The 115,343-nt window shown below is 47.6% G+C and carries 101 protein-coding genes, 2 pseudogenes and 2 riboswitches (1 of these 105 running past the window's edge); of the genes and pseudogenes, 37 read left to right on the top strand and 66 right to left on the bottom strand.

Annotation, left to right across the window (positions count from 1 at the left end; all coding sequences use genetic code 11):
- Positions 1-407, bottom strand: the start of a protein-coding gene (fabF, locus tag T360_RS0100575; protein WP_028911055.1) for a beta-ketoacyl-ACP synthase II. 856 nt of this gene lie to the left of the window's left edge; 407 of the gene's 1,263 nt are visible here — the first part of the coding sequence; the start codon lies at positions 405-407; its stop codon lies off the left edge, out of view.
- A gap of 104 nt (positions 408-511) precedes the next feature.
- Positions 512-748 carry an acyl carrier protein gene (locus tag T360_RS0100570; protein WP_013065488.1) on the bottom strand — a complete coding sequence of 79 codons (237 nt, stop codon included), beginning with the start codon at positions 746-748 and terminating at the stop codon, positions 512-514.
- Positions 749-1,029: 281 nt separating this feature from the next.
- Here T360_RS0100570 and T360_RS0100565 point away from each other — a divergent pair, with 281 nt between their 5' ends.
- The 9 genes from T360_RS0100565 to T360_RS0100525 all read left to right on the top strand — a co-directional run bounded on the left by T360_RS0100565 (position 1,030) and on the right by T360_RS0100525 (position 11,053).
- Complete coding sequence (locus tag T360_RS0100565; RefSeq protein ID WP_028911054.1) at positions 1,030-1,635, top strand: DUF4254 domain-containing protein; 606 nt, start codon at positions 1,030-1,032, stop codon at positions 1,633-1,635.
- 10 nt (positions 1,636-1,645) lie between these two features.
- Positions 1,646-2,698 carry a glycosyltransferase family 9 protein gene (locus T360_RS0100560; RefSeq protein ID WP_028911053.1) on the top strand — a complete coding sequence of 351 codons (1,053 nt, stop codon included), beginning with the start codon at positions 1,646-1,648 and terminating at the stop codon, positions 2,696-2,698.
- Positions 2,699-2,712: 14 nt separating this feature from the next.
- Entirely contained in the window at positions 2,713-2,868 is a 156-nt protein-coding gene (gene rd, locus T360_RS0100555; protein ID WP_028911052.1) for a rubredoxin, read from the top strand.
- 15 nt (positions 2,869-2,883) lie between these two features.
- Entirely contained in the window at positions 2,884-4,335 is a 1,452-nt protein-coding gene (locus T360_RS15575) for a PD-(D/E)XK nuclease family protein (RefSeq protein ID WP_155949335.1), read from the top strand.
- A 189-nt stretch (positions 4,336-4,524) separates the two neighbouring features.
- Positions 4,525-4,741, top strand: a riboswitch (cobalamin riboswitch).
- Between the two features lie 42 nt (positions 4,742-4,783).
- A complete protein-coding gene (locus T360_RS0100545) occupies positions 4,784-6,799 on the top strand; it encodes a TonB-dependent receptor (protein ID WP_051523244.1) in 2,016 nt (671 codons plus the stop codon).
- Positions 6,800-6,895: 96 nt separating this feature from the next.
- Entirely contained in the window at positions 6,896-7,990 is a 1,095-nt protein-coding gene (locus tag T360_RS0100540) for a YncE family protein (protein WP_369793471.1), read from the top strand.
- 11 nt (positions 7,991-8,001) lie between these two features.
- On the top strand, positions 8,002-9,153 hold the full coding sequence (locus T360_RS0100535) for a hypothetical protein (protein ID WP_028911049.1): 1,152 nt from the start codon (positions 8,002-8,004) through the stop codon (positions 9,151-9,153).
- 29 nt (positions 9,154-9,182) lie between these two features.
- Positions 9,183-9,926 carry a DUF4465 domain-containing protein gene (locus tag T360_RS0100530; protein WP_081772636.1) on the top strand — a complete coding sequence of 248 codons (744 nt, stop codon included), beginning with the start codon at positions 9,183-9,185 and terminating at the stop codon, positions 9,924-9,926.
- Positions 9,926-11,053 (top strand): ABC transporter substrate-binding protein, encoded by a 1,128-nt coding sequence (locus tag T360_RS0100525; RefSeq protein WP_028911047.1) that lies wholly within the window; start codon positions 9,926-9,928, stop codon positions 11,051-11,053. The genes T360_RS0100530 and T360_RS0100525 overlap by 1 nt, the downstream gene beginning before the upstream one ends.
- Here the strand turns inward: T360_RS0100525 and T360_RS0100520 are convergent.
- From T360_RS0100520 to T360_RS0100510, 3 genes and pseudogenes are all read right to left on the bottom strand, one after another.
- The gene (locus tag T360_RS0100520) at positions 11,043-12,077 is read right to left on the bottom strand and encodes a histidinol-phosphate transaminase (protein WP_028911046.1); all 1,035 of its coding nucleotides are present in this window, start codon (positions 12,075-12,077) and stop codon (positions 11,043-11,045) included. The two genes, T360_RS0100525 and T360_RS0100520, sit on opposite strands and share 11 nt — an antisense overlap.
- A gap of 13 nt (positions 12,078-12,090) precedes the next feature.
- Positions 12,091-12,876 (bottom strand): annotated as a pseudogene (locus T360_RS14245) (ABC transporter ATP-binding protein); the annotation flags it as partial.
- Positions 12,877-12,954: 78 nt separating this feature from the next.
- The gene (locus T360_RS0100510; protein WP_028911045.1) at positions 12,955-13,533 is read right to left on the bottom strand and encodes a manganese efflux pump MntP family protein; all 579 of its coding nucleotides are present in this window, start codon (positions 13,531-13,533) and stop codon (positions 12,955-12,957) included.
- A 124-nt stretch (positions 13,534-13,657) separates the two neighbouring features.
- Between T360_RS0100510 and T360_RS0100505 the strand changes: the two genes are divergently transcribed.
- Positions 13,658-15,841 carry an alpha-galactosidase gene (locus tag T360_RS0100505; RefSeq protein ID WP_028911044.1) on the top strand — a complete coding sequence of 728 codons (2,184 nt, stop codon included), beginning with the start codon at positions 13,658-13,660 and terminating at the stop codon, positions 15,839-15,841.
- A gap of 180 nt (positions 15,842-16,021) precedes the next feature.
- Here T360_RS0100505 and dinB read toward each other — a convergent pair whose 3' ends face one another.
- Positions 16,022-17,134: a DNA polymerase IV gene (gene dinB / locus T360_RS14240; protein WP_051523242.1), complete on the bottom strand. Its 1,113-nt coding sequence runs from the start codon at positions 17,132-17,134 to the stop codon at positions 16,022-16,024.
- A 128-nt stretch (positions 17,135-17,262) separates the two neighbouring features.
- Here dinB and T360_RS0100495 point away from each other — a divergent pair, with 128 nt between their 5' ends.
- From T360_RS0100495 to T360_RS0100450, 10 genes are all read left to right on the top strand, one after another.
- A complete protein-coding gene (locus T360_RS0100495; RefSeq protein WP_028911043.1) occupies positions 17,263-18,288 on the top strand; it encodes a HAMP domain-containing protein in 1,026 nt (341 codons plus the stop codon).
- The gene (locus T360_RS0100490; protein ID WP_028911042.1) at positions 18,285-19,772 is read left to right on the top strand and encodes a cache domain-containing protein; all 1,488 of its coding nucleotides are present in this window, start codon (positions 18,285-18,287) and stop codon (positions 19,770-19,772) included. The genes T360_RS0100495 and T360_RS0100490 overlap by 4 nt, the downstream gene beginning before the upstream one ends.
- Before the next feature lie 85 nt (positions 19,773-19,857).
- The gene (locus T360_RS0100485; protein WP_028911041.1) at positions 19,858-20,733 is read left to right on the top strand and encodes a YicC/YloC family endoribonuclease; all 876 of its coding nucleotides are present in this window, start codon (positions 19,858-19,860) and stop codon (positions 20,731-20,733) included.
- A gap of 4 nt (positions 20,734-20,737) precedes the next feature.
- On the top strand, positions 20,738-21,316 hold the full coding sequence (gene gmk / locus T360_RS0100480; RefSeq protein ID WP_051523300.1) for a guanylate kinase: 579 nt from the start codon (positions 20,738-20,740) through the stop codon (positions 21,314-21,316).
- The gene (nadD, locus tag T360_RS0100475; RefSeq protein WP_028911039.1) at positions 21,313-21,861 is read left to right on the top strand and encodes a nicotinate (nicotinamide) nucleotide adenylyltransferase; all 549 of its coding nucleotides are present in this window, start codon (positions 21,313-21,315) and stop codon (positions 21,859-21,861) included. Before gmk ends, nadD begins: the two co-directional genes overlap by 4 nt.
- Entirely contained in the window at positions 21,854-23,689 is a 1,836-nt protein-coding gene (locus T360_RS0100470; protein WP_028911038.1) for a phosphoethanolamine transferase, read from the top strand. The genes nadD and T360_RS0100470 overlap by 8 nt, the downstream gene beginning before the upstream one ends.
- Positions 23,686-24,762 (top strand): acyltransferase family protein, encoded by a 1,077-nt coding sequence (locus tag T360_RS0100465; protein ID WP_028911037.1) that lies wholly within the window; start codon positions 23,686-23,688, stop codon positions 24,760-24,762. Before T360_RS0100470 ends, T360_RS0100465 begins: the two co-directional genes overlap by 4 nt.
- Positions 24,759-25,742 carry an acyltransferase gene (locus T360_RS0100460; RefSeq protein ID WP_028911036.1) on the top strand — a complete coding sequence of 328 codons (984 nt, stop codon included), beginning with the start codon at positions 24,759-24,761 and terminating at the stop codon, positions 25,740-25,742. Before T360_RS0100465 ends, T360_RS0100460 begins: the two co-directional genes overlap by 4 nt.
- Entirely contained in the window at positions 25,739-26,320 is a 582-nt protein-coding gene (locus tag T360_RS0100455) for an HAD-IB family phosphatase (RefSeq protein ID WP_028911035.1), read from the top strand. Before T360_RS0100460 ends, T360_RS0100455 begins: the two co-directional genes overlap by 4 nt.
- Positions 26,320-27,723, top strand: coding sequence for a DUF6080 domain-containing protein (locus T360_RS0100450; protein WP_028911034.1), 1,404 nt, complete (start codon positions 26,320-26,322; stop codon positions 27,721-27,723). Before T360_RS0100455 ends, T360_RS0100450 begins: the two co-directional genes overlap by 1 nt.
- Before the next feature lie 2 nt (positions 27,724-27,725).
- On the opposite strand, the gene T360_RS0100445 is transcribed toward T360_RS0100450, so the two are convergent.
- The 12 genes from T360_RS0100445 to T360_RS0100390 all read right to left on the bottom strand — a co-directional run bounded on the left by T360_RS0100445 (position 27,726) and on the right by T360_RS0100390 (position 38,609).
- The gene (locus T360_RS0100445; RefSeq protein ID WP_028911033.1) at positions 27,726-28,751 is read right to left on the bottom strand and encodes a hypothetical protein; all 1,026 of its coding nucleotides are present in this window, start codon (positions 28,749-28,751) and stop codon (positions 27,726-27,728) included.
- Entirely contained in the window at positions 28,748-29,554 is an 807-nt protein-coding gene (locus T360_RS0100440; protein WP_028911032.1) for a phosphorylcholine transferase LicD, read from the bottom strand. The genes T360_RS0100445 and T360_RS0100440 overlap by 4 nt, the downstream gene beginning before the upstream one ends.
- On the bottom strand, positions 29,547-30,602 hold the full coding sequence (locus T360_RS0100435; RefSeq protein WP_028911031.1) for an NAD(P)-dependent oxidoreductase: 1,056 nt from the start codon (positions 30,600-30,602) through the stop codon (positions 29,547-29,549). Before T360_RS0100435 ends, T360_RS0100440 begins: the two co-directional genes overlap by 8 nt.
- Positions 30,590-31,312 (bottom strand): 2-C-methyl-D-erythritol 4-phosphate cytidylyltransferase, encoded by a 723-nt coding sequence (locus tag T360_RS0100430; RefSeq protein WP_028911030.1) that lies wholly within the window; start codon positions 31,310-31,312, stop codon positions 30,590-30,592. The genes T360_RS0100435 and T360_RS0100430 overlap by 13 nt, the downstream gene beginning before the upstream one ends.
- A 3-nt stretch (positions 31,313-31,315) precedes the next feature.
- Positions 31,316-32,758, bottom strand: a complete 1,443-nt coding sequence (locus T360_RS0100425; protein WP_028911029.1) for a lipopolysaccharide biosynthesis protein — start codon at positions 32,756-32,758, stop codon at positions 31,316-31,318.
- Between the two features lie 14 nt (positions 32,759-32,772).
- Positions 32,773-34,839, bottom strand: coding sequence for a methionine--tRNA ligase (gene metG, locus T360_RS0100420; protein ID WP_028911028.1), 2,067 nt, complete (start codon positions 34,837-34,839; stop codon positions 32,773-32,775).
- A gap of 87 nt (positions 34,840-34,926) precedes the next feature.
- Positions 34,927-35,454: a hypothetical protein gene (locus T360_RS0100415; RefSeq protein WP_028911027.1), complete on the bottom strand. Its 528-nt coding sequence runs from the start codon at positions 35,452-35,454 to the stop codon at positions 34,927-34,929.
- Positions 35,455-35,517: 63 nt separating this feature from the next.
- Entirely contained in the window at positions 35,518-35,832 is a 315-nt protein-coding gene (locus T360_RS0100410; protein ID WP_028911026.1) for a hypothetical protein, read from the bottom strand.
- A gap of 146 nt (positions 35,833-35,978) precedes the next feature.
- A complete protein-coding gene (locus T360_RS15570; RefSeq protein ID WP_155949334.1) occupies positions 35,979-36,863 on the bottom strand; it encodes a hypothetical protein in 885 nt (294 codons plus the stop codon).
- A 12-nt stretch (positions 36,864-36,875) separates the two neighbouring features.
- A complete protein-coding gene (locus T360_RS14230; protein WP_155949333.1) occupies positions 36,876-37,322 on the bottom strand; it encodes a DUF6108 family protein in 447 nt (148 codons plus the stop codon).
- Positions 37,323-37,327: 5 nt separating this feature from the next.
- The gene (locus T360_RS14225; protein ID WP_051523239.1) at positions 37,328-38,005 is read right to left on the bottom strand and encodes an RNA polymerase sigma factor; all 678 of its coding nucleotides are present in this window, start codon (positions 38,003-38,005) and stop codon (positions 37,328-37,330) included.
- A 73-nt stretch (positions 38,006-38,078) separates the two neighbouring features.
- The gene (locus tag T360_RS0100390; RefSeq protein WP_028911025.1) at positions 38,079-38,609 is read right to left on the bottom strand and encodes an RNA methyltransferase; all 531 of its coding nucleotides are present in this window, start codon (positions 38,607-38,609) and stop codon (positions 38,079-38,081) included.
- 411 nt (positions 38,610-39,020) lie between these two features.
- Here T360_RS0100390 and nadA point away from each other — a divergent pair, with 411 nt between their 5' ends.
- Positions 39,021-39,968: a quinolinate synthase NadA gene (nadA, locus tag T360_RS0100385; RefSeq protein WP_051523238.1), complete on the top strand. Its 948-nt coding sequence runs from the start codon at positions 39,021-39,023 to the stop codon at positions 39,966-39,968.
- A 10-nt stretch (positions 39,969-39,978) separates the two neighbouring features.
- On the opposite strand, the gene T360_RS0100380 is transcribed toward nadA, so the two are convergent.
- From T360_RS0100380 to T360_RS0100365, 5 genes and pseudogenes are all read right to left on the bottom strand, one after another.
- Entirely contained in the window at positions 39,979-41,883 is a 1,905-nt protein-coding gene (locus T360_RS0100380; protein ID WP_028911023.1) for a hypothetical protein, read from the bottom strand.
- Between the two features lies 1 nt (position 41,884).
- Positions 41,885-42,496: a non-canonical purine NTP diphosphatase gene (locus T360_RS16675; RefSeq protein ID WP_231488042.1), complete on the bottom strand. Its 612-nt coding sequence runs from the start codon at positions 42,494-42,496 to the stop codon at positions 41,885-41,887.
- Positions 42,473-43,396, bottom strand: a pseudogene (locus T360_RS16670) (YitT family protein); the annotation flags it as partial. The gene T360_RS16675 and the pseudogene T360_RS16670, both read right to left, overlap by 24 nt.
- On the bottom strand, positions 43,396-46,215 hold the full coding sequence (gene leuS / locus T360_RS0100370) for a leucine--tRNA ligase (RefSeq protein WP_028911022.1): 2,820 nt from the start codon (positions 46,213-46,215) through the stop codon (positions 43,396-43,398). The pseudogene T360_RS16670 and the gene leuS, both read right to left, overlap by 1 nt.
- A 98-nt stretch (positions 46,216-46,313) precedes the next feature.
- Positions 46,314-47,306, bottom strand: a complete 993-nt coding sequence (locus T360_RS0100365; RefSeq protein WP_028911021.1) for a DUF3667 domain-containing protein — start codon at positions 47,304-47,306, stop codon at positions 46,314-46,316.
- Between the two features lie 151 nt (positions 47,307-47,457).
- On the opposite strand from T360_RS0100365, the gene T360_RS0100360 reads away from it, so the two are divergent.
- Positions 47,458-48,954, top strand: coding sequence for an L-fucose/L-arabinose isomerase family protein (locus T360_RS0100360; protein ID WP_028911020.1), 1,497 nt, complete (start codon positions 47,458-47,460; stop codon positions 48,952-48,954).
- Positions 48,955-49,105: 151 nt separating this feature from the next.
- A complete protein-coding gene (locus T360_RS14215; RefSeq protein WP_051523237.1) occupies positions 49,106-50,815 on the top strand; it encodes a Na/Pi cotransporter family protein in 1,710 nt (569 codons plus the stop codon).
- On the opposite strand, the gene T360_RS0100350 is transcribed toward T360_RS14215, so the two are convergent.
- Both T360_RS0100350 and T360_RS0100345 read right to left on the bottom strand, forming a co-directional pair.
- Entirely contained in the window at positions 50,812-52,269 is a 1,458-nt protein-coding gene (locus T360_RS0100350) for a cell wall metabolism sensor histidine kinase WalK (protein WP_036928385.1), read from the bottom strand. The two genes, T360_RS14215 and T360_RS0100350, sit on opposite strands and share 4 nt — an antisense overlap.
- Positions 52,247-52,933, bottom strand: a complete 687-nt coding sequence (locus tag T360_RS0100345; protein WP_036928381.1) for a response regulator transcription factor — start codon at positions 52,931-52,933, stop codon at positions 52,247-52,249. The genes T360_RS0100350 and T360_RS0100345 overlap by 23 nt, the downstream gene beginning before the upstream one ends.
- A gap of 154 nt (positions 52,934-53,087) precedes the next feature.
- Here T360_RS0100345 and T360_RS0100340 point away from each other — a divergent pair, with 154 nt between their 5' ends.
- The 3 genes from T360_RS0100340 (at position 53,088) to T360_RS0100330 (ending at position 55,674) form a co-directional block, all read left to right on the top strand.
- A complete protein-coding gene (locus tag T360_RS0100340) occupies positions 53,088-54,605 on the top strand; it encodes a helix-turn-helix domain-containing protein (protein ID WP_028911017.1) in 1,518 nt (505 codons plus the stop codon).
- Between the two features lie 101 nt (positions 54,606-54,706).
- Positions 54,707-54,859 (top strand): hypothetical protein, encoded by a 153-nt coding sequence (locus T360_RS16100; protein ID WP_155949332.1) that lies wholly within the window; start codon positions 54,707-54,709, stop codon positions 54,857-54,859.
- Positions 54,860-54,894: 35 nt separating this feature from the next.
- Positions 54,895-55,674 (top strand): hypothetical protein, encoded by a 780-nt coding sequence (locus T360_RS0100330; RefSeq protein ID WP_155949331.1) that lies wholly within the window; start codon positions 54,895-54,897, stop codon positions 55,672-55,674.
- A gap of 464 nt (positions 55,675-56,138) precedes the next feature.
- Here the strand turns inward: T360_RS0100330 and T360_RS0100325 are convergent, their stop codons facing one another.
- Positions 56,139-57,020, bottom strand: a complete 882-nt coding sequence (locus tag T360_RS0100325; protein WP_028911015.1) for a DNA-binding protein — start codon at positions 57,018-57,020, stop codon at positions 56,139-56,141.
- 357 nt (positions 57,021-57,377) lie between these two features.
- Here T360_RS0100325 and T360_RS0100320 point away from each other — a divergent pair, with 357 nt between their 5' ends.
- Complete coding sequence (locus tag T360_RS0100320) at positions 57,378-58,379, top strand: MAC/perforin domain-containing protein (RefSeq protein WP_028911014.1); 1,002 nt, start codon at positions 57,378-57,380, stop codon at positions 58,377-58,379.
- Positions 58,380-58,453: 74 nt separating this feature from the next.
- Here T360_RS0100320 and T360_RS0100315 read toward each other — a convergent pair whose 3' ends face one another.
- Positions 58,454-58,849: a hypothetical protein gene (locus T360_RS0100315; RefSeq protein WP_155949329.1), complete on the bottom strand. Its 396-nt coding sequence runs from the start codon at positions 58,847-58,849 to the stop codon at positions 58,454-58,456.
- A 615-nt stretch (positions 58,850-59,464) separates the two neighbouring features.
- On the opposite strand from T360_RS0100315, the gene mutS reads away from it, so the two are divergent.
- Positions 59,465-62,086, top strand: a complete 2,622-nt coding sequence (mutS, locus tag T360_RS0100310; RefSeq protein WP_028911012.1) for a DNA mismatch repair protein MutS — start codon at positions 59,465-59,467, stop codon at positions 62,084-62,086.
- Positions 62,087-62,162: 76 nt separating this feature from the next.
- On the opposite strand, the gene lgt is transcribed toward mutS, so the two are convergent.
- The 9 genes from lgt to T360_RS0100265 all read right to left on the bottom strand — a co-directional run bounded on the left by lgt (position 62,163) and on the right by T360_RS0100265 (position 71,771).
- Positions 62,163-63,038, bottom strand: coding sequence for a prolipoprotein diacylglyceryl transferase (lgt, locus tag T360_RS0100305; RefSeq protein WP_028911011.1), 876 nt, complete (start codon positions 63,036-63,038; stop codon positions 62,163-62,165).
- Positions 63,035-64,135: a redox-regulated ATPase YchF gene (gene ychF / locus T360_RS0100300; protein ID WP_028911010.1), complete on the bottom strand. Its 1,101-nt coding sequence runs from the start codon at positions 64,133-64,135 to the stop codon at positions 63,035-63,037. Before ychF ends, lgt begins: the two co-directional genes overlap by 4 nt.
- Positions 64,136-64,208: 73 nt before the next feature.
- Positions 64,209-65,615, bottom strand: a complete 1,407-nt coding sequence (locus T360_RS0100295; protein ID WP_028911009.1) for an aldo/keto reductase — start codon at positions 65,613-65,615, stop codon at positions 64,209-64,211.
- Positions 65,616-65,630: 15 nt separating this feature from the next.
- Entirely contained in the window at positions 65,631-67,124 is a 1,494-nt protein-coding gene (locus tag T360_RS0100290; protein ID WP_028911008.1) for a 4Fe-4S binding protein, read from the bottom strand.
- A gap of 23 nt (positions 67,125-67,147) precedes the next feature.
- Positions 67,148-67,894, bottom strand: coding sequence for a twin-arginine translocase subunit TatC (tatC, locus tag T360_RS0100285; protein WP_028911007.1), 747 nt, complete (start codon positions 67,892-67,894; stop codon positions 67,148-67,150).
- Complete coding sequence (locus T360_RS0100280) at positions 67,887-68,072, bottom strand: twin-arginine translocase TatA/TatE family subunit (protein ID WP_028911006.1); 186 nt, start codon at positions 68,070-68,072, stop codon at positions 67,887-67,889. The genes tatC and T360_RS0100280 overlap by 8 nt, the downstream gene beginning before the upstream one ends.
- A gap of 83 nt (positions 68,073-68,155) precedes the next feature.
- Positions 68,156-69,055 carry a helix-hairpin-helix domain-containing protein gene (locus tag T360_RS0100275; protein WP_028911005.1) on the bottom strand — a complete coding sequence of 300 codons (900 nt, stop codon included), beginning with the start codon at positions 69,053-69,055 and terminating at the stop codon, positions 68,156-68,158.
- A complete protein-coding gene (locus T360_RS0100270; protein WP_028911004.1) occupies positions 69,052-70,404 on the bottom strand; it encodes a sodium-dependent transporter in 1,353 nt (450 codons plus the stop codon). The genes T360_RS0100275 and T360_RS0100270 overlap by 4 nt, the downstream gene beginning before the upstream one ends.
- A gap of 2 nt (positions 70,405-70,406) precedes the next feature.
- Positions 70,407-71,771, bottom strand: coding sequence for a sodium-dependent transporter (locus T360_RS0100265; protein WP_028911003.1), 1,365 nt, complete (start codon positions 71,769-71,771; stop codon positions 70,407-70,409).
- A gap of 114 nt (positions 71,772-71,885) precedes the next feature.
- Between T360_RS0100265 and T360_RS15905 the strand changes: the two genes are divergently transcribed.
- Complete coding sequence (locus tag T360_RS15905; RefSeq protein ID WP_231488007.1) at positions 71,886-72,239, top strand: VanZ family protein; 354 nt, start codon at positions 71,886-71,888, stop codon at positions 72,237-72,239.
- Here the strand turns inward: T360_RS15905 and T360_RS0100260 are convergent.
- The 7 genes from T360_RS0100260 to T360_RS0100230 form a co-directional block, all read right to left on the bottom strand.
- Entirely contained in the window at positions 72,184-72,699 is a 516-nt protein-coding gene (locus tag T360_RS0100260; protein WP_028911002.1) for a CYTH domain-containing protein, read from the bottom strand. The genes T360_RS15905 and T360_RS0100260 overlap by 56 nt on opposite strands.
- The gene (locus tag T360_RS16320; protein ID WP_028911001.1) at positions 72,700-72,858 is read right to left on the bottom strand and encodes a hypothetical protein; all 159 of its coding nucleotides are present in this window, start codon (positions 72,856-72,858) and stop codon (positions 72,700-72,702) included. It lies immediately after the preceding gene.
- Positions 72,859-72,885: 27 nt separating this feature from the next.
- Positions 72,886-74,010 (bottom strand): peptide chain release factor 2, encoded by a 1,125-nt coding sequence (gene prfB / locus T360_RS0100250; protein WP_028911000.1) that lies wholly within the window; start codon positions 74,008-74,010, stop codon positions 72,886-72,888.
- Between the two features lie 5 nt (positions 74,011-74,015).
- On the bottom strand, positions 74,016-75,824 hold the full coding sequence (locus T360_RS0100245; protein ID WP_028910999.1) for a long-chain fatty acid--CoA ligase: 1,809 nt from the start codon (positions 75,822-75,824) through the stop codon (positions 74,016-74,018).
- Between the two features lie 77 nt (positions 75,825-75,901).
- Positions 75,902-76,486 carry a nicotinamide riboside transporter PnuC gene (gene pnuC, locus T360_RS0100240; protein ID WP_028910998.1) on the bottom strand — a complete coding sequence of 195 codons (585 nt, stop codon included), beginning with the start codon at positions 76,484-76,486 and terminating at the stop codon, positions 75,902-75,904.
- Positions 76,486-78,837, bottom strand: coding sequence for a TonB-dependent receptor (locus tag T360_RS0100235; protein WP_028910997.1), 2,352 nt, complete (start codon positions 78,835-78,837; stop codon positions 76,486-76,488). The genes pnuC and T360_RS0100235 overlap by 1 nt, the downstream gene beginning before the upstream one ends.
- A 7-nt stretch (positions 78,838-78,844) precedes the next feature.
- Positions 78,845-78,939, bottom strand: a riboswitch (TPP riboswitch).
- Positions 78,940-79,101: 162 nt separating this feature from the next.
- Entirely contained in the window at positions 79,102-80,838 is a 1,737-nt protein-coding gene (locus T360_RS0100230; RefSeq protein WP_028910996.1) for a Na/Pi cotransporter family protein, read from the bottom strand.
- Between the two features lie 125 nt (positions 80,839-80,963).
- On the opposite strand from T360_RS0100230, the gene T360_RS0100225 reads away from it, so the two are divergent.
- Positions 80,964-82,625, top strand: coding sequence for a nucleoside kinase (locus T360_RS0100225; protein ID WP_028910995.1), 1,662 nt, complete (start codon positions 80,964-80,966; stop codon positions 82,623-82,625).
- Here T360_RS0100225 and polA read toward each other — a convergent pair.
- The gene (gene polA / locus T360_RS0100220; protein ID WP_028910994.1) at positions 82,622-85,387 is read right to left on the bottom strand and encodes a DNA polymerase I; all 2,766 of its coding nucleotides are present in this window, start codon (positions 85,385-85,387) and stop codon (positions 82,622-82,624) included. The two genes, T360_RS0100225 and polA, sit on opposite strands and share 4 nt — an antisense overlap.
- An 87-nt stretch (positions 85,388-85,474) precedes the next feature.
- Here polA and T360_RS0100215 point away from each other — a divergent pair, with 87 nt between their 5' ends.
- Entirely contained in the window at positions 85,475-86,449 is a 975-nt protein-coding gene (locus tag T360_RS0100215; protein WP_028910993.1) for a polyprenyl synthetase family protein, read from the top strand.
- A 43-nt stretch (positions 86,450-86,492) separates the two neighbouring features.
- On the opposite strand, the gene deoC is transcribed toward T360_RS0100215, so the two are convergent.
- The 17 genes from deoC to T360_RS14200 form a co-directional block, all read right to left on the bottom strand.
- A complete protein-coding gene (gene deoC, locus T360_RS0100210; protein WP_028910992.1) occupies positions 86,493-87,434 on the bottom strand; it encodes a deoxyribose-phosphate aldolase in 942 nt (313 codons plus the stop codon).
- Between the two features lie 28 nt (positions 87,435-87,462).
- Positions 87,463-87,789, bottom strand: coding sequence for a nucleotide pyrophosphohydrolase (locus T360_RS0100205; RefSeq protein WP_028910991.1), 327 nt, complete (start codon positions 87,787-87,789; stop codon positions 87,463-87,465).
- Positions 87,786-88,034, bottom strand: coding sequence for a DUF4181 domain-containing protein (locus T360_RS14205; protein WP_028910990.1), 249 nt, complete (start codon positions 88,032-88,034; stop codon positions 87,786-87,788). The genes T360_RS0100205 and T360_RS14205 overlap by 4 nt, the downstream gene beginning before the upstream one ends.
- Positions 88,035-88,037: 3 nt before the next feature.
- Complete coding sequence (gene dtd / locus T360_RS0100195) at positions 88,038-88,490, bottom strand: D-aminoacyl-tRNA deacylase (protein WP_028910989.1); 453 nt, start codon at positions 88,488-88,490, stop codon at positions 88,038-88,040.
- A gap of 61 nt (positions 88,491-88,551) precedes the next feature.
- Positions 88,552-90,396 (bottom strand): excinuclease ABC subunit UvrC, encoded by a 1,845-nt coding sequence (gene uvrC, locus T360_RS0100190; protein WP_028910988.1) that lies wholly within the window; start codon positions 90,394-90,396, stop codon positions 88,552-88,554.
- Positions 90,397-90,498: 102 nt separating this feature from the next.
- On the bottom strand, positions 90,499-91,026 hold the full coding sequence (locus T360_RS0100185) for an adenine phosphoribosyltransferase (protein WP_028910987.1): 528 nt from the start codon (positions 91,024-91,026) through the stop codon (positions 90,499-90,501).
- A 50-nt stretch (positions 91,027-91,076) separates the two neighbouring features.
- Positions 91,077-92,972: a tRNA uridine-5-carboxymethylaminomethyl(34) synthesis enzyme MnmG gene (gene mnmG / locus T360_RS0100180; protein ID WP_028910986.1), complete on the bottom strand. Its 1,896-nt coding sequence runs from the start codon at positions 92,970-92,972 to the stop codon at positions 91,077-91,079.
- Between the two features lie 4 nt (positions 92,973-92,976).
- Positions 92,977-93,378 (bottom strand): rhodanese-like domain-containing protein, encoded by a 402-nt coding sequence (locus tag T360_RS0100175; protein WP_028910985.1) that lies wholly within the window; start codon positions 93,376-93,378, stop codon positions 92,977-92,979.
- Between the two features lie 18 nt (positions 93,379-93,396).
- Positions 93,397-94,977: a S41 family peptidase gene (locus tag T360_RS0100170; RefSeq protein ID WP_028910984.1), complete on the bottom strand. Its 1,581-nt coding sequence runs from the start codon at positions 94,975-94,977 to the stop codon at positions 93,397-93,399.
- A complete protein-coding gene (locus T360_RS0100165; RefSeq protein ID WP_036928370.1) occupies positions 94,970-96,919 on the bottom strand; it encodes a DNA topoisomerase IV subunit B in 1,950 nt (649 codons plus the stop codon). The genes T360_RS0100170 and T360_RS0100165 overlap by 8 nt, the downstream gene beginning before the upstream one ends.
- A complete protein-coding gene (locus tag T360_RS0100160; RefSeq protein WP_028910982.1) occupies positions 96,916-98,073 on the bottom strand; it encodes a hypothetical protein in 1,158 nt (385 codons plus the stop codon). The genes T360_RS0100165 and T360_RS0100160 overlap by 4 nt, the downstream gene beginning before the upstream one ends.
- A 73-nt stretch (positions 98,074-98,146) precedes the next feature.
- Entirely contained in the window at positions 98,147-99,307 is a 1,161-nt protein-coding gene (locus tag T360_RS0100155; protein WP_028910981.1) for a class I SAM-dependent methyltransferase, read from the bottom strand.
- Between the two features lie 26 nt (positions 99,308-99,333).
- Complete coding sequence (locus T360_RS0100150) at positions 99,334-99,735, bottom strand: FMN-binding protein (RefSeq protein ID WP_028910980.1); 402 nt, start codon at positions 99,733-99,735, stop codon at positions 99,334-99,336.
- Positions 99,736-99,762: 27 nt separating this feature from the next.
- Positions 99,763-100,179 carry an rRNA maturation RNase YbeY gene (gene ybeY, locus T360_RS0100145; protein WP_028910979.1) on the bottom strand — a complete coding sequence of 139 codons (417 nt, stop codon included), beginning with the start codon at positions 100,177-100,179 and terminating at the stop codon, positions 99,763-99,765.
- A 2-nt stretch (positions 100,180-100,181) separates the two neighbouring features.
- On the bottom strand, positions 100,182-100,631 hold the full coding sequence (coaD, locus tag T360_RS0100140; RefSeq protein WP_028910978.1) for a pantetheine-phosphate adenylyltransferase: 450 nt from the start codon (positions 100,629-100,631) through the stop codon (positions 100,182-100,184).
- A 1-nt stretch (position 100,632) separates the two neighbouring features.
- Positions 100,633-101,667, bottom strand: coding sequence for a Holliday junction branch migration DNA helicase RuvB (gene ruvB, locus T360_RS0100135; protein ID WP_028910977.1), 1,035 nt, complete (start codon positions 101,665-101,667; stop codon positions 100,633-100,635).
- 84 nt (positions 101,668-101,751) lie between these two features.
- The gene (locus tag T360_RS14200; protein WP_036928368.1) at positions 101,752-102,318 is read right to left on the bottom strand and encodes a LemA family protein; all 567 of its coding nucleotides are present in this window, start codon (positions 102,316-102,318) and stop codon (positions 101,752-101,754) included.
- A gap of 79 nt (positions 102,319-102,397) precedes the next feature.
- Here T360_RS14200 and T360_RS0100125 point away from each other — a divergent pair, with 79 nt between their 5' ends.
- On the top strand, positions 102,398-103,528 hold the full coding sequence (locus T360_RS0100125) for an SGNH/GDSL hydrolase family protein (protein ID WP_028910976.1): 1,131 nt from the start codon (positions 102,398-102,400) through the stop codon (positions 103,526-103,528).
- Between the two features lie 12 nt (positions 103,529-103,540).
- Here T360_RS0100125 and dusB read toward each other — a convergent pair whose 3' ends face one another.
- Positions 103,541-104,488, bottom strand: coding sequence for a tRNA dihydrouridine synthase DusB (dusB, locus tag T360_RS0100120; protein ID WP_028910975.1), 948 nt, complete (start codon positions 104,486-104,488; stop codon positions 103,541-103,543).
- A gap of 133 nt (positions 104,489-104,621) precedes the next feature.
- Between dusB and T360_RS0100115 the strand changes: the two genes are divergently transcribed.
- Together T360_RS0100115 and dprA are read left to right on the top strand one after the other, a co-directional pair.
- Positions 104,622-105,917, top strand: a complete 1,296-nt coding sequence (locus T360_RS0100115) for a DUF2851 family protein (RefSeq protein WP_028910974.1) — start codon at positions 104,622-104,624, stop codon at positions 105,915-105,917.
- Positions 105,918-105,923: 6 nt separating this feature from the next.
- Entirely contained in the window at positions 105,924-107,048 is a 1,125-nt protein-coding gene (gene dprA, locus T360_RS0100110) for a DNA-processing protein DprA (RefSeq protein WP_028910973.1), read from the top strand.
- On the opposite strand, the gene T360_RS0100105 is transcribed toward dprA, so the two are convergent.
- The 3 genes from T360_RS0100105 to bamE form a co-directional block, all read right to left on the bottom strand.
- Positions 107,008-107,808 carry a Rossmann-like and DUF2520 domain-containing protein gene (locus T360_RS0100105; protein ID WP_028910972.1) on the bottom strand — a complete coding sequence of 267 codons (801 nt, stop codon included), beginning with the start codon at positions 107,806-107,808 and terminating at the stop codon, positions 107,008-107,010. The two genes, dprA and T360_RS0100105, sit on opposite strands and share 41 nt — an antisense overlap.
- 16 nt (positions 107,809-107,824) lie before the next feature.
- Complete coding sequence (locus tag T360_RS0100100) at positions 107,825-108,109, bottom strand: helix-turn-helix domain-containing protein (protein WP_036928511.1); 285 nt, start codon at positions 108,107-108,109, stop codon at positions 107,825-107,827.
- Positions 108,110-108,347: 238 nt separating this feature from the next.
- The gene (bamE, locus tag T360_RS14195; RefSeq protein WP_051523235.1) at positions 108,348-108,668 is read right to left on the bottom strand and encodes an outer membrane protein assembly factor BamE; all 321 of its coding nucleotides are present in this window, start codon (positions 108,666-108,668) and stop codon (positions 108,348-108,350) included.
- A gap of 559 nt (positions 108,669-109,227) precedes the next feature.
- On the opposite strand from bamE, the gene T360_RS0100085 reads away from it, so the two are divergent.
- From T360_RS0100085 to T360_RS15565, 3 genes are all read left to right on the top strand, one after another.
- Positions 109,228-110,568, top strand: coding sequence for a hypothetical protein (locus T360_RS0100085; RefSeq protein WP_028910970.1), 1,341 nt, complete (start codon positions 109,228-109,230; stop codon positions 110,566-110,568).
- A 179-nt stretch (positions 110,569-110,747) separates the two neighbouring features.
- On the top strand, positions 110,748-113,030 hold the full coding sequence (locus tag T360_RS14190; protein WP_197019243.1) for a DUF3987 domain-containing protein: 2,283 nt from the start codon (positions 110,748-110,750) through the stop codon (positions 113,028-113,030).
- 242 nt (positions 113,031-113,272) lie between these two features.
- On the top strand, positions 113,273-114,931 hold the full coding sequence (locus tag T360_RS15565; protein WP_051523233.1) for an Ig-like domain-containing protein: 1,659 nt from the start codon (positions 113,273-113,275) through the stop codon (positions 114,929-114,931).
- Positions 114,932-115,041: 110 nt separating this feature from the next.
- On the opposite strand, the gene T360_RS0100070 is transcribed toward T360_RS15565, so the two are convergent.
- The coding region (locus T360_RS0100070; protein ID WP_028910969.1) for an IS3 family transposase at positions 115,042-115,343 on the bottom strand (302 nt) is incomplete at its 5' end.

The following is a 115,343-nucleotide window of genomic DNA, read 5'->3' as shown; positions in this document are numbered from 1 at the left end:
AAGAAGGGGTTGAACTTAGGACCATCGGCCTCGTGAACACCATAGTATTTCACCTCGTCCTCGAAGGTCTTAATTCCACCGATACCTACGCCGTAAACCACGCCGATACGGTTCTTGTCTTCTGTCTCCAGATCCATGCCGCTGTCTTCAACAGCCTGCTTAGCAGCAATCAGGGCCAGCTGTGTGTAGCGGTCCATCTTACGTGCCTCTTTGCGATCCAGGAAATCGTTCACATTCAGGTTTTTAACCTCGCATGCAAACTTTGTTTTGAAATTTGTTGTATCGAAACTTGTAATAGGTGCTGCGCCGCTTACTCCGTTGAGCAGGTTATTCCACATCTCATCAGGAGTGTTGCCCACTGGCGTTACTGCGCCAAGACCTGTTACAACTACTCTTTTTAATTCCATAAGCTTAAAATTGAAAAACAAAAAATTGAAAAATTGAAGAACGAATCCAGGATGAAGCCTGAACTTCAATTCTTCAATTCTTCAATCCTTCAATTCTGAAAAATTTATTTTGCGTTCTCCTCGATGTAAGCGATGGCGTCACCAACGGTACCGATCTTCTCAGCCTTATCATCGGGAATTGAGATACCAAACTCCTTCTCGAACTCCATGATCAGCTCAACGGTATCCAGTGAGTCTGCACCCAGGTCGTTTGTGAAGCTAGCCTCTGCCTTTACTTCAGCCTCATCCACACCGAGTTTGTCTACGATAATTGCCTTTACTTTGCTTTCAATTTCTGACATAATTGTAATAATTTAATTTGTTAATAATGATGTTGCTATCTTGAAATTTTTCCGGCTTATAGCCGAAATCGGGTGCAAAGTAACACATTTTCTTTCACTTATGCAAATATTTTTAAGAAAAACTTACTTCTAGTTGCACAAACCATGGGCATTTGTGCAAAAAAATGACGTTTTTGGGTGTCCCTAATACTATAAAAATACAAAATATGGCGAATTTATTCATTTTTAGTTGGATATTTGAAAAAGTTTCTGTAGTTTTGCAAAATAAAACAAATACAAATATGACATTTACAACAGAAGCCAATCAGATTTTCAATCGCGCGATAACCGATTATCACATTTTCGACAATGTTGACACGCCTTTAAAGAATCCGTATCAGAAAGATAGCATCCAATATAGCCTGTATAAGAAATGCTGGATTGATACTGTTCAGTGGCATTATGAGGATATCATCCGCGACCCGCATATTGATCCTATTGAAGCACTTGCACTGAAGCGCCGCATCGACCGCAGCAACCAGGACCGTACCGACCTTGTTGAGGAGATCGACTCATGGTTCCGCCAGTATTACAGCGAGGTGGTGCCACAGGAGGATGCACGCCTGAACACAGAAAGCCCTGCCTGGGCTGTGGACCGTTTGAGCATCTTAGCGCTGAAGATCTACCACATGCAGGAGCAGGTGGAGCGTACCGATGCCGAACTAGAGCATATCGAGAGATGCAAGGCTAAGCTGGCTGTGCTGCTTGAACAGCAGAAAGACCTTTCGCTGGCTATCGACCAACTGCTGGAGGATATCGCAGCAGGACGTAAGTACATGAAGGTTTATCGCCAGATGAAAATGTATAACGACCCAGCAACCAACCCTATTTTATATAACCAGAAGTAAAACTAAGCTGATGAGAAAAGAGCATATACTGGTCATCAGATTCTCAGCTCTTGGCGACGTGGCAATGATGGTGCCCGTGGTATGGTCGCTGGCACGTCAGTATCCTGATATCCGTATCACGGTACTGAGCCGTAAGTTTGCCCGTCCGCTATTCGACGATCTGGCTCCCAACGTGAATTTCATGGAGGCCGATTTGAACAAGGAGTATCACGGCGTGAGAGGACTGAACGCCCTTTATCGCCGCCTGGTAGCTAAGCAGTTCACCAAGGTGGCCGACTTGCATAATGTGCTCCGATCAGAATATCTCAGACTGAGATTTAACCTGGGCAGATATCGCGTAGAGCATATCAACAAGCACCGCAATCAGCGCCGTAAGCTGGTTTCTGGCAATCCCAACAAGCAGGCACAACTTCCCTCTTCGTTCGAGAATTATGCTGCTGTGTTTGAGCGCCTGGGTTATCCTGTTGACATCAAGAATTTCAAATCTATATTCCCAGCAGAAGGTGGCAACCTGAATTTGCTGCCAGCTGTGTTTGGGCCTAAGAAGAATTTCGAGCAGTGGATTGGTATAGCCCCGTTTGCTGCCCACGATGGTAAGGTTTATCCACCACGACTGATGGAGCAGGTGATCTATCGCCTCATCCAGCAGTATCCTCAAGGACGCATCTTCCTGTTTGGCCGTGGCGAAGAAGAAGAGAAGTACTTCCAGCTGTGGTGCGCTCAGTATCGCCAGTGTACTTCGGTTGCCAAGCATTGCGAAGGTATGTATCAGGAACTGATTCTGATGAGCCACCTCAACGTGATGCTCTCGATGGACTCTGCCAATATGCACCTAGCATCGCTCACAGGTATTCCTGTGGTTAGCGTATGGGGGGCCACACACCCGAAGGCTGGATTCTTTGGCTACAACCAGGATCCGGAGAACGCCATCCAGATTGACTTAGAATGCCGACCATGCAGCATCTATGGAAACAAGCCTTGTCAGCGTGGCGATTATGCTTGTCTGCAGAACATTCCGCCCGAGCGGATTGTTGACAGAATAAATACCCTTATTAATAACTAAACACTAGAACGCTTATGAAGTACATTTGTGAAGTATGCGGTTACGTTTACGACCCCGCAGAAGGCGATCCCGATGGTGGCATCGCTCCAGGAACAGCTTTTGAGGATATCCCCGATGACTGGGTATGCCCCGTGTGTGGCGTTGGCAAAGACAGCTTCCGCCCAGAGTAACAACAACATGAATTTATGAATCAAGTTTATCCACTATTAAGGTTCCCTGAAAGGGGAACCATTTTGTATCCCTTTCGTCGTCACCCACTCATCAAGCCAGGCGCACTCGAACAGACGTTTGCACGAGAGCTTATCAGCCGGCTGCCAGCAGGCGTTGAGTGCCTGCTCAACGTATGTATCATCACTACCGACAAGCAGCCAGCCTATTATCCCGATTTGGTGCTGGTGGTGGCTGGCCGACCTGAGATACGTATTGATGTGGAGATTGACGAACCCTATAAGAAAACAACACGAGAACCTATCCATTATGTGTCGTGTGGCGATGTGTTTCGCGACCATCTGCTCAACCGGCATGGTTGGACGGTGGTGCGACTGGCTGTTCAGCAGGTGACGCAGGAACCAAGCATCTGTGCCAACTATCTGGTAGAACTACTGTCGGCCATGATGGCTGATAGCGCTACCGCCCCGCAGCACCAGTTCATCGCTGTACCCTTCCCCGTAGAGCCTTGGACCCGCAACGAAGCCCTGAAGATGGCCTATTGGCAGAAGGTTGCTGGCGAAGAAAGACAGATAGACGAGCGGCGCTATGCCCTCGACGAGCAGGAGCAGAAATGCCTGCCACTCATCAAACCTTTCGAGAAAACGGCCGACATGCTCGAAAAGATGACCAACTTTCGCGACGCAGATCATTATGAGCAGGATGCCGACATCGATTTTGAACCATCAGAACATATCTATATATATAAAGGTATAAAGCGCATGCTACCCGTTAGCTCGCTTATCGCCTATTTCTTCGAGGAGTTTCAGGCGCTGCCTCAGGCCGAAAACCAGTTCAGGTATAAAGGCATACCCGTTGAGGAGAGTCTCGACAAATGGGAGCGCGCAGGTCGCACCGCCAGCGAGGTGGGCACCTTTGTGCATCTGCAGACGGAGAACTACTTCCAGCGTGGCTTCTTCGAGACCGAATGCCAGTTGCAGTTTGGTTCAGAGGTTGAGACCATCAGCGTGGAACAAGAGAAATTGCATTTCCTGCATTTCATCCGCGACTACCAGATAGAGCCCTATCGCCAGGAATGGCCCGTTTACGATAAGGACCTGAACATCGCAGGCACCATCGACCTGATTTGTAAGGACGACGATGGCGAGTTCACCATCTACGACTGGAAACGCTCGTCGAAGGTGGTCAACGCCCAAGGCCAACCCTTCGTTGAGGGCTTCCGCGGCAAGATGAGCTACAACGGCATCAGTCTGCCCGATACTTCGTTCTACCATTATTGCATCCAGCAGAACCTCTATCGCTACATGCTCGAAAAGCATTACGGCATCAAGGTGAAAGCCATGAATCTGGTAGTGCTCTGCCCCGACTTCCCCACCTACTACGTAGCCCAAGTGCCCAAGATGGACCAGCTCATCCAACAAATCGTCGCCATCTGCCAGCAAAGGGACTTGGGGCATCTGTTGCTGTAAGAATTCCTTATACGTTCGTTCGTTGTTGGCTGTCTCAAAATCTATTGCAGCAAAATCTCGCATATTAATCGTCTCTATATTTACATGATCAGATTTGATGCTGCAAATATAATAAAAAGGTGTGAATAATTGAGGCAGAGGTTGAGAAAACTTTTTTCATAATAGTTTGCCGTTTCGAATATTTTGCTTAAATTTGCAGCCGTAATCGGTTCTCCTTGGGGAGATGAAAAGGGAATCAGGTGAGAGACCTGAACAGAATCCCACCGGAAGGTGCCTACACTTGGCCTTTCCCGCTGCTGTAAGTCGTCCTTTATGAGGCGCAAACACCAATGTCACTGAGATTTTCGGGAAGACGTTTGCTGCCAGACGATAAGTCAGAAGACCTGCCGATGAAACAGCCGTTGCCTACCGCTCTCTGGGGTTAGACGGTGGCGACATACAGATAGCGATGAGGAAGCGAAAGCTCACATTGACATTGGCTTGTCTGACGGCCTTGACAGCGATGGCGCAAAGCAAGCTTGATTCCGTACAGCATGTGCGGGAGATTGTTGTTGTGTCGAAACCTGCCATGCGTGAGGTGGTGCCTAGTCAGAAGTTGAAGGGTGAACTGCTGGAGCAGCTGAACACCCACTCTGTGGCAGACGCTTTGCGCTATTTCTCTGGTATCCAACTGAAGGACTATGGTGGTGTGGGAGGCATCAAGACGGTGAATATCCGTTCGATGGGTACGCATCATCTGGGCATCAGCTACGATGGCGTGCAGTTAGGCAATGCGCAGAACGGACAGATAGACCTGGGGCAGTTCTCGCTGGATAATGTCGAGGATATCACGCTGTATAACGGACAGAAGAGTGCCATCTTCCAACCTGCCAGCGACTTTGGGAATGCGGGGGCTATCTATATCCGTACCAAGGCGCCAGTATTCGACAAAGATGGGAAGACCCACCTGCGATTCAAAACCCAGTATGGCTCGAGTGATATGTTCCGCTTCTCCACGCTTTGGGAGCAGAAATTGTCTGAGACCGTCAGCTCGAGTGTAAGTGCGGGTTTCCTGACTGCCAGCGGCAAGTATAAGTTCCACTACGAGCGCAAATATCCTAACGGACAGACGGCTTGGGACACCACAGCTGTACGACAGAATGGCGATATCCATGCAGAGCGCATTGAGGCTAACCTCTTTGGCAGATTGGATCAAGGCGGATGGCAGCTGAAAGCTTATCTCTACAACTCGGCTCGCGGCATTCCTGGGGCCATCGTGAATAACGTGTGGCGACGTGGCGAGCGACAGCAAGACTTGAATACCTTTGTACAAGCCGATTATAATAAGAATATAGGTGATGGCTTCAGCACCCGTTGGCTGGCCAAATATGCCTATTACAATACCCACTATGTGAATAAGGACAGCACCCAACTGCCTGTGGATAACCGCTACAGGCAGCAGGAACTGTATCTCTCAACAGCCAATGTCCTGGAGCTGCTGCCCAACTGGAGTGCTTCGCTGGCCTACGATTTCAAGTGGAACAAGTTGAATGCGGATATCTACAATTTTGCTTACCCCACCAGAATATCGAATCTGGTGAGTTTGGCTACAGCTATCGACTACAAACACCTGAAGGCCCAAGGCTCTATCCTAGCCACCTTTATTAATGATAAGACGCACCGCACGGGAGCGTTTGCAAACTTAAATACCAGTCGTTCACTCTCGAAGCTGACGCCTGCGCTATTCGTCAACCTCTATCCTTTCAATGGTACCTTCTTCTCGATGCGGACCTATGTCAAGAAGAGTTTCCGCATGCCTACCTTCAACGACTTGTATTATACCGATATGGGCAATGCCAACTTGGTGCCTGAGAGTGCGCTGCAGTACGATGCCGGCTTTGCGCTGAACAAGCACTTTGAACATGGTATCGTGCGCCACGCCGAGATGCATTTTGATGCCTATTATAATACGGTACACGATAAGATTGTGGCTTACCCCAAAGGACAACAGTTCCGTTGGACGATGCTGAATCTGGGAAAGGTGCACATCAAAGGTATCGATGTGGAGGCTGAGGCCGACTTCAAGATTGGCAAGGACTTGGTGGCTACCACCCGTGCCCAGTACACCTATCAGGATGCACGCGATGTAACTGACCCAGAAACGTCGTATTATAAGCATCAGATACCCTATATCCCCTGGCATTCCGGCTCGGCCATTCTGGGTCTTACCTATAAGCATTGGAACCTGAACTACTCGTTTATCTATGCGGGCGAACGCTACGACGAGCAGGAGAATATTCTCTATAACCACATGGAACCCTGGTACACCAGCGACTTGAGCATGACCTACTGGTTTATAGTTCAGAGTGCAAAGTTCAGAGTTCAGTTGGATGTTAACAACCTGTTGGGACAGGACTATGAGGTGATTGTGAATTACCCCATGCCTGGCCGCAACTATACATTAACACTAGGTGTGGAAATTTAGGAAGAGTTGAAGAATTGAAGAATAATGAGACAGATAGTTTACCTTTTTGCAATTTTGCTTTTATGCGCTTGTCGGCATGATGTAATGATCGTGCCGATGGAGAATATCGATACTGGCGGTAAGGCACAGAAGGGTGAGATTATCGGCATGTATCTGCTGAACGAGGGTAACATGGGCTCGAACAAATCGTCACTCGACTATCTCGACCTTTCTGGCGACGATGAGACCACACATTACTATCGTAACATCTATCAGGAGCGCAACCCCAACACGGTGATGGCTCTAGGCGATGTGGGCAACGACTGTCAGATTTATGGCTCACGCCTCTGGCTGGTCATCAACTGCTCTAACAAGGTAGAAGTGGCGCGTGCTGCTGATGCTGTGAGGATAGGCAAAGTGGATATTCCAAATTGTCGCTATGTGACGTTTAAGGATCAGTATGCCTATGTGTCGTCGTATGTAGGTACGGTTTATGGTGGCAGCAACAGTCCGTTGGGTAGTGTATATAAGGTAGATACCCTCACCTTGCAAAAGGTTGACTCTTGCAGTGTGGGCTACCAGCCCGAAGAGATGGCTATCATTGGCAATCATCTTTACGTGGCCAATAGCGGAGGCTATCAGGGCATGACAGGACAGGGCTATGAGAGTACGGTGAGTGTGATCGACCTGGCGACAATGCACGAGGTGGATAAGATTGAGGTGGCACCCAACCTGCACCATCTGAAACTCGACAACCACAACCAACTATGGGTAACGGCTCGTGGCAACTATATGGATGAGAAATCGAGTATCTATTGGTTGGAACCTGATGCCAACGGTAAGATGAAGTTAGGTGGGCACATCAATCAGTCGGTGAGCGACCTGTGCATCGTGGGCGATTCGCTCTATTTCTATGGTGCCCAGTGGAGCGAGGTGGAGATGACCAATACCGTTACCTATGGTATCATCAACGTGAAGACGCATCAGGTGGTGAGCACGAGTCTATCGGATGCCCCTGAAATCAGTAAGATACGCATGCCTTATGGCATCATCGTCAATCCCATCCATCGCGATTTCTATCTGATGGATGCCAAGAACTATGTATCGAGTGGCGAACTGCTGCATTTCCTGCCCGATGGCACTTTCGACTGGAAGGTGAAGACTGGCGACATTCCTGCCCATGCAGCGTTCTTGGTAAAATGTAAGAATTGAAGAGTTGAAATATGAGATATATGATTAAAAGTGGCACAGGAAGAAAGTGGTTGAAGGTTTTACCCTTCTACCTTCTTATCTTATTACCCTTACATGCCCAGCGCATGGATGATGTGGCAGTGCACTCGAAGTATATCCAGGCTGTGGATGAGTATCGACCTGCCCCAGGCCAGCATGTAAACGATGTGCCTACATACGAGGATGGCGACACAGAGGCCGACATGATTCGCAAGTGCAACGAGAATCTAGCTGGTCTTGGTCCCATCGATTCTCATCTCGTGGCGCTTGGCGGATGGGGCGGATATATCACGTTCCACTTCGACCATTCTATTGCCAACGTGCCTGGCAAGCGCGACTTTGCCGTGTGGGGCAATGCCTATCAGGAAATGCGCAACCTGGTGTTTGGTGGCATGAACGAAGCTGGTGTGGTGATGGTATCGAAAGATGTGAATGGCAACGGTAAGCCCGACGACCCTTGGTATGAGATCAGCGGCAGCTGCGATGTGGATAGCGTGGGTAAGGTGGTATATGGCTACGAGGTGACCTACCGTCAGAATCCCATGGGTGATATCCCCTGGACGGATAACCAAGGCCATAGCGGCACCATCGATCGCAACCACTATCACACCCAGGAGTATTACCCCCAGTGGCTGCCAGACGGGCTCACCTTCAAGGGCACCCGATTGCCTGATAATATGCAGAATCTGTCGGATCAGGTCGAGCAGTCGTTCAGTCCATATTATTATGTGCTGGTTGGTTTCCGCTATGGTTATGCCGACAACCTGCCCAACTTTACGGATAATGCCGATGCCGACTCATGGAACTACGATGGCTGTGGTATCGACATCTCGTGGGCTGTGGATGAAAATCGCCAACCAGTAAATCTGGATTTTGTGGATTTCGTGCGCATTTATACCGGCTTGAACCAGAAGTGCCCTCAGCCCGAGTGGTGGGGCGAGACATCTACAGAGTTTGCTGGGGCCGAGGATATACACCTCGACGCTTCTATCGAAGCCATCAGGAATGCCCAGACAGGCATCCGCACCATCCAGCAGGAGGCTGCTAAGACGGCGCCCTTCTATGACCTACAAGGCCGACAAGTGGTGACTCCCACCCAAAAAGGCCTTTATATTCAGAACAGAAAGAAGATTTTTATCAAATAACTTTTATTATTCACTTAAAAAAAACAGTTATGAAGACAAACAAATTATTCGGACTTGCAGTCCTCGTATGCGGTTTCGCATTGTCATTCACATCATGTACTAATGACGACAATCCTGTAGGTGGTAAGAGACATGTTACAGTATCTTTCGAGAAGAAAACGCTTGGCGCTGAAGGTTATTGGTGCGGCGATGAATCTGGAGAGAAATTTAGCAACTGGGGGAGTGACGCTTTCGCTTGTCTGTTTAAAGAAAAGGGTGTAACCTTCCCTGTTAACTACACACCTTCATGGGCCAGCTGGTCTGGTTTCTCTATCTCTAACCGTACTGCTACTACATACAAGGATCCGATAGCCGATCAGTTCAACAACATTACTGGTACTGCCAAGAGCGGCAAAAACTTCTGTGTAGTTTATACCTTTGGTGAGGCTATCGACTTTGGTCGCACTGTAACCCTGAAGGGTTTCTGGTTTACCAATGATGCTTGGGCTGTAGATGCTATCCTGAATGGCGATGGTATGACTCCTGGTAAGTTTGAGAAGGATGACTGGTTCAAGTGCACTGTTACTGCAACATTGGCTGATGGTACCACAAAGGATGTTGAACTCTATCTGGCTAAGGACGGCGAGTATGTCAAGGATTGGCAGTTCTGTGATTTCCAGTCGCTAGAGGGTGTTAAGAGCCTGAGCTTTGCATTCGATAGCACCAAGAAGAACGAGTACGGTACAACCACACCTTCTTATATCTGTATTGACGACCTCGAGTTTGAGTATTAATGAAAACCATTTTCAAACTATTCATACTGACAGTATTGCTGTCGGCCTGCGGAGGCGCTAAGAAAAGTGCGCCTTCGCAAGCTGATGGCGATGCTGTCGCTTTTAAGTATGCCACGCAGATTAGCATCGAGAAGTTTGATGGCTACACGGTGGCAACCATTAAGAATCCCTGGAAGGAGGGTATGACCCTGCATCGCTACGTGCTGGTGCCTGCCGATCAGGAGATTCCCAACCATATACCCACAGGCACTATTGTTCGCACACCATTAAAGCGCGCCGTGATGTTCACCACCGTTCATTGCGCCATGGTGATGGAGTTTGGCCGACAGGACTGCATAGCAGGTGTGGCCGATCTGAAGTATATCAAGATACCCTGGATTCAGGAGCAGGTGGCCAAAGGTCGTATCACCGATGTGGGCGATGGTATGAGTCCTGTAATCGAAAAAATTATCGACGAGCATCCTGATGCCCTCTTCCTGTCGCCATTCGAGAATAGTGGCGGATATGGCAAGCTTGAAGAGATCAACATCCCTATCATAGAGTGTGCCGACTATATGGAAGCATCGCCTCTGGCGCGTGCCGAGTGGCTACGCTTCTATGGTATGTTGTTTGGTTGCGAAGAGCGTGCCACAGCCTTGTTTGAGTCGGTTGATAACAGTTACCAGCAACTCAAGGCATTGGCTGCCAAAGCCAAGACCAGACCTACTGTATTGATGGATAAGGTGACGGGCAGCGTGTGGTACGTGCCAGGCGGCAAGAGCACCATCGGACAGATGATAAAGGATGCCAACGGAAAATATGCCTGGGCCGACGACGAGCACAGCGGTTCTATCTCGCTGCCTTTTGAGACGGTTTTGGAACGTTCTGGCGACGCTGATGTATGGCTTTTCAGATATAGTGGCAATCACGATATCACCTACGATGAACTGCTGAGCGAGCATCATGGCTACAATCAGTTCAAGGCCTTCAAGAATCATACTGCTTATGGATGCGATGTAGAGCGCTCACCATTCTATGAAGAGTCGCCTTTCCACCCGGAAAGACTTCTGGCCGACTTTATCCTCATACTGCATCCTGAAGTAAACACGCTAACCAGTCTGCGCTATTTCAAGCCAGTCAGCCAGTAACCTCATTCTGCTGGTCTACATAGGCCTGGATGGCCTCTACCAGCAGATCGTTTTCTTCGGCTCGCTGGGCAGTAACGCGGAAGTAGTTATTATCCAGGCCGCTGATGTTTGACGCATCGCGAATCAGTATGCCGTAGTTGTCCAGCAACCAGCGTTTCAAATCGCTTGCAGTACTGTTTTCGATAGATACCAGCATAAAGTTGGTATCGCTTTTCATCACCTTCAGTCCAGCTATGGTAGAAAGGTTCTGATGTAGTCTTGCTGCTTCAACCAGATAAGCTTTCAGGTCTGGAATCATCTGCACATCATGCTTCAGCATATATTTGCCAGCCTCTATAGCCAAGGCGTTCACCGTCCAGGGCTGACGTATCTGTTTCAGGCGACCGATAATAATTGGTGAGGCCACGATATAACCCAGTCGCAAGCCCGGAATACAGAACTTCTTAGATAGTGAGTGCACCAGCATCACGTTGAACACATCTGTCATCTCCTTTGGGTCGAGCATAGGTGCCAGCGTATAATCGGCATACGACTGGTCGATCACATACAGATAGCGTGGATGCTGCCTGACGATATGATTCAGCATACCCTTCACAAGCACATTGCCTGTAGGGTTATTGGGGTTACAAATCCAGTAGATACGGTCTTTGGGCATCACGTCGAATTCATCCTTCACATCGTAGGAAATCACGTGATTGAACATGCGGCAGGCATCTTCATACTCGCTGAATGTGGGCTGAGGGATGATAGAGGCCCATCCTTTGTAGAGTTGTGCTATCAGATAGATGGCTTCGTTGGCGCCACTTGTCACCATGACGGTGTTCTCCTTTACACCTAACTTCTCGGCCAGCATGCACTCCAGCGTGTGGGCATCAGGCTCTGGATAGTGGGCCACCACATCAAAATGCTGCATCAAGTGTTCTTTCAGTGCTGTATAGTCGGCCTGACTATATACATTCGAGCTGAAATTTATCTTTACCTTGTCGCCATAGCGAAACACGTCGTCACCATGTCCATTTATCATAGGCCTAATAGTTTTTCTTTGTTACTTTAATTGTCATCGTTTTGGAATCGAAAGCGATACCATCACGCTCTATAAACCTGCCCAATGCGCCTTGTTGGGCCAGCGCTTCGGGAGTGCCTATGGCCATCGGCTCACCTTTGGTCATCAACCAGATGGTATCAGCCAGTTGCAGGGCCAGTTCCACATCATGCGTAGATAGGAAAACCACTTTGCCAGCCTCGCGACTGATACGGCAAAGCAGTTGCAGCACCTCTACCTTACTGGGGTAGTCGAGAAAAGCCGTTGGCTCGTCCAGATAGATGACGGGTGTTTGCTGTGCCAGTGCCTTGGCTATCATCACCTTCTGTCGCTCTCCATCGCTCAGCGTGTGCACCATCCGTTTTGACAGCGATTCTATGCCCACCATGCTGATGGCCTCATCCACCACCTGCAAGTCGTCTTTCGAATAGGTGCCCCAGAATCCTGTGTATGGCGACCGTCCTAACGACACCAATTCGCGCACAGTCATATTTCTCACATCTGGTTTCTCTGTCAGCACCACGCCTATCAGGCGGCTCAGCTGCTTGTCGGTATAATCAGAGATTTCGCGCCCTTCAAGCCATATCTCACCTCCTGTTTTGGGTTGGAAGGATGCAAGCGTTCTCAACAGAGTAGATTTGCCCACGCCATTAGCTCCCAACAAGCAGGTGAGTTCGCCGCTTGCGATGGTGCCACTAATGCCGGTAGCCACAGTTTTTATGCCGTGTTTCGTCTGGTAGCCGATGCTTAGGTTTTGCAGTTCTATTGTCTCGCTTGTCATCTTCATGGTGCAAAGTTAATAAAAAGTTTGAAACCAAAACAACAAAATGCAAACTTTTTTGTTCTTGGCAGATCTATGTCAAACCATCAGGTGGGTCAACAGTATTTTCACACCTATCGTCAACAGGATGATACCTCCCAGCAGTTCTGGTTTCAGTCGGCGTGCTATCGCCCTTCCAAATCTTACGCCAAGTTGATAGCCAAAGAGACTGAACAAGAATGAAACAAACCCTATCACCACCAGTGGTTGGGCTATCTGCATCACGTCTCTGTAGCCCATACAGGCAAACGATATACCAATGGCAAGGGCATCGATGCTGGTAGCCACTGCCAACAGCAGTTGGGTTTGCAGGTTCTTGGGGTCGAACTGCTTCTCTTCTTCCTCTGGGGCAAACGACTCGCGAATCATCTTACCACCAATAAAAGCCAGCAGTCCGAATGCTATCCAATGGTCGATAAACTCCAATTGCTCGCTAAAATGGTTGGTAGCCAGCCATCCCGCCAGCGGCATCAGGGCTTGAAACAGTCCAAACAGGAAGGCCAAACGCAGTATCAATGCCCATAACCAACGGCGCACAATGACACCACTCACGATTGATACCGTGAAGCAATCCATAGCCAGCGCTACTGCCAGCATCCATATATCCAGTGTGTTCATGATGTACTATTTTGCTCTTTATTACACTTTGGTATGCAAAGTAACCATTTTTTTTTGAGATAAACAAATTTTTTATTACCTTTGCGCTCAGATTATTGACTAACAACCAAATTTGAACTAAAAAATGAAAAAGTTTTTATTCTTTGCTTTCCTCATGGTCTCGGCCTCAACGGTTTGGGCCAAGCAGGTGGTCATCCAAACCAGAAACACCACGATGGTGCTTGATGTAGAGACTGGCCGACAGCCACAGTACGTGTATTACGGTGCCAAACTGACCGACTACGACTTGCAGCATCTGCAGGGTGTTCGCGGCGGCCGTATGGATGCCTATCCAGCCTATGGTATGAACTGTCCTGCCGAGGCAGCTGTGGCCATGACGCATGCTGATGGCAACCTGTCAACCGAACTCTACGCTACCGATGTAACTACTCAGGGCCAGCTCAAGCAGATCACACTTAGCGACCCCAAATACCCTGTATCGGTAGTGCTCTGCTACAAAGCCTATTTCGATGAGGATATGATTGAAACCTGGACTGAGATCAAGCATGGCGAGGCCAAGCCCGTCACGCTTACCCAGTTTGCCTCCATCTCGCTGCCCATCCGCAGGGGCAATGTGTGGCTGTCGCACCTACATGGCTCATGGGGCAACGAAGCTCAGCTTGTAGAGGAGCCTATACTGTCAGGACAGAAGGTGATCAAGAATAAGGATGGCGTACGCAACGCGCACACCGACCATGCCGAGGTGATGTTCTCGCTCAACGGCAAGGGCCAGGAGAACTGCGGCGACGTGATTGGCGCTGCCCTCTGCTACTCAGGCAACTATCAGCTCAAGATAGAGACCGATGATACTGAATATCATTACTTTTTTGCAGGCATCAACCCCGACAATTCTGCCTATCAACTGAAGAAGGGCGAGACGTTTATCACCCCCAAGGTGGCGCTCAGTTTCTCACAGCAGGGCCTCTCGGGCGTGTCGCGCAACTTCCATAAGTGGGGCCGCAACTACATGCTGGCTCATGGCAACAAGGAGCGTAAGATACTGCTCAACTCGTGGGAGGGTGTTTATTTCGACATCAACCAGCAGGGCATGGACCAGATGATGGGCGACATCGCTTCGATGGGTGGCGAGCTCTTCGTGATGGACGATGGCTGGTTTGGCGTGAAATACCCCCGCAAGACCGACAACTGCGCCCTGGGCGACTGGAAGGTGGATACCCACAAGCTGCCCGAAGGTATCGAGGGACTGCTGCGCGATGCCAAGAAACACGGCATCAAGTTCGGCATCTGGATTGAGCCCGAGATGACCAACTCGGTTTCAGAACTCTACGATGCCCACCCCGACTGGATTGTCAAGGCTCCCAAGCGCGATGCTGTGCAAGGTCGTGGCGGCACGCAGCTGGTGCTCGACATGAGCAATCCCAAGGTGCAGGATTTTGTGGTATCGATAGTAGACAACCTGATGAGCAAATATCCTGAGATCGACTATATCAAGTGGGATGCCAACATGGCCATCATGAACCATGGTTCGCAGTATCTCACCATGAACAATCAGAGCCATCTCTACATCGAGTATCATCGTGGTTTCGAGAAAGCCTGTCAGCGCATCCGCGCCAAGTATCCCGACCTCACCATCCAGGCTTGTGCCTCTGGTGGCGGACGTGCCAACTGGGGCGTGCTACCCTACTTCGATGAGTTCTGGACCTCCGACAATACCGATGCTCTGCAGCGTATCTACATGCAGTGGGGCACCAGCTATTTCTTCCCCGCCATCGCTATGGCCTGCCACATCTCGGCCACACCCAACCACACCGTATTCCGCACCACAGCCATGAAGTATCGCATCGATGTGGCCATGAGCGGACGCCTGGGTATGGAAATCCAGCCTAAGAATATGACTGCCGACGAAAAGGAACTCTGCCGCAAGGCCATTGCCGAATATAAGCAGATTCGCCCCATCGTGCAGTTTGGCGATCTCTACCGTCTGGTTTCGCCATACGACAAGCAGGGCCTGGCCTCGCTGATGTATGTCAACGAACAGAAGTCGAAGTCGGTGTTCTTCTGGTGGAAGACCGAGTCGTTCCAGAATGAGCATCTGCCCCGTGTAAAGATGGCTGGTCTTGATGCCAACAAGAACTATAAGGTGCACGAGCTAAACCGTATCGACCAGCGCCCGATGGACGTCGAGGGCCAGGTGTTCAGCGGAGCCTATCTGATGAACCACGGTCTTGAGATGCCTTATCGCAACGAACCTGAGTGGAGCAAGAAGACCGACTGGAGCAGTCGTGTTCTGCTGCTCGAAGCGCAATAAATTTCCTCATCCCTCCCTAATCTCTCCCTCATCTCTCAATCATCCCTCCCTAGAGGCAGGGGGATAAGAGGTAAACCCTGAGAGATAAGGGAGGGTTTTTCATGAGAAAATGTTTCCGAACAAGGGAATGTTTTGTTCCAAACAAGGGAACTATTTATTCCCAGCTTGGGAACAAAAAAACTATAACAAACTTTTATTCTGTGGGTTATTCACCGACCAGGGCTCGAAGTCGAGTTCTAACTGTATCCAGCGCTGGTGGTCTTGGGGGGTGTCTTTCTGATTGGAAACACCAAGACCGATAAGGCGGATGGGGTGCGAACTGAAATCCACCTGATGCATGAGTTGCTTGGCCAAAGGGAGGATGGCCTCTTTGGTGCGAAGCACATGATCGACGGTGATGCTGCGCGTGATTTGCTGAAAATCCTGAAACTTCACTTTCAGCGTGAGCGTGCGCCCCTCAAACTCACTCTTCTTTATACGCTGCACCAACTCCAGAACAGTATGATAAAGATGAATAGTGACGTCGGCTTGCTTACTGATGTCTTTCTCGAACGTGCGCTCACAGCTAACCGACTTGCGCTCCCACTCGGAGATAACAGGACGATTGTCGATACCAAGGGCAAAGTCGTGAAACACCTGTCCCATCTTACCAAACTCCTGTTGCAGTCGGCTCAGCGACATCTGTCGCAGGTCGGCTCCCGTAAAGATACCCATCATGTGCATCTTCTCGGCCGTCTTCTGCCCCACGCCCCAAATCTTCTCCACCCTGAGTTGGGCAATGAAGTCGAGCGCCTTGTCAGGATGCACTACGGTGAGCCCATCAGGCTTGCGCCAGTCGGAAGCTATCTTGGCCAGAAACTTGCAATAGCTCACACCTGCCGAGGCGGTGAGGCCGGTAGTGTCCTTGATGCGCTGCTTAATCTCGCGGGCGATGTCCACTCCCAATTCGATACCAGGCTTATTCTCAGTCACATCCAGAAAAGCCTCATCGAGCGAGATGGGTTCTATCAGGTCGGTATAATCGTGAAAGATGGCATGCAACTGTGCCGAGACTTCCTTATAACGCTGGAAATGGGGCTCTACGATGATGAGTTGCGGACACAGGCGCTTGGCCACCTGAATGGACTGAGCCGAATGGACACCAAAACGGCGCGCCTCATAGCTAGCCGTAGAGACCACACCACGCTCGGCATCGTGCCCCACAGCTATGGACTTGTCCTTCAGTTCAGGATGGTCCAGCTGCTCTACTGCTGCAAAAAACTGGTCCATATCCACATGAATAATCTTTCTCATCCATGCAAAATTACATTGTTTTTTTGAGATAAATGCCAATAAAACAGCATTTTGTACAAAAATTAATAGAAGAATAGTGCTTTTTTCAAAATAAATACCTATATTTGCCACAGAAACCCCTTTTGACTATGACGTTACTACAAAAAATAAGAACCTCTTTCTCTACCCAACTGTCTATTTGGGTATCAGGACTTGTGGTAGTAACAACCGTCATCGTCATAGCCCTTCTTGCCACTTATTCTGAAGAAGGAATCCGCAACGAAACCATCGATACAACGCTGCAAGGACTGGAGAATATAGCCCTACGAATAGACAACACACTGAAACAGGAAGAGATAACGGCGCGCTTGGAGAAAAAACGAGTCAGGGTGAGCCGCGAACGCGTGGAACGCCTACTGGAAGAGAGCGGTGAAGCAGAACTACCTAAGCAGTCGCTATCCAACGCACATATCTTTGTGACCCTACGCGACAGCAGTCAGCTTGCAGCCAACATTATTGGTACCGAAAGCGGTTACTGCCAACTAGTGTACGACAATAAAGAAATGTTCATTTTTACACAGCCTGTGGGTAACAGGCCATTCTGCCTGGCTGCCATGTGCCCTGCCAGCGACATCTACGACAGGTATGCCTTTATGTACCGCATACTGGCTTGCTGGAGCATCGGTGTAATCCTGGTGCTTATCTATATCCTCTACATCGTCATCGCTCGTCATCTGCGCTCGCTACACAGACTAGCCGACACAGCACAGCGCATAGCCGATGGCGACTTGGACACACAGATTCCAGAAGCACACACCAAACATGAGGCAGGCCGACTGCAATCCAGTCTGAAGAAGATGCAGCAGTCGTTGCGCACCTACATGGACGAGATGCAGCAAAAGCAGACAACGCTGAGTGCCCACAATGCCGAACTGCAGGCTGCCTATGAACAGGCGCAAGCTTATGAAAAGAAGAAAGCCAAATTCCTGCACGACATGACAGAACGCATGGCAGCACCAGTAGAGCTGGTGTGTCGCACCACCAACTCTATCTGCCAAACCCACACTATCATGTCGGATGAAGACTATGCCAAGCATGAGGCTAACATCACTAAGGGAACTGAAGAAATAACTGAATTGTTGGACCAACTGATAAAAGAAGCTGCTGACTCATGAAACAGATAATACGATACATACAACAGCATCTCTCTATCCAACTGGGTATTATCATCGTGGCCATCGTCACGGCTGCCTTCAGTTTGCTCTTTGGTTTACTCTTCAGTCGTGGTAAGGAATACATACAGCAAGCTGCCATCGATCGTGCCATGCATCTGTTGGACAACACCGCCGAGCGTATCAATGGTATCATGGACGAAACTGAGACCGTAACCAACTTCCTGGCACAAACCACCCCACGACATCTAGTGCCAGACTCATTGCTGAGTTTCTCAAGGCGGGCTGTAAAACAATACGACTTCCTGACAGGTATGGCCATCTCTATGGAACCCAACTTCTTCCCAGAGATGGGACGCTACTTCTCTGCTTATTCACTCAGACATTGGGAGACCTACGATGGCGACATCAACGATGTGCCCGACAGCATAACCACCGTGCGCGAAGGACCGTTTGAATATTTCGAGGCGCCTTGGTATAAGACGCCACGCAAGTTGGGTAAGGCCTGCTGGGTGGATGCCTACGACGACTATAACGAGGGTACACTCTCATCGCCCGACATCCTGACATCGTATTGCTGCCCTATGCGCGATGCCAATGGCCGATACCTAGGCTCTATCACAGCCAGTCTCACCCTAAAGTGGCTATCTAAGATGGTGACTTCGCTACCAGCCTACCCCAACTCATCGGCCATCATGATTGGGCGTAATGGCACCTATCTGGTGCACCCCGACACCACCAAACTATTCCGTAAAACCATCTTCAGCGATGCTGTCCCCGAATCCAAAGAACAGATACACGCCCTTGGCAAGAGCATGATAGCAGGCCACAGCGGTATGATCAAGACTACCGTTGACGATCACGATGCCTTTATCTTCTATCGCCCGCTGGAACGCACAGGCTGGAGCATTGCCATCGTCTGCCCCACAAGCGACGTCTTTGCCCGCTACAACCACCTGCTCAGCATCGTGTGGACCATCACCGTCATAGGTCTTGTCTTGATTATGCTGTTCTGCATCCAGACCATCAGGCGAGCCATGATGCCTATCAAGCTGCTTGACAAACAGGCACAACGCATAGCTGAGGGACAGTTTGACAAACCACTACCAAAGAGTAAGCGCCACGACAGCGTGGGCCGACTCACTAACAGTTTCATCAGCATGCAACAGTCGCTAGAACAGAGCGTTGACTCTATCCGCCAATATAATGACGAACTGCAACAGCAGAACGACAATCTGACACAGGCTTACGAGCTGAAAATGGAAACCAACCGACAGAAGGTGGCTTTCATCCAGGATATGTATCACAAAATACGTACACCTCTCAACGTTATCAGCGGCTTTTCGCAGCTCCTTACCGACGACCATGAGATACTGCCTGCCGAAGAAATAGAAGATATCACCAGCCGCATGAAAGAAGCTGCCGACGACCTATCACGCCTGGCACGCGAACTGGGCGAGACGGTGAAGAATCATCAAATACAATAAACATTTTCACACAATGGCAAAAAAATTTGGTTTTTCGGCTACTTATTAGTACCTTTGCAGCCAAATATTATTAAATAGGTATATCATGATACAATCGATGACAGGCTACGGCAAAGCTGTCGTAGCATTCAAGGAGAAAAAGATTCACGTAGAAATCAAGTCGCTGAACTCTAAACAGTTAGACTTGAACACACGTATTGCTCCACTCTATCGCGAGAAAGAGATGGAGATGCGCCAGATGGTGGCAGAGTCTCTGATACGCGGAAAGGTAGATATGAGCGTATGGGTAGAAAAGGATATCGCCGTTGATCCCACACCTATCAATGCACAGCTGGTAGAGAACTATTACCAGCAGATTAAGGCTATTTCTGATAAGACAGGTATCCCAGCCCCTGAGGACTGGTTCTACACCCTGCTCCGCATGCCCGATGTGATGACAAAGACCGAGGTAGAGGAGCTGAACGACGAGGAGTGGGCCGTAGTGAAAGGCGGTGTGGCTGAAGCGCTGAAAAACCTGGTTGACTTCCGCAGTCAGGAAGGTGCAGCCCTGCAGAAGAAGTTTACTGAGAAGATTGACAATATAGCCAAGCTGATGGGTGAGATTGAGCCATTCGAGAAGAGTCGCGTGGAGAAAATCAAAGCACGCATCATCGACGGTCTGCAGCAGATTCCTACAGCCGACTATGACAAGAACCGCCTGGAGCAGGAGCTGATCTACTATATCGAGAAGCTGGACATCAGCGAGGAGAAGCAGCGACTGGCTAACCACCTGAAATACTTCCGCGACACCATGAACGAGCCTGCCGGACAGGGTAAGAAGCTGGGCTTTATCGCTCAGGAGATGGGTCGCGAGATTAACACTACCGGTTCGAAGAGCAACCAAGCCGAGATGCAGAACATCGTGGTGAAGATGAAGGACGAACTGGAGCAGATTAAGGAACAGGTTCTTAATGCGCTGTAAAAAAATGGCAAAAGGAAGGTTAATCATTATATCAGCTCCAAGCGGAACTGGTAAGTCAACCATCATATCATGGTTGATGAGAGAACATAAGGAACTGAATCTGGCCTACTCTATCTCCTGCACCTCGCGCGCCCCTCGTGGTACTGAGCAGAATGGTGTGGACTACTTCTTCCTGACACCAGAAGAGTTTCGTCAGCGTATTGAGAATGATGAGTTCTTAGAGTACGAGGAAGTATATACCGACCGTTTCTACGGCACCCTGAAGTCGCAGGTGGAAAACCAGTTGGAAGCCGGACAGAATGTGGTGTTCGACGTTGACGTAAAAGGCGGTGTGAACATCAAGAAATTCTATGGCGACAAGGCACTGAGCCTGTTTATTCAGCCACCTTCTATCAACGAACTGCGCAAACGACTCGAAGGTCGCGCTACCGATGCCCCAGAGGTTATCGACCAGCGTATAGCACGTGCAGAGTTCGAACTCTCGTTTGCCGAGAAATTCGACAAGATTGTCATCAACGACAAACTGGAGTATGCCGAAGCCGACGCACTTGACATCATCAAGGAATTTTTGGATATCAAATGATAAGAACAGGGATTTTTGGCGGATCGTTTAATCCCATCCATAACGGTCACATTTCGTTAGCCCGACAACTGCGCGAAAAAGCAGGGCTCGACGAAGTGTGGCTGATGGTTTCGCCACAGAATCCACTGAAAGCTACAGCCGACTTGCTGGACGACCAGATACGCATGGAGATGGCCCGACTGGCCATTGAAGGTGAAACAGGCATCAAGGCCAGCGACTACGAGATGCATCTGCCCAAACCATCGTACACCTGGAACACGCTACAAGCCCTGAAGCAGGACTATCCTGACCGCGAGTTTGTGCTGATGATAGGTGGCGACAACTGGCAGTTATTCGACAAGTGGTATCATGCCGACGACATCCGTGAGAACTTTCAGATTGTGGTCTATCCGCGTCGGGGCGCCAAAGGCGGTGTCGAGGGATTGGATCTCATCGACATATCGAGCACGGAGATACGTCAGCTTGTAAAAGCAGGCAAGCCAATAGACCACCTGGTGCCAAAGGCTGTGGCAGAATATATAACAAGACACAAACTTTATGCTTAAAGGACTGAGAATAAAACCATTAGAATGGATTGGCCATCTGTTTACGCCAATCCAGAAAAACAGCGCTTTCTTTGTGTTTATGTTTGCGCTGGGGTGGATTTGTACCCAACTAGAACTGATGCCCGTCTATCTGGTGGGCAAAGGTGCTAAACCATACGAACTTACTGTGCCAGAACTGTTTTTGGATATCTACGTGATATGCGTTGTGCTCACGCTGATACCCAAAAAGATCCGCTTCTGGGTGAGAGGGCTGCTCTACGTGATACTCTATGCCACAGCCATTGTGGATATGTATTGCTACGTGCGCTTTGAATCGACGCTGACACCCACGATGCTGATGCTGGCCAATGAGACTACTGGTCAGGAGGCCAGCGAGTTCCTGCTAGGCTACCTGAGCCTGGATGTTATCACTTCGAAAGTGGGATGGGTGCTACTCTTAGCACTTATACATGTTGTTTGGAGCATTGTCAGGAAGCAGTTCTGCAAAGCGCGCAAGCGCATGATTCTGCCCATGATGAATCCCATCGTGATGGATGGTGCCAAGGCTTTGGTTGGTGTAGTGATTGGTTGGTGCCTCTATACCTCTATCGAGCAAACATGGCCCAACAAAGAGGCGATGCACCGCACGTTTACTTACAGTACCGTTGGTCAGGTGGAACACGAGCTGACACGTAAAGACAAGGCCGAACTTTATATCCCTATCTACCGACTGCTGTTCAGCATCTATGCCAATCAGTTGGCCGACAATCAACTGGTACAGCTCGAAGCTGCCAGTCAGGAAGTAAAGATCGACAGTTGTTCGTATCGTGTGCCTAATATTGTACTGATTATAGGCGAGAGCTACAACAAGCACCACTCGCAACTGTATGGCTACAACATGCCCACCACCCCACGTCAGGTAGCAATGGCTAAGGAGGGCAGTCTCGTTCCCTTTACAGATGTGGTGGCTCCCTGGAATCTTACAAGCTATGTGTTTAAGAACATCCTGTCGCTACAAGCTGTTGGCGAGCAGGAGGAATGGTGCGACAAACCGCTCTTCCCCGAGGTGTTCCGCAAGGCAGGCTATCACGTGACATTTATCACCAACCAATTCCAGTCGAAGGCTGGTGAGGCCGTATATGACTTCAGCGGTGGTTTCTTCCTGAACAATCCTGAACTGAGCAGCAAGCTCTTTGACACACGCAACACCCAGCTCTATCCTTATGACGAGGGTGTGCTGAAAGAGTACGACCGACTGAAGAAGGAGAACAAGGAACACAACTTGGTGATTCTGCACCTGATGGGCTCGCACCTGATGTATAAATCACGCTATCCACAGGGCACCCATAAGATTCTGAAACATGAGATGTACGAACGTCCGGAGCTGACCAAGAAACAGCGCATGATTCTGGCCGACTACGACAACTCGGTGCGCTATAACGACTCAATCGTATGGGCTGTCACCCAGCGTTTTGCCAATGAGGATGCTGTGGTGATCTACATGCCCGACCATGGTGAAGAGATGTTCGATGGTAAACCCTATGTTTACGGACGTATGCACGGCGCTAACATCGACTACCGACTGGCTTGCAACGAGATGGAGATTCCATTCTGGATATGGGGCTCACCCAAATATCGCGAGAGTCACCCATACGGCTGGGCTGCCATCCAGCAGGCCAAGAACCGTCCGATGATGACTGATGTGCTGCCTCATCTGCTGATGTACTTTGGTGGCATCGCCAGTCCGCTGTACCACGAGGAGTACAACATCGTGAGTCCTGCTTACAACACGAAACGCCCCCGCATCCTGAAGGGTGTGACCGATTATAACCAGTTGAAGAAGAAATGAAAGAACTGCTATCAAGAAAAGAATGCTCTGCCATGCGTGGTGTTGCCATCCTGGCCATCATGCTACACAATTACTGCCATTGGCTTAAAGGGATTGTGAGAGAGAACGAATACACCTGGCAAGCGTTTAAGTTCGACCAGTTGTGGCACTTCGTACTGAACCCCGACGAGCTGTTGCCCATGCACCTGGTGTCGTTCTTCGGCCATTATGGTGTGCCTGTGTTTCTTTTCTTGAGTGGCTACGGACTGGTAAAAAAGTACGAGCAAGGAAAACTGCCAGAGATAGGCTTATGGCGCTTTGTGCGCTATAACTACCTGAAGCTGTTCCGTATCTTTATCGTGGGCTTTGTGGCTTTCACCATGCTCGATGCCATCACCCCAGGTATGCACAGATATGAGTGGACCCATGTGGTGGCCATGCTGGGCATGTTTGCCAACCTGCTGGAAGACCCATCGCATGTGGTTTGGCCAGGTCCTTACTGGTACTTCAGCATCACGCTGCAGCTCTACATCCTCTATCATCTGCTGTTCTATCGCTGGCGCCACTGGGGTTTCGTTGTGGGTGCTATCGTGATATGCTGGCTTTTCCAACTGTCGTGCGAACATGATGCTATGTTGCTGGAGCGCTTACGCTATAACTTTGTGGGCGGCGTACTGCCATTCGGCATGGGACTGTTGTTGGCCCGATTCGAGCCACAACTGCTCAAGAACTGGCGCATCACCAATAGCTATCAGCTCACCTGTGCCTGGGCATTAAACCTGATCATAGCTATTGTCTTCTGCTTTATGTTCAGCTCCAGTTTCGATCGCTGGCTATGGGTGCCTGTCCTTATCGTTTGGGGCACTATCCCTCTGGTGAAGCTGATGCCAGAGCGTGTGCTCAACCTCTTTGTATGGCTGGGTGGCATCTCGGCTGTTATCTTTGTGATGCATCCGCTGGTAAGAAAGATATTTGTACGCCCTTATATCTATGACGATCTGTACGCAGGATTGCTGCTCTATGTGGTGGCCACTCTGTTCCTCTCATGGTTATTCAAGAAGATTATTGACCAACTGCCAAGTCCCAAACTGTGAAGATAAAAGACATCGAACTGGCCAACATCAGTCGTTATCGCGCAGAACTGATGGGAGCAGCTATGCTGTTCATCATCCTGTTTCACGTGCCATTGGCTCGTAGCAACGAGTTTTTTGGCCTGAGGCGATGTGGCAATGTAGGCGTAGATATGTTTCTGTTTCTGAGCGGTATCGGTCTGTGGTTCTCATGGATGAAAAACCCGCAGATATGGCAGTTCTATAAGCGCCGCCTGCTGCGCATCTACCCCACTTGGCTGGTGATGGCATCACTCTTCTACATGTCACGATTCGACTGGCTACATGGCAACTATATCGACCTGATAGGCGATATCACTATCAACTGGGACTTCTGGCTGCACGACGAGCTCACCTTCTGGTATATTCCTGCTATTATGATGCTCTATCTTTGGGCACCACCCTATATGCTCCTGATTCAGAAGCACCCTTTCTATCGCTGGACACCTGTGCTACTCATACTGTGGTGCATCTGGGTGCAATGGATAGCACCACTGCACCAGGCAGTAGGCCATATCGAGATTTTTTGGAGCCGTGTACCCATCTTCTTAATAGGTATTAACTTTGGCGAGATGGTGCGAAAGGGAACAAAGATTGAAGGTGCCGCCATCTGGATGATCTTGATCATTTTTCTGGCCACCTTCAGCTCGTGTGTCTATCTGGAACAACATAGTCATGGACGCTTCCCACTGTTTGTAGAGCGCATGATCTACATTCCATTCACCATCACGCTTATCCTGATGCTGAATCGTGTGTTCCGCCGCACGCCGCGATGGTTCAACCGCTTCTGTGCTTTCTTTGGCGCACTTAGTCTGGAGGCATATCTGGTTCACGACCACTTTGTGATGACTTATATCATCCCCTACCATCTGGGCTACTGGCTTACAGCATTACTCACTATCATCATCACCATTCCCTTTGCCTGGCTACTGCAAAGGGGCATCAAACTCATTATGAAGCAATGAAAAAGGTGTATGCATTTGATTTCGACGGCACGCTGACCACGCACGACACGCTGTTAGCATTTATCCGCTATGCCAAAGGCACCTGCGCCCTTGCAATGGGGTTTGCCAGATATGCGCATCTGCTGGTGATGATGAAGCTGGGCCTCTATCCTAACTGGAAAGTCAAACAAAAAGTGTTTGCTCACTTCTGCAAGGATATGAGCATCAGCGATTTTAACGCCCTCTGCCAAGCCTTTGCAGCCTCATCGCAACATCTGCTGCGCCCAGTAGGCATCAAGGCCATACAACAAGCAAAAAACGAGGGCGCGGAGGTGCTGATAGTAAGCGCATCTATCGATAACTGGGTACAACCCTTCTTTCCTGAAGTGAAAGTACTGGGCACACAGATAGAAGTGGTAAACGGCAAACTAACAGGCCGTTTCCTCACCAAGAACTGCTACGGACAGGAAAAAGTGAACCGTATCCTATTCCTCTACCCCAACCGCGCCGACTATCATCTCACAGCCTATGGCGACAGTCGTGGCGACAAAGAAATGCTGGCATTGGCCGACGAATCATATTATAAACCATTCAGATAATGAGAAATCCACTTAAGATATTCAAGATTAAACCAGAAGAGCGTACGCAGTCGATGATAGCCTTATTGGTTATCCTCACGCTCAATATGCTGTTTATCAGTCGTATGCACGAATTGTTCATGCAACCTGGCTTCGGCCCCTATTGGAAGGCTTTCGAGCACGAGTTGCATCTGTCGGGTTACGACCCACTAACCTATCTGGGTGTGACCAACTGGGATGTGGTATATCAAGTGTATCGCCATCCGCTGCTATCGTTTATGATATGGCCGCTATGGCTTATTAACGAAGGACTGACATGGCTGCTGGGTGTGAACTGTGTGCAGTATCTGGTGGCTGCGCTGCTCACATTCTGCTCATACTACTCATACATCTTCCTATATCGCATTCATCGCGAGGTGATAGATCTTACCCAATGGGATGCCACGCTGCTAACAGTATATTGCTTCTCGTTTGCCTATATCCTGATGTCGGTTATCGTGCCCGACCACTTTACGATATCCATGTTCCTCCTGCTCATCACGCTCTATATCTCAGGCATCTGTATCAAAAAGGGCAGAGAGTTCAAGTGGTGGCAATCGGCCATCATGTTCTACATCACAGCAGGTGTTACGCTGAGCAATGGTATCAAAGTATTCCTTTCAGGATTCTTTGTGAATCTGAAGGATTTCTTCCGTCCCAAATACCTATTGCTGGCTGTTATCCTGCCTGCAGGCTTGCTCTGGACTACAGCCACCTGGGAGTATCGCACTTATGTGCTGCCAAAGGAGAAGGCACGCGCTGAAAGAAAAGCCCACAGAGCCGAGCAACAAAAGGCCCGTGTAGCCCTAATGACACCCGAACAGAAAGAACAGTATGAAGCCAAACAAGCTCAACGCAAGATAGTATTACAACGCCAAGCTGCCAAGACCGGTAAGCCGATGGAGAACTATGGTTTCTTGAAGTGGACAGACATATCTACCTCGCGCTGGCAATCTACCTATGAGAATCTGTTTGGCGAATCACTACAGTTCCACCAGGACTATTTCCTGGAGGACGTGTTAGTGCACCGACCAGTATTCGTATCTTATAATTGGCTGACAAGCTATATCATCGAAGGTATTATTGTGCTTCTCTTCATAGCAGGAATCTGGTTAGGCAGAAAGAGGCGTTTCCTGTGGTTGTGCCTGTCGTGTGCCGCTTTTGATATGTTTATCCATCTCGTATTAGGCTTTGGCATCAACGAGATATTCATCATGGCACCCCACTTTATGTTTGTACTCCCCATCGCTACAGCCTTCATTTTCAAGAAATACCAAACCATGTGGCTCAGAATAGGTGTAGAGGTATTAACACTATACCTCTTAATATATAATGGCTATCTGCTGACGGATTTCCTGTTGTCGCCTATCAAAACAGTCTTATAAAGTCAGGCATGCTTTTCTATGCCCAGCCATTTTCTGATACGGCGAGTGAAAGCTTTTGAGATATTCGAAAAACGGCCATAACGCATGTTGAGCCAGAGTTCCTCGACAGAGTTCATCATTTTAATCCAAGGATGATTCCATGCATTGATGATATATAACCGCTTCAGATAATTGCGATTCTCAACAACCTCCTGGGGATGCACGATAGGGAATGACATCTCATGACGATGCATGGTGAACAGATGGCGTATGCGATGAGGTGTCGTCTTCTGGTCGGCAGAAAAATGGGTTGAGTCAGCCATCAGTCCGATATTGTTTATCTGATTCCTGGCAGGCATAATGGCCAGGCTGTCATGCAACAGCATGTCAGCCCAGTAAATGGTTTCAAAATATTCCTTGCCACTCTCACTATGGTCTTTGAACATCTGCAGCATGTCGCTGCGAAGATTTCGCTTTTTAGCTACTCTTTGCAGTTTTTGCAGCTTCTCTGGCTGGTGCATAAAGCTGTAGGAAGGGTCCCAGCGCTCAGCTACCCTACGCCACGATGCCCAGCCCCAGATGCTAAAAGCGGTGGTAAAGAAATAGCTGTCCATACAGTCGGGCGTTACCTCATCCACATTAAAGCCCGCTATCATCGAGATGCGTTCATCGTTTTCATATTTATCCAGCATCTCCTTACAGAAAGGAAAAAACGACTGGGTGGGCACCACATCATCTTCAAGCACTATCACCTTATCGGCCAACGAGAATGCCCATTGATGCGAACGAAAACCTGAGGGATCGCAGCCCTGATTATGCTCCAGATACTGGCGATGCACCTCGCACTCCCAATCGATATTCTCGTCGCTCACAATGGCTCTGCAGGCCTCTATGCCAGCCATATCCTTCTCGCCACGCGGACCGTCCTGATAAAGAAACAACTTAGAAGGACGAGCCTCTTTTACAGCCTCGAAAACCTGGCGGAATGTGTCGCTGCGCGTAAAAAACAACAGCAATACGGCTATATCGGTCTTGGCGGGATATTTCATATCAGTTCGGGCATGATGAATACAGAATGAATCTTCTGCTTCTCTTTAGGCGGAATCTCCATATAGTTACGATAGAGATCGCTCAGATAGGCATCAGGATTGCATGGGGCACTGAATGTTTTGCCCTCGAAGGTGATAGTACCTAATGGAAAAACAGCATCCTGACGATGCATGATACCATAACCATTATTAATAAGGATATTAGACAGATAGATATTCTTGGGACAAACGGCGCAAAGCACATTCCAAAGGCATTTATTGAAAACGTATTTCGCTCCAAACCAGAAGAACTCTGCAAACGATCTCAAAGAATAATAATGCGCTTTATGCAAGATGGAATAACTCTTGGAAATGCCCAGTGTGATGCGCTTCACCCATGCTTTGGGCAGCGTGGGATAGTCTATCATGGGGAATATATCCACATAAAGCCCTTTCTGATAGTCGGCAGCAAAATTATCTGCCCCCTCCACATAAAACGAATTCAAATCGCGCACCTTTACGATAGGCTCTTTAGATTGTGGTTCTATCTGTGGCGTCTGCAGGAATAAACCTTCGCGAAGTTCTGAGGGTGCCACACTCACAAAACGGTCGAGATCCTCCTGACGCATGGCTATATCGATATCATCATCCCAAGGAATAAAGCCTCCATGACGAACAGCCCCCAACAGCGTGCCGCCATCGAGCCAATAGCCAATCTGATGCTTCTGGCAGATACGGTCTATCTCTTCGAGAATCGACAACTGTTTGAGCTGGCAAGCACGTAGCTGCTGTTCCTTATACTTCTGCAGATAGGGATTATTCATGACTTAATATTGATAACGTACGACATACGGCATCCTTCATTGTATATTGGGGCTTCCAATCCAATCCCTTCAAACGGGTATTGTCGAGCACAGCTCGCATAGCAATCGAAAAGCCCTTCTGCTCTGTCTCTGAAGGCAATTCGAACACTACCTGCTTGTTGGCCCACTCGGCACATAGCTGCGCAAAATCCTTCAAACGCACATTACACAACTCATTAGAGATGTTATAGGCCACACCATTCTCACCATGCAACAGCACATGCAGCATAGCGCGTACGGCATCGGCCATATAGGTATAAGAGAAGATCTGTTCGCCCTTACTCTTCAGTACGATATCCTCGCCTGCCAGCGCTTTCTGGATGAACTGCGACGAGGCTTTACTGTCGCTCATCAGCATGGTTGGACCAAACACACGACTCAAGCGGGCTATCTTGACTTGTGCGCCACGTTCAGCGATATACGACTGGCACAAAGCCTCGCTCAGTCGCTTCGACTCTGTATAGCATGCTCGAGAAGTGGCTAAGTTCAGTTTGCCTGTATAATCCTCTGTAAAATCATCATCACCACGGGCATTGCCATAAACCTCGACTGTTGATGGATAAAGCACCTTTGCACCACAAGCCAGAGCTTTCTCAAGGGCCTGTTCGGCACCTTTCACATTGATATTGATGGTCTCAATCGGATATTTTGAATAGGCCAGAGGATGGGTGTTAGAAGCCAAAGGAATGATCACATCCACCTGAGGCAACTCCAGAAGCGATTCTGAGGCCTCGCGCTCTACAAAGTGGAAATGACTATCCTCGAAATACTCGCCAAGACGCTGAGCAGCCTTTTCGCGACTGCGCCCCAGCGCATAAATCTCAATGCCAGCGCCCTGCTTATTCAGATGCATCAAGGCATCTATCAAACAAACACCTATCAAGCCTGTAGCACCAGATATCAGGAATGATTTACCATACAACCCTTCTATGCCTGGCACCTGAGCAATATACGCCAAATCCTCCTGATAGAGAGGATGCTGCTTATTGAGTGATGTTACTTCAGCCATGTGTCCTTATCCATTTTCATATAACCTTTGAACATCTCCAGATCATCCTTCGTGGTCAGTTTGATGTTCTTGTCTGATCCTGCAGCAAAATGCAGTGTCTCGCCTAACTCTACCATCATCGTATTGGTATAAGAAGAACCATGAATGCCTATGCCCTTCTCGAATGCCTCGTGATAAGCCTCATCCAGTTTCTTAAACTGATAAGCCTGAGGTGTTGACACGCGGCGCAACGTTTCGCGAGGAATATACTGCTTGGTGGTTGTCTCATCATCAGGATTTACAATGAATATCTGCTCATTATAAGGTAATGATGTGACACCATTGCCATATTTCATGGCTTTCTGAATCACATCCGTCAGTACGGTATCATCTACCAAGGGGCGGATACCATCATGAATGATGATGATATCATCGGCCGAAGCCTTGCTCTCCAAGTCGTACACACCATTACGGATACTCTCCTGGGCACTGTTTCCACCAGCCACAACGGCCTGAAGCTTGGTGATATTAAACTGGCGGGCATAGGCCCAGAGCACCTCATGCCAGCCATCAAGACAAACTACCTCGATAGCATCTACCATCGGATGACGCTGAAAACTCTCCAGCGTATAGATAAGTACAGGCTTATCGTAAACGTTGATAAACTGCTTGGGAATATCCTGTCCCATTCTGTTTCCAGAGCCTCCGGCAATAATCAAAGCATAGTTCATATCTTATTGTTTTTTTATTTTGTTCATGATAAAATCGGTTGTCTCCTTCAGTATCTGCGCACCTGCCAGTCGCATCACGACATAATAGAGTACAGCTGCCAAGATACATCTGCTAACGAGCAGCAGCCAAAGATTTGCTATCGGCATGGTAAGATAACCCGTGGCCAGCATTACAAAGATAGCAGCTAAAGCAAAAGGCATGATATCCTTGAGCATGAGCAGCAAGGTATAGCTGGTATCCTTGCAAGCAAAGAAAAACCACACAAAGAGCCAAATCAGGTTAAGCACCACGTAAGTTTTTACCATCGTAGCAATACCATAAGGATAAAGCGTAAGCATGGCTATGATTTGGAGTACTCCTAACGAAAGCGTACACCCCATAAAAGTGCCCGACTTACCTTTGCTAATCAGATAGTCGGCCAGCAGCGTGCTGAGGGGTAGCACAGCACCACAAACACATATCCACTGCAGATATTGAGCCGAAACGAGCCACTTCTCACCAATGGTAAGTACGATAAACTCTTTTGCCACCAAACCGAAACCCAGCAAAAGCGGGAAAGAGATAAATGCTGCAAAACGCATCATCTTGCGCAATACGGCCAACTGGCGCTCGCTGTCGTCTCTGACGCTAACCAGCACAGTCTGATCTACCTGCTTTACCATACCTTGAATCAGCGATGTACACTTGTTGTTCCACTGGTATGCCTGATTGTAGTTACCCGTATCGTAAGCACTGAAATAGCGTCCTAACAGGATGTTCATCACATTATTATTCACATGTGTCAGCACATCACTAATCAGTATTTTAACGCTAAAGGGAAAAGCCTTACGCACAAAGGTGAAATCAAGTTTCAACGTTGGTCGCCAGTCACTATAATGCCAGCGCAACAGCGTAGAAATCAAGATAAAAAGGTTGGTCTGAGTAGCCAGGCTCCAATAAGAAAACCCTTGCCAAGCCATCACAGCAGCCACACTACTGGAAAGGATGGTGGCTGTAATACTGGCCTTAGCCAGCTGTTTGGCTCTGAGATTCTTATAGAGATAAGCTGCCTGCGCCACACCACTACAACTGAACAACAGACCAATAAAAGCATAACGGCAAAGTGCCACCAGTCGTGACTCATGATAATAGGCTGCTATCAAAGGAGCAGAGAAGAAGAGTACCAGATAAATGGCACCTCCCATAAAAATATTGAACCAAAAGACAGCATTATAGTCACTGTCTTTTGGTTCTTTCTCGTTGACCAGCGCTGTAGAGAAACCGCTATTCTGCAGAGCGGTTGCTATCAGCGAAAAGATGGTAATCATGGCTATGAGACCATAGTCGGAAGGATTAAGCAGACGCCCAAGAATGATACCAAAGACGAGTCCGAGCAATTGCTGAACGCCATTGTTCATTCCGCCCCAAAATAGGCCTTTGGCTGTCTTTTCCTTCAATGACTCCATCCAGCGAACAGATATTATCCTACCTGACTGCCTGGTTTTACATCCTTAGTGGTAGTAACCACACTCAGACTCTCGTCGGCATCCACAGCACTCAGAATCATACCCTGACTCTCGATACCCATCATGGTGCGAGGTGCAAAGTTGGCTACAAAGAGAATGCGCTTACCGATGAGCTCCTCTGGGTTCTCATAGAAGGCTGCGATACCCGAGCAGATGGTGCGATCGGTACCTGAACCATCATCGATGGTGAACTGCAGCAGCTTCTTGCTCTTCTTCACCTTCTGGCAGTCCTTCACCAGACCTACACGGATGTCGAGCTTCTCGAAATCCTCAAACGATACGGTATCCTTGATAGGAGCAGCCTTATAGGCAGCAGCCTCGTTGGCCTTCTTGGTAGCCTCGAGCTTGTCGAGCTGCTTCTGGATCACCTCGTCCTCAATCTTCTCAAACAGCAGCGCAGGCTCACCCAGCTGGTGTCCAGCCTCCAGGAGATCGGTGCTACCCAACTGCTCCCACTCGAAGTTGCTGATGTTCAGCATCTCGCGCAGCTTCTTGCTCGAGAATGGCAGGAATGGCTCGAAGGCGATAGCGAGGTTGGCTGTGAGCTGCAAGCAGATGTTCAGGATGGTCTCGCAGCGCTTAGGATCCTGCTTCCAAACCTTCCAAGGCTCGCACTCAGTGATATAGCGGTTGCCGATACGGGCCAGGTTCATAGCCTCGAACTGGGCATCGCGGAACTTGAACTGCTCCAGCAGCGCCTCAACCTTAGCCTTTACATCCTTAAACTCCTCGAGGGCCTGCTTATCCACATCCTGCAGTTCGCCACAGGCAGGCACGATGCCGTTCCAGTACTTCTTGGTGAGCTGGAGGGCACGGTTCACGAAGTTGCCATAAACGGCAACGAGTTCGTTGTTATTGCGATCCTGGAAATCCTTCCAAGTAAAGTTATTATCCTTGGTCTCAGGTGCATTGGCTGTCAGTACATAGCGCAATACATCCTGCTTGCCAGGCATATCAACCAGATACTCGTGGAGCCATACAGCCCAGTTACGAGAGGTAGAAATCTTGTCGTTCTCCAGGTTCAGGAACTCGTTGGCAGGCACGTTGTCAGGCATGATATACTTGCCGTGAGCCTTCATCATCACAGGGAAGATGATGCAGTGGAACACGATGTTATCCTTACCGATGAAGTGAACCAGACGCGTATCCTCGTCCTGCCACCACTTCTCCCAGTTGCCCCACTTCTCAGGCTCCTTCTCGCACAGCTCCTTGGTGTTTGATACATAGCCGATAGGTGCATCAAACCATACATAGAGTACTTTACCCTCAGCATCCTTCACAGGCACAGGGATACCCCAGTCCAAGTCGCGCGTCATCGCACGTGGCTGCAAGTCCATATCCAGCCAGCTCTTGCACTGTCCATATACGTTTGGACGCCACTCCTTGTGCTCCTCCAGAATCCACTGCTTCAGCCAGTCCTGATACTCGTTCAGGGGCAGATACCAGTTCTTGGTCTTCTTCAGTACGGGAGTAGAGCCAGAGATGGTGCTCTTTGGATTGATGAGCTCTGTGGGTGAGAGGTCGCGTCCGCACTTCTCACACTGGTCGCCATAGGCACCCTGAGCATGACAGTGAGGGCACTCACCAGTTACATAACGGTCGGCCAGGAACTGCTTAGCCTCCTCATCATAGAGCTGCTCTGTTGTCTCCTCAGTCAGCTTACCCTCATCATAGAGCTTCTTGAACCATTCGGCAGCAAACTTATGGTGAGTTTCTGAGGTGGTACGACTATAGATATCGAACGAGATGCCAAACTCCTCGAACGAGTCTTTAATCATCTTATGATAGCGATCTACTACATCCTGAGGAGTGATACCCTCTTTGCGGGCACGCACTGTGATGGGCACACCGTGCTCATCGCTACCTCCGATAAACAACACATCACGCTTCTTCAAGCGGAGATAGCGCACATAGATATCGGCAGGCACATACACACCAGCCAGGTGTCCGATATGCACGCCACCATTAGCATAAGGTAGCGCCGACGTCACCGTCGTACGCTTGTAAGTCTTGTTTTCCATTTCTTTAAATACGTATTTATTTCTTATCTGGCTGCAAAATTACAAAAAATCCCACAGATTGCAAAAATATCTGTGGGATTTCTTATACTAAAATACGTATCCAAAGCTAATGTACGGGAATACTGATTTTGAAACAGCATGTTTTCCACCCAGATTGAATGATGGACTGATACCCGCCCTGAACTGGAAACCATGCGATGGCTGATAACGATAACCAATATTACCAAAGCAATAATAGCCCCATAAACTACGACTGTCTTCGCCTGCATATACACCCTCGTAATATGTAAAACCATCTTCTTTTTTTACTTCTTTCAGATCCCATTTGTCATACTTCTCTTTGTAATAACCCAGGTTAACACCTAAGCCCAACTCAAGTTTGCTGCGCTTTTTGCCCAGCAGATAGTTGGCTTCAATAGGCACATCCACACCTCTAATTGAGTTTGAACCTGACAACAATCCATAGTTTTTAGAGTATGTATAACCCAGACCTACACGATATCCCCAAGGCGAATTTGGCTTTAAGCGTGAATCATAGTTCACACCAACTATGTTTGAAGCACCAAAAAGTTCAAGATACATACTCTTCTGAGTATTTTCACTCTGTTGCGCCATTGCCGTCTGAGTAGCAGCAAGGCACGAAATCAATAATGTTTTAAATAAATTCATTTTATTAGTTTATATAAATAATGATATCGAAAGAAATGCCCCATGAGTATCATGATGTTGAGGGTAGAAAGCAGAAAACTTCTGATTATCATACTTCAGTTTTCTGCGCATACCATACACATCAAGCGTCGAGTATGAATAGCCTGCAGCCAGAACGACATTGTTGAATCTGGCAGATACTCCAATCTTGCCATCAAAGAAACACCAGTCGCCCTTGTTATACTCGTTTAGTTGGTGCAAGCGTTTCTGCATCTCTGCATACTCACGTCCCCCACAGTTAATTAAAAAAATACCTATCAGTACAATATATATAATTTTCCTCATTAATTCTTTGATTCCTAAAAACGCCTGCAAAGGTAGAGATTATTTCCGATATAGCAATATATATATTCACTAAAAATACATTTTATTGATGAGTTCTAATATAAAAAATCCCACAGACTACAAAACATCTGTGGGATTTATTTGATTTAGAAGTACACGCCGAATGATACAGGCTGGAAATTGACATCCTTGGCATAGGTAGAGTTGAGGATAGTCATGGGTGAGAACTTGCCATAGATACTGAACCAGTTACGCATACTTATCTCCGCCATGATATCTACTGTGATGGGGCGCTGGTGTATCTTCTTAAAAATCTCCTTATGCTTCTGTCCGTCGGCATCCCAATAGCGGTTCTTGATGCTGGCATAGGTGTTGATGTTGATAACAGGACCCAGACCGAAAGAGAGCTGCTTGGTGCGATACTTCCACATCACAGGGATGATGAGACTGAACACTTTGATGCGCGAGAAATCAGAATTATAGCCGACAGGCAGATTTTCTTCGACAATAGTACCATCACCCTGCTTGACAAACTTGCTGCGACCATCCATACGGAAATTGCGCCAATCCACTCCAAAACCTATCGAGTAGCCATGATGCTGGCCATAGCCAAACTTCTCCACCTCAGAGATGGTCCACATAATCTCCCATGAGCTGCCTACAGACTGCGGACCTTTATAGTCGGCTCCAGCACCATAGCAGAGACCTAAAGCAAAACGAGAGGATACGTTGCGCGACTCCAATGGATAGCCTGTGCCACGAGTGCGCTTCTTGACAAAATAAAAGTTCCAGGTGTCCTTATTGATACTGGTTTCACTCACATAGTTTGAATCCACCAGCAGGATCTTGCTCTCGTAGGTGTACTTATCGTCGTTCTCACGTCCATACACCTTTACTTTCTGGATAGAGTCGCCAGTAATAATGCGCACCTTCTGAGGTTTCAGGATGGTCAGGGTGTCGTTGTCGGCAACTGTTGTTGCATTTACTGTGGCCGAAACAGCCATGAGTAATAATAAAAATAGCTTTTTCATATCGTTATACGTTTATTTTATGAGTTCTCGTAATGTATCAAGCGAGTTGAGCGTACCTTCCATATAGATAACGGTAATCTCATCGTTATCGCGCTTATAGCACAAAAAACGGTTATGACTATCTGCCTTGGAGAGTTGCAGCATCAGGGTTTCCTTAGAGCGACTCTTTTTACTGGAGTAGTTCTCAGAATATGGACGCCCTTGATTCTGTTTCTTATCCAGCTCTATCAGATCGTGAATATGGGCTATCTCCTGTTTGGTGTTGGCATTGAAGCGCACACTACGGAAGAGAGTGAGCTGATATTTGGAAAGCATCTTTCCTTTTACCCTCGTTTCTACCATTCGCTGCTGGGGGATGATTTTCCCCTCGAAGAGTGGTGCAATGTGCAGACCACTCTGCGCCCCGACGGTGATCAGCATCGAAAAACATGCTGTGATAATCATCAATACTCGTTTCATATCTCTTAATTGCTAAATAAATCGTCCAACTGTTGTTCTATCTCGCCCTGAGCATTATCCTCAGTCATTTCACCCATCGTTCGTTTCATTTCTGTCATCACCGTTTGCTGGTCGGTGTACTTCTTACCATACACATAAACCACATACTCGTCGCTGGTATCGAGTTTTGCGAAATGGACAGCCATCATCGACACACCTATCACGAGTGATGCGGCAGCAAAGATGGCCAATAATCTTTTACGAATTACACTCCTGGCCCGGCTCAGCGTTTTGCGAACAGACACCTCACTCGAACCCAGCACCAAGGCAATCTCGCGGGTTTTCATACCTTGCAGATGATGCATGCGGAGAATAGCTTGCTGGGCAGAGGGCAGCGTGTCGATCACCTGCAGCATCTTTTCTATCTGCTCACCCTCATCACTCCACTCCTCTATGTCAGGAAATTTTAAAATATCTACAGTAGGTTGCTTTTTACGTAAATAGTCGATACAGAGGTTACGAGTCACCATGCAAGCGAAACCTGATACGGGCACCATCAACTGGTGGCGCATCAGCCAGAGTTTGATCATCGCATCCTGTACGATGTCCTCAGCCTCATCAGTAGCACCCAGATATTTCTGAGCGATACCGATAAGTTGCAGCCTAAGTGATTCTGCCTGTTGTTGAAACTCCTCTGTTGTCATTCTTATCGTTTGTTGCTTTTATCCTTAATACGCAGAGAAAACATAAATGTGACACCCAAGCAACAACTTTTTTTCAAAGAATGATGTTTTTAGCAAAATGCCAGATGATGATACCACCTGTTACCGATACATTCATGGAGTGCTTGGTGCCAAACTGTGGAATCTCCAAACAACCATCCGACGCATCGATCACCTCCTGATGCACACCTTTCACCTCGTTGCCCAGCACCACAGCATACCTCTTATTATTAATAGGTGTGAACTGCTGAAGCATCGTTGATCCATGAGCCTGTTCAACGGAATAGACTTCATAGCCATCGGCCTTGAGTGATTCTACAGCTTCGAGAGCAGTATCGAAGTACTTCCAACTGACACTATCCTCAGCTCCAAGAGCCGTCTTATGAATCTCGGCCATCGGAGGTGTACTGGTGATACCACACAGATAAACTGCCTCGATGCGGAAAGCATCGCCAGTACGGAACACACTACCCACATTGTGCATCGAGCGCACATCATCCAGCACCACTACGAGTGGCATCTTCTGCGCCTCCTTGAACTCCTCAACCGAGAGACGCTCCATTTCTATCGTACGTAACTTCTTCATTCTGTCTGCAAAGGTAATATTTAGAAAACAAACCACCAAATAATTGTGGAAAAACCTGTTGATAACTATGTGGATAACCCTGTTAATAACTTGTGAATTATACACTCCACCCTCCGATTTGAGGATATCCACACGTTTATTAGCACTATTTTAGCAACTTTTCCACAGTTTTTTGCCGAAAAATAATATAAACTTATTAATTTTGCACCGAAATTGGAAATTGTGGATAAGTATGCTTAGTGGTTCATTATCAGAGAGAAACAATTAACACAGTATGTTTAAAAGTCGAAATAACAGTTGGATAAGTAATCTGGCAAGAAAATCATAAAAAAGTTATCAAGATATTCACGGCATATCATACTACTTATTATATTTTTTAAGAAATAAATAAAAAGAAAAAATAAATATTATATGATGTTGACAACAGAGGAACTAAAGAAAGAAATTCGTAGGATGTGTGATGAGAAGGATGCCATCATCCTGGCTCACTATTATACGATTGGTGATATTCAGGATATCGCCGATTTTGTAGGTGATTCGTTGGCTTTGGCGCGTAAGGCTGCTGAGACTGATGCGAAGGTGATGGTCATGTGTGGTGTGCATTTTATGGCCGAGACATGTAAACTGCTATCGCCTGATAAGATTGTGCTTTGTCCTGATCTGGCTGCTGGCTGTTCGTTGGCTGATAGTTGTAAGGCCGAGGACTTGAAGAAGTTTAAGGAAGAGCATCCTGGCTATCAGGTGATCAGTTATGTGAACACCACAGCAGCCGTGAAGGCGCTTACTGATGTGGTGGTGACCAGTGGTAACGCCAAGAAGGTGGTAGATCAGTTACCAAAGGATGCTAAACTGATATTTGGTCCTGATTATAACTTGGGCAACTATATCAATGAGGTGACAGGCAGAAAGATGCTGCTTTGGAATGGTGGTTGTCATGTACACGAGCGTTTCTCTGTATCAAAGATTCTGGAACTGAAGCAGCAGTATCCTGATGCTGTGGTGATGGCTCATTTGGAATGCAAGGCGCCTGTACTAGCTGCAGCCGAGGTGAAAGGTAGTACAGCCACCATGCTGAATTATGCCCAGCAGAGCGATAAAAAGCAGTTTATAGTGGCCACAGAGGCTGGTATCCTGCACGAGATGCAGCGTACTTGTCCTGATAAGGAGTTTATCCCCGTGCCACCAGAAATCAGCGAGAGCGGTCTGGAATGCAGTTGTAACGAGTGTAATTACATGAAGTTGAATACACTTGAGAAGGTTTATAACTGTTTGAAGACGATGAGTCCGCAGATTGAGGTTGATGCAGAAATAGCTGAGCAAGCTGTGAAGCCTATCAATAGAATGCTTGAGCTTAGTTAAGAGTTCATAGTTAGTTAATAACAGCTATCTTTCCAACGGTACCTTTGTTACCATCGGAGGTAGCTGTTATTATCATATAGACACCACTCGCCACACGCTTACCTTGCTGGTTGCGACAGTCCCAATTGAACATACCACCATTGCTACGTCCTTCGGCTACTACAGCACCTGATGCTGTCGTGATTTTTACATCAGCATCATAGCTTAATCCAGTGATGGTTACCATACCAGTAAAGTCGGGTGTAACGGGGTTAGGATATACGTTCACACTACCCTTTGTCATCTCTTCATTTGGAGCGACGGCATTACTCATATAAGAGCATAATCCCTTATCCGACAAAAAGAATACTTCGCCTGATTTCTGATTGATAGCTATCGATGAAATATTATTATACAGCAGATTGGAATTATCGGTGGTGAAATTTTCTTCTTGCTGCATGTTGTCAGCTGATATCAGAAATACGCCAGCACCATTGCTACCAAACCATTTTCGGTTGCCACCATCGATGGCTATGCTGCTGATATCTACACCACTGAGCAGGTAGTCGGCATAGTTGGTACCATCGTTGCGAGGCACCTTTATTTGGTAGAAAGTAACATTGGATTGACCTATCTCTGACTGCTGAATCATGAATGGTCCTACATCGGTAACAGCCCATATATTACCTTCTTTGTCTTCTGCTATATTATTAATATGGTATATATCGTATTTGGTACCATCCTGGTTTACTATCTTGTCGTACTTCAGGATAATATCTTGATTGGTGTCGTAACAGAATAGTGCTGGCGTGTTCCAGTAGTTGTTCACAAACCATAGTAGGCCACGACTGTCGAACATCATTTTTAATAAGCCATCTGCTGTGATGCCGTTTTCTTTTTCCAACTCTGTATGATGATGACTGATCCATTGGTGATCGCTAGTAAGCTCTAACAAGCTGACACCTTGCGCCAGACTATTGAGAACCCATAAACTACCTTTGGCATCAAACAGGATACCTAATACTATCACATAGTCGTTGCCCAATATCGTGCCTCTGTCGTTGGCGCTCATCAGCGGACTGTTATCCTTATTATAATAGGTAACGAGTTTGCCGTTCTTAAATTCATAAAGTCCGCAGCGTCCACCTGCAAATACGTGTTCCGGATCATGAGGATCTACATCCACACAGCAGATATCTACATAACGAAAGCCTGTAATCTTATCGATTTGCTCCTGATAGAGTTCCCACTCATTGCCATCAAACACCTGAATGGTGCCTGGCAGCGCATCGTCGGGCATGGCAGGCAGGAAATAACCACCTGTGGTATAGAGCTTGTCATTTATGAATTTCGACTCGTAGAAACGATTATAAGCCGGTCCTCCAGGATTCAGTTTTTCTACTGTCGAGATATATTGCTCATAATCGTCCTTATAGGGATGTAGGTCTGTGGGGTAATCAGGATTATTTTTAGTATAGGTCTCTGTTATCTCAGCCTTCAGCATATTCAGTTTGATGATAGCAAAACTGGTGGTGAGATAGGCATACACATCGTCTATACTGATGGCTGTGACAGTCTTGTCTTCTGTCATCGATTTCGTATAGAGTGATGAGATATTAATGATATCTCCATTGGTGCCTATTAAGTCGATATTTGAGTTTTTATAGACGGCAATCAGGCGTTTAGCTTTTTGGTTCCAGGCTATATGGGTGATATGGGTGTCGTTCAGTCCGTTCACCTTATCATAGGTGATAATACTCTGATCGTCCAGATTATACTGATACAGATCGTTTGAAGCCAGTACAAACAGTTGGTTATTGGCTTTGCATATTTGCTGTATGTCGTGATAGGCCAGAAAGTTCCGCCATGTACCCACTTGTGCTGTTGCTATGAGGCAATAGCACAGTGAGCATACAATGGCGAAAATCTTATTCATATCATTTCTTTAATAGATAATCAGCTAGTTTTGCAACTGCTTTGGCTCTGTGGCTGATGCTGTTTTTGATGTCAACACCCAGCTCGGCAAAAGTCTGATTATGTCCTTCTGGCATAAAGATTGGATCATAGCCAAATCCTTCGCCGCCTCGCTTTTCGTGGGTGATGGTGCCATTGATGATACCATCAAAGGTGGTTACCTTACCATCGATAATAAGCGCAATGACGGTGCGGAAACGGGCCTTGCGGTTGTCGATATTCTCGAGCTCAGAGAGCAGTTTATTCATGTTGGCCTGAGAGTCGTGACCCTCACCGCCTGCATATCTGGCGCTATACACGCCTGGGGCTCCACCAAGGGCATCCACCTCCAGACCTGTATCATCGGCAAAGCAGTTTACATGATACTTGTCGTAGATCCACTGTGCCTTGATCAGCGCATTGTCCTTCAGTGTTTGTCCCTTCTCTGGTATATCGTCTTGGCAACCTATCTCAGCCAGCGACATCACCTGAAATCTATTACCCAGAATCTTTCTTACCTCAGTAAGCTTATTCAGGTTGTTGGTAGCAAATACTATTTTCACTTTTTTCGTGTCTTGTTTGATTTTTACTTTCATTTCGTCGAATCCCTCGCCATATACACCGATAACGCTCGACTGTGATACGAAGGCGTTAGGGTCGATCATTTTTATCAGTCGGAACATGTTGACACTCTCGTTCTTCTTAGCCAGAATACAGAGCACCTTCATCTCCTTGCCAGTGTACCAGCCGTGTCCGTCCAGTATGGTCACACCATGATGCATCTGGGTGCCGATGGCATTGGCCATCTCCTGCCATTTGCGCGAAAAGATGAAGAACTGAACCGACTGTCGGCGGGCGTTCATCACATAGTCGAGCACATAGTTCTCCATTGCCATCACACAGAAGCCGAACATCACCTTATGAGCGCGCTCCAGATAGGTGCCAAACTGTGGGAAGAACATACATGAACCGATGATGCAGAAGTCGGCCGAAAGCAGCACCGTACCAAGCGAAACATTATGGTACTTGTTGACCGAAGCTGCGATGATATCTGTTCCACCAGTAGAACCATTGTGCAGGAATACGGTTGCCAAGGCAATACCCGTGATAACACAACCTATAATCATCGACATGAAGTCCTGCCCCTCACCCATCAGTTTGAAAGGTAGTCCGTTGTCCTGCTCAGGCAGGATATCTTGGGCAAACCTCAGCATAAAATAGAGCGTGAAGATGGCAAAGATGGTCTTCATCAGAAATTTGAATCCAAGAATCTTCAAGGCCATCAGCAGCAAGAGTCCGTTGATAATAATATAGGTGTTTTCCAGATGGAAGCCTGTGGCGTAGTAAATGATAGCTGATAAACCAGTGACGCCTCCAGCCACAATCTGATAGGGCATCAGAAAGACTGTGAAGGCGATGGTGTACAAGAAAAGGCCAAGGGTTATAAACATATAATCCTTGACCTCATTCCATATAATCTTGTGATCGATAGTCATTACTTCTTCAGTACAATGTTCACCATACGCTTAGGGACGATGATAACCTTTGCTACCTGGAATCCTTCGAGATACTTCTGTGCAGCGTCGCAGTTAAGTACAGCCTCTTCGATGGTCTTATTGTCGGCGTCGGCAGGGAACTCCATTTCCAAGCGTGTCTTACCATTGAAGGCGATACCCAACTTAACCTGGCTCTCTACCAGATACTCCTCGTTCCATGTTGGCCACTGAGAGTCGCAAACGCTACCCTGCTCGCCAAGGGCCTCCCAGAGTTCCTCAGCAATATGTGGTGCAAATGGGGCAATCAGTATCACGAGTGTCTTCAGCATTTCTTTGTTCTTGCACTTCTGCTGTCCCAGTTCGTTCACGCAGATCATGAAGGCTGAGATAGAGGTGTTGTAGCTGAAGTTCTCGATGTCGGCAGATACCTTCTTGATGAGTTTGTGTACGCTCTTCAGGTTCTCTGGTGTGGCAGCACCCTCATCGAAACCATTCTGGAAGAGGTTCCAGAACTTCTTCAGGAAGCGGTGGCAACCATCGATACCGTTGGTATCCCAGGGCTTCGACTGCTCAACAGGGCCCAGGAACATCTCGTAAAGGCGCAGGGTGTCGGCACCATACTTCTCTACAATCATATCAGGGTTAACCACGTTGAACATCGACTTCGACATCTTTTCGATAGCCCAGCCACACTTGTACTGGCCATTCTCGAGAATAAACTCTGCATCTTTATAGTCAGGGCGCCAAGCCTTGAAGGCCTCGATATCCAGAATATCGGCCGATACGATGTTTACATCTACGTGGATAGGTGTGGTGGTATAATTGCCCTTCAGACCAAAGCTTACGAACTTACCCTTATCGGCACCTTCGTCTTCGATACGGTAAACGAAGTTAGAGCGGCCTTGAATCATACCCTGGTTAACCAGTTTCTTGAATGGCTCGTCCTCGCAGCTATAGCCAGAGTCGAAGAGGAACTTGTTCCAGAAACGTGAGTAGATCAGGTGACCAGTAGCGTGCTCTGTACCTCCTACATAGAGATCTACATTGCGCCAGTATTCATCGGCCTCCTTGCTGACGAGAGCCTGCTCGTTCTTGGGGTCCATATAGCGCAGATAGTAAGCACTTGAACCAGCAAAGCCAGGCATGGTGTTCAACTCGAGTGGGAATACGGTCTTATTGTCGATTTCGTCCTTAGATACTACCTTATCAGTCTTGGTGTCCCAAGCCCACATCTTAGCGCGGCCCAATGGTGGCTCGCCAGTCTCGGTTGGCTTGTACTCATCAATCTCAGGCAGCTCCAGAGGCAGGCACTCCTTAGGAATCATATAAGGCATGTCGTCTTTGTAATATACAGGGAATGGCTCACCCCAGTAGCGCTGGCGAGAGAAGATAGCATCGCGCAAACGGTAGTTAACCTTTACGCGACCAAGACCCTGCTCGGTGACGTATTTCTTAGTAGCAGCAATGGCCTCCTTCACAGTCAAGCCATTCAGGCTGAACTTATCTGATGCTGAGTTACAAACGATACCCTCCTTGGCATCATAGCTCTCTTCTGATACATCAGCACCCTCAATCAGTGGGATGATGGGCAGGTTGAAGTGCTTAGCGAAGGCATAGTCACGACTGTCGTGAGCAGGTACAGCCATGATGGCACCTGTACCATAACCAGCCAATACATATTCTGCAATCCAGATGGGGATTTTTTCATCGGTAAATGGATTGATAGCATAGCTACCAGAGAAAACACCAGTAACCTTGTGATCCATCTGGCGATCGCGCTCTGTGCGCTTCTTCACGTAGTCGAGATATTTTTCTACCTCAGCCTTCTGCTCAGGTGTAGTGAGCTCGGCTACGAGGTCGCTCTCAGGAGCCAGCACCATGAAGGTGACACCAAACATGGTATCAGCACGCGTAGTAAAAATGGTGAAGTGCTTATCAGAATCAGCTACGTTGAACTCAACCTCAGTACCCTCTGAACGACCAATCCAGTTGCGCTGTGTCTCCTTCAGTGAGTCGGTCCAGTCGATAGTGTCCAGTCCGTCGAGCAGGCGCTGAGCATAGGCTGATACACGCAGGCACCACTGGCGCATCTTCTTCTGAACCACAGGATAGCCACCACGAACGCTCACGCCATCCACAACCTCATCGTTGGCCAGTACGGTACCCAGTTTTGGGCACCAGTTCACCATGGTGTCGGCCAGATAGGCTATACGGTAGTTCATCAGCACCTCCTGCTTCTTCTTCTCAGAGAAGGCGTTCCACTCGGCAGCTGTGAAGTGCAGTTCTTCTGTTCCCAGGGCATTGCAGTTCTCAGTACCCATCAGTTCGAAGTGCTCAATCAGCTTGATGGTGGGCTGAGCTTTCTGCGATGAAGTGCTGAAATAGCTCTTGAACATGCGCTGGAAAGCCCACTGGGTCCACTTATAGTAGATGGGATCACAAGTACGAACCTCGCGCTCCCAATCGAAACAGAATCCTATCTTATCCAACTGCGAACGGTAGCGGTTGATATTCTCGAACGTGGTTTTCTCAGGATGCTGTCCGGTCTGGATGGCGTACTGCTCGGCAGGCAGTCCGTAAGCATCGTAACCCATGGGGTTGAGCACGTTGTAGCCCTGCTGACGCTTGTAGCGGGCATAGATATCACTGGCGATATAGCCAAGTGGGTGACCTACGTGCAAACCTGCTCCTGATGGATAGGGGAACATGTTAAGTACATAGAATTTCTTCTTGTTCTTGTCTTCCACCACACGATAGGTTCCATTCTCCACCCATCGCTTTTGCCATTTCTGTTCGATGTCTCTGAAATTGTAATCCATTGTATCTTTTAATTTAATTGTTTCCGTACATATAAATACGGGTGCAAAGATACAAATTACTCAGCAGAACACCAAATTTAAAAGCTAAAAATTATATACTACAGTATATATCGGACGTATAGGTATGCTAAACCAGCAAATATAGCTGCCAATATAATTGCTAGAATAAACAGTATCATAAATGATAGTGCTACCTTAAAGAATGTCCTTTTATAGCTATAACCATATAGCTGTTTGAGTGGTACAATACTTGCGGCGCCACCTATGATATCTATCATGGCGTTTCCTGGAGAGAAAAACTCACCTATAATACTGATAATTGTCATTAAATTTGTAATGTAAACCATCGATACAAAGAACTCCGAGTAGTGTATGTCTGGAATCTTTTTATTGTGGCGGAAAAGGAAGTACATCGGGGCCGACAAAACGAGTAGCCAAAGGAACTGAGCAACTGTCTGGTTATCTACTATCCAACGGAAAAACTTCTGGAGAATCTCTGCGAATTTTAACCCATAATATTTCCCGTTCACTCTTATTTGGTCGCTTTTTTCGGTTTTCTCGATAGCTAATTTTTTACCGTTAATATTTATGGTGTCATTGATAGCGGCTTTGTCGAATGATTTCTTTTCTACCTTATCTATTTTATTAATATTGTCGGATGTTTCGTCAAGGCTTTGGGAAATCACTTCCTTGCTATTACTGATAACATTCTCCATCCTGATATTCAGGCCCGACTGTACAAATACTAATAAAGCTATGCCCAGGAAGAACATCTTGAACGGAGGGAAATACGCCATCTGCATGCCATTCAGATAGTCGCGAATCATGTAGCCAGGACGCAGCAGCAGGTCGCGAATGGAACGGAACATGCCACGATTGCCCAATCCCCAGACGTCTAAAAACAACAAAAATGCCGATTTGAACGAATATCTGCCGATGGTGGCGCGCTGTCCGCATCGCGGACAATAGTTGCCATGAAACTCTGTGCCGCAAGTGGCACACACATGCTTATCGGCAGATAGTGGCATCACCTGGTGAGGTTGCTCTTGCCAAGCCTTAAATCTTCTGTATTTGTCTCTTAGCTGCTCCATAACTTTTGCAAAGGTAACAAATAATTATGAAAATGTTTCATGCTTAGTTATTTTTTCTAAATTTCTTTGTGATTTCAAGATTATATTATAACTTTGTGGCTTGAATAACGAAATTCATTACTTTATATAAACAAATTCATAACAAACAAAAATGAACAACGTACCTAAAATTAAAGTAGGAATCGTCGCTGTATCTCGCGACTGTTTCCCAGAGTCATTGGCTGTTAATCGTCGTAAGGCTGTTATCGCTGCGTATGAAAAGAAGTTTGGTAAGGACGGCATCTACGAGTGTCCTATCTGCATCGTTGAGAGCGAAATCCACATGCAGCAGGCCCTTGAGGATATCAATAAGGCTGGATGTAACGCGCTCTGCGTATATCTGGGCAACTTCGGTCCTGAAATCTCTGAGACCATGCTGGCTAAATACTTCAATGGTCCCGCTATGTTCTGCGCTGCTGCCGAGGAGACTCAGAACGACCTGATTGATGGTCGTGGCGATGCTTACTGTGGTATGCTGAATGCCAGCCACGCTCTCTCTCTGCGTAAGACTCGTGCTTACATCCCAGAGGAGCCAGTTGGCGACGCTGACCACTGTGCTGAACTCATCCACGAGTTCCTGCCTATCGCTCGTGCTATCGTAGGTCTGCAGAACCTGAAGATCATCAGCTTCGGTCCTCGTCCAAATAACTTCCTGGCTTGTAACGCTCCTATCCGTGCCCTGTATGATCTCGATGTTGAAATCGAGGAGAACTCAGAGCTCGACCTGCTGGAGTCGTTCCAGAAGCACCAGGGCGATCCACGTATCGACGATGTAGTGAAGGATATGGCTAATGAGCTGGGTGCTGGCAACAAGATTCCTTCTGTTCTGCCTAAGCTCGCTCAGTATGAGCTCACTCTGACCGACTGGATCGAGGCTCACAAGGGCTGCCGCGAGTTCGTATCACTCACCACTAAGTGCTGGCCTGCTTTCCAGACCATGTTCGGTTTCGTTCCTTGCTATGTAAACAGCCGTCTCACCAGCCGCGGTATCCCCGTTAGCTGCGAGGTTGATATCTACGGAACACTGTCTGAGTTCATCGGTACTTGCATCACAGAGGATGCTGTTACACTGCTCGACATCAACAACACCGTTCCTAACGATATGTACGAGGAGAGCATCAAGGGCAAGAAGTTCCTGTGCGACGAGTACAACGATAAGGAGATCTTCATGGGCTTCCACTGTGGTAACACCGCTTCTTCTAAGGTTTGCAACTGCAGCATGTGCTTCCAGCGCATCATGGCACGTGCTCTGCCTGTAGAGGTTACAAACGGTACACTCGAGGGTGACATCAAGCCAGGTAAGGCTACTATCTATCGCCTGCAGAGCACAGCCGACACCAAGCTCCGCGCTTACATCGCTCAGGGCGAGGTTATCCCTGTAGCTACGCGCTCATTCGGTTCTATCGGTATCTTTGGTATCAAGAACATGAGTCGCTTCTATCGCCACGTGCTTATCGAGAAGCACTACCCACACCACTGCGCTGTGATGTTCGATCACGCTGGTAAGTACCTGTGGGAGGTTCTCAAGTACATGGGTATCCCCGTTGAGGAGATCGACTACAACTTCCCAAAGGGCGATTACTATCCAACAGAGAATCCTTTCGCATAAGCGATATATTCTGAATAATAAAGCCGCAACTATTTTACAGTTGCGGCTTTTTTTCTTTTTTCATATTTGTAACAGGATTGTAACATGGGTGTAACTTTGATGTAATAAGATTGTAATACTTTTGCAGCAAAAATACAGAAAAGCAATATTAATGGAATTGATTATTAACATTTTCTCGCTTGTAGGCTCGCTGGCGTTATTTCTCTTCGGAATGAAGACAATGTCAGAGGGTCTTGAAAAGTTTGCGGGCGACCGTTTGCGCAGTATTCTGGCTGCTATGACGAAGAATCGTGTGATGGGTGTGCTGACAGGTATCCTGATTACAGCTCTCATCCAGTCGTCGAGTGCTACCACCGTGATGGTGGTGAGCTTTGTGAATGCTGGCTTGATGACTTTGGTGCAGAGTATCGGTGTTATTATGGGTGCCAATATCGGTACCACAGTTACTGCTTGGATTATCTCGGCTGTGGGTTTCAAGGTAAACATTGCAGCCTTCGCCATCCCTCTGTTGGCTATCGGTATGCCATTGATATTCAGCGGTAAGGGTAATCGTAAGAGTATTGGTGAGTTCATCTTTGGTTTCTCGTTCCTCTTCATGGGACTCTCGTTCCTGCAGGAGGCTGCCACAGCGATGAATATTGGTGATATGGTGGCAGGCATGCTGGCCCACGTGCCGCAAGACTCGTTCTTCACCATCATCCTCTTTGTGATTGTTGGTGCGCTGGTGACGATGATTGTGCAGGCTTCGGCAGCTACAATGGCTATCACCTTGATGCTCTTTGGCATGCATATCCCCGGCTTCGGCTTCGAACAGGCAGCTGCGCTGGCTATGGGACAGAATATAGGTACCACCATCACGGCGTTTATGGCTTCGCTGACAGCCAACACACAAGCCCGCCGCGCCGCGCTGGCACATATGTTCTTCAACGTGTTTGGTGTGGTGGCGTTCCTCATCGTGTTCTATCCCGCCTGTGATGCCGTTAGTTGGGTAGTAGAAAACTTCCTGGGTGGTGGCAACGATCTCTTTAAGCTATCAGCCTTCCATACCGCCTTCAACATTATCAATACGCTGTTGCTCATTGGTTTTGTGAAGCAGATTGAGATGTTTGTGTGCCGCGTGCTGCCTATGAAGGCACAAGACGAAGACTATCGCCTGCGTTTTATCAGTGGTGGTCTGCTCTCTACAGCTGAGCTCAGCATCATGGAGGCTCAGAAGGAGATTCGTAGTTTCGCTGAGCGCTGCCAGCGTATGGCTGGTTTCGTACCAACATTGTTGCAGACACAGGATGAAGTTGAGTTTAATAAGCTCTTTGCCCGTATTGAGAAGTATGAGAATATCACCGACTCGATGGAAATGGAGATTGCCAGCTATCTGAACAAGGTGAGCGAAGGTCGCTTGTCGGATGCGTCGAAGGCTCAGATACAGAAAATGCTCCGCCAGATATCGGAGCTGGAATCTATCGGCGACTCGGTTTATAACCTCGGTCGTACGCTGAATCGCCATCGTATGCACTGTCAGGAGAACTTTACTGACGATCAGATGCAGCACATGATGACGATGCTGCAACTGGTAGATTCAGCTCTGACAGAGATGCTTAAACGTGTAGACCGTCCCACCACAAAGAATGGTGTAAAAGTATCGCTCAACATCGAGCACGAAATCAATAACTACCGTACACAGCTGAAGAACCAGAACCTGCACGATGTGAATGCCGGTCTTTACGACTATCAGCTGGGTGTGTTCTACGTCGATTTCATCTCAGAGTGCGAGAAGCTTGGCGACTATGTGATGAACGTTGTGCAGGCCGGTAAGGGGTTGAATAACGACTTTGGTGACGGTCCTATCAACGGACAAAACTAAAACCTGGCTAGGGTAAACCTGATGGTGAGTCCACCGCCGGGAGTAGAGAGTGCAGTTGCTTGTCCACCATGGGCTGCAACTGCATTTTTCACGATGGCAAGTCCCAGACCGGTGCCACCAAGTTTGCGCGAGCGCCCTTTATCTACACGGTAGAAACGCTCAAAGAGATGGTTGAGATGTTGCGCTTCTACGCCAGAACCGTTGTCGCTGACTAAGAACTCGTAGAAATGGAGACCTTCTTTTTCCACCTCAGTACAAGTAATCTTCAGAGACGATGCGCCTGTGGCATAGGCGATAGCATTGTCAATCAGGTTGCGGAAGATGCTGTATAACAGACTCTGATCACCCATCACTTCTATATGCTGAGGTAATTGGAGTGATGGCGTGATGCCCTTTTCCTGAAGTTGAAGTGCCGTATCATCCAGCACATTCTGTATGATTTGTATTACGTCAACGGGGCGATAATCCTTTCGTGCCTCAGAGCGGTTGTCGTCTATCTCATCGAGTTTGGTGAGTGCACTCATGTCGAGCAGTAGTTTGTTCATACGTTCGCTCTGAGTATAGCAGCGCTCCAGGAAGTGCTTCTTCTTGTCGTCAGGCATATCCGGATTATCCAAGATACTCTCCAAGTAGCCGTGTATGCTGGCAGCAGGCGTCTTCAGCTCGTGAGCCGCATTCTGCGTCAGCTGGCGCTTGATGCGCACCTTATCTTCCTCTGAGTGTCGCAGTTTCCAGTATAGCATAATGATGGTGTGGCTGATGTCTCCCAACTCGTCGTCGGGTAGGCGGCGCTCCAGTTCATGATCCAGTTCCTCACCTTCTTCGGCTTTGACGGCAAACTCACGTAGATAGCCTATATGCCTACTGATGCGGTGGGTGATGTGATAGAGAACGATGCCCAGCAGCAGGGTTAGTGCGGCAGCAAAATATATATAGGTATTATCTACCTGCAGCGAGCGGGTCAGCTCTAAAGAGTAAGGTACTGCCGCACGCACGATGACATCATCGAAACGGGTGGCCGAATAGAAGTAAGTCTCGTGGGTGGATTGCGACACACGTTTGATATCGTAGCCATTGCCTTCGAGCAGTGCCTGTTGTATCTCTGTGCGTTGCAGGTGGTTGTCTAATGAGTTGATATTGGTGTCATAACTATCCAGAATCACCTGCCCTTCCTTGTCAATCACCGACACGCGGAGACCCTCTATCTGATGACGTTCCACATAGTTGTGAAACAGTTTGCTGTTTGTCAAACTGTCCATGCCTAGCGTCTGCACCATCTCATAGTTATACATTTGCAGACGGGAGTGCAGGATATCAATCTTATAGTCTTTCTCGCGCTGATACTGGTAGATGCTGAAACATACGGCAAAGAGTAGGAACACGCCTCCCAGACTGAGCAGCAGGTCGCGCTGGAAGCTTTTGCTTCTCGACTTATTTTTCAAAACAGTATCCATAGCCCACGCGTGTTTTTATCTGTTTGCCATACCGACCTATTTTCTTTCTCAGACGGGTGATGTTTACATCCACTGTGCGGTCGAGCACCATCACATCCTGTGGCCAGCAGTGTTTCAGCAAATCCTCGCGGGCGAAAACCTTGTTAGGATGCTGGAGCAGAAACGACAGCAGTTCGAACTCCAGTTTGGTAAACACCAGTGCCTCTCCGTCCAGGGTTGCCGTCTTTGCGTTCAGATCGAGACTGATACCCTCATAGCTGAGCTCATGACTGGTAGTAGCCTGGTTTCTGGCGGGCAGAGAGGTGGAGCGCCTCAACACGGCACGCACTCTGGCCTTTACCTCCTTCATGCTCAGGGGCTTGGCTATATAGTCGTCGGCTCCGATGTTGAGACCTTTCACCAGATCATCTTCACCGTCCATGGCTGTAATGAAGATGATGGGGATATGTGCTGTGTCGTGATTGTTCTTCAGTTTGCGGGCCATCTGGAACCCCGACATCTCACCCATCATCACATCGAGCAGGATGAGACCAAACTCCTGCAGAGGCAGCTCCAACGCTTCCTCAGCCGAATTTGCTGTCGTCACCTCAAACCCTTCTGTCTCCAGATTATATTGCAGTATCTCACAGATATCCTGCTCATCGTCAACCACAAGTATTTTCATCGCTTCACATATTTTTACTGTGGCAAAGATACGGATTATTTCCGAAAATGAGTCATTATTTATATTACAATGTTATTAAAAGTCAATAATTGTTTGGTTGATTTGTAGGTTTTGCGTATTTTTGTAGGCAGAAATAGATGATTTGTCTGGATGTATGAAAATAATATTGATTCTGCCTTTGTTGATGTTGGCACTCGTAGCTCAGGCTGATGAGGCTAAAAGGTTGTACGATGCCAGCGAGCAGTATTATAATCGTCAGCAGTATGATAGTGCAGTAGTTGCTGGTGAGAAAGCATTGCCATTGCTCCGGCAGAAGGGCATGAAGAGCGAAGAGGCCGAAGAACTGAGTATTCTGTCGGTTTGCTACATGCGACAGTCGGAATACGAAAAGGCACTGCAATATGCCAAAGCCTGTAATCAGCTGGACCGTGAGAGTGGCAATGCTGAACGTATCAGCTCATCGCTGAATACGATTGGCAGCATCTATGTGGCAGCCAAGCAGCCAAACGAAGCGCTGAAGTATCTCAAACAGGCATTGGAATATGCTGAAAAGACAGGTTTAAAGCCGCGTATTGCGCTTACCTGCGGTTCGCTTTCTGAGGCTGAGTCGGCACTCATCCATTACAACGATGCTTTACATTATATTGATAGGGCTATCCAACTGGAACGTGAAGAAGGTCGCGAAGCCAAACTACGTATCCGTTTGTCGCAAAAGGCTACCATCCTGATGGGGATGGGGCAAAAGCAGGAGGCTGTAGTTATCTTTGATAGCATCATCCCCTATTTTCGTGCTACGGGCAATCGTCAGTCGCTGGCTATCACGCTGAATAAGGCTGGTCAGGCATTGCTGGATATGAGTAAGGATGCTGCTTCGGATGCTGCACAGCAACGAGCCGCCAGCTATTTCCGCGAATCGGCACGATTATGCCGTGAGATGGATAATCCCTACAACGAGATGCAAGCCCGTCGGGGACTTTATCAGGCCCTTTGGACGCTTAATCCCGATAGTGCACGTATAGAGCTTGAGGCATTTAACCTACTGAAGGATTCACTCTACAATCAAGCTTCGGCCGAGACATTGGCGCGTTATAATGCTGAGTTCGGTCTCGACGAACTGCAAGAGCAGAACTCATCGGTGCGCCGTTCGCGTATCTATATTATTATCATAGGTATCATTTTGCTATTGGTGGCAGCTATGATGGTGGTGCGCCAACGCAAACTCACAGCATTGCAGCGTCAGCGCCTGAGTGAGGTGACGATCTCGCTCGACGAACTGCGCCAGCGCTACGAGCATGCGATAGCTCATGGCGAGGGTGAACAGGAGAAAGACGAGTTGACAGAACAGGATAAGGACTTCCTGACAAAGACGATGAGTATCGTAACAGAACAGATGGAGGACAACCATGTGAATATAGATGAGTTGGCAGCGGCCCTGGCGATGAGTACGTCACAGTTCCGCAGGCGTCTTTCAGCTATCACAGGCGAAACACCACAGTGCTACATCACCAACATCCGTATGCAGAAAGCCCGTTATCTGCTCGACACACAGTCTGAACTGTCGATACTCGATGTGGCTTTGCGCTGTGCTTACGAGGATCAATCCAGCTTTACCAGAGCCTTTAAACGTTTCTTTGGTATCACACCAAGCGACTATTTAGCGAAAAAGCAGTAAAAACAGGAATTTTGGTAGATTCTGCACAAGTTTTGGCAGAATCTGCACAACACTGAAAGAGGTTTTTGCCGTAACTTTGCAACCGAAATCAAAGTGATGGCATGGAACCTCTTAACAACAAACTTACCAATAGGCAGCGCCAAGCTGAGAGCTATACGCAAGAGCAGATGCGTTTACTGCTCAGCATGCGCGAAATGGTGAAGAACGAAGTGAGGAAAGAGGTTGCACGACAATTGGAGGAGTACAACAAATAAAATCATTTATATTCACCATTTTAATTGTAAGTATTATGAAACAATCAATCAAAATTTCGGTAATGGCTATCGCTGCCATGTTTGTATTCACCACAGCTGCAAATGCTCAGTTTGGCGCCCTTAAGAAGATTGCCAAGAAAGCCGTTGAAAAGACTGTTGAGAAAACTGTTGAGAATACAGTGAATTCTCAAGATGGTACTAGCGAAGAGGCAGTAGTAAATCAGGGTAGAACAGGTGCCTCAGCCCCTGCCGTAATGACTGCTGGGAGTACTAGTGCTTCGGCTAAAAAGAAGACCGTGCAGGTAATAGCCTACGACGAAAACTACAACCTGGGTAAGAAAGAAACCATGCTCACCTTCACCCTGCCTGGTACCGACAAGAAGGTAATGGCCATCGTACCAGCCAGCTATACTGTAAAATCCTACGAGGCTTTCGAGGGACAGGCCTGGGAGGATAAGAAATTCATGGAGCGTGCCAAGGCTGCCATCGAGAAGAAATATCCCACACCCGATAACGCCAGAAAAGGCCAGTTGAAAGCCAAGCTGGCTGAGATTGGAACCAGAGACGATCATTGGCGCTACTCTCGCAACAGTTTGGGAGTGATCTTAGACCGCTATATTCACGTTTATGCCGTATATGAGTTTGAGGATGGCGAGGTATATCTTACCGAGTTTTATGCCGTACAGAACAATAACGGTGCTGGCTACGACGACAATATTGTTGTGAACTACTCGTCGCGCTATGGCGATGTGAAGTATTCTATCGAAAAATGGGAGGCCAAAACCGATATCTTCACTTCTAGGATAGGTAAATAATATAAGTACGCCTTATGGCGCACTCGAGTGCGCCAACTAACGTACTGGAGTGCGCCAGAAGGCGTACTCCAGTAAGGCTTAGACGTACTGCGATCAAAACTTTAGTTTGTGACAGTTACTGTTTGTGTCTATGTGGGTTGTGACACGGGAGGGTAAACGGGAGCCTAATCGGGAGGGTAAATTGTGATACCCTCCCGTATCAGAACCCGCATAAACACAGGGGTTCTGGATAAAGTACGGGAGAGTGTGTATATAGCTTGAATATCCCATAGTATTAATCTGTCTTTTGGGGCATGGAATACTCTTTTTATTCTGCATTAACTGTTGTATTGGCTGCGACTGTTGTTTGAACTTCATAACCTGCTGTCGAACTGCTGCGGACTTGCGTTTGCTCTGTAGGCGTAGTGATAGATACAGAGGAGGCGCCAGTATCAGCTGCATACAGTTTCTGAATATTGTGGTGATTACAATCTAAAGTATCTCAGCAATTCCTTATACATATCCTGAGCTGTCAGACAAGTATCTGTCAGATAGCCGTTAATGTGTCCCCACTCTTTTAGACCGCGATAATAAAACATCTTCAGTTCATCGGTGATGATAAAGGGAACTATATGATTAGCCAAGCACTCCTTGAACATGAGCAAGCGACCTACCCTGCCGTTTCCATCCTGAAATGGATGAATACGTTCAAAATTAACGTGGAAGCCCAGAATATCTTCTAACGACTTTTTGCCCTTACGATTATAGGTGCTCAATAGTGCTTTCAGCTGTCTGTGAACATCCTCTGGTGCACAAGTGTCTTGCCCGCCTACTTCGTTTGGTAGTCGTTTATAATCGCCAACGGCAAACCAATCTTTACGGCTGTCTGAAGTTCCTGTTTTCAGTAAAAGGTGCAGATGTTTAATCAAATTCTCAGTCAGCTTATCTTCTGTATGGTCGATGATATAGTCAATACAACGGAAGTGATTCACGGTTTCTACTACATCATCCACATTCACAGCAGTATCTGTTATGCCGATTGTGTTTGTTTCGAAGATATATCGCGTTTGGTCGTGAGTCAGCTTACTACCTTCAATATGATTAGAGTTATACGTCAGGTCGATCTGCGTGCGATGGTAAATGCCTCCCTTCAGCTTTGCGGCTTTCTGCTCTCTTAGTGCAGCAAGTAGTGGCGACACCTTTTTCTTTGTTTCGCCACGTTTAGGTACGACGGCATCTGCAGGAATATTCCAAGTCTTTCCTGTCAAGAAAGCCCCTTCAATCTTCCCCTGCGCGCAGTAATTTCGAGCTGTACGCTCTGAGATGCCATATTTTTCGGCAAATTTGCTAACTGATATATACTCCATAATCCAAGCTTATCGGCAAGTTTTAATGCCATATTTTGCCGCAAATATACAACTTTTTGCCGATACCGGCAAGTTTTTGAGTATTTTCTTTATACGAAAATTTTCGCAACGAAAATTTTCGCATAGAGGATTTGGGTTACTATTTGTGTCTATGTGGATTGTAATCACTTTCTCCGACCTCGTGATCTTCGACCCCATGATCCTTTAAATAGTCTTAAAAAGCAAGAATGATTGAGTAGCTTTCCAACTATTTGCGCTACTTTTGCTTTCGATTTAGTAATCATACGATTGGGTAAGAAAATGTCACTTAAAAGAAACAATATGAATGCAACTAACTTTAAAAGAACTATTATCGTAATGCTTTCCGTTTTTGCACTTGGCTCTTGTAGCAGCAATAACGAAGATAACTTAGAGAATAACCCCGCCGATGTACCCGAAGAGGAATCCGTCACCAATCTTTTTGCTGAGTTGCCTGTGGCTGATAAGGAATATCTGGGTTCTGGCTATGATGTAACTGGCACATACCTGGGCAATGATTGTTTGCGTGAAAGCGTGATTGATCTGCACAAATTGACCTCAGACGAGATTTTTTACAGTTCTTATCCAACAAGTGAAGGTGGTGTGGTGAGCGGCATCGGTAACTCATTGGAATGCTTGGATGGTCTGCGCAAGTCGCAGGAGTTTGATCAACAGGGAGAGTCTGGCGACGTGTATTTCGCAGGCACTTTCACCAATAATCCACTCTTCAAGGAGGCGAAGGAACGAGACAACGAATATGCATTTACGATGTATATGGACATGCAGACCCTGTACATTAAGAAGTTCAATTTTCCTTTGGAACTTGAGCGACATGTGGAAAGATTTCTTTCCGATGAGTTTAAGAAAGCCGTTGCCGAAGAGAGTGCTCAACGCATCGTAGAGCGATTTGGCACCCATGTGCTGAAAAATGCATTAATGGGTGTCAACATTCTGTCTATCTATCGCACAGGTTTGCAGGAGAACAAGGAAGATCATAAACGCTTTTTGGGGAGTATGTTCCGTCGTATGAACGAAGTATATCATCCTATCTTTAGTTTCATCAAAAGAGAGAATACCACAAAAGGTGGTGCCATATCCGTACAATGTCATGGAAATAATACGCAGGCACTGTCTGCTGAATTCTCAAATCAACCTCTCACTCGGGAGGAGTCATCGAAAGCCATCTCTGCTTGGTGGGATGCAACCAACGAGAGTAACCTCTCGCTCGCTTTATTGGATGGTGATGATCTGATTCCCATTTACAAGTTGATAAGTGACGAGCAGAAGAGTGCCGCCGTGCAGCGTGCCGTCAAAGCGTATATACATAGTCATCAGTTGTAATGAAAATCCTTCCTTAAGAGTACTCGAGTACTCATACGGAAGGACTCGAACTTTCTTGCCGGTATCGGTACTTACTATTTGATTTTCACAAAGTAGAAAAAGCCACCAGCATCTCTTTCAGCTCCAGGCTCGACTATTATCATTTTTAAACCCTCGAGTCTGAGACCGTATTTTATGCCATCGATAGTAAAATTATTACTCTCTTTATCGTAAGTATAGCTATAAGTGCCTATAGGAAGGAGTGGAGTATTGTCGCTCGTAGAGTTTACTATTACCTTATCAGGTGTGAAAATATATACGAATTGTCCATTCTCGTATTCCTTAGAACTCATAAAGTACTTTGCTTCCTTCAGAGCCCAAGTGCCTTGCAATCCTTCGCTTATTGGCAAGTTCATCTCGTCATCGTTACTGTTGCAAGCTGTCATCAAAATGGTGAAAAATAGTAGTGGTAAAAGTTTTAAATAATGCATAATCTTTTGTTTTTAATAAGTGAATAATGTTTATACATATAATATTAAAACTATCATAATCTTGTATGGCGAAACTATCATTTAATTTACTTTAACAATCACTGTCGTTACTTTCATCTGAACAGAGAAACATTGTGTAGCAGGGTAGACATTAAGCATAAAGCTCCAGCTCGATGCGGAAGAAACCATCTTCGAGTCTTGGAGGATAGATGACAAACTCTGTTGTGTAGTCATCGCCATCTCGACAGAACGGGGAGATATATTTCGCATAAAAAATATTTCCAAATACTTGCCGGTATCGGCGAAAAATGTATATTTGCGGTAAATTATGGCATTAAAACTTGCCGATACTGGCAAGTTTATCTTATTATAATTCTCTATTGGCATTAATGGTCTTAAATAAGGCCATCATCTTTTGGGCGGTACTTTGTCTACTTTCATAGGCATAACGATAGCTTTCTGTTAAGCATAAACTTGTTTGGGGTTTATTAAAATCGGGTACAAAAATACAGATTATTATCTGATATCAGCAAAAGTTTAGGGAAAATTTTGCCATTTGGGAAAAAAGGAGTAACTTTGCGGCTCAGTTGAATTAAAAAATAAGGAAGGCGAGATATGGCAAAAGAAGGCAAGGAATTAACTCCGATGATGAAACAATTCTTCGATTTGAAGGCGAAACATCCTGATGCGGTGATGCTGTTCAGGTGTGGCGACTTCTATGAGACTTATTGCGAAGATGCCATCACTGCCTCGAAAATCTTAGGTATCACGCTGACACATCGTAACAACGGTGCTGGCGCAAAAGGCGATGAAATGGCCGGTTTTCCGCATCATGCCCTGGATACATATCTGCCAAAACTGATTCGTGCCGGTAAGCGCGTGGCTATCTGCGACCAACTGGAAGACCCTAAGCTGACCAAGAAACTGGTGAAGCGTGGCATCACAGAACTGGTAACCCCTGGTGTGGCCATGAGCGACAATGTGCTGAATTACAAGGAGAACAACTTCCTGGCAGCCATTCACTTTGGTAAGTCGAGTATGGGTGTGGCCTTCCTGGATATCTCTACAGGTGAATTCCTCACTGGAGAGGGAACTGCCGATTACGTGGAGAAACTATTAGGCAACTTCTCGCCAAAGGAGGTGCTCTTCGATCGCAATAAGAAACAGGAGTTTGAGCGCAACTTTGGTACTAAATACTTCACCTTCCAGTTGGACGACTGGGTGTTTACCGACCAGACTGCCAAGCAGAAACTGTTGAACCACTTTAAGGTGAAGAACCTGAAGGGCTTTGGTGTGGATCATCTGCAGTCGGGTGTGATCGCTGCAGGTGCTATCCTACAATACCTGGAGCAGACCCAGCACACGCAGATAGGTCATATCACGTCGATTTCGCGTATCGAAGAAGATAAGTATGTGCGACTGGATAAATTCACCATCCGTAGCTTGGAGTTGGTAAACCCCATGCAGGAAGATGGAAAGTCGCTGCTCGATGTGATTGATAAGACCGTCAGTCCGATGGGTGGTCGCTTGCTGCGCCGCTGGCTGGTGTTCCCCTTGAAGGACGAAAAGCCCATCAACGACCGCTTGAATGTGGTGGAATACTACTATCGCGAACCTGAGTTCCGCGAGTGTATCGACGATCAGATACATCGTATCGGCGACCTGGAGCGTATCATCTCTAAAGCTGCCGTTGGTCGTGTCACACCTCGTGAGGTGGTGCAGCTCAAGACTGCCCTGCAGGCCATCCAGCCCATCAAAACGGCATGTCTCTATGCCAAAAACGAGACGTTGAACCGTATTGGCGAGCAACTGAACCTGTGCGAATCGCTGCGCGACCGCATTGAGAAGGAGATTCAGAATGATCCACCACAACTGGTGGCTAAGGGTGGCGTGATTCGCGACGGTGTGAATCCAGAGCTTGACGAACTGCGCCAGATAGCTTATTCTGGTAAGGACTATCTGCTGAAGATACAAGAGCGCGAAGCCCAAGAAACGGGCATTCAGAGTTTGAAGATAGGCTATAACAATGTGTTTGGCTACTATCTTGAGGTGCGAAACACCTATAAGGAACTGGTGCCCCCCGAGTGGGTGCGCAAGCAGACGCTGGCTCAGGCTGAGCGCTATATCACGCAGGAACTGAAAGAGTATGAAGAGAAGATCCTGGGTGCCGAGGATAAGATTCTGAGTCTGGAGGCAAAACTCTTCAACGACCTTATTCTCTCCATGCAGGAGTTTATCCCGCAGATACAGATCAATGCCAATATCATTGCCCATCTCGACTGCTTGCTGAGCTTTGCCAAAGCAGCTGAGGAAAATAAATACATACGTCCTGTTATCGACTCGTCAGAAGTTATCGATATCAAGCAGGGCCGCCACCCTGTTATCGAACAGGAGTTGCCGTTGGGTGAATATTATGTGCCCAATGATATCCTGCTCGACAACGAGCGCCAGCAGATTATCATCATCACAGGTCCTAATATGGCCGGTAAGTCGGCGCTGTTGCGCCAAACGGCGTTGATAGTGCTGTTGGCCCAGATAGGTTGCTTTGTGCCTGCAGAGGCCGCCAGAATTGGTCTGGTGGATAAAATCTTCACCCGCGTGGGTGCCTCAGATAATATTTCTCTCGGAGAATCTACCTTTATGGTAGAGATGACTGAGGCTTCGAACATCCTCAACAATGTGAGCAGTCGCTCGCTGGTGCTCTTCGATGAGTTGGGTCGTGGTACCTCTACCTACGATGGTATCTCGATAGCCTGGGCCATCGTAGAATATCTGCATGAGAATGCCAAAGGAAAGCCTCGTACGCTGTTCGCTACCCACTATCACGAGCTCAACGAGATGGAGAAGAACTTCAATCGTATTAAGAACTACAACGTGAGTGTGAAGGAGGTGGATGGTAAGGTGATTTTCCTGCGAAAACTGGAACGTGGTGGCTCAGAGCACTCGTTTGGTATCCATGTGGCTGAGATAGCAGGTATGCCTCGCAGTATCGTGAAGCGTGCCAACGTGATTCTGAAGCAGTTGGAGAGCGATAATGCCCAGGTGGGCACCGTTGGCAAGCCTACTAAGGAGATTGCTGGCTCACGTGAAGGTATGCAATTGAGTTTCTTCCAGCTCGATGATCCTGTGCTTTGTCAGGTGCGTGATGAAATCCTTGGGCTCGATGTGAACAACCTCACGCCTCTCGAAGCCCTCAACAAGCTTAATGATATCAAGCGCATCGTAGCTGGGAAATAACAAATTCACTGAATTTGGTCACCAATTTCAGTGAATTTACTGACCAATTTCAGTGAATTTGTATTGAAGTACTATATTATAATGTTTTCTTCTTTGCTTTAATCATGCAATAGGCTCCGAGAATGATGAATGGGATAGAGAGTATCTGTCCCATATCGATGGGGAGCGATGCTTCGAAGGCCTCCTGTACCTCCTTGGTGTATTCGATGAAGAATCGGAAGGTGAAGATGTATGCCAGGCAGAAGCCGAAGTACCAGCCGGTGCCAATCTTCTCTGGCATCTTCTTGTGGAGATACCACATGATGAAGAACAGGATAGCATAGGCGATAGCCTCATAGAGCTGTCCTGGATGGCGAGGCACAGCATCTACACGCTCGAAGATGAATGCCCAAGGCACATCGGTTATCTTACCAATAATCTCTGAGTTCATCAGGTTGCCCAATCGGATAAAGCAGGCTGTGGTACCTGTGGCGATGGCAATATTGTCGAGCACCGTCCAGATGCTCAGTTTCGTTTTGCGCACATACATCCACAGGGCTATCATCAAGCCAAGCGTACCTCCGTGGGATGCCAGGCCTGCATAGCCTATGACGTGGAAGCCAAAGGTCTGTCCCAGCCAGCTTCCATCTTCGCCAAAGCGGATAGGCAGCAGCATCTCAATCAGTCCCTTGCCTGAAGTCAGGAAGTAATCGGGCTCATAGAAGATGCAATGCCCCAGACGGGCACCAATCAGGATGCCGAAGAAGCAGTAGATGAAGAGAGGATCGAAGTATTCGTCCTTGATCTTCTGCTCCTTGTAGAGGTGCTTTACCACGAAATAAGCCAAGGCCAGACCGATGACCCACATCAGTCCGTACCAGCGAACAGCAATAGTGCCTAGAAGTGGAATAGGTCCCAACTTAAAAGCTATCAGGTCTGGATCCCAAAGGATATAGTTGAGTAGATTCATCATACGTTAAAGCGGAAATGCATAATGTCGCCGTCCTGAACCACGTACTCCTTACCCTCAACGGCCAGCTTACCTGCCTCGCGGACAGCAGCCTCTGAGCCATACTGGATATAGTCGTCGTACTTGATAACCTCAGCACGGATAAAGCCCTTTTCAAAGTCGGTATGGATGACACCAGCGCACTGTGGAGCCTTCCAACCCTTCTTGTAGGTCCAGGCCTTCACCTCCATCTCACCAGCGGTGATAAAGGTTTCGAGGTTCAGCAGCGCATAAGCCTTCTTGATCAGGCGGTTTACACCACTCTCTTCCAAGCCGAGCTCCTCCAAGAACATCTGCTTGTCCTCATAGCTCTCGAGCTCGGCGATATCCTCTTCGGTTTTGGCGGCAATTACCATGGTTTCTGCGCCTTCTTCTTTAGCCAGTTCCTCTACCTTCTTGGTGAAGTCGTTACCGCTCTTGGCATCAGTCTCGCCTACGTTACAAACGTAAAGCACAGGCTTTGAAGTAAGCAGGAACAGGTTGCGAGCGCAATCCTGCTCATCTTTGCTCTCGAACTCTACGATACGGGCATTCTTACCCTGCTCAAGCACCTCTTTATAAGCGTGCAGCACGGTAGCCTCTACCTTAGCGTCCTTATTACCTGCAGCTGCAGCCTTCTCGGTCTTGGCCAGACGGCTCTCGATGGTCTCGAGGTCCTTCAGCTGGAGCTCAGTATCGATAATCTCTTTGTCGCGGATGGGGTCGATGGTACCATCAACGTGAGTGATATTCTCATCCTCGAAACAGCGGAGCACATGGATAATCGCATCGGTCTCACGGATGTTTCCAAGGAATTTATTTCCCAGACCCTCGCCCTTTGAGGCACCTTTCACGAGTCCGGCGATATCTACAATCTCGCAGGTGGCAGGAACAATGCGTCCTGGGTGTACCAATTCAGCGAGTTTGGTCAGTCTTTCATCTGGTACGGTGATGACACCCACATTGGGTTCGATTGTACAAAAAGGGAAATTAGCTGCCTGAGCCTTTGCACTCGACAGACAATTAAACAAGGTAGACTTGCCGACATTAGGCAGTCCTACAATACCACATTTTAATGCCATTTTCTTCTATAAACGTTTATTTCGGGTGCAAAGTTACTGCAAATTAGGCAATTAACCAAATTTTCTACGTTTTTTATACTTCTGGCGCCTCTTCGTTACGTTTCAGACTCTCTATCATCTCATCAATCTTGCGCAGTTCGCGAGGAATGCGGATGCTCTGAGGGCAATGAGGCTCACATTGGCCGCACTGGATGCAGTGGTCGGGTTGGCGATCGCGAGGCACTACCCTATCAAGTGAGATAAGATACTGGCGACGATGTTTGCGATACTCAGCATCGCCCACACCCATTGGCAGCGAACCTTCGTTCTTACATTTGTTGTAGTGTACAAAGATGGCTGGGATATCCACACCATAAGGACAAGGCATGCAGTACTTGCAGTCGTTGCAAGGAATATTCTCGAGTCCCACAATCTTCTGGGCGATCTCCTTATCCAGGAAGCGCATCTCCTCTTCGGTAAGCGGTTTCAGCGGACAATAGCTCAAGAGATTATCTTTCAGGTGCTCCATATAGGTCATACCACTCAGAACAGTAAGTACACCCTCGTTGGTACCTGCATAGCGGAAAGCCCACGATGCAACTGAGCGCTCTGGGTCGCGACTCTTCAGTTCTGTGGCCAGATACTGTGGCAGGTTAGCTAATCGGCCGCCCAGCAGTGGCTCCATAATGACAGCAGGTATGCCTTTCTTTTGCAGTTCGGCATAGAGATAGCTGGCATCAACGTTGCTTTTGCTAATCTCGTTGGCATAATCCCAGTCCAGATAGTTGAGCTCTATCTGCACAAAGTCCCAATGGTATTTCTCGTGCGTGGCCAGCACCTCGTCGAATACCTCCTGTTTGCCATGGAACGAGAAGCCCAGGTTGCGGATGCGTCCTGCCTCGCGCTCTTTAAGTAGATAGTCCATGATGCCATTATCTACATAGCGGCCATTAAACTCCTCCATGCTGCCACCAACGGCGTGCAGCAGATAGTAGTCGATGTAATCCACCTGCAGTTCCTTCAGCGAGTTCTGATACATCTCTTTCGACTTCTCGAACGTCCAGTAGTCGTGGTTGAAGTTAGAGAGTTTGGTGGCCACAAAGTATTCGCTGCGCTTGTGACGGCTCAGGGCGATACCTGTGCAGTGCTCCGACTTTCCCTGGCAATATACAGGAGATGTATCGATATAGTTCAAACCATGCTCCAAGGCATAGTCTATCTGCTTGTTGATCATGTCCTGATCATACTCATCGCTGTTATCTACCTTTGATGGCAGGCGCATCATGCCATAACCCAGCACCGACACCTTCTCCTTTGTCTTGGGGTTAGTGCGATAGGTCATCTTGCCTACAGGTGGCTCCACCTGGTTTCTATATTCTTCTTTAGCCTGACTACCGGCCTTGTTGGCTTGTTTACAGCCAGCCAAGGTGGCTGCAGTAGCTACTGATCCTGCTCCGAAGAGTTTCAGGAACGAACGGCGTGATATATTCTTCTTTTCCATATAGCTTTCTCCTCCTTAAATCTTTTTGTGAACTTCGTGTCCCTCAACATAGATAGCTGAGAATGGACGTGATGGACAAACATACTCGCAGGCGCCGCAGCCTATGCAGGCAGCCTCGTTGATAGCAGGAACCATGGGTGACTCCTCGTCGTTCTCATCAAGTGGAACCATCTCGATAGCACCCGATGGACAGTGGCGGGCACAGTTGCCGCACTCTACGCCATCGGTGATGGGTACGCAGTTCTTCTTAATCCATACGGCATGACCAATCTGGATAGCTGTCTTCTCCTCCTTGTCAATAGCCTGAATGGCGCCTGCAGGGCATACCTCAGAGCAGCGTGTGCACTCTGGACGGCAGTAGCCATGTTCGTACGACATGGTGGGCTGCATCAGGTGCATCAAATCAGAAGAAGGGCGCAACACCTGGTTGGGGCACTCTGATACACAAAGCTGACAGCCTGTGCAGCGTGTGGCCAGATTCTGGAACGAGAGCGAACCTGGGGGTGTCAGAGGTGTCTGGCGCTCAGGAGCTACCTTATCCTCGATTTCGGCCAAGCCGCCGTCCATCAGTTTCTCCTTTTTCTGAGCCATAGCAGCTGTTGACACCAAGGCCGATGCCAGCAGGAAGCTGCGCTTAGAGGCATCGATAGGGCTGGTTGCATTGGTTTTTACAGACTTATTAGCCTTGCTCGTTATTCCAGATTTGATGGTATATTCCAAGGCGCCAAACTTACACTGGTCCATGCAGTTACCACACACCACGCAGCGGGTGTAGTCGATGGAATGAGTCTTATAGTCGATGCATGCAGCCTTACAATTCTTGCTGCAGAGTGAGCAATTCTTACATTTATCTACATTAAAACGGATCTTGAACCAAGAGAAGCGGGCAAAGAACGACAAGATGGTTCCAACAGGACAAATCGTGTTACAATAGGTTCTGCCGCCTCGCCAGGCCAATACCACTAACAACACGAGTGTAGTGGCAGCAATGATGAATACAGGCATAGAGCGCATCCATGTATCCACACTGTAGAATGCATAGCTATCAGCACGCTCGGCCAGTACGGCCAGCACATTGTTGCCCATCTTCCACAAGGGTTGGAAAATCATCGTGGCTATGCGGCCATAGCTGCTATATGGCGCCAGCAACTGGAATAGTGAGCCGCAACCAGCTATGCCTGCAAAAATGAAAATAGCCAGTACAGGATAGCGCAGCCAGATAACCTCCTTAGAGTAGCTGTATTTATTTTTTTTTCTACGCAATCTGGCCAGTATGTCCTGAAAGATTCCTAAAGGACAGATGATTGAGCAGTAGATACGTCCAAAAAGAAGTGTTAGCATCAGAAGAGCTACAACGACTATCACGTTGAGTGCCATCACTGCCGGCAGGAACTGAATCTGTGCCAGCCATGAGAGCCAATGATGTAATGTCCCCGTAAAATCAAGGAATAGCAGGGTGATGAGTACAAACAGTACTGCTGCCAGAATGGTTCTTACTTTTCGTATCATAGGTCTATTATATAAGTATTTGTCTATTGAGTTATTCTTACTATTAAGATGCTCAGCTCATAGAGTAGCCAGATGGGTAGTGCCACCACGAATAGTGTAAAGGCATCTGTTGTAGGGGTGATGATGGCCGATATGATGAGTATAGCTATAAAAGCGTGTTGGCGCACAGCTTTCATCATCGTGGCATTGATAAGTTTCATTTTACCTAGTAGATAGCTTACTACAGGAAGTTCGAACACGATGCCCATCACCAGATTCATCATCAACAGCGTATCTATATACGACTGCAATGTGAGCATGTTGGCTACATCAGGACTAACCTGGTATGTGCCAAGAAATCTGACTGTCAGTGGGAATATCAGCAGATAGTTGAGTGCTGTTCCCAGCATGAACATCAGATAGCCGCTGGTGCAGAGTAGTGTGGCATATCTCTTTTCATTGTCATAGAGCGCTGGTGATACAAAGCGGAAGAGTTGGTAGATGATATAGGGTGAAGTGAGCAGGATGCCTGCGTAAAACGCTGTTTTAAGGTGAATCATGAATTGCTCAGTCAGTCCGATGTTCATCAGATGGATGCTGAATGGCTCTATGCCCATCAGGCGATATGTGATGAAGTCGCTAGTTCTTGGCGCCAATACGATGGCAAAAAGTTCGTCTTTCAAACAGAAGGCAGCTGCTGCGCCTACTGCCGCTACCACCAACACTCTGATTATCACCCCACGCAGCTCGTCGAGATGATCCCAGAACGTCATGCTAGGCGTGTCACTCATCCTTTTTCTCTTCCTTATCTGCGTCTTTTGTGATATCTGTAACTTCGTTCATTCCGTCCTTGAAGCTCTTTACACCCTTGCCGAGGCCACGCATCAGTTCAGGAATCTTCTTGCCGCCACAGAGCAGCAGAATAATCAATGCGATAACTAGTATCTCCTGGAATCCTAATCCAAACATCTTTCTCTTGATTTTAGTTTATTTTGTGCAAATATACGACTTTTCATCGATTTAACAATCATTTGCTATGATTTATTAACAAATCAGTACGCAACATAAGGTGTCAGGCGCTTGATTACGTCGGGGGTGAAGTCTTTTATAAGGCGCAGGTCATTCAAGGATTTGATGCTGCCATGCACCCGGCGATAGTCTGTGATGGCTTTGGCCATATAAAAATTGATGTATGGGTGGCGCCTTAGTTCGTTAAGTGATAATTGGTTGATATTCAGCTTGATGGTCGAAGGATTGTCTATGACCATATACTTCTTGGCTTCGGTAGGGAAATCATCGATTTCATCGAGCTGATCGATGCTGACATAACCGCCTAACTTATGGCCATACTGCACAATCTTTCGTGCATAATACGGCCCGATGCCGGGTACTGTTATCAGCGTAGTGGTGTCAGCAGTGTTGAGCGCAATGTGCTCTGTTGGTTTGATTTTATGCGGGTGCTGATAGGTGGTGGTAGTAGTGTCTTTTAGTGGGTTTAGGTTGTGATGATGAGCCGTTTCGTTATTTGCCAAGCTAGAAGCTGGAAGATAATCGTTGGAAATATGGATATAAGGTTCCAGTTGGCGGTATTGTTTTACGGTCAGACCATAGAGTTTGGCAAAGTCAAGTGGCTGGCGATAGATGCCACCTGCAGCTCGGTATTTATAGATATTCCGTACTTGCCAAGGTTGCAGTCCTAAACGAAGTAGTTGTGTGCTATCGGCAGTATTGGGGTCGAAGGGGAAAAGTTCGGTTTTCTTGGGCTTGTAGCTGGCGTAATATTCGTTTCGGGATTTAGAGAATTTGCGTGGTTTCTTCTGTTGTGCAGTTGTCGGCGTTGTCGCATCCTCTCCCGTCACACCTATCACGATGAATGCTGAAACGATGACAGCCAGCAGCGTAAGTATGACCTTGCGGTCAGACTTTTGTAGATAGAAGAATTCGCGAATCATATAATATGGAACTGATGCAGGAATATGAGTAAGATACAGAGGGGAACAATGTATTTCACTGAGAACATATAAGCATGGAAGAAGTTTGTTTTCAATGTGCCTCCATTGTCAAACTCCTGTTTCACCAGTTGCTGTTCTACCATCCATCCAATGAGGATGCTGGTAAAGAATGCACCTGCAGGAAGCATAATCTGAGCTGTGATGAAATCGCAGAAATCCATGAGCGGCATGCCAAATAGCTGCAGATTGGGGTTAGCCCCTACGGATAGCGAGCAGAATATGGCAATGAAGCTGCAAACAAGCGTCAGTATCCATGTGGCTTTGTTTCTGGGCAGGCGTAACTCTTCGTGGAAAAAGGCAGTTCCAATCTCGTGCATGGAGATGGTGGATGTTAATGCTGCAAACACCAATAGCGCATAGAAGAGTATGGAGATGACGAAGCCCACAATAGGCATGCTCTCGAAAGCCTGACGGAACACATTAGGCAGGGTGATAAAGATGAGTGAAGGACCGCTATCTGGCTGCACGCCTACAGAGAAGGCTGCAGGGAATATCATCAAACCTGCTAAGATGGCTATAAAAGAGTCGAGCAGTGCTATCTGTGTGGCAGATTTCAGTAGATTGGTATCTTTCTTGAAATAGGATGCATAGGTGCACAAACAGGCTGTACCAAGGCTCAATGAGAAGAAAGCCTGGCCTAATGCCTCCAGGAAAACACCACTGCTGACCTTCGAGAAGTCGGGCTTCAGCAGGAACTCGATACCGCGAGATGCTCCTGGTAGCAGGCATGAGGCTATAACCAATACTACCAATATCAGCAGCAGTAATGGCATCAGCAGCTTAGAGGCGCGCTCAATGCCTTTCTCAACACCCTGGGTTACCACAAAATGGGTAATAAATATGAAGCCGACTGCCCACAAACAAGGACGAATAGGGTCGCTTGAGAAGGTCTTGAAGTATTCTAAGATATAGTTGGTGTCGCCGTTTAATTGTCCGGCTATCGATGCAAACAGGTACTGCAGGCACCAACCAGCTACAACGGCATAGAAGCCCAGAATAATCGTGGAAGTAAGAATGCCCAGATAGCCGATATATCGAGCCTTTCTGAAGCCTACGTTGCCATAGGCACGTGCAGCATTCGACTGCGAATGCCGACCGACGATAAACTCGCTTATCATGCCAGGAATGCCTAATATGAGTACGCAGCCAAGATAGATGACGATAAAGGCTGCACCGCCATTCTGTCCGGTCATGAATGGGAAACGCCATATATTACCTAATCCTACAGCTGATCCTGCTGTAGTAAGAATGATTGCCAGTTTGCTACCGAATGTACCTCTCTTTTCCATGGTTAAATCAGTCCGAATTGGTGAAGGAAGATGAATAATATGCAGATGGGGCACACATACTTTACGAGGAAGATGTAGAAATGAAACAGGTGCCCATTATTAAGTGTACCCATGTTTGTGAACTCATCGTGCACAATCTTATGCGGCACAGACCAGCCGATAAAGATGCAGGTGAGGAAGCCGACGATAGGTAAGAAGAGTTGACCTGTTACGAAGTCGAACAAATCAAAGATGGTCATGCCAAACATACGATATCCTTCCCATGGACCTAATGACAGTGAGCAGATGGAGCCAACCAAAATACAGCCGATGGTGACAAATGCTGCTGCACGCTTACGGGTTGTGCCAAGTTCTTCTTCCAGGAATGCTGTGCTTACCTCGTGGAGCGACATTAATGATGTGAGCGCCGCCATCGAGAGCAAGGCGTAGAAGAGTAAAGAAATGATGTAGCCCAGACTGGCTATCTCAGCAAAAGCCTGGTGGAACACATTAGGTAGGGTGATAAATATGAGCGATGGGCCGCTATCTGGGTTTACACCTACAGAGAAAGCGGCAGGGAAGATAATCAGTCCGGCCAGCAGGGCTACCATGAAGTCGATAACGCTGATGTTGATTGCCGAAGATGTGAGATTGGTCTGCTTTGAGAAATAGCTGGCATAGGTGCAGATGCAACCCATGGCGATGCTCAGTGAATAGAATGATTGTCCCAAAGCAGCCAGGAATACATCGCTGTTCAGCTTGGTTATATCGGGCATAAACAAGAATTCAATACCTTTTTGGGCATTGGGAAGCATGCATGATGCCACAACGATGATGAGCAGCAGGATGAATAAGATGGGCATGAGCAGTTTGGAAGCACGCTCGATACCCTTTCGTACGCCATTCTCGATGATGAGATAGGTGGCAAGCAGGATCATGAAAGTCCAGAATACAGGCTTTACAGGGTCTTGTGAGAATGTAGAGAAGTATTCTTTGATATATTCAGGATTGCCCAGAAGTTTGCCTGATAGCGAGGCCCATACGTATTCGAGGCACCAACCAGACACAACGGCATAATAGCCGGAGATGAGGAATCCTGTGAGCACGCCCATGTAACCAATGAGCGACCAGATGGTGTCGCCCGACATAATGCGGAAGGCGCGGGCTGTATTGGCTTGACCATGACGACCAATGATAAACTCGCTAATCATACAAGGAATGCCGAGCAACAACACGCAAAACACATAGATGATGATGAATACTGCACCACCATTTTGTCCTGTCATATAGGGGAAACGCCATATATTGCCCAAACCAACGGCTGAACCTGCTGTGGCCAAAATAACACCTAATTTACTACCGAAACTTGCCCTTTCAAGTTTTGTCATATCAACTTTTCTTTAATTTGGTTGCAAAAGTATAAATAATTTCTTAATTTTGCACCTAAATTGCAAGTAAATATGAGTTTTTTGTTTCATTTCTTAAGAAAATACCCATTCTCAATGTTCTGTATCACATTGATATGGATACTGTCATTGATTCCCTTTTTCCCTGAGACGCCTCTTGATGATGTAGAGTTTGTGGACAAATGGGTACATATCTTGATGTATGGCGGTACGTTCACTGTGGTATGGATGGAATATACCTTTAAACATTTGCGGGCCGACTATGAGAAAATGTTTTTCTGGGGGTGGCTGGCTCCGATTTTAATGAGTGGTGTGTTGGAACTGTTGCAGGAATACTGTACAGGAGGTCATCGGGGTGGCGATTGGCTCGATTTGGCCGCCAATGCCACTGGTGTTACTCTGGCTGCTGTTCTTGGGATGCTGATTTGGTGGTTGCATTCCAAGAGGTAAAAGGGTTTTTAAGCAGGCAGGAATTATAGTATCTGCGATCGCCTGTTACTTCCTGACCGATAAAATCGGGTTTAATGAATGTTTCATCTTCTGAACTGAGTTCTACTTCGGCCATTACCAGACCTTCGTTCTCGCCATAGAACTCATCTACCTCAAAGGTGTGCTTGCCACTTGGTACGAGATAGCGAGTCTTGTCTATCTTGCCTGGTTCGCAGATGTCCATCAGATGCTGGGCTTCGTCGAGGGAAATCTCTTTCTCGAATTCGTAACGTGCCAGTCCGCCGATATCGGATGGGCCTTTGATAGTAAGATATCCGCGGCCATCACGGATGCGCACCCTGACGGTGCGGCCGCGATGACTGCAGATATAACCTTGACTAATGCGAGTGCTACTAGTGGCCAGTCGCTTATAGTCGTTGTTTTTTACAAGAAATTTGCGCTCTATTTCCAGTCCGCTCATTTACGATACGATAAAAATAGAATAAACCACAAACAGTACAGCAAGAAGTATTAATCCGCCGAAGATATACTCCAGCACTTTCTTGCCACCTTCTTCTTGTTTCTTCTGGAAAGCCTCCTTTTTCTGGACAGACTTAGTTGATTTTGCAATTTGAGCCATAGTTTTAATGATTTTATGAGTTATTCGTTATTGTTCTTCGTCGTTAACGGGGAATTCCATCAGGTAGGCCTTGATGAAATCATCAATCTTTCCATCCATCACGCCATCTACATCAGTGGTCTGATAGTTGGTGCGATGGTCTTTCACGCGACGATCGTCAAACACGTAGCTACGTATCTGACTACCCCACTCTATCTTCTTCTTTCCGGCCTCAATTTTGGCTTGAGCCTCCAGGCGCTTCTTCATGGCGCGGTCATAGAGTTGAGATTTGAGCAGCGTCATGGCGCGCTCTTTATTCTTTGGCTGGTCGCGAGTTTCTGTATTCTCGATGAGGATTTCTTCTTCTTCGCCTGTATCAGGATCGGTGTACCAATAGCGCAGTCGAACGCCTGATTCAACCTTGTTGACGTTCTGTCCACCAGCACCGCTACTGCGGAATGTGTCCCATGATAATTTGGCAGGGTCTACATATACCTCGATGGTGTCATCAACAAGTGGTGATACGAATACAGAGGCAAAGCTGGTCATACGCTTACCCTGGGCGTTGAATGGCGATACGCGCACCAGACGGTGAACGCCGTTCTCGCTCTTCAGATAGCCATAGGCATAGTCGCCACCTTCCAACTGCATGGTGACGCTCTTGATACCAGCATCGTCGCCTTCAAGGATGTTTGAGATGGTTACCTTATAACCATGAGCCTCGGCCCAGCGCATATACATTCGCATCAGCATGGAAGCCCAGTCCTGAGCCTCTGTACCACCAGCGCCACTGTTGATCTTGAGTACTGCCTCCATGGGGTCTTCCTTCTGGCGCAGCATGTTCTTCAGCTCCAAGTCTTCGATGGCTTTGATGGCTTTGGCGTAGGTCTCGTCAACCTCCTCCTCTGTCACCATCTCATCTTTGAAGAAATCGAAAGCCAATTGTAGCTCATCGGCCAGGGTGCGAACCTCTTTATAGCCATCGAGCCACTTCTTGATGCCTTTCACCTTCTTCATCTGTTCTTCGGCACGCTTACGGTCTTCCCAGAAGTCAGGTGCCTGTGTACGAAGATCTTCCTCCTCGTATTCTATCTTCTTTTTGTCAATCTCCAAATAGCGATGCAGGGCATCAGCTCTTTCGAGGACATCTTTCAATTGATCCTGAGTTATCATATATCTTATTCTGCGTACATCGCGTCAATCTCCTTCTTGTAGTTCTCGTTCAGCACGCGACGTTTAATTTTTAATGTATTTGTCAGTTCGCCTTTCTCCACGGTAAAATGATGAGGCAGCAGAGTGAATCGCTTGATCTGCTCGTAATGGGCCAGCGATTGCTGTAGCGTGTCAATACGCTCCTTCATCATCTCATTGATTTTGGGATCTTTGCAAAGCTGCTCTCTGCTCTCGAATGGAATCTTGTTTTCGCGGGCATATTCCTCAAGCAATGAATAAACGGGGATAATCAAGGCTGATACAAACTTGCGCTGATCGGCAATGATGGCTATCTGGTCGATATACTTATCTACCAGCAGCTTCGATTCAATCATCTGTGGGGCAATATACTTTCCGTTAGAGGTCTTGAAAAGGTCCTTGATACGCTCTTTCAGGAACAGCTCGCCATCTTTCAGATAGCCAGAGTCGCCAGTCTTGAAGTAGCCATCCTCAGTAAAGGCTGTCTTGGTGAGGTCGTCACGATTGTAATAGCCTCTTGTGATGGTTGGACCCTTAAGAAGAATCTCACCCTCGTCGCTAATCTTGATGTCGATGCCCTCGATGGGGATACCAACGCCGCCAACGGTGTAGGGTTTGCCAAGATGGTCGCAGCTAACGGTGGCCAGACTTTCTGTCAAGCCATAGCCGACAATCATGTTGATGCCGATAGCGTGTACGAACTCTTCTACTTTTGGATTAACGGTAGCACCTGCTGTTGGGAAGAAATTAGCATTCTCCAGGCCAAGTTCTTTGCGGACGAGCGAGAAGATGGTCTTGTTGAGCAACTCGTACTCCAAATGGAGAAAGAGTGGCGGACGCTTACCTTTCGACAGATAGTCGATATTGTGCTTCTTGCCTACGCTGAGTGCGTGGTTGAAGAGCTTGCGCTTTGGTGCGCTGGCTTTCTCAATCTGTTCGAGCACTCCCATATAGACTTTTTCCCAGAAGCGAGGTACGCTCGACATACAGGTGGGGTGAGTCTGGCGCATGGACTGCTGCACTTCCATAGGATAAGTGTTCACAATCAGGCGGGCACCTTTGGTGAGGCAGAGTATTTTCCATCCTTTCTCAAAAATATGAGTGAAAGGCAGGAAGTTCAGCACTCTGTCGTCTTCCTCCACGGGCACACATTTGCCATTAGCTACCATCGCAGCATGATACTGGCCGCAGGTAAGGATAACACCCTTTGAATCGCCTGTGGTACCGCTGGTATAGAGGATGTTGGCAATATCGTCCATTGTAGCTTGAGCCTGAAGTGACTCTACTTCGGTTTGACGGGGATAGTTCTCACCCAACTTCAGGAAATCATCGAAATACATCGAACTGAGGTCGAGCTTGGCTATATTTACGCTCTTATCAAAAACAATAATACGCTCTAATGTTGGACAAGTAGAGAAGATGCGGCGCGCCTTGTCGTATTGTTCCTGTTCGCCCACAAAGAGGAAGCGAATCTTGGCATCGCTGATCATAAACTGGATTTGCTGTTCAGAGCTGGTGGCATAGAAGGGGATGGTAACGGCACGGATTCCCCATGCACCAAAGTCGCAGAACAGATACTGTACGGAGTTCTGGGCAAATACACCAAGATTCTCTTGAACCTTAACTCCGAGGTTTAACAGGGCATTAGATACCTTCTTGACCATATCCGAGAACTGGTTCCACGAATATGATTTCCATTCTGACCCGCCAAAATCTTTGTAAATCAGTTCTTCTCGGTCGCCGTACTTCTTGGCCTGGTCATGAATTAATCGCGATAAATGACTATTCGTCTGCATATGTATTATGAATTTGTAATTCGGTGCAAAATTACGTAAAATACTGCAGATAGCCAAATTATATGGCAAAAAACCACTTAAATAGCGTGATTATCTGTCATTTGTCTCCATTTTTTGTAGCCAAAAATGGCAATAATCACATAAAGTGCGTAAAGACCGCCCTTGAAAGGGATGTCTTTGTAGAAGTAAAGAATGCAGGTTACCACATCGACAGCAATCCAGATGAACCACTGTTCCAGGTACTTATGAGCCAAGGCCCAGATACCTACGATGCTGAGTGCTGTAGTAAAACTGTCGGCTGCAGGCACATTGCTGTTGGTGAAGGTTATCAGCAGCCAGTAGATAATGCCCCAGACGGCAAGAATAATGGCGAGCCAAGGGAGGATAAGACGGCGTGGGAATCGTGTGATAGGCAGCTCTTTTTTCTCTGCCGAACCGTGCACCCATTTCCAATAGCCGTAAACGGTCATCGAAAGATAATAGAACTCCATGCCGCAATCGGCATAGAGTCCTTTTTGATAGTATAGCACAATGCCTAAGGCCTGCATCAGGAATCCTACAAACCAGAGCCATACGCTGGCACGATACTCGAACAGGATATAGAGCAGTCCGAGTAGTGTGGTAGTGATGTCGAGCCAGTGTGCTGATAGAAAGTCTGTCATTAGAATCGAAGTGTTATGTTACCCATCATTGTAAAGCCTGCCATAGGAACGAAACCAATCTGGTAGTAACGGTTGTCGTTGGGATGACCGTATTCTTCAACGATGCTTGAATAAACCCATCCGCTGGCGGCATAGCGACGGTTGAAGATGTTGTTGAAATTCAGTCCGAAGATGCACTCTTTGATGGCTTTATTGGGCTTCCAAGTGTAGTTGATGTTGGCATCAGAGGCAGAATAGCAAGGCAGTGAACGATCGGCATTCTCTGTGTTATCCAGATACTGACGACTGACGAAGTTGGTGTGCCAAACAGCCTGCAGCCCCTTCCAATGCAGGTTTACAAAACCATTCAGGATGGTTGAGGGTGAGAATGCAAGTGTAGAGTTGTCGTAGTGGATGGTGCGGAAATCGTCTTCCCAGTTGACGCTGGCCACCTCGTCGAAGTTCTTGATCTTGTTCTTGCTGAGTGCGGCGTTGCCTTCAATGCTGAGCCAAGAGGTAACATCTACCCCACCCTGAATTTCTATACCCATACGATAAGAATCCTTGATGTTTGTAGTAAGATTCTCGCCAATATCACTCTTCTCGCCAGTCTGTACGAACTGGTTGTTGTAGTCCATATAGTAGAGGTTTACGCCAAAGCGGAAGATGTCGTTATTGAAGGTATAGCCCAGCTCGTAGTCGATCAGACTTTCGGCTTTGGGGTAAGGCTTTGCACCATTGTCAGTAAAGTTGTTACGTTCTGGCTCGCGATGGCTCAGGGCTACCGAACCGTAAACGCGATGATTGTTGAGGTTCCAAGAGAATCCTGCCTTTGGATTGAGGAAGCGATACTTCTCGTCGATATTCAATACCTGATTGTTGTATCCGCTGGCTGAGTCGTAGAACTTATCGTTGATACCATTGGTCTCGTACTGTACATAGCGATACTGCAAGTCGCCGAAGATATCCCACTGCTCGTTGATGTGATAGGCGGCCTTTACAAAGGTGCTACCATCGAACTTGGTGGCATCGGAGTCGTAGTACTTATATTTGTCGGTAGGCATATATTTCTGTCGAACATCGTCGTTGGCAATGTAGGTAAGATAACCAAAGTGATTGCCGTCGAACTCCTGGAGCGACATGCCGCCGATAACATCCCATGAGTCGTCCTTATAGTTGGCATTCCATACAAAGCCGTAAGTGTTCTGGCTCAGGCCTTTCTGGCGCACAAAGTCGGTCTTTTTCACACCATCGTAAATCAATCCGAACTTCTTTAGTTTGTTCTGGGGGCGGAACTCGTTATAATAGCCATAGCCGTGAGTATAGTGCAGCGATCCGGTTACAGTCCAGTTGTCGTTGATATCGTAAGCGGCTGAAAGGATGTTGTGGTTCTGCCAGAAGTTATCGGTGGTCTTTGGCCAGTAGCTGCCATTGTTCATCTGATAGCGGGCTGTAGGATAGTTGCCGTTGGCATCTTTTTCGTAGCTAGTCAGGTATTCGTAAAGCGAATTGTATTTGCCCAGACCTGCATTCCACATATCCTTGTAGGTCTTGATTCCTGTGTTGCTGCCATAGGTGCCGTCCATCAGGCTCATGTCGTTGTCTCCTGCTGTTACGCCGTTCCATGCCTGACCGGTTTTTTCAAAGTTTCCGATATTCTTATAGCGTATCTGGAACTTATCGCCAATCCAGGTGAGTCCGCCGTAGTAAGAACCGCTGCGCCCGCTGGTTCCGTGGATAAAGCCATCGGTATTGGTCTCGTGATAAGCACCATCAAAAATCAGATGGTTCCACAGCAAACCTGTTGAGAACTTTCCACCTACATTAAAGGTGTTGAACGAGCCGTAAGAAAAGCTAACCTCTCCCCCAGCCTTCTGACTTGGAATGGCTGATGCGAGTGCTACAGTTCCGCCAAAGGCGCCATCGCCGTTAGTTGATGAACCCACACCGCGCTGAATCTGAACAGAGCCCAGCAGCGAACCGTACGAGTTCATGTTTACCCAGAAAACACACTGATCCTCAGGCGAATTCAAGGGCACACCATCTAATGTGACGTTGATACGCGAGTCGGCAGCACCGCGAATGCGCATATAAGTAGTACCTGTGCCCAGTCCGTTTTCGCTCCATGCCAGTATGCCTGGGGTTTGCGAAAAGAGGAATGGCAACTCTTTACCTGTGTTTGAGAAAGCGTTAAGCTCTTTTTTCTTGATGTTTGCTACTGCAAATGGTGCATTTTTCTGTGTTCTAACACCTTTTACTACAATTTCGTTCAGCGCTTCTACCTGTGTAGAATCGTAGAGTGCTGCTTTGTTCTGTGCATTAGCACCTGCTGCACACACTAATGCAGCCATGACGAAAACAAATCTTTTCATGTCTTAAATTCTTTAATTAATACATCCCTACGCTGGCATAATCCAGATCAGGTTCGAGGGTGTTATCTCAGCCTACACTCGTAGGCACCCCTTGATAATCGTGTGCAAAGGTAGTGATTATTTCTTTAATGGCCATATTTTTCGGGTAGTTTTTTGTTCTTAGGCTTATAGCTTGTGATGTGTTTTCAATAAAGAAACTATCAGTTTCCGCCTTGGAAACTGATAGTTTCTACCTTTGAAACCAATGTATTCTGGCTTCTTTATCTAGCGAAGTCCCATTCGGGCTTCTACAACGTTTACTACATAGTCGCCCAGCTTCTCACACTCGTTAATCAGGTCCATATAAATGGTACCAACGGCGTAAGTGTACTCGCGGTTGTTGATATCGTTGATGTTCTGCGACTTCAGTTGGTCGCGGAAGTTATTGATTTCGTGCTCGATATTGAACGTACGGTTTACATCGAACGACTCTTTGCGGCCCATCATCAGACGGTTCATCTGTGAGAGCGACTGGTCGGTGAGTTCCATCATCTGATGGATATGGTTATACTGCTTCTCGTTGAAGTGGTCTTGTTTGCCGTTATACTTCCTCGAAATGGTACGAGCCATATTGAAACAGGCGTCGCCAATACTCTCTAACTCGCTGATTTCACGCAACATAGCGCGTATCTTGGCCTTTGAGTCGTCAGACAGGTGGGCATCGCTCACAGAGTTAAGATAGTTGGCAATCTCAATCTCCATATTGTCGCTGATGCCTTCGTATTTCTCAATGCGTGTATAGAGCTTGTTAAACTCGCTGTCGCGATTATCCTTCTTGTCGCTTGAGCTCGAAGAGAGGGTGAGCAGTTCGCGAACCATATTGAACATGCGCTGCATACGATCAGAGAACGACTGGATTTCTTTTTGTGCCTCGAGAACCGAAAGCTCTGGGGTTTTCATGAAACCGGCAGTAATAAAGTGCAGGCGGAAGTCTTCTTCCTCGTCCACCTTCTTTGGCTTGATAATCCAGCATACAAAGCGCTCGATTTGTGGGATAAACCAAATAAGGATAAAGGTATTGGCCACGTTGAAACAGGTGTGGAAGGCTGCCAGCACAAAGCTCAGCTTGGCAGCATTTGCCAGGAATACGTGTGTATCTACGGTGCCTTTCACCATATCTACATCGTAGCCCACCATACCGCAAACGGCATCGATGAACGGACGGAACACAAACAGAATCCAAATCACACCAAACACATTGAAGAACATGTGGGCGAGGGCAGCTCTACGAGCCTGCGTGTTGGCCGATAGGGCAGCGAGGTTTGATGTAATAGTGGTTCCGATATTTTCACCCATCACCAGTGCGATACCTTGATAGATGGGCAGGGCACCGCTTGAACAGAGTATCATGGTGATGGCCATGACGGCTGCTGATGACTGTACGCAGAAGGTGAGTACACCGCCAAGGAACAGGAATATCAGGGTGGTGGAGAACGAGTCGGGGTCGAACGACGCAAAGAAGTCGAGTAGGGCCTGGTTCTCACCCAGATGCATCTCGGTGCCTGTCATTCTCAGTGTGCCCAGTCCCATCAGCAGGAACGAGAGGCCGAACAGGAAGTCGCCGATATAGCGGTATTTCTTCTGATAAATCAGTATAATGCCAAGGAAAAATGCTGGATAAACAGCGCTGGTGATGTCGAACGACATACCTGCCGACATAATCCAGGCGGTGAGTGTGGTTCCGATGTTGGCGCCCATGATAACCGAGATGGCCTGAGCCAAGGTTAACAAGCCGGCGTTGACAAACGAAACAGTCATTACGGTGGTGGCTGTAGATGACTGTACTGAAGCTGTAACAAGCATACCCGTGAGCATGCCAGTAAAGCGATTGGTTGTCATCGCACCTAACACATGGCGTAACTGTGGTCCCGCCATCTTCTGCAATGCTTCACTCATCGACTTCATACCGAACATCAACAGAGCAAGCGATCCCAGAAGTTTGAAAATAATCCAGATTGACATAAAAAAACGTAATTATATTTAGTAAATCGGGGACAAAGATAAAAAAAAACTCTGAAATGTCGGTTAAGATTTCAGAAAAATGTTATCTTTGCAGGAAAATTAGTCTAAAACATCATTTATCGCTTATGGAAAAATTAGTGAAAGTTCATGTATTGAATAACGATAGGGTAGTGGAGGTTCCTATCGGTTCTAACCTTGAAGAGGTTTATAACGCTGCTGGTGTTGAGATTCCTCATGGTGCTATTTCGGCCCATGTTAATAATAAGGTAGAAGGCATGCATTATCGTGTGTATAAACAGAAACAGGTAGAGTTTCTTGATATCTGCTCGTCGAGCGGCTCGCGTGCTTATACCAGGACCTTGTTCTTTGTGCTCTGTAAAGCTGTTCACGACCTCTTTACGCCTAGTAAGGTGGCTATCGATATACCAGTTTCAAATGGTTACTTCGTAAATCTCAATATCGGTCGTCCTATCACGCTTGATGATGTGGGTGTCATCCGTCGTCGTATGCAGGAAATCATCGACGCAGCTCTGCCTATACACCGTTATGAGACGACTACAAAAGAGGCTATCGAGATATTTGAAATCTTGCATAATCGTTCGAAGGTGAAACTGCTGAAAAGTACTGGTCGACTGTTTACTACATACTATGATATCGATGGTTATGTGGATTATTACTATGGCTCGCTGCTCACCAACACTTCGCAGCTCTATCTCTTCGGGCTTGAGAAGTATTTCGATGGTTTGTTGCTGCGCCTACCCTCACGAGAGCATCCTAATGAACTGGGTGAGATGACGCATCAGGATAAGATGTTTGGCATATTCAAGGAGCACCACCAGTGGCAGGATATTCTGGAACTGCGCACTATCGGCGACCTGAACGAGGCTATTATGAATGGGCGTTCATCAGAACTGATCCAGATCAGTGAGGCCCTGCAGGAGAAAAAGATTGCGAAGATAGCCGATGAGATAGCGCAGCGTAAGGGTATAAAACTGGTGCTGATAGCTGGTCCGTCGTCTTCGGGAAAGACCACCACTTGTAAGCGTCTTAGTGTGCAGTTGGCCGTAAATGGTATTCACCCTATAGGCATCTCGCTCGATGATTATTTCCTGGATCGTGATAAAACACCAAGAGACGAGAAGGGCGACTATGATTTCGAGCATCTTCATGCCTTAAATTTGCCTTTGCTTAACGAGCAGTTGGCAGCGCTTTTCAGAGGCGAAGAGATTGAGTTGCCACGTTATAACTTCCAGAAGGGTTGTAGCGAGTGGAGTGGTAAAAAACTGCAACTGAAGGGTAATGAAGTACTGGTTGTTGAGGGTATCCATGCCTTGAATCCCGAACTTACAGCTGATATCCCTAATGAGCAGATATTCCGTGTTTACGCCTCGGCTCTTACCACTATTCTGCTTGATAATCATAACTATATCCCCACAACGGATAACCGCTTGCTGCGTCGCATTATACGCGATTATAAGTATCGTGGTGTGAGTGCGCAGGAGTCTATTCGTCGTTGGCCTAGTGTTAGGAAGGGTGAGAATCGCTGGATATTCCCATTCCAGGAGAATGCTGATGCGATGTTTAATACGGCGATGCTGTTTGAGTTGGCTGTTATCAAGAGTCAGGCTGAGCCGTTGTTAGAGCAGGTTCCAGAAGACTCGAAGGAACATGCAGAGGCTTATCGCCTGCTGAAGTTCCTTCGTTATATCCGTCCTATTCCTGAGACTCAGATTCCACCAACATCGCTGTTGCGCGAGTTCCTAGGCGGGTCGTCGTTTAATTATTAATGAGCCTCGAGCCAATTCTGACCAAAACCGGAATCGGCTACCAATGGCACACTTAAGTTCAGGGCATTCTGCATCTCTTCGAGCACGATGCCCTCTACTTTTTCCTTCTCGTCGGGATAGACTGAGAAGTTTAGTTCGTCGTGCACCTGCAGAATCATTTTTGAGCGTATGCCTTCGGCTTTAAAGCGGTTGTAGATGCGAATCATGGCCACCTTGATGATATCGGCTGCTGTGCCTTGAATGGGGGCATTGATGGCATTTCGTTCTGCAAATCCTCGTACGGTAGCGTTGTGAGAGTTGATATCTGGCAGATAGCGGCGGCGGCCGAATAGGGTAGTGACGTAACCTTTCTCGCGTGCCACTTCTTTAGATTTTTCCATATAGTAGTGAACCTGTGGGAAGGTCTGGAAGTAGCCGTCTATCAGCATTTTAGCTTCGTCGCGAGGGATGTCCAGGCGCTCGGCAAGTCCAAATACTGTGATGCCGTAGATGATGCCGAAGTTGGCACGTTTCGACTTGGTGCGCTCGTCGCGTGTTACGTCTTCTATTGCTTTTTTATAGATGTTGGCTGCTGTAGCTGCATGCAAATCCTTGCCTTCGTTGAATACGCGTACCATATTCTCGTCTTGTGACAGATGAGCCATCACGCGTAGTTCTATCTGACTATAGTCGGCTGAAAAGAACAGACATCCAGGCTCTGGTATGAAGGCTTTTCGAATTTCTTTTCCGTCTTCACCTCGGATGGGGATATTCTGCAGATTCGGGTCGCTGCTCGACAGGCGACCTGTGGCTGTGATTGTTTGATTAAAAGAGGTATGTATATGCCCAGTCTTGGGATTTATCAGCTTGGGTAGGGCGTCGATATAGGTGCCTATAAGCTTCTTTAAACCTCTGTGTTCCAATATGTCTGCCACTATCTCGTGCTTGTTGCGAAGCTGCTGAAGCACCTCTTCAGATGTGACATACTGGCCCGTCTTGGTTTTCTTGGCTTTTTCCACAATCTTGAGTTTGTCAAAGAGTATCTCGCCGACTTGTTTGGGAGATGCAATATTGAATTGCTCTCCTGCCAATTCGTAGATACGTGCTTCGATTTCGTTCATGCGATTGGTGAATTGTTTTGACGTCTCAGCCAGCGATGTTGTGTCTAGGCATACACCGTTCATCTCCATTTCTGCCAGTACGGGCATCAGTGGCATCTCTATATTATAAAATAGGTCTTCGCACTCGGCTTTCTTCAACTCTGGTTCTAACTTGTTCTTTAGTCGCAGCGTGATGTCGGCATCTTCGGCAGCGTATTCGTATATCTGCGAGGGTGGGAGAGCACGCATCGATTTCTGATTCTTACCTTTAGGACCGATGAGCTCTTCGATATGGATGGTTTGGTAGTTCAGATAGATTTCTGCCATGTAGTCCATATTGTGATGCAGTTCGGGTTGGATGAGATAGTGGGCTATCATTGTGTCCCACATCTGTCCGGCCAGTTGGATGTCGTAATTGCGCAGCACCTCAAGGTCGTACTTCAAATTCTGTCCGATCTTTAGGATTTCTGGATTCTCATAGACAGGTTTAAAGATATTAACAATTTGCAACGCTTCTTCACGATTGGCTGGAATGGGCACGTAAAACGCCTCGAATTCCTTCACGGCGAAGCTCAAACCTACCAATTCTGCGTCGATGGCGTTGGTTGATGTCGTCTCTGTGTCTAGACTGAGAATTTTGTTTGTCAAGAAATAATCACGCAATTTTTTCAAATCTGCCTGATTTTCAACGAGTTTGTAGTTGTGAAGCGTTGTTTTTACCGTCTCAAAACTCGCGTTTTTGCTTTCTTCTTGCCCGTCGGGCGCAAATTCTGCAAAGAGATCAAGTTGAACATTAGCGACTTTTTGCGGTTTTTGACTTTTTTTAAGAACTCTGTCGGCAAAGCTTTTCATCTCGAGTTCGAGGAGAAGTTTGCTAAGTTCATCTTCGTTTGGCTCCACAAGTTTGAGTGCTTCCATATCGAGGTTGATTGGAACGTCGGTTTTGATGGTGGCCAGGAAGTAGCTCATCTTGATGTCGTCGATGTGCTCTTCAACTTTTTCGCGCAGCTTACCTTTGATTTCGCTTGAGCGTGCCAGCATCTCTTCGATGCTGCCAAATTCATTGATCAGTTTGGCAGCAGTTTTTTCTCCAACACCAGGACAGCCTGGGAAGTTATCGGCAGAGTCGCCCATGAGTGCCAGTAGATCGATGACTGCGGTAGGAGAGGGGATGCCGTATTTTTCGCATACCTCTTTAGGACCCATTGTTTCATATCCGCCACCATGTCGAGGACGGAAGATAAACACCTTTTCGCTGACCAACTGTCCGTAGTCTTTATCTGGTGTGAGCATAAAAGTCTCGATTCCATCGGCTCCAGCTTTGGTGGCTAAGGTGCCAATGACATCATCGGCCTCGTATCCATCTACCTGTAGGATGGGTATGCGATAGGCCTTTAGCAGGTCTTTAATAATTGGAACTGCTTTGCGTATATCCTCTGGTGTTTCCTCTCTTTGGGCTTTATAGGCAGGGAATGCCTCGCTGCGGAACGTGGGGCCATGGGGGTCGAAGGCCACGCCGATATGTGTGGGCTTCTCTTTTGTGAGCACCTCGTTGAGGGTGTTTAAGAATCCCATAATGGCACTGGTATTCAGGCCTTTCGAGTTAATTCTTGGGTTTTTGATGAACGCATAATAACTGCGATAAATAAGCGCATAAGCGTCTAAAAGAAACAATTTCTGCATAACTTTCTTAATTTTCTGCTCAAAATTACAAAAATATTTCTGAATAAGAGAAATATTTCCTAATTTTGTAGCAAAATTCTACTTGTTATGGATTATTTATCTACGATAAGAAAGCCCATCGAAGGCGAAATGGACAACTTCGTCGAGTTGTTCAAGCAAACGCTTTCGCATGGTGATGGTATGTTGGAGCAGGTTCTTTCTCATATTCGTCAGCGTGGGGGAAAGCGCATGCGTCCTATGCTTATTTTGCTTACAGCTAAAAATTGTGGCGAGGTCCTGGAAGTTACACAGAATGCTGCCTTAGGTCTTGAGTTGCTGCATACTGCCAGTTTGGTTCACGACGATGTTGTGGATGAGAGTGATCAGCGTCGTGGTCAGCCTTCAGTCAATGCTTCTTATAATAATAAGGTGGCTGTCTTGGTGGGTGATTACATCTTGAGTACAGCGTTGCTTCGTGTAGCACTTTCAAATAATCATGAAATCGTACAGAATCTTGCTGAGTTAGGACGTACATTGGCTGCCGGAGAGATTCTTCAGCTCTCTAATATATCTAATAAGGACATCTCGGAAGATGCTTATTATCAGGTGATTGAGAAGAAAACAGCGGTGCTGTTTGAAGCTTGTTGCAAACTAGGTGCCATCTCTGTAGGTGCATCACGTGATATGGTAGAAAAAGCATCACAATTTGGACATAATATTGGTATGATTTTCCAGATACGTGATGATATTTTTGACTATTATGATTCTAAAGAGATAGGTAAGCCTACTGGCAATGATATGATTGAAGGCAAGCTCACATTACCTATTATTTATTCACTTACTCATTATGAGTCGCCTGCCATGATGAAGTTGGCCAGGAAGGTGAAAAATGGTACAATCAATACCGATGAGATTGCCGTTCTGATTGAGTTTGCCAAGCAGTATGGTGGCATTAAATATGCTGAAAAGAAGATGGAACAGTTGGCTAAGGAGGCGCAAGTTTTCATTGATGAATGCGTGAAACCTGAACTCAAAGATGCATTCAATGCTTATTTAGAGTACGTTATTCAGCGTAATGTTTAAAAATAAAGAATATCTCCCCACTGGTAGGGGAGATATTTTGTTTTTAGAAGAATTTTACTTCCTCGCCAATAACCTCGCTCAGTAGCAGGTTGGCAAGGCGTGATGTGCCCATGCGGAACATCTGGTTGGTGAGCCATTTCTCGCCCAGAACCTCTTTCACGATGGTGTAGTATATCAGTGCGTCCATCACGCTGTTAAGGCCTCCAGCGGGCTTAAATCCTATCATAATGCCGGTTTCATCGTAGTACTCCTTGATGGCCTGACACATCACGTAAGCAGCCTCTGGTGTAGCTGCTGGCTCAAGCTTACCTGTAGAGGTCTTGATATAATCAGCACCAGCATACATAGCCAGGATAGATGCGGTCTTGATGTTCTGTGCAGTCTTCAGGCAACCTGTCTCCAGGATTACCTTCAGCTTCTTGTCGCCGCAGGCTTCCTTCATCTGCTGTATCTCGTCGATGCAAGTCTCGTAGTCGCCTGAGAGGAATGCGCCAACACTCAGCACCATATCAATCTCTGTGGCACCATCTTTCACAGCCAGACTTGTCTCGATGGTCTTCACCTCGATGAGTGCCTGTGATGAGGGGAATGAACCAGAAACGCAAGCAACCTCTACGCCTTCGATTTCGAGGGTCTCAGAAACCACTTTGGCAAAGCGTGGATATACGCAGATAGTGGCTACGTGGGGTAGGTGAGGGTATTTCTCCTCGAACTGGTTAACGCGCTCTGTAAAGGCCAGTACGCTCTCGTCGCTATCAGTAGTCTTCAAGGTGGTAAGTTCCACGCTTCCCATCAAGAATTTCTTAACCTCAAGGGTATCGTTCTGTGCTACTTTCTCGGCAATGATTGTCTTCACTGCTTCTTTTACTTCCTCGTCGGTAATATCGAGGTTGTACTTACTCAGAGCCTCTTCCATACGGCTCTTCTGTGGCATCTCAAAGTGGTGATGATGCTCGTGCTCGTGATCATGTTTGTGTTCTGCCATAATCGTAAATGTTTTATTGTTAAAACTGTTATGCTTTTAATTTCTCGTTTTGTATGTGGCGGAGTGAATCGCGCTGCGTTTTCTTGTCGATGGATTTCTTTAGTTCTGCAGTCAGATCCACGCCAGTTTGGTTGGCCAGACAAATCAGTACCCAGAGTATATCTGCCATTTCTTCACCCAGATTGTCTTTCTCGCCAGCCTTAAAGCTCTGGTCGCCGTATTTGCGTGCCATCACGCGGGCCAGTTCGCCTACTTCTTCGGTTAAAACAGCCATATTTGTCAGTTCCGAAAAGTAGCGTACTCCATACTCTTTTATCCAGCGGTCAACTGTTTCCTGTGCTTCTTTGATTGTCATTTTGCCATTACCATTTGAATGATTAGTAAGAAGATGCAAACCAGCAGAATGATGATGTATTGCTTGTTTTCGCGCTCGTATTCGCGCCAATGGAATGCCTTGTAGAGGAATACAGCTACAAACATCAGTAATCCCACGCCGCATGGCCAGGCACCGATGGCATAGCTTTTAATCATCGACATGACCACGCCGATAATCAGCAATAACGCGCTCGCTAATTCGAGTTCTTTCAGATATTTTTTCATCGATTATTCCTTGTTTTTGGTGTCCATGCAGATGGTTACAGGACCATCGTTCAGCAGTTCTACCTTCATGTCGGCTCCAAACTCGCCTGTAGCTACCTGCTTGCCTATGGCTTCGGAAAGCTGCTGGCAGAATGCGTTGTAGAGTGGTATAGAGTGCTCGTGCGAACCTGCACGGAACCATGAGGGACGATTACCTTTCTTATACGATGCATAGAGCGTGAACTGACTGACTACCAGACAGTTACCGTCAATTTCTTGTATTGAACGGTTCATCACGTCGTTTTCGTCGTTAAACACGCGTAGATTAGCTATCTTTTTCACCAGCCAGTCAACATCTTCTAAGGAATCCTCATTGCATACGCCTAGAAGAATCAAGTATCCCTGATCAATCTGACCATTGATTTTGCCGTCGATGGTTACGCTGGCGTGGGTGACGCGTTGTATAACTGCTCTCATTTTGATTTGCTATTTTGCCGCAAAGTTACGATAATATTTTCAAACTACCAAATCTGTGGGCTTATAACTTCGTGTTTTTGTTTTCGGGGTGGAAATGCCAGTAGATAATTTGCGCTTTGGCTGGTCCAATCACGTCTGATAGGGTAGACAGCTGCGCCTCGCGTATCTTTTTGACGGATTTGAGGGCATTTAGAAGCTCGTCACGCGTTTTGGGACCAATGCCCTTGATATCATCCAACTCGGAGTGTAAAGCGCGCTTAGAACGCTTATCTCGGTGGAACGTGATGGCAAAACGGTGCACCTCATCTTGTATCTGAGTCAGCACATGAAAGAGTTCTGATTCTACCTTCAAGGCAATCTTCATTGGTGGGAATCCATACAGCAGTTCGTTGGTGCGATGTCGATCGTCTTTGGCTAGACCGGCGATGGGTATATCCAGCTTTAATTCGTCTTGGATGACTTCACGGATCACTTCCATCTGACCTTTACCGCCATCGGCTATAATCAAGTCGGGTAGGTGTTGTTCTTCTTCAACCAGGCGCTTATATCTGCGATGTACTACCTCTTTCATTGAGGCATAATCATCAGGGCCCACTACGGTCTTGATATTATAGCGTTTATAGTCGCTCTTTGAAGGTTTCATTTTCTTGAAGACGATGCAGGCAGCAACAGCATCGGTACCGGATATGTTTGAATTATCAAAGCACTCTATCTGGTAGGGTAGCGATGGCAAGTGCAGCTTGTCTTGCAGTTCCTTCATCAGGCGTGTTTGTTTCTGCTCGGGATTCAGTTTTTCAGCTTGTTTCAATCGGTCGAATTTGTACTCCTTGCAGTTCATGATGGAAAGGTCCAGCAATGTTTTCTTATCTCCCATTTTGGGTACTGTAAACTTCACGCCTTCAAGTTCTACGTCTATCTCCTTTTGCACAATGATTTCCTTCGAATCGCTTTTAAAGCGCTCTCTGATTTCAACGATACCTAACTGCAGCAGCTCCTCGTCTGTTTCGTTCAGTTTCTTTTTGTATTCTATCGTAAAACTCTGGTTGATGCTACCATTCGATACATGGATATAGTTGATAAATGCCATCTTTTCATCCGATGTGATTGAGAATACATCTACTTTATCGATGGTTTGGCTCACTACCTGACTCTTGCTGACAAAGCCGTCGAGAGCCAGATACTTGCGTTTTACTTCCTCGGCTTCTTCGAACTTTAGTTCCTCTGAAAGGCGAAGCATTTCTTCTTTCAGATCACGCAATACTTCTCGTGTGTTTCCTTTCAGAATCTCGCGAGCCTGAGCGATGTTTTTTTGGTAGTCCTCGTATGTCTGTTTGCCAACGCAAGGCCCCTTACATTTCTTGATATGATAGTCGAGACAAACACGATATCTGCCACTCTCAACGCCTTCTTTTGTGATGGGCTGTCTACAAGTACGAGGCTGATAGAGCTCTTTGATCAGTCCTAGCACTTCGTACATGGCACTTACTTTGGCGTAAGGTCCGTAATAGGTGGCCCAGTTTTTGTTGATGGTTCTGGTTTTAAAGATACGAGGGAAGAATTCCTTAGTGATGCAGATAGAAGGGTAGGTTTTACCGTCCTTCAGTAGCACGTTATAGCGCGGATTGTATTTCTTGATGAGCGAATTCTCCAAGAGTAGGGCATCCTCTTCGGTATTTACAACGGTATAGCTGATGTCGAATATCTTGCTGACGAGTACTTTTGTTTTGAATCTATCCACTTCGGTATGAAAGTAGCTAGATACTCTATTCTTTAAGCTCTTCGCTTTTCCAACGTATATGATGGTATGCTCTTCGTCATAGAACTGATAGCTGCCAGGTTTGTCTGGCAACCTTCTAACTATTCCTTTCAGATATTCTAGTCGCTTCTCGTTTTCTTCCTTCGTCATGTTTGTTTGGCGTTTTGTTTTGTGTACCTTTTAATATTCAATCCCGCGAACCCTTAGTATTTAAAGGTGTTTCGCGGGATTGTGTTTCACGTGGAACATTTGTTAGATGGTGAGCAGAGTGGTTAGGTCAATGCCCTTAAACTCGTCTCGGCCGTGCAAACCTTCGTCGGTGATTTCAATAATGAAATTGATGAATACCTTCTTGGGGTGGAAGTGCTGAACCAGTTTGTAGGCTGCCTTGGCTGTTCCGCCAGTTGCTAACAAATCGTCGTGAATAAGTACCACGTCGTCAGGCTCGATAGAATCGATGTGCATCTCGATGGTATCTACTCCATACTCTTTTGAGAACGATTCCTTGATGACAGTTGCTGGCAGTTTTCCTGGTTTGCGCGCCATCACGAATCCGCAGCCTAATCTTGCAGCCAATGCTGCACCTAGGATGAAACCGCGACTTTCGATACCAACGATCTTGGTGATACCTTTATCTTTGTAAAGCTCCACCAACTCGTCCATCATAATCTTCAAGCACTCGGCATTCTTGTAGAGTGTGGTTACATCTCTGAAATTGATACCCTTTTTAGGGAAGTCGGGTATGCAACGCAGATTGTCAATCAATGTTTTGTTGTTCATAATCAGTTATTTATGCTTGTTTATTCTACTTAAATGTTTCACGTGGAACACTATCTACCCATCAGTACCAGCAGTACATTGATGTCGCTAGGACTAACGCCTGGTATGCGACTGGCTTGAGCCAATGTCTCTGGCTGGATTTTCATCAGTTTTTGTCGGCATTCAGTCGATAGACCTTGCAATTCTTCGTAGTTGAACTTGCCTCGAATGCGTATATTCTCCAGTCGGTGCATTTTGTCAGCTACCAATCGTTCGCGGTCGATATAACCTTTATATTTCATACGTATCTCTGCAGCCTCTGCTATTTCTTCTTTTCGATTAGATGGACGCTCCAGGATTTCTTTGAGCGATGGAATCACTTCTGAAAGGTTCTTGAGGTTCAACTGCGGACGATTCACCAGATCTATCAGTTTGCAGCCAAACTGGAGTGGGGTAGTGCCGAGTGCTTCGAGGGCCGAATTGATCAGGCGTGGCTTGATGGCGAAATTCTGACAGAAAGTTTCGATTTCTTCGATAGCCTGCTTTTTCTCCATCCACCAGTCGTAACGGTCTTTCTTGGCGATGCCTAATTCATAGGCTTTCTCTGTGAGACGAGCGTCGGCATCGTCCTGACGCAGCAGAATGCGATATTCGGCTCTTGAAGTGAACATGCGATAGGGCTCATCGACACCTTTGGTGACCAAATCGTCGATTAATACGCCAATATATGCTTCATCGCGATGCAGTACAAATTGTTTGTTGGCCGCATCAATATCGCTACCAGAACAACCAGCTTTCAGCGCCGCGTTGATACCAGCCAGGGTGCCTTGGCCGCCAGCTTCTTCGTAGCCTGTGGTGCCGTTCACCTGTCCTGCCATGAATAAGCCCTTAATAATCTTTGATTCCAGCGCGTGATTTAGCTGTGTGGGGTCGAAAAAGTCGTATTCGATAGCGTAGCCCGGACGATATACTTTAACGTCTCTGAAGGCCGGCATTTGCTTCAGAGCCTCTATCTGTACGTCCATTGGCAGCGACGATGAAAAGCCGTTCAGATACATTTCGTTTGTATCTTCGCCTTCTGGTTCCAGAAACAGCGGGTGCTTATCGCGGTCGGGGAAGGTGACAAGCTTTGTCTCAATAGATGGGCAATAGCGTGGACCTATCGATTGAATCTGTCCATTATATAGTGGAGAATCAGCCAATCCGCTTTTCAGAATCTCATGCACCTTCTCGTTAGTGTTCAGCGTCCAGCAAGGCAGTTGTTTGAGCGCGCCGCCTTTGTTCATATAGCTGAATTGGTAAGGACGGTTCTCGCCAGGCTGCTCCTCCAGTTCTTCAAAATGTACTGAACGTTTGTCTATACGTACGGGTGTGCCCGTCTTCATGCGTTCAGATGTGATGCCGTGCTGGGTGATACTCTCGGTGAAATGTGGCACAGCAGGCTCTGCAATACGTCCGCCTGGCACCATTTTACGTCCGATGTGCATCAATCCATTCAGGAATGTTCCTGCAGTAATCACCACCGATTTGGCATATATCTCTGTGCCCCAGATGGTGCGCACGCCAACAGCTTCCTTATCTTTTACGATCAGTTCGTCAGCCTGATCCTGCCACACATCCAGATTTTCGGTTTCATCGATGGTCTTGCGCCATTCCCAAATGAACTTGCCGCGATCGCATTGTGCACGTGGACTCCATACGGCAGGACCTTTTCCTACGTTCAGCATACGGAACTGGATGGAAGTGGCGTCTGTTACCAATCCCATCTGACCTCCAAGTGCGTCTATCTCTCTGACTATCTGGCCTTTAGCGATTCCGCCAATGGCAGGATTGCACGACATCTGTGCAATCTTGTTCATATCCATCGTTATCAGACATGTCTTCGCACCCATATTGGCGGAAGCACAAGCGGCCTCGCATCCCGCGTGACCGCCTCCGATAACAATTACATCGTAATTCAATATCATATTCTTATTTTACAGTTTCCTTCTCAGCCATTTTCCAAGCTGTTATGCCGCCTTTCAGGTTGATCACCTTGTAACCCTCGGCGGCCAGTTTGTTAGCAGCCATAGCGCTGCGGTGGCCTGTACGGCAATATACCATAATCGTTTTGTCCTTAGGCAATAACTCTTTTGCCTTTGGCATGAATGCCAGACTATCCTTTACATCGATGTTGAGAGCTCCTTTCAGGTGCTCAGCGCTGTATTCTTCAGTTGTACGTACATCTACCAGTATGTGGTTGTCGTTGCCGTTCTGGAGCGTCTTGTCGAATTCATCAACATTGATGGTTTCAAATGCATCGTTGTTTGCATGCTGTGCCCATGTCAGAATGCCTGCCACCATGAGCATCATCGTCATAAACAGTTTTTTCATGATCAGTCTATTTTTATATTAGTTGTTATCAGTTATCACTTCAAGTGCGCGCTTTACCATCGCATTTTCTTCGTTGAAAATAGAGAAATATTCGCTCATATCCCAGATGTCTCGAGCTATCAGCGCCTTGAGTTGCAGGCGCAGATAGGGGATGGTCTTTTCCAGTTCAGCCTGATCCTTGGGCTTGATGTTCTGTTTCTCACCATCCTTTAGGATGGTGTCTATCAAACTCTGTGGCACCTCAAAGTGCTGTTTGAAGTCGTCGAACGATGTCCAAGTCTTCTTCAGCTGTTTGCGATTGTTATCTACGTAGCGCAGGTTCTGCTGCAGTACGATGCTCTTGGCTGCCAGTTCGCGATGGAATCTGGTATAAATGGTGGTGTCTAATGGGATATATTCGTCGGGCATGATACCACCACCGCCATAAACTGTACGATGCTGACGAAGTGTTTCATATTTCAGCGAGTCGGCAAAATGGATGCTGTCTGCATTTGTCAGCTCGCCGCTTTTCAGTCGGTTAATCACGTCCATCGCATAGTCGCGGTTCTCGCCTTTGGTGTAAGGCTTCTGAATACAACGCCCTGATGGGGTGAAGTAGTGGGCAATGGTTAATCTGATCATCGAGCCGTCAGGCAGATCGATAGGACGCTGTACAAGTCCTTTTCCGAATGTACGGCGACCAACCACTATACCGCGATCCTGGTCCTGTATGGCTCCAGTCACAATTTCGGCCGCTGACGCCGTATAACTGTCTACGAGTACAACTATATTACCCTGACGGAAAACGCCGCTTCCATCGGCCTTATATTCGGTTCTGGGCACCTTTCTACCTTCGGTATAGACTATCAAATCGTTTCTTTGCAGAAATTCGTTGGCGATATCGACTGCTGCTTTCAGGTAGCCACCACCATTTTCCTGCAGATCCAGGATCAGATGCTTCATACCCTGATCACGCAGTTTTTTCAGTCCATCCAGGAACTCCTGATGGGTAGTGGCACCAAAGTTGCCAATGCGGATATAGCCTATCTGTGGACGTATCATATATACGGCATCTACTGATTTTACGGGGATTTTGTCTCTTACAACCGTGAAAGTCAGTTTGTCTTTGATGCCCTGTCGCACCACGCCTAGTTTTACCTTGGTTCCCTTAGGACCACGCAGGCGTTTCATGATCTCCTCTTTCGACATTTTTACGCCGGCAATAGCTGTATCGTTTACTGTGATGATTCTGTCGCCAGCAATGATGCCCACCTTTTCTGATGGTCCGTTTGTTACGGGCTGAATCACCAGCAGCGTGTCTTCAATGATATTAAACTGTACACCTATGCCTTCGAAATTGCCTGCAAGTGGTTCGTTGGCCTCTTTCACCTCCTTTGGTGTCATATATGAGGAGTGTGGGTCCAGCTTGTCGAGCATGCCTCTGATGCCGTCTTCCACCAGTTTTTTCTCATCTACACTATCTACATAGAGATTGCTGACGGCTATCTCTGCGAACTGTAGTTTGCGTAGAGGCGAGTCGTCGCCAGTGTTGATACGGAACTGTGCGTGGGCACTGATGGCACCCAGGCATAACAGCATAGAGGCAATCGTTTTATTCATATATGTCTTCTTCAGGGCGGTCTTCCTCAACCACCAGGTTATCGATGATAAAGTTCTGTCGCTCCATAGTGTTCTTACCCATGTAGTACTCCAGCAACTTTGCTACTTGGTCTGTCTTGTGCAGCGTTACCTGCTCCAAACGTATGTCTGGGCCGATGAAACCAGCAAATTCGTCAGGCGAAATCTCTCCAAGACCTTTGAATCGGGTGATCTCAGGATCAGGTCCCAGCTCTTCGATGGCCTTCTGGCGCTCTTCGTCGCTATAACAATAGCGTGTGATGAAATCGTTCTTTTTGTCTGATTTAGCATCAGCTTCGGCAATTGCTTTCTTGTTTTTGATCTTTGTGCGACGATTACGAACGCGGAAGAGTGGTGTCTGCAGCACGTAAACGTGGCCTTTCTTGATGAGTTCGGGGAAGAACTGCAGGAAGAAGGTGATGATAAGCAGACGGATGTGCATACCGTCCACATCGGCATCTGTGGCTACGATAACCTTATTATATCTCAGGTTTTCAAGACTCTCTTCGATATCGAGCGCAGCCTGAAGCAGATTGAATTCCTCGTTCTCGTACACCACCTTTTTGGTCAGTCCGAAGCAGTTCAGAGGCTTACCTCGCAGCGAGAATACGGCCTGTGTGTTTACGTCGCGGCTCTTAGTGATACTTCCGCTGGCAGAGTCACCCTCAGTAATGAAGATGCACGACTCCTCTTTGCGGTCATTCTTGGCATCGCTGAAGTGTATGCGACAGTCGCGCAGCTTGCGATTATGCAGATTTGCTTTCTTGGCGCGTTCGCGGGCCAGTTTTGTTACGCCAGCCATTGCTTTGCGATCGCGTTCGCTCTCTTTGATCTTGCTTTCAAGCACCTCTGCCACATCCTGATGGATATGCAGATAGTTGTCGACCTCGGTTTTGATGAAGTCGCCTACGTATTTGTTGACGCTCACGCCACCATCTGGCGACATGGTGAGCGATCCCAGTTTAATCTTGGTCTGACTCTCGAACAGCGGCTCCTCTACGTTGATGGCAATAGCTGCTACGAGACCTGTACGGATATCGCCGTATTCGTATTTTCCATAAAACTCCTTGATGGTACGTGCGATATGCTCTTTGAAGGCACTCTGGTGCGTACCGCCTTGGGTGGTGTGCTGTCCGTTGACGAACGAGTAGTATTCTTCGCCATACTGATTAGCGTGGGTGAAAGCTATCTCGATGTCATCGCCTTGCAGGTGAACAATCGGGTAGAGCGCATCGCTGGTCATGCGGTCTTTCAGCAGGTCTTCCAGTCCGTGACGCGACAGGATGCGACGTCCATTATACATGATGGTCAGTCCGATGTTCAGGTAGGTATAGTTGCGCAGCATGTTTTCCACGATTTCATCGTGAAACTGGTAGTTCACGAATTTGGTGGCATCTGGCTCAAAATAGATATATGTGCCGTTTTCATCCTGAGATGGTTCTGTGACGTCGCTGATGAGTTTTCCGCACTCGAACACGGCTTTGCGCACCTTGCCTTCGCGATAGCTATGCACTTCGAAGTGGCTGCTAAGCGCGTTGACAGCTTTCACACCTACACCGTTCAGACCAATAGACTTCTTAAACGCCTTAGAGTCGAATTTTCCGCTGGTGTTCAGGATGCTGACTGATTCGATCAGTTTTCCTTGAGGGATGCCTCGACCATAGTCGCGCACAGAGATGCGCAGATTGTCTTCTACATTTACCTCGATTCTATCGCCTGCTTTCATCTTGAATTCGTCGATAGAGTTATCAAAAACTTCTTTCAGCAGTACGTAGATACCGTCTTCTGCCGATGATCCGTCGCCTAAGCGACCGATATACATACCTGGGCGCAGACGGATATGCTCCAAACCTGTCAGGGTCTGGATGTTACCTTCGTCGTACAACGGGGTGCTGGGATTAATTTGGTTGTTATTATCGTTCATAGATTCTTTTTGAAACATCTTCTGCGTTTATGTTGAGTGTGGTCCAGATATTGCCACTGGCTTTGCACTTTCTCATTGGTCTCCATTTCTACGTTGGTCTCGCCCCATTTGAAGCCATATTCCTGGTATTTGGGGATGAGGTCGTAGAATAGCAGGGCATTGGCACCTTTCTGCTGATATTCGGGCAGGATGCCCACCAGCATGAGGTCGACACCCTCAGCCTTGTGGAACTTGAGCGCTCTGAGGCAATGCCACCATCCGAAAGGCCATAGGCGTCCTTTGCGACACTTCTGCAGGGCGCGCGTCATGGATGTGATGGAAATGCCCACACCTACGATGTCGTGGTTAGGTGTGTTCCAGTCCTCAATCAGGCATATCAGGTTCATATCGAGCATGGGGAAGTACATCTTCAGATACTCATCTATCTGAGCCTCAGTCATTTGTGAGTATCCATACAGATGGCCGAAAGTTTTGTTGACCACATCGAGCACCTTGCGACCAATCTGCTCTTTGCCAAACACCTGACTGCGCTTGGGGTGGGTGGGGTGCAGATTATAGCGCTTCATCACCATCTCGGCTATCTTCTTGAATTTCTCTGGTATCTGACCTTTTTCAGGTACGATGAGCTTGAATTCCACGTAGTCGTTATCCTTCTCCCAGCCACCAAGTTGTTCGATGTGCTTGGGGTAGTAAGGGTAGTTGTAGATAGTGGCCATAGTGCCCATTTGGTCGAAACCCTCTATCAGCATGCCTTCAGGATCCATATCTGTGAAGCCTAACGGACCCACAATCTCGGTCATGCCTTTTTCGCGGCCCCATTGCTGGGCAGCGTCGAAGAGGGCTTTACTCACCTCGATATCGTCGATGAAATCTACCCAACCGAAGCGTACGCTCTTGCGTTCCCACTTGTCGTTGGCGCGATGATTGATGATAGCGGCGATGCGTCCAGCCAGTTTGCCATCCTTGTAAGCCAGGAAGTACTCTGCCTCGCAGAATTCGAAGGCGGCGTTCTTATCTTTGCTCAGGGTATGCATATCGTCGCTGAACAAGTTGGGGGCATCGTATGGATTCCCTTTATACAAGTCGTGATGGAAATCAATAAATGCTTTGAGACTTTTCCGATCGGTGACTTTTTTAATTTCTATTGCAGACATAACTCTCTCTTTGTTCGTTAAGCTTAAAAAAACGATGCAAAGATAAGGAAAAAAGAGCAAAAAACAAAAAATATTAAGATATTTTTCGGCAAACCAACAGCAGATGGCCTTTCTGAGCATCGGTTGTGGCAAAAATATACACGTCGCCGCCGTCTTTCAGCTTCAGGCGCTTCTTCAGTTCGGCTACGGACAGGGGAAAGTTTCTTACTGCGATATTAGCTTTTGTGATGCCTTCCAAGCCTGTTTTTAGCTCGCGTTTGTTCATGGTACAGGTGCGCTCGATGACGAATCCGCGCCCTGGGAAATCAGGTATTATCTGGTCTGACAGAAACAGATGGCTGTTTTTGTCGGGCTGACTGATGCCGAAGCGCTTGGCGATGAGTTGGAAGCAGCCTGCCTTCATCACCGATGCATTGGGCTCATACAGATATTGGGGTGAAGTGGAGGCTTGATAAAAGTTACCAGTTTCATCGCCGATGGTATAGTTGAATACCTGACTGTCGTTAACGCAGAAAAACCTGATGTCGCGTGCTTCCCGTTCTACAACCAAGAGTAGCTCTTTGCACTCATTGCCTACAGAAACGATATGAACTTCGCTGACATTTCCGATGTCGGAAACGGCTTTCTGCCAGTCTAGCATGGGGGATAGTTTGATCATCACGCGATGGGCTTTTTCCAGCATCTCATCGATAATCTCCAGGATGTTTGGGGTGCAATCGGCAATGCCATAGGTGCGCCCGCCATGCTCATCGCGCCGGGCAGGGTCGATGAATATCAGGTCGGCATGCTCCATCTGGTGCAGATAATCCACACCATCGCTACAGACCACCTGGATGTGGCGCAAGCCCAAGCACGCATAGTTGGCCGATGAAATGGCGCATAATGCGGCTTGCTGTTCTACGTGTACAGCTTCGGCAAAGTTGGCCGACATAAATGCCATATCAACGCCGAAACCAGCTGTCAGATCCACTATTTTCTGTCCTTTGCCCGCTATCCGGGCTTTATAACGAGCTGTGGCCTCGCTTGAGCATTGTTCCATCGATAGGTGAGGCGGATACGCAATGCCGTCGTTGGCAGCCCATGATGGGATTTTTACGCGCGCCTTCTGTCGGCCTGCTATCTGGTCGAGTGCATACGTCATGTCCACCTCAGGATTCTTCTTGCCTTGAAGTGCCAGTTGCCGTACGTCGTCGTTAGCATGGCTACGGATAAATGCGAGCGTGGCCTCGTTCATTGATTATAAGTGCTGTGCACTTCTGATTAGTGCTTTGAATAGTAATCTAATCCCAATTTTACGTTCTCGATGACAGACTTAGAAGAGTAGGTGGCACCTGTAACGGCGTCAACCTTCATGTTCTTGGCATCCTTTACCTTCATGCCGTTCCACTTGTCAAGCAAGGCTTTCTTCACCTTCAGGAAGTATTTTGGGGTGTCTTCGTTTTTCAGCGCTTCAACTTTCACAACCTTGTTTTTCTGAATATAAATCTTGACGGGAGTGGGGCCCATGAAGCCCTGTATGTCCTTGCCTATATTTGTTGTGTTGATGACGGTCATGCCGTTTTCCTTTGTCATCGTCTGTTCGCTGGTTTTCCAGCTCTGTAGTGTCAAAGCCACTACAATCATTGAGCAGCAGCTCAATGTTGTCATTACAATCTTTTTCATTTTTGTATTATTATTATCCTTACTAAATTATTCAGCTAACATGTCGAGTGCCTTGTTTTCGGCAGCTTCCATGATTTCGCGCTCGCCTGGCCCCTTGTCGTTGATGCCGCAGAGGTGCAGAATGCCGTGGATGATGACACGATGCAGTTCCTCGTCGTATGGACGACCGAACTTGTCGGAGTTTGAGAATACGGTGTCAACAGAGATATAGATATCGCCGTTGATAGTCTTTCCTTCGGTATAGTCGAAGGTGATGATGTCTGTGTAGTAGTCGTGACCAAGAAACTGGTTGTTTACCTCGAGAATCTTGTCGTCGTTCACGAATAAGTAGCCGATTTCACCGACTTTCTTCCCATAACTAGCTGCTACTTTACGAATCCAGCTTGTTGTTTCTCTTTTCTTGATGTTGGGGAATTTAACCCCCTCTGCTTCGTATACTATCATAGTTAATGTTTTTTCGGAATATAATCGCTTACGTCAACGCCGAAGTGCTTCAGTTCTCTGAGGGCGCTTGATGACACGCTGGCCAGCTCAGGTTCTGTGTAGAGTAGGATTGTCTCGATGCCCCCTAGGCGTCGATTGAAGTCGGCCTGCCATTGCTCGTACTCAAAGTCGGTCACGCTGCGCACACCTTTTACGATGAATTGTGCGTTTTCTGCTTTTGCAAAGTCCATGGCCAATCCGTAATACGGTTTCACCTCTATGCGTTTTTCGTCGGCATAGAGCTCTTTGATGGGCTGCATGCGCTGCTCCACCGTGGGCATGTCGGGCTTGTGTACGTTATCGCCTACCACACCTATTACCAGTCGGTCGAAGAGTGGTAATGCGCGGCGCACGATGGAATCGTGGCCAATGGTGAAGGGATTGAAGCTCCCTACGAATATTCCTGTTTTCATATCAGTCGAACAGATTAGGTTGCATGATATTTCCTCCGTACGGGTTTCGGCCGAAGTGCTTGTAGGCCAGTTCTGTAACCATGCGTCCGCGTGGTGTACGCTTGATGAATCCCTCCATGATGAGGAATGGCTCGTACACCTCTTCTACGGTGCCAGCATCCTCGCCGATAGCCGTAGCGATGGTAGTGATGCCGACTGGGCCACCACGGAACTTGTCGATGATGGTAAGCAGAATCTTATTATCGATTTCATCGAGACCATATTTGTCGATGTTCAAGGCTGTGAGGGCCACGCGCGTGATCTTGGTGTCGATGGTTCCGTTGCCTTTCACCTGTGCAAAGTCGCGCACTCTTCGCAGTAGTGCGTTAGCGATACGGGGCGTGCCACGCGAGCGTCCTGCAATCTCGAGTGCAGCATCTTCTGTGATGGGCACTCCAAGAATGCCGGCTGAACGCTCAATAATGGCTTGTAAAGTCTCCGGTTCATAGTACTCCAGATGCATGTTGATGCCGAAACGGGCTCGTAGCGGAGCTGTAAGCAAACCGCTGCGAGTAGTGGCACCCACCAATGTGAATGGATTCAAGTCGATCTGGATGCTACGTGCCGAAGGCCCCTTGTCTATCATGATATCGATTCGGTAATCCTCCATGGCGCTGTAGAGATATTCCTCTACAACTGGTGACAAACGATGGATTTCATCGATAAAGAGCACATCGTTCTTTTCGAGTGAGGTGAGTATTCCCGCCAGGTCGCCAGGCTTGTCGAGCACAGGTCCGCTGGTGATTTTGAATCCCACGCCAAGTTCGTTGGCAATGATATTCGAGAGGGTAGTCTTTCCCAGTCCTGGCGGACCGTGCAGGAGTGTGTGGTCGAGCGGCTCGCCGCGGTATTTGGCAGCCTCTACGAACACTTCCAAGTTTTCTACAACCTTCTTCTGGCCGCTAAAGTCACTAAAGCTTAGCGGTCGCAGGGCGTTCTCAAAGTCTTTTTCGCCTTGAGAGAAGCGTTCTTCGCGAATATCAAAATCCTCGTCCATCATATTTTCGTGTGCAAAATTACGAAAAAAGCCACAGACTACAAAATAATCTGTGGCTATTTATAATTTTTCACTTTTCAATCATTATTTTTTAAAGGCTTCATCGAGATCGGGGTAAGCCTTCTTCTGCTCGTTGTCGACCTTGAGATACTCTTTCTCGTCGAAGTGCAGCAACGAAGCCACGATGCTTGATGGCCATTGGCGCACCAGGCGGTTCATCTTGGTGGCGGTGTCGTTATACACCATGCGAGATACGCGTACGTTCTCCTCATATTCTTTCTGTCCCTCCTGTGCATTGAGATAGAGCTCGCTGGCCTTCAGCTCGGGGTATTGCTCCACAACTACGTTCAGTCGGCCCATCATCTGTCCCAGCAGATCCGACTGTGCGTTGATGCCGGCAGGCGTTGCGGCAGAGGTGTGCCCGCCACGAGCCTCAATGGTCTGGATAATGGTTTCGCTCTCGTGCTTGGCATACTGAGCTGCTGTTTTGGCTAAGGCCACTACGGCGTCGAAACGCGAATTAAGCTGAACCTCAATCTGGCTCAGGGCATTTTTACACATTTCATCGAGACTTACCAGCGCGCGCTGAGTAGAGATGAAATAACCGATTACACATACAAGTAATCCTAGTAGTACTGCTCCTACAATCATATTTGACAAATTTTATGGTTTAATTGGGGCAAAGATACAAAAAGATTTCGTAACTTTGCAACCAAAACTTAAAAATTATATGAAAAAAATTATTTTACTAGCTTTTTCAGCTATTTTTTGTCAACAAATCTCGGCCATAGTGACCGTACCTATTCAAGGAAATGTGGTAAAACCTACCGATTGTCACATCCAGTATGCTGGTCGTATCAGTTTTACTAATCCAGAGCGTCCTGCGTTTAATTTTCCCGGTGTTCAGATTTCTGCAGCTTTCGAGGGCACCTCGCTGCGCATGATAGCCAAGCCCAAGAGTGGTTATTTTGTGGCTCAGATTGATAAGGCAGAACCTTTCAAGGTGGCTTTCTGCGGAGAGCGCGACTCGGTGGTGACGCTGGCTACAGCTCTGGCCGACGGGGTTCATACGGTGAAACTGATGTATGCCATCGAGGGTTACGAGTTTTATCCTGAGTTCTGGGGCTTTGTGCTTGATAAGGGCAAGCAGTTGGTTGATGCGCCCGCGTTGCCATCCAGAAAGATAGAATTCATCGGCAATTCTATCACCTGTGGCTATGGTAATGAAGGACTGAAGAAAGAGGAGCATTTCGACTATGCTACTGAGAATCATTATTACTCGTATGCCTCGATCACAGCGCGCAATCTGGATGCCCAGCACTGGGTGGTGGCGCGCAGCGGTATTGGTGCTTATCGCAATTACGACGGTCCGAAGACGGGCAATCCTGAGTCGAACATGCTGGTGCAGTATGAATATATAGGATACGCGTGGAAGCCCCAGTTGCGCCAGGAGGCTACATTCCTTCGCGAAAAGTGGGACTTCAGTCGTTACCAGCCCGATGTCATCTGTATTAATCTGGGTACCAATGATACCTCGACCAACAACTACGACCTGAAGTTGCTGAAGCAGAACTACAAGAAGTTGCTTGAGATGGTGCGACTGCATAATCCCAAGGCCAAGATTGTGTTCTTGTCGGGTTCGATGCTGTATAATAAGGAGCTGAAGGATGTGAAGCAGTTGCTCGACGAGGTGGCCTCCGAGGCCAAGAAGGCCGGTGACAATGAGGTGTATCGCTTTGATATGAGTCCTATCGCGGGCAATGAGTGGTATGGCAACGACTGGCATCCCAATGTGTATCAGGATGAAAAGATGGCAGGCGAGCTGACAGCTTATCTGCGCCAGCTGATGAATTGGTTCTAAGAAAGTGAAGGATTAACCGAGCAGTTTTCGCGTATCTTCGAGAATCTGCATGAGCTCGCTCATCGTCTCGGCTCGCAGCATGGCGATACGCGTCTGACGGAAATCGGGTATTCCTTTAAAGATAGGTGTAGCGGCGAGGTGTCTTCTAGTGTGGAGGATGCCTCGCTTCTCGTCTATACGCTCCACGTTGATGCGCAGCAGCTCTTCCAGGATGTCGAGTTTCTGATTGAAGTCCATCTCCTCGCGACTGAATATCCATGGGCATCCGAAGGTGGCGCGGCCAATCATGATGGCATCTACGCCGTAGGTCTTGAAGGCAGCGTCGGCCTCGTCAAGGTTGTGTATATCGCCATTACCTATAATAGGAATATGTATGCGTGGGTTGCGCTTCACCTCGCCAATCAGCGTCCAGTCGGCCTCGCCGGTGTACATCTGAGCGCGTGTGCGACCATGAATCGTCAGCGCTTTGATGCCGCAATCCTGCAGCTGTTCGGCCAGCTCGGTGATAATCAGTTGCTCGTGGTTCCATCCCAGTCGGGTTTTTACTGTTACGGGCAATTTCACGGCGTCCACTACCTTGCTCGTTATCTCCAGCATCTTGGGTATGTTCTGCAGCATGCCAGCGCCAGCGCCTTTGCCTGCCACCTTCTTCACAGGGCAGCCAAAGTTCAGGTCGATGAGATCCGGACCGGCTTGTTCCACGATTTTTGCAGCCTCTACCATCGCCTCCACGTCGCGACCGTAGATCTGAATGCCCACAGGGCGCTCAGTATCGCTGATGGTAAGCTTCGATATGGTAGATTTCACATCACGTATCAGCGCCTCGGCGCTCACAAACTCTGTGTAAACCATAGCAGCTCCGAACCGCTTGCACAGCAGTCGGAAACCGATATCTGTCACATCTTCCATCGGTGCCAGAAACACCGGATTCTGTCCAAATTCTATCTCGCCTATCTTCATTTCGGGTGCAAAGTTACTCCAAATTTTCAAATTTCTTGTGCGAATTCCAATTTTTTGTGATATTATTTGGCAGATTCGATGGAATAATGTATTTTTGTGCCCAAATTTCTTGCTAAAAACTAAATAATCTCTGATGGAACAGTTACTCCACTATACTTGGAAGTTGAAGCTCTTTCCGCTGAAAGAACTCAGAACGAGCGATGACCTGCTTGTTGAGGTGATCGACCCAGGAAAACTTAATCACGATGCAGGACCCGATTTTACGAATGCTAAGATCTGGATTGGTGGTACGATGTGGGCCGGCAATGTGGAGATTCACGACAAGTCGAGCGACTGGTATGCTCATGGGCACGACAAGGATAGCGCCTACGACAACGTGATTCTGCATGTGGCCAAGGTGATAGATACCGAGGTGATGAAGAGCAATGGGCAGTATGTGCCGCAGTTGCAGTTGGATGTGCCCGCGCATGTGCAGGCCCATTATGATGAGCTGCGCCGCACGGAGGAGTATCCCGCCTGTTATAAGGTGATACCCGATTTGCCCTCGCTCACCGTACACTCGTGGATGGCTGCCCTGCAGGCAGAGCGCCTGGAGCGCAAGACGGCCGACATACGCAAGCGTGCCGAGCTGTGCAATGGTTCGTGGGAGGATGCCTATTTCATGACGCTGGCGCGCAATTACGGCTTTGGTATCAATAGTGATGTGTTTGAGCTCTGGTCGCAGCATATCCCACTGGGAGCTGTGGCTCATCATCGCGACGATTTGTTTCAGATAGAAGCCATTTTTATGGGGCAGGCAGGACTGCTGGAGCTCGACGCCGTGCCTGAGTGCTACCAGCAGGAGGCGCTCAACGATGGCTACTTTGCCCGCTTGCGCAATGAGTATCTCTATCTGGCCCATAAGTTCTCGATGAAACCGATTAATTTCAAGCTGTGGCGCTTTCTGCGATTGCGCCCGCAGAACTTCCCGCATATCCGTATCTCGCAGCTGGCCAATCTGTATTATCAGCAGAAAGCCGGACTAAGTCAGTTGATTGAGTGCGAGACTATCGACGAGCTGAAGTCGGTGCTCAGTTCTCAGGTGACGCCTTATTGGGAAACCCACTACACCTTCGGCTCTGCCAGTGCTCGAAACGAGAAGCATCTCTCGGCGGGTTCGGTCAATTTGCTCATGATCAATACCGCCATCCCCATGCTGTTTGCCTACGGGCGCCATAGCTCCAAGGAGGTGCTGTGCGACAAGGCCTTTGACTTCCTGGAGCAGCTTAAGGCCGAAAACAACCATATCATCCGCATGTGGCAGCAGGTGGGACTGCCTATCAAGTCGGCAGGCGACTCACAGGCGTTGATACAGCTTAAAAATGAATATTGCGACAAGAAAGAATGCCTGCGCTGTCGCTTTGGTTACGAATATCTAAAACGCAAATAAATATCGATGAACGAAGAAATATTCTATGCGATGGCGCTCACGCGCCTTACTAACTTTAATTTTCAACTGGCTCTTGAACTATATAAATCAGCCGGAAGCGCTCAGAATCTGTATGAGCACCGTTATGAAGTAACCGATTTCATCGCCAACTGTCCGCCCCGCATGGTTGAGGCGCTGAAGGGCTGGGATGCCGCCATGAAGCGCGCTGAAGAGGAACTGAAGTTTATGGAAGAACACCAGGTGCGCGCTATCTCGCTGCTCGACGACGACTATCCGCAACGCATGCTGGACTGTGTAGATGCCCCGCTGGTGCTTTATTATAAAGGTAATGCCGACCTGAACCAGCAGCGCCTGATCAGCATCGTGGGCACCCGACAGATTACGCGCTACGGCAAGGATGTGGTGAGGCGGTTTGTGCACGAGCTTCATGAGCTGTGCCCGCAAGTGCTCATCGTTAGCGGACTGGCCTATGGTGTGGACATCTGTGCCCATCGCGAGGCCCTGGCGTGTGGTTACGATACGCTGGGAGTGGTGGCCCATGGGCTCGATCAAATCTATCCTTATCATCATCGCGACACGGCAGCCGAGATGGTGCAGCACGGCGGTTTGCTCACAGAGTTTATGACCAAGACCAATGCCGACAGGGTGAATTTTGTGCGCCGCAATCGCATCGTGGCTGGATGCACCGATGCCACCGTGGTGATAGAGAGTGCAGCCAAGGGTGGCAGTTTGATTACGGCTCAGATAGCTCTGAGTTATGATCGCCCCGTGTATGCCTTTCCGGGCAATGTGGGCAATCCCTTCTCAGAAGGTTGCAACCACCTGATTCGCGACAACGAGGCCGCCCTCATCACCAGTGCCGAGGATTTTGTGCAGGCCATGGGATGGCAGGTAGATAAAGTGCGCCGCCAGGCACTAGCCGAAGGCATAGAGCGCCAGCTGTTTCCTGAGTTCACGGCCGACGAACAGAAAATCGTTGGCCTGCTGCGGCAAACCAACGATATTCAGCTTAATATCATGAGTGTGAAGACGGGCATACCTGTCAGTCAGCTTGCCGCCTTGCTCTTCCAGCTCGAGATGAAGGGTGTTGTCAAGGCTTTGGCTGGTGGCACGTATCATCTGCTGATGTAGCATCGGCGTGGATGCTCTCCGCCATCAGTTGATATATCTGTCGGGTGCGCGCATCGCTCAGCAGCTCCTGCTGCATCTGCATCACGCCTGTATCCCAGCGCATCATGGGGCCTGTTTGAGCCTGTTTGGGGCTTAGCAGGGCCACCTTTTTAGCCGTTTCATCGATAAGCGGCAGAAACAGCTTAAAGTCCATCTGCTCTTCTTCAAGCACCTTTTCGGCCAGTCGGTAGCAGTGGTTGGCAAAGTTGCAGGCCAGCACGGCAGCCAGATGCAGCTTTTTGCGCTGTGCCGAAGTGGCTGGTACCACGTTTCCCGAGATGCTCTCGGCCAGCGTGCGGATGGCGTCGAGCGTTGCCTCGTCAGATGCCTCCAGGAAGCAAGGTATCGGCTTGAAATCCACCCGTTTGTTTTTTGAAAATGTTTGCATGGGGTAGAGCACACCGTAGTGCTGCGCATAAGGCTTCAGCACATCCATCGCTATGCTGCCCGCCGTGTGAACGATGATGGCCTGCTGCGCCTTGCGACCTACCTTTTCGGCCAGCCCTGCGATGGCATCGTCCTTTACTGAGATGATGTAGATATCGGCATTTCCGCTGATTTCGTCGATGTTGGTGGTGTAATCGCAGTTTAACTTGGCGGCCAACTCGCTGGCGTGCTCAGCCGTACGGCTAAACACCTGCACTATCTGCTGTCCAGCCTGGCCGAGTGCCAGTCCCAGCTGCGTGGCCAGATTTCCCGATCCAATAAAAACTATCTTCATAATACCTCTGTGATAGTTATAAAACGGTAAGCGAGATACGTTTTCCTAAGCCAGCAAAGATGCGGAATAGGGTAGAAAGCTGAATATCTGCATGACCGTTTTCAATTTTTGAGATATAGCTTTTCTTTGTACCAATCTTCTCGGCCAATTGCTCTTGAGTAAGCCCTGCCAATCGACGCTGTTCCTTTAAACACTCTGCCAAACAGAATGCTTCAGCCTCTACTTCAAACTTTTCACGAGATTCTGTGCCACGCTCGCCATACTCGGCATTAAGCAACTCCTCGAAACTCGTACTCTCCATAATTGCTTTTTTCTTCTGTGTTTCCATTTCCATTTTCGATTAGTATTTCCGCTGCAAAGTTAATCAATTAATGAACATTTTCCAAACTTTTGGGCGATTTTTTTGATTAGGGCAGAGAAAAAGCGGGCTCCATACCAAACTCAATCGCTATCTTTGCAGGCGAAATCATCAATCGCCTGTAATGCCAGTCCCATGCGGGGGAACTGATAGTTTCTGCCGTCGAAACTAACAGTTTATCCTATCTTTTGCTGTCGGGGTGGGGGTGATGGTGTCGAACTTCGCGGAAGGAGTTCATCGACACCACACGATCGTTGTAAAACTGCATCACCACCACATCATAGTCGTCGTTGTTCAGCAGCTCGCGATACTCCCACTCATCCCGGTTGCCGTCGAAGCGTCGATATTGCGGTTTGCCCATCTTGGCCGTCACCTCATCCTTGGTCATGCCCACCTTGATACTTGCAGCCATGTCGGCCACGGTAGTGAACAACCCTGCACACGAACTCATCACAATTCCCAACACGCCCACCAGGGCCATTTTTCTAATCGTTTTCATCATAATCCTAAGCTTTAATCATACATTTATGCTGCAAAGATAAGATTATGAAAATAAAAACGTGCAGCCGTTTCCCTACCAAGCGATAGGGAAATCCCCATTTAATCAGATACTATCCAAGAAAAACGGCATTTTTTTTCATCCCTGCGCAGTCAGCATAATCTTTAGCTTGGTAAAAGCAATTTACAATGCAATGCTGTGCAAAAACCACTACTTAATATCCGCATTTTTTTCCAGGTTAGGGAATTTTTGCGCCCTAACTAGGGAAATATTTTTCCATAGTATGGTAGCAGAATCTGCCATTTTATTTAGAAATGAAAAATCATTACTTAACAAATCGGCAGGCGGTATACGTGTGACAAATAAGACAATTAATACTGTCTTTTTTGCACGCTTTTATCAGGTTAGGGGATATTAATACTAACAATCATTACTATTAATAGTAAACATTATGTTTGGTAGTAGTAAACGTACTGTTTACTCGTAGTAGCTTAAACCATGTATAAAATGTGTTGTCTTTTGTCCTAATTGTCACAAATGTTTTGTATCTTTGCATCCCGATATGAACAAACTAAGAATTGATGTGGTGGGACTGTCGCACGGAGATGTGCGCAACCACTGGCAAGAATATGTAACCGAAAGCATAGGTAAAAAACTAACGTTGCAACCCCAGCCCGATAACATCGTAGATCGCTATGCCGTTCGTGTGCGCGAGGGATTGCAGAATATCGGTCATGTAGCAGTAACCGATCAGCATGTGGTGTATCAGGTCCTGAAAGCATCTGAGCGTGAACGACTGCAAGGCAAGGTGGTGGAGTTTGTAGAGGAGCCGCCTTTGCTGACGGTTGAGGTGGATGTAGCCGTGGTTGACAGCGATTACGATGACTACGACGATAGCGCCTATGCTGATTGGTACTACGATGGTATACCATTGTTGCCGCGCAAAATGGAAGAGTTAGGCGATATGATTATCGACCTTGAGGATGCTCTGAAGGATGAGGCTCCTAAGGACGAGATACTTGCGATGGCTAAGATACTCATAAAAGAACATCTTTACGATGCCAGTCGCGAGATGACCCGCAAGCGTTACTGGTTGGAGCAGCAGTTGTCGCAGCGCCCCGAGCCAGAACTGCAGGCCATAGCCAAGCAGCTACGCGAACAAAAGGGTATGCTGATGCGCTATGTAAACCGCGAGCAGGTAGCCCGTCATTTGTTTATAGAGTGGCCCACAAAGTTAAAACATCAGGGTCTGGCCGATTATCACTATACCTACGACAACCGATTAAACGAGCTTGAAGAGCAGCTACATGCATTTCCCAATCAACTTTACGACAAGTTCCTGACCGACCCAGTGGATTTTCTACGCGAGGTGTATTACAAGCATGTATCGCGCCGATACCTGTTCCCATTGCTGTCGGGTATTGTGCTGATGATACTGAAAGGTCGCGTACAGATAGAACGCTGGGGCCGTGAGGGTGATACTGAACCTATTGAACAGATAAAGAAACTGGCCTCAAAACTAACGGAATCGCAGCGCGAAGAGAAGATGAAGGAAGCCCTGAGCGAGCTATTAATAAAGAATGACGCGCACGGGAAACCTATTATCTGTCAGAAGAACCAGTGGGCTGCCTTTGCCAGCATTCTGATGTTCGATTACCATCTGCTGGGCTCTTCAAAAGAAGATGTTGATATGAGAGCCTTCTGCAAAAAGATGACCGACTGGGGCTTTGGTGCAGATAGCAAGTATAAGGTATTCTGTGATTACGACAATGTGAGCAAGGATAGCGACTATGCTCTGTTTGCCTTTAAAGACTGGAATGGCGGCGGCGCCAAGCACCAGCGAATGATGGTGGCAGCAACAGAACTCAGAGACCTCTTACGCAAAAAAATCGGCTATAATTGATGACTGGGGAATTTTTCCCAATCATCATTTTCCAACGAAAACATTCCAACGCAATTCGAACGTTCCAACGGTTTAAAAACTGCTGGAGGAACGTTTGGTACACCTTATTTTTTTATCGTATTTTTGCAGCGTCTTTCGGCCGAGGACACAATGTAGAATATCGAAAAAAAGTAAAAAGTATGCGAAAAGGAACATTTTCAATTTGCCATTCAGCAATGGCGCCCGCTCAGATGCAGCCCTGCACTCCTGAGCTCTTGAATGCTGCGTTTGATAACCAGCTTGTGTCTAACACCTGCCGAGAGATTGCTACTAATCTCCAGAAGGTAAAAGAAGGTACGCTCACACGCGAGGCCTTCGACTCTCTTAAAGGCGAGCTTAAAACTAAGAATCTGCCTGTGGTTTGTTTTCACGCTATGTTTACCGATGGCTATCGTCACAACGAGTCGGCTGTGCCAAGCGGACTGTCGATCTACGATGTCGATCATCTCACTATCGATCCGCGCACCTATTATAATACTAAGGTGGCTGGTCGCGAGGAAGAGTTGCAAATCGCCTTGGTGCACATTTCGCCAAGTGGCGAGGGTATCCGATTGGTGTTTGTGATGCCCAAAGGTATGACGCTGGCCCAGGCACAGCAGTGGATGGCGCAGCAGCTGGGCGACGACACTTACGATGGCTGCGTAAAGGATATGGCACGCTGTTCGTTTGTGGTTTGCCGCGACTATCTGTTGCATTACGACGAGGAGTTGCTGTTTGCCGAGCGCGAGGTGGATGTCCCCGATGAGGCTGAAAATGGAAATTCGCAGTTTCTACCTATGGAACTGCCAGTTCCCGCTGAAGAAACAAGCATTTTCGAGGATAACTTCTTGGGCGTCAGCTACCCCCAGATAGTACGTGCTATGGAGGAATTACTGGGCGGTGTACCTGCTCAAGGAGCACGCAACAACTTTATTTTCTCGATGGCTTGCCATCTGCGCTACGTTTGTAATGATGACCCACGCTGGATTGCCCAGGTGCTGCCACGTTACGGCGAGGAAGAGGCTAAGTTCATCTCAACCGTGCGTTCGGCTTGCAATCGTCCGCAGACCAAAACTGTGCCCGATCTGGTGAATCGTGCCATTGAGATGGCCCGTAAACAGCAGCAGGTTGACGAACTTATCCTGCAGAACGGTATTAACGCGCCTAAGCCCCCTGTAATGCCTCAGAGGCTTACCAAGTTTATGCGTCTGATAACCAAGAATGTACCCGAACACCTCAAACCATCTGTAGCCATGAGCGTGTTCCCGTCGCTTGGAGCCCACTGCAAAGGCGTAAAATTCCGCTACAACGACAATGCGCTGGTAGAGCCTACCTTTATGAATGTGAACGTGGCAGAGATGTCGAGTGGTAAGTCTGCTGTCAACAAGCCCATCGATGCTATCATGGCCGATATCAAAGAGCAGGACACCAAGAACCGTAAGCTGATGCAGGAGTACAAGGAACAGTACGATGCCTGTCCTGCCGATGAGCAGAAACCAGAGCGCCCCAAGGGTTTGGCTGTACAGTGGGTAAAGAGTGATATGACACCAGCTGCATTCGTACAGCTGATGGCCGATGCCGGCGGTCGATTCCTCTACACCCGTATGGATGAGATAGGTATGCTGAACCAGCTTAAGACCAATGGTAAGGGTAATAACGTGACAGAGATTCTGCGCCTGGCCTACGACTGCGGTGAATACGGACAGGAGCGTGTTGGCACCAAGTCGGTATCAGAGTGCGTAGAGGTGCGTTGGAACTGGAACGCATCAACCACCCCAGGCAAGTGTCGCCGATTCTTTGCCGATTCCATGCTCGATGGCACTCTCTCGCGTATGTCGTTCAGCACCATCTATACTGATGACGACCGCATGCCGCTCTACGGCATCTACGACGACAAGTACACCAAGCAGGTACAGGAGCAGGTAGCACTACTCAACGATGCCAAAGGCCTCATCGTATGCAAGAAAGCCAATGCTTTGATAGCCGAGATGCTTGAGGAGAACCGCCAGTATTCGGCTCTGGCCGACGACGATGTATATCGCGAACTGTCTTATCGTGCCACCCTTTCGGCCTTTAAGCGAGGTATGGTGCTTTACATCCTGAACGGACAGAAGTGGAGTAGGGAGATAGAGGAGTTTGTGCGCTGGTCGTTCCACTACGACATGTGGTGCAAGATGTGGATTTTTGGCGAGAAGATGCGTCGTGCGATGGATCTCGACAAAGCCGCCTTGGTACCAGGTCGCCGCAATCTGATGGAGTTCCTGCAGGATTCCTTCACCCTCGACGACTTGAACACTGTGCGTCGCGCACAGGGCATGCGAGGCGACGGACAGGCTCAGCTGCGTAAATGGCTACAGCGTGGTTATTGTACCTACAATCCTGCCTCCCAGCAGTACACCAAGAGTCCACAGTTTATAGCTAAACACCAAAAGTCTGCAGCATAGTTGTGACGATTAGGACCGCTCGACCTTTGGCCGAGCGGTTTAAGGATATCGACCGAACGGGTTTGATAGGGGATGTCGGTGGTGTTTTGTGGGACGAAATGAAAAAACATTCTGCGAATTAACGTTATTTAATATGGAAGAGGTGAAAGCAGCCGAAAATTTTTTTACCTTTGTAGCCGATACCTGATGACATAGTAATTTTTACGTAATAACATATAATAATTTTCTAAAACAATCTAATCATGACAAAGAAAAGTATTTCAAGACTGCTGCAGGCATCGCTGATGTGCTGCCTGGCTGTGCTCTTCACTGCTTGCGACGACATCTTCGCCAGCGAAGACAATCCAACACCGGCTTATCTCCAGTTGAGCGAGGCCCCGGTAACCATCAAAGCTGGCGACACTTACAGACGCAAGGCCATCTCGGTGACCAGTGCCGTGGTGGAATATACCTCGAGCAACACCAATGTAGCCACCGTTGATGGCGAAGGCCTTGTAACCGCTATTGCCGAAGGCGAAGCCACCATCACCGCCACTGCCACCGGCTACAGCACCGGCGGCAAAAAGATCTTCCTCGCCGATTCGAAATCGTATGTGGTAACAGTTACTCCTGCTGTAACAAGCCTGTCGCTCGACAAAGCAAACTTGAGGTTTGACAAGAATGTTCTTACTGCTCAAGTACTAACGCCGACAGTTACACCTAGCGACGCAACCATCACCTGGACTTCGAGTAATGAGAACGTGGCTACCGTTGACGCTAATGGTCAAGTAACACCTAAAGCAAAAGGTACTGCCACCATTACCGCTAAAGCTGGCGACTTGACCGCTACAAGCAGCGTTTACGTTTACGATAAGATATGGAATGTCAATACTGATGGCAATGCTGCCGTGACTACCAATGAATCTTGGCTCATCGAGGGTGACGTCACAACTTCTGTGTCCAAGTCTATTACCATTGAGGCTGGCGCAACGGTTACACTCAATGGTATTAATATCACAAATGGAATCAAATGCTTAGGCGATGCCACTATCATCCTGGCCGATGGTTCTACGAATACGGTTAAAGGATATTTCCTAAAAGCTGGTATAGATGTTGGCCCTTCAGGAACAACGCTCACCATTGATGCCGAAACAGCAGGTGATGGTAAACTCAACGCTACTGGTAGCACGCAAAGTGCCGGTATCGGATCGAGCTATAATTACAGTCTCGACATTACATGTGGAGCAATCACGATTAAAGGTGGCGAGATAACCGCTAAAGGTGGCCTTTATGGTGCTGGTATTGGAACGGGATTAAATATAGATAAGAACAATACATGTGGAGCAATCACGATTAATGGTGGTACAGTAACCGCTACTGGTGGTAAATATGCTGCTGGTATTGGTACGGGCTGGGCTGATGGAAGTGGCAGCAATACTTGTGGCGCAATCGCGATTAATGGTGGTACAGTAACCGCTACTGGTGGTAAATATGCTGCTGGTATTGGTACGGGCCTGGTTGATCTTAGTGGCAGCAATACATGTGGCGCAATCGCGATTAATGGTGGTACAGTAACCGCTACTGGTGGTAAATATGCTGCTGGTATTGGTACGGGCCTGGTTGATCTTAGTGGCAGCAATACATGTGGCGCAATCGCGATTACAGCAAACGTTACAAAAGTTACTGTAACAAAGGGTGAAGATAGTCCTAATATTATGGGTGTTGGATATTTAGCAAGCGGCACTCAAAACTGCGGCACGATAACATTCGGCACTGCACAGGTATTTGATGGTACTGCTGCCACTGGCACTTGGTCACCCAGTGATCCTTTGACGGCTGGCACCTATGGTGGGTTGAACCTCGCCATCTCTACCACAACAAATGCTGACGACACCTGGACGCTGACTCCAGTGGCACCCTAATGATAAAAAAAGATTGATTATCACACAATAAGAACGTTATTGTAATTTTAAGTTCAAGTGCCCTTCGTCGCGATGATGTGACCCCGAAAAGTTGGACATTAAATTAAACGTTAATTATTTATCTCTCTATAGTAGTGAGCTCGGTATATAGCCGGGCTCATTCCTTTTAATCTCAGTTTTATTCTTTTATTGTTATACCACCAGATATATTTCTTCAGTTCTCGTTCAAACTCTTCGACAGATTCAAAATGATTCACGTATAGTAATTCGTTCTTCATAAGTCCGAAGAAGTTTTCCATCATGGCATTGTCCAGACAGTTGCCTTTCCTTGACATGCTTTGTACGATTCCATGGTCTTTGAGTATCTTCTGATACATCATATGCTGATAATGCCAACCCTGATCAGAGTGTA

Source organism: Prevotella sp. MA2016 (assembly GCF_000619825.1).
GTDB lineage: Bacteria > Bacteroidota > Bacteroidia > Bacteroidales > Bacteroidaceae > Prevotella.
This window is presented reverse-complemented; position numbering and strand designations above follow the sequence as displayed.

Bases quoted from the DNA above. Each gene is read 5' to 3' on its own strand.
- T360_RS0100495 (WP_028911043.1), top strand. From the start codon at position 17,263: ATGACGTTACTACAAAAAATAAGAACCTCTTTCTCTACCCAACTGTCT.
- T360_RS14205 (WP_028910990.1), bottom strand. From the start codon at position 88,034: ATGAAAAAATATCTGAAAGAACTCGAATTAGCGAGCGCGTTATTGCTG.
- T360_RS0100270 (WP_028911004.1), bottom strand. From the start codon at position 70,404: ATGGAAAAGAGAGGTACATTCGGTAGCAAACTGGCAATCATTCTTACT.
- metG (WP_028911028.1), bottom strand. From the start codon at position 34,839: ATGGAAAACAAGACTTACAAGCGTACGACGGTGACGTCGGCGCTACCT.
- mutS (WP_028911012.1), top strand. From the start codon at position 59,465: ATGGCAAAAGAAGGCAAGGAATTAACTCCGATGATGAAACAATTCTTC.
- T360_RS0100465 (WP_028911037.1), top strand. From the start codon at position 23,686: ATGAAAGAACTGCTATCAAGAAAAGAATGCTCTGCCATGCGTGGTGTT.
- mnmG (WP_028910986.1), bottom strand. From the start codon at position 92,972: ATGATATTGAATTACGATGTAATTGTTATCGGAGGCGGTCACGCGGGA.
- T360_RS0100545 (WP_051523244.1), top strand. From the start codon at position 4,784: ATGAGGAAGCGAAAGCTCACATTGACATTGGCTTGTCTGACGGCCTTG.
- T360_RS0100155 (WP_028910981.1), bottom strand. From the start codon at position 99,307: ATGAACGAGGCCACGCTCGCATTTATCCGTAGCCATGCTAACGACGAC.
- T360_RS0100170 (WP_028910984.1), bottom strand. From the start codon at position 94,977: ATGAATAAAACGATTGCCTCTATGCTGTTATGCCTGGGTGCCATCAGT.
- T360_RS16100 (WP_155949332.1), top strand. From the start codon at position 54,707: ATGGAACCTCTTAACAACAAACTTACCAATAGGCAGCGCCAAGCTGAG.
- T360_RS0100175 (WP_028910985.1), bottom strand. From the start codon at position 93,378: ATGAAAAAACTGTTTATGACGATGATGCTCATGGTGGCAGGCATTCTG.
- T360_RS15570 (WP_155949334.1), bottom strand. From the start codon at position 36,863: ATGAAAAAGCTATTTTTATTATTACTCATGGCTGTTTCGGCCACAGTA.
- T360_RS0100415 (WP_028911027.1), bottom strand. From the start codon at position 35,454: ATGGCGCAACAGAGTGAAAATACTCAGAAGAGTATGTATCTTGAACTT.
- T360_RS0100425 (WP_028911029.1), bottom strand. From the start codon at position 32,758: ATGGAGTCATTGAAGGAAAAGACAGCCAAAGGCCTATTTTGGGGCGGA.
- T360_RS0100450 (WP_028911034.1), top strand. From the start codon at position 26,320: ATGAGAAATCCACTTAAGATATTCAAGATTAAACCAGAAGAGCGTACG.
- T360_RS0100540 (WP_369793471.1), top strand. From the start codon at position 6,896: ATGGAGAATATCGATACTGGCGGTAAGGCACAGAAGGGTGAGATTATC.
- T360_RS15575 (WP_155949335.1), top strand. From the start codon at position 2,884: ATGAATCAAGTTTATCCACTATTAAGGTTCCCTGAAAGGGGAACCATT.
- T360_RS15565 (WP_051523233.1), top strand. From the start codon at position 113,273: ATGACAAAGAAAAGTATTTCAAGACTGCTGCAGGCATCGCTGATGTGC.
- deoC (WP_028910992.1), bottom strand. From the start codon at position 87,434: ATGGCAGAACACAAACATGATCACGAGCACGAGCATCATCACCACTTT.
- T360_RS15905 (WP_231488007.1), top strand. From the start codon at position 71,886: ATGTTCTGTATCACATTGATATGGATACTGTCATTGATTCCCTTTTTC.
- T360_RS0100160 (WP_028910982.1), bottom strand. From the start codon at position 98,073: ATGTCTGCAATAGAAATTAAAAAAGTCACCGATCGGAAAAGTCTCAAA.
- T360_RS0100115 (WP_028910974.1), top strand. From the start codon at position 104,622: ATGGAACAGTTACTCCACTATACTTGGAAGTTGAAGCTCTTTCCGCTG.
- T360_RS0100185 (WP_028910987.1), bottom strand. From the start codon at position 91,026: ATGAACAACAAAACATTGATTGACAATCTGCGTTGCATACCCGACTTC.
- T360_RS0100345 (WP_036928381.1), bottom strand. From the start codon at position 52,933: ATGAAAATACTTGTGGTTGACGATGAGCAGGATATCTGTGAGATACTG.
- T360_RS0100125 (WP_028910976.1), top strand. From the start codon at position 102,398: ATGAAAAAAATTATTTTACTAGCTTTTTCAGCTATTTTTTGTCAACAA.
- T360_RS14215 (WP_051523237.1), top strand. From the start codon at position 49,106: ATGGAATTGATTATTAACATTTTCTCGCTTGTAGGCTCGCTGGCGTTA.
- T360_RS0100325 (WP_028911015.1), bottom strand. From the start codon at position 57,020: ATGGAGTATATATCAGTTAGCAAATTTGCCGAAAAATATGGCATCTCA.
- T360_RS14190 (WP_197019243.1), top strand. From the start codon at position 110,748: ATGCGAAAAGGAACATTTTCAATTTGCCATTCAGCAATGGCGCCCGCT.
- T360_RS0100230 (WP_028910996.1), bottom strand. From the start codon at position 80,838: ATGTCAATCTGGATTATTTTCAAACTTCTGGGATCGCTTGCTCTGTTG.
- nadD (WP_028911039.1), top strand. From the start codon at position 21,313: ATGATAAGAACAGGGATTTTTGGCGGATCGTTTAATCCCATCCATAAC.
- T360_RS0100520 (WP_028911046.1), bottom strand. From the start codon at position 12,077: ATGATAAATGGACATGGTGACGACGTGTTTCGCTATGGCGACAAGGTA.
- T360_RS0100570 (WP_013065488.1), bottom strand. From the start codon at position 748: ATGTCAGAAATTGAAAGCAAAGTAAAGGCAATTATCGTAGACAAACTC.
- T360_RS0100225 (WP_028910995.1), top strand. From the start codon at position 80,964: ATGGAAAAATTAGTGAAAGTTCATGTATTGAATAACGATAGGGTAGTG.
- polA (WP_028910994.1), bottom strand. From the start codon at position 85,387: ATGCAGAAATTGTTTCTTTTAGACGCTTATGCGCTTATTTATCGCAGT.
- T360_RS0100440 (WP_028911032.1), bottom strand. From the start codon at position 29,554: ATGAATAATCCCTATCTGCAGAAGTATAAGGAACAGCAGCTACGTGCT.
- ybeY (WP_028910979.1), bottom strand. From the start codon at position 100,179: ATGATAGTATACGAAGCAGAGGGGGTTAAATTCCCCAACATCAAGAAA.
- T360_RS0100100 (WP_036928511.1), bottom strand. From the start codon at position 108,109: ATGGAGAGTACGAGTTTCGAGGAGTTGCTTAATGCCGAGTATGGCGAG.
- dusB (WP_028910975.1), bottom strand. From the start codon at position 104,488: ATGAAGATAGGCGAGATAGAATTTGGACAGAATCCGGTGTTTCTGGCA.
- T360_RS0100260 (WP_028911002.1), bottom strand. From the start codon at position 72,699: ATGAGCGGACTGGAAATAGAGCGCAAATTTCTTGTAAAAAACAACGAC.
- rd (WP_028911052.1), top strand. From the start codon at position 2,713: ATGAAGTACATTTGTGAAGTATGCGGTTACGTTTACGACCCCGCAGAA.
- T360_RS0100560 (WP_028911053.1), top strand. From the start codon at position 1,646: ATGAGAAAAGAGCATATACTGGTCATCAGATTCTCAGCTCTTGGCGAC.
- T360_RS0100445 (WP_028911033.1), bottom strand. From the start codon at position 28,751: ATGAAATATCCCGCCAAGACCGATATAGCCGTATTGCTGTTGTTTTTT.
- T360_RS0100315 (WP_155949329.1), bottom strand. From the start codon at position 58,849: ATGCATTATTTAAAACTTTTACCACTACTATTTTTCACCATTTTGATG.
- lgt (WP_028911011.1), bottom strand. From the start codon at position 63,038: ATGATGAATCTACTCAACTATATCCTTTGGGATCCAGACCTGATAGCT.
- T360_RS0100365 (WP_028911021.1), bottom strand. From the start codon at position 47,306: ATGGAGCAGCTAAGAGACAAATACAGAAGATTTAAGGCTTGGCAAGAG.
- T360_RS0100215 (WP_028910993.1), top strand. From the start codon at position 85,475: ATGGATTATTTATCTACGATAAGAAAGCCCATCGAAGGCGAAATGGAC.
- uvrC (WP_028910988.1), bottom strand. From the start codon at position 90,396: ATGACGAAGGAAGAAAACGAGAAGCGACTAGAATATCTGAAAGGAATA.
- T360_RS0100435 (WP_028911031.1), bottom strand. From the start codon at position 30,602: ATGGCTGAAGTAACATCACTCAATAAGCAGCATCCTCTCTATCAGGAG.
- T360_RS0100165 (WP_036928370.1), bottom strand. From the start codon at position 96,919: ATGAACGATAATAACAACCAAATTAATCCCAGCACCCCGTTGTACGAC.
- T360_RS14225 (WP_051523239.1), bottom strand. From the start codon at position 38,005: ATGACAACAGAGGAGTTTCAACAACAGGCAGAATCACTTAGGCTGCAA.
- tatC (WP_028911007.1), bottom strand. From the start codon at position 67,894: ATGAGTGACACGCCTAGCATGACGTTCTGGGATCATCTCGACGAGCTG.
- T360_RS0100525 (WP_028911047.1), top strand. From the start codon at position 9,926: ATGAAAACCATTTTCAAACTATTCATACTGACAGTATTGCTGTCGGCC.
- T360_RS0100380 (WP_028911023.1), bottom strand. From the start codon at position 41,883: ATGAATAAGATTTTCGCCATTGTATGCTCACTGTGCTATTGCCTCATA.
- coaD (WP_028910978.1), bottom strand. From the start codon at position 100,631: ATGAAAACAGGAATATTCGTAGGGAGCTTCAATCCCTTCACCATTGGC.
- ruvB (WP_028910977.1), bottom strand. From the start codon at position 101,667: ATGGACGAGGATTTTGATATTCGCGAAGAACGCTTCTCTCAAGGCGAA.
- dtd (WP_028910989.1), bottom strand. From the start codon at position 88,490: ATGAGAGCAGTTATACAACGCGTCACCCACGCCAGCGTAACCATCGAC.
- T360_RS0100360 (WP_028911020.1), top strand. From the start codon at position 47,458: ATGAACAACGTACCTAAAATTAAAGTAGGAATCGTCGCTGTATCTCGC.
- T360_RS0100490 (WP_028911042.1), top strand. From the start codon at position 18,285: ATGAAACAGATAATACGATACATACAACAGCATCTCTCTATCCAACTG.
- T360_RS14200 (WP_036928368.1), bottom strand. From the start codon at position 102,318: ATGATTGTAGGAGCAGTACTACTAGGATTACTTGTATGTGTAATCGGT.
- dinB (WP_051523242.1), bottom strand. From the start codon at position 17,134: ATGAGAAAGATTATTCATGTGGATATGGACCAGTTTTTTGCAGCAGTA.
- T360_RS0100390 (WP_028911025.1), bottom strand. From the start codon at position 38,609: ATGAAGAAGTTACGTACGATAGAAATGGAGCGTCTCTCGGTTGAGGAG.
- dprA (WP_028910973.1), top strand. From the start codon at position 105,924: ATGAACGAAGAAATATTCTATGCGATGGCGCTCACGCGCCTTACTAAC.
- T360_RS0100340 (WP_028911017.1), top strand. From the start codon at position 53,088: ATGAAAATAATATTGATTCTGCCTTTGTTGATGTTGGCACTCGTAGCT.
- T360_RS0100245 (WP_028910999.1), bottom strand. From the start codon at position 75,824: ATGCAGACGAATAGTCATTTATCGCGATTAATTCATGACCAGGCCAAG.
- T360_RS0100485 (WP_028911041.1), top strand. From the start codon at position 19,858: ATGATACAATCGATGACAGGCTACGGCAAAGCTGTCGTAGCATTCAAG.
- T360_RS0100265 (WP_028911003.1), bottom strand. From the start codon at position 71,771: ATGACAAAACTTGAAAGGGCAAGTTTCGGTAGTAAATTAGGTGTTATT.
- T360_RS0100280 (WP_028911006.1), bottom strand. From the start codon at position 68,072: ATGTTTGGATTAGGATTCCAGGAGATACTAGTTATCGCATTGATTATT.
- T360_RS0100350 (WP_036928385.1), bottom strand. From the start codon at position 52,269: ATGGATACTGTTTTGAAAAATAAGTCGAGAAGCAAAAGCTTCCAGCGC.
- prfB (WP_028911000.1), bottom strand. From the start codon at position 74,010: ATGATAACTCAGGATCAATTGAAAGATGTCCTCGAAAGAGCTGATGCC.
- T360_RS0100330 (WP_155949331.1), top strand. From the start codon at position 54,895: ATGAAACAATCAATCAAAATTTCGGTAATGGCTATCGCTGCCATGTTT.
- leuS (WP_028911022.1), bottom strand. From the start codon at position 46,215: ATGGATTACAATTTCAGAGACATCGAACAGAAATGGCAAAAGCGATGG.
- T360_RS14230 (WP_155949333.1), bottom strand. From the start codon at position 37,322: ATGAAACGAGTATTGATGATTATCACAGCATGTTTTTCGATGCTGATC.
- T360_RS0100295 (WP_028911009.1), bottom strand. From the start codon at position 65,615: ATGGAAAAGAAGAATATATCACGCCGTTCGTTCCTGAAACTCTTCGGA.
- pnuC (WP_028910998.1), bottom strand. From the start codon at position 76,486: ATGACAGACTTTCTATCAGCACACTGGCTCGACATCACTACCACACTA.
- T360_RS0100565 (WP_028911054.1), top strand. From the start codon at position 1,030: ATGACATTTACAACAGAAGCCAATCAGATTTTCAATCGCGCGATAACC.
- T360_RS0100150 (WP_028910980.1), bottom strand. From the start codon at position 99,735: ATGAAAAAGATTGTAATGACAACATTGAGCTGCTGCTCAATGATTGTA.
- T360_RS0100455 (WP_028911035.1), top strand. From the start codon at position 25,739: ATGAAAAAGGTGTATGCATTTGATTTCGACGGCACGCTGACCACGCAC.
- bamE (WP_051523235.1), bottom strand. From the start codon at position 108,668: ATGATGAAAACGATTAGAAAAATGGCCCTGGTGGGCGTGTTGGGAATT.
- T360_RS0100085 (WP_028910970.1), top strand. From the start codon at position 109,228: ATGAACAAACTAAGAATTGATGTGGTGGGACTGTCGCACGGAGATGTG.
- T360_RS0100535 (WP_028911049.1), top strand. From the start codon at position 8,002: ATGAGATATATGATTAAAAGTGGCACAGGAAGAAAGTGGTTGAAGGTT.
- T360_RS16675 (WP_231488042.1), bottom strand. From the start codon at position 42,496: ATGAAAGTAAAAATCAAACAAGACACGAAAAAAGTGAAAATAGTATTT.
- T360_RS0100505 (WP_028911044.1), top strand. From the start codon at position 13,658: ATGAAAAAGTTTTTATTCTTTGCTTTCCTCATGGTCTCGGCCTCAACG.
- T360_RS0100320 (WP_028911014.1), top strand. From the start codon at position 57,378: ATGCTTTCCGTTTTTGCACTTGGCTCTTGTAGCAGCAATAACGAAGAT.
- ychF (WP_028911010.1), bottom strand. From the start codon at position 64,135: ATGGCATTAAAATGTGGTATTGTAGGACTGCCTAATGTCGGCAAGTCT.
- nadA (WP_051523238.1), top strand. From the start codon at position 39,021: ATGATGTTGACAACAGAGGAACTAAAGAAAGAAATTCGTAGGATGTGT.
- T360_RS0100205 (WP_028910991.1), bottom strand. From the start codon at position 87,789: ATGACAATCAAAGAAGCACAGGAAACAGTTGACCGCTGGATAAAAGAG.
- T360_RS0100275 (WP_028911005.1), bottom strand. From the start codon at position 69,055: ATGATTCGCGAATTCTTCTATCTACAAAAGTCTGACCGCAAGGTCATA.
- gmk (WP_051523300.1), top strand. From the start codon at position 20,738: ATGGCAAAAGGAAGGTTAATCATTATATCAGCTCCAAGCGGAACTGGT.
- T360_RS0100430 (WP_028911030.1), bottom strand. From the start codon at position 31,312: ATGAACTATGCTTTGATTATTGCCGGAGGCTCTGGAAACAGAATGGGA.
- T360_RS0100235 (WP_028910997.1), bottom strand. From the start codon at position 78,837: ATGAAAAGATTTGTTTTCGTCATGGCTGCATTAGTGTGTGCAGCAGGT.
- T360_RS0100105 (WP_028910972.1), bottom strand. From the start codon at position 107,808: ATGAAGATAGTTTTTATTGGATCGGGAAATCTGGCCACGCAGCTGGGA.
- T360_RS0100530 (WP_081772636.1), top strand. From the start codon at position 9,183: ATGAAGACAAACAAATTATTCGGACTTGCAGTCCTCGTATGCGGTTTC.
- T360_RS16320 (WP_028911001.1), bottom strand. From the start codon at position 72,858: ATGGCTCAAATTGCAAAATCAACTAAGTCTGTCCAGAAAAAGGAGGCT.
- T360_RS0100470 (WP_028911038.1), top strand. From the start codon at position 21,854: ATGCTTAAAGGACTGAGAATAAAACCATTAGAATGGATTGGCCATCTG.
- T360_RS0100510 (WP_028911045.1), bottom strand. From the start codon at position 13,533: ATGAACACACTGGATATATGGATGCTGGCAGTAGCGCTGGCTATGGAT.
- T360_RS0100290 (WP_028911008.1), bottom strand. From the start codon at position 67,124: ATGATACGAAAAGTAAGAACCATTCTGGCAGCAGTACTGTTTGTACTC.
- T360_RS0100410 (WP_028911026.1), bottom strand. From the start codon at position 35,832: ATGAGGAAAATTATATATATTGTACTGATAGGTATTTTTTTAATTAAC.